An 87877-nucleotide genomic window follows, 5' to 3' on the forward strand; every position below is an offset into this window, starting at 1 on the left:
AAGCACCGGCAGATCTTTCGCGACGGTGCAGCCAAGAACGCTATCAACGAAGTCAAGGCCGATGAAATTTTTGACTTGATGGAGCGCTTTGCCGGCTATGGCTTCAACAAGTCGCACGCCGCCGCCTACTCGCTACTGGCTTACCACACGGCCTGGCTCAAGGTGCATTACACGGCCGAGTTTTTCTGCGCCAACATGACGGTGGAAATGGACGACACCGACAAGCTCAAGGTGCTTTACGAAGATGCCCTGAAGTTCGGTATCCGCTTTGATCCTCCCGACGTGAACCGGGGCACCCACCGCTTTGAGCCGGTGACCGACAAGATCATCCGCTACGGTTTGGGCGCCATCAAAGGCACGGGTCAGCAAGCCATCGACGCCATCGTGGCCGCCCGCAAAGAAGGCGGCCCCTTCACCAGTTTGTTCGACTTTGCCGTGCGTGTGGACCGCACCCGCATCAACAAACGCACGGTGGATGCGCTCATCAAAGCCGGTGCTTTTGATTCGCTGCACATGAACCGCGCCGCGTTGTCGGCCAGCATTGACCGGGCGTTTGAGTTCTCCAACGCCACCACAGCCAACGCCAACCAGGGTGGCTTGTTCGACATGCTGGGCGACGATTCGCACGGCTCCAGCACACAAGAGCCTGATTTGGTGGACGTGTTGCCCTGGGGCATCAAAGAGCGCTTGCTGCTCGAAAAAACCGCCGTGGGCTTCTTTCTGTCGGGCCATTTGTTTGATGCGGTGGCGCTTGAAGTGCGCCAGTTCGCACGCCGCAAGATCGACGACCTGATCGACAGCCGCGAGTCCATGGTGCTGGCGGGCATCGTGAACGACTTGCGCATCATCAACGGCCAGCGCGGCAAGGTGGCGATCTTCAAGCTCGACGACAAATCGGGCGTGATGGAGGCCACGGCCGACGAGGCACTGATCAACTCGGCCAAGCATTTGCTCAAAGACGACGAGCTGATCATCGTCACGGCCAAGATGCAAGCCGACCGGTTTTCGGGCGGTTTCCGCCTCAAGATCGAGCAGATCATGGACTTGGGCGCGGCCCGTTGCCGCTATGGCAAATACCTGCGCGTGGCTGTCAACGGCCGTGCGCCCGACATTGCGCGACTGGTGCGCGAATTTCCCGCGCAACGCGAGCAGACTGAGCAGGGCGATCTGGTGCGCGGTCTTGCCGTGAGGCTGGCGCTGGAGCGGCGCGATCAAGACCTGGCTGCCCGCGCCGAGTTGGCGCTGGGCGAGGCCGCCAAATTTTTCCCCTCCGACGCGGCACTGGCCAGCTGGATGGCGCAGGCCGAGCAAGGGCAGGCGCGGATTGTGTACGACTGAGTCGGTTGAACGGGTGTGGGTTCAGCTGCTGGCCGAGTTCCATGCGCGGATGCGCCCTTCAGCGTTGACGCTGCTTAGACACGCCGAGCGATGCCCGCCTGCATGTTGGGGGTTTCAGCGTGGGGCCGACGGCCGGCCCTGAGGGTTGGTGGCTGCTGCGCCGCCCTGAGCCACCGCGTTGTTGCTTGTATTGACGCCGCTGCTGTTGTTGGCAGGACTGGCGTTGCTGTTGGCATTGCTCAGGTTGTTGGTGTTTTGATTCAAGGTGGTGTTGCCTGAAATGTTGCCGTAGTTCGCACTGCCCGCAATCACACCATTGTTGGCCATGGGTTGAACCACGGGGGCGCGGGCGGCCGGGTTGGTCGTGGTCACGCTGCCGCTTTGAACTTCTTTGCCCGAGGACTCATAAAGTCGCGCCATCAGTTCAGGGTTTCCGGCGATGTTGGCTTCAATGGCGCCTTCCAAAATAGAGGCGATTTCTTGCGTCAAAGCGCTGCCCAGCCAACTGGGGCTGTTGGCCTGAAGCGCGGACAGTTGGGCCTTGGAGCAGCTGGGGGCGTTCAATTGCAGCCACTTTTCTGCCAATGCAGCGCGCTGCTCTGGGATGTGGGTTTTCAAGGCCAAGGACTTGAAATGCGCCACAAAACACCCTGGGGCAGGCGTGCTCTGGGCCAAGGCTTGAACTGAACAAAGACCCAGCCCAGCAGTGGCGATCCAAATACCGGTAATTTTCAGCATGTCGTTGGTTCCGGAACGCAGTGGCGCGGGCCTGTCAGCAGGCCCGCGATGGAAGTCATGTGTTGTGTGTATCGTCAGTTGGAGGCCAAGCTTGACACCACCAGACCATCATAGTGGAGGGTGGCGGTTCAAGCCAGCCTGCGTGCAAGCCGTTGAGGCTTGCGACGATGGAGGCGTCATGTCGCTCAATCCAGCGGCCGGAACCCCAGCACAATGAAGGGCGGAACGCGACCGTCGGTGTCTTTGGGCAGGATTTCGGTTTTGTCGATGGCCCGAAGCACGGCATCGTCCCAGGCCTTGTTGCCGCTGGACTGCACGATGCGGCGGCTGGTGATGGTGCCGTCAGGTGCCACGCGCACCTCCACTTCGGCACGCGGGTTACCGACCACATCACCGGGGTAGGTGATGTTGGGTTTGATGCGGCCCACCAAGCGGCCGGCATAGCTGGCCGAGGGGCCCGACGATTGGAGCGCTGAGCCCGCTGCGTTGGGGCCGCCGGATGCGCCAGCCATGCCTTGAATGCGTTGCATTTGCTCTTTGCGCGACGCGTCGGCCATGGCATCGTCGGCTTTGTCTTTGGCCTCTTGGCGGGCTTGTTCTTGCTGGCGTTTTTTCTCGTCGTCTTTGACTTTTTCAGTGGCTTTTTTCTTGTCCAGTTCTTTCTTTTCCTGGGCGGCTTTTTCCTGAGCTGCTTTATCTTTGACGGCCTTGTCCTTGAGGGCTTTTTCTTTGTCAGCCTTGTCCTTCGCAGCTTTTTCTTCAGCCTCTCTATTCTTCTTTTCAAGGGCCTTGCGCTGGCGATCGGCAGCTTCTTTCTTTTTCTGGTCTTCCAGTTTTTTCTTTTCGAGCGCAATTTGAGCGTCGCGCAAGCTGTTGTCAGGCTTGGGCTCGGGTTCGGGGGTGGGCTTGGGGGGCTTGGTTTTCGGAATCGGCTCGGGTTTGGGCTCGGGCTTGGGTGGAGGTGGCGGGGGTTCTTGCAATTTGGGGGCCGCCGCTTTGGGCACGGCAGACCACAGCTCGGCTTCGGCTTGCATGGTCTGGGGCTGGATTTTCCAGGCGGTGGCCAGGCCCAGCGCCAGGAACAAGGCCAGGTGCGCGACACCGGCCACCAGCCAAGCGCGGCCCATGCCCGGCGCTGCCGGGGGGGCGAACTGCAGATGGGGGGCGGGCTTGGCGCTCAAGGGGGTGACTTTCAGGGGGCCAATTGCACCGACAGACCCACACGGGCAATGCCCGCACGCTGCAGGCTGTCCATGACCTTGACCACGGTTTCGTATTTCACGCTGCGGTCGGCGCTGATGACCACGGCGGTGTTGGTGCCGTCGCCGACCAGGCGTTTGACGCTGGCGGCGACGCCGCCCAAAGTGGTGCTGTCGGTCTTGCCGTTGCTCACCAGTTCCAGCCGTTCGTCTTTTCTGATCACCACCTGCACCACTTGGTCAGGTTGTTTGGCGGCTTTGCCCACACTGGGCAAGTCCACCACGCTGGGCGTGATCATCGGCGCGGTCACCATGAAGATGATCAGCAGCACCAGCATCACATCGATGAAGGGCACCATGTTGATCTCAGAGATGGTGCGGCGACCGCGGCTTCGGGAAGAGGGGGATGGCATGGCGCAATCCGATCAATGGCCAGAGGCCGAGCTGCTGCTGCCCGATGAGCCCAGGCTGCGCTGCAGGATGTTGGAGAACTCTTCGATGAAGGTTTCGAGCTTGATGGCGATGCGGTCGACGTCGTGAGAGAACCGGTTGTAAGCCAGCACGGCGGGAATGGCGGCAAACAAGCCGATGGCGGTGGCCACCAAGGCTTCAGCAATGCCGGGGGCCACAACGGCCAGAGTGACCTGCTGCAAACTAGCCAAGCCGGTGAAGGCGTGCATGATGCCCCACACCGTGCCAAACAAACCCACGTAAGGCGAGATGGAGCCGACCGAGGCCAGGAAGGCCAGTTGCGATTCGGCCATGTCCATCTCGCGCTGGAAGCTGGCCCGCATGGCGCGGCGCGCGCCGTCGAGCAAGGTGCCTGCATCGGTGATGCGGCGCTCGCGCAGTTTTTGGTATTCGCGCATGCCGCTGGCAAAAATGCGCTCCATAGGGCCAGACATTTTGGCGTTCTGGCTGGCCGAGTTGAACAACTCGTTCAGGCTGGTGCCGGACCAAAAGACGCGCTCAAACTCGTCGTTCAGGCTTTTGATGCGTGACAGGGCGGTCATCTTGCGCACGATGGCGGCCCAACTGGCCACCGAGATGCTGAGCAAAATCAGCACCACCAACTGGACCACAAAGCTGGCGTGCAGCAGCAGCGAGACGATGGACATGTCTTGGTTCATTTCAGGGCTTCCAGAACAGGGGCCGGGATGCGGCCGGGTTTCAATGTGATGCTGTCGACCCAGCCCAGGCGGATGGTGCCTTCGGCCAGGAGTCGGTCGATTGTTGGCGTTTGGCCGGACGTGCGCAAGTAGGCGCGCTGGGCAATGGTCAGGCTGGCTTTGCCGCCGTTTTGCAGCTCGGCGGTGACGATCAAGGTGTCGTCCAAGCGGGCGGGTGAATGGTATTTGACGGTGGTGTCGCTCACAACAAACATGCCGCCCGAGGTGTCGCGCAGCACCTGCTGGCCAAAGCCTAAGGCGCGCAGCCATTCGGTGCGGGCACGTTCGAAAAACTTCAGATAGTTGGCATAAAACACAATGCCACCCGCGTCGGTGTCTTCCCAATAGATGCGGACAGGGTGCTCAAAAGGCGTGAAATGGGTGGTCATGGCTGCAACCAGGCTTTCAGGCGGGCGATGGCGGTGTGCAATTCGGCCATCGAGTTGGCGGTGGAAAAGCGCACAAAGCGGGCGGTCTGGTCGGTGCCAAAGTCGCGCCCCGGCGTGATGGCCACATGGGCGTGTTCCAACGCGGCAAAAGCAAATTCCCAGCTGTCTTTGAGGCCCAGCTTTTGGCAGGCGGCGGCGCAGTCGGCCCAGGCGTAAAACGCGCCATCGGGGGCCACGGGCACCGTCAGGCCCAAGTTGTTCAGTGCCGGGATGAAGTCATCGCGGCGGGCTTTGAATTCGGCGCGGCGGCGCTCGTATTCGGCCAGACTCTCGGGTTCAAAGCAGGCCAGCGCCGCCTGTTGTGCCACAGTGCTGGCACAGATGAACAGGTTTTGCGCCAGGCGCTCTAGCACGGGCGTGAGCTGCTCAGGCACCACCAGCCAGCCCAGGCGCCAGCCGGTCATGTTGAAGTATTTGCTGAAGCTGTTGATGCTGATGATGTCGTCGCCCAGGGCCAAGGCGCTTTGACCAAAGGCGTCGTCGTGGCTCAAGCCCAGGTAAATCTCGTCGATCAGGGTGATGCCGCCGTGGCTGCGCACAACGTCGACAATGCGGGCCAGCTCGGCCGGGTCAATCGAGGTGCCCGTGGGGTTGGAGGGCGATGCCAGCAGGACGCCCCGGGTGTGGGGCCCCCAGGCCGCAGCCACTTTGGCGGCGCTGAGCTGAAAGCGTTCTTCAGCGGTGGTGGGCAGCAACACGGCTGTGCCTTCGGCTGCGCTCACAAAGTGCCGGTTGCAGGGGTAGCTGGGGTCGGGCATCAGGAGCTCATCGCCCCGGTCGATCAGCGCCAGACACGCCAGTTGCAGCGCCGCAGATGCGCCGGCCGTGACCACGATGCGGCTGGCGGGCACCTGCACGCCAAAGCGCTGCGCGTACCAGCCGCTGATGGCTTGGCGCAAGGCGTCCAGGCCCAACGCCGGTGTGTACTGAGTCTGGCCCGATTCGATCACCGCCAAAGCGGCCTGTTGCACCAGGGGTGGGGCGGTGAAGTCGGGTTCGCCAATGTTCAGGAACACCACGGGCCGGTCGGTGTGCGCGACGTCGCGGGCTTTTTGCGCGGCGGCTTTGGCCACTTCCATGACCCAAAAAGGTTCGATTCGCTCGGCTCGCTCAGAGATGCGCATGGTGTCTGGGGTATGGGGGGTTATTTGGCGCGGCCAGATTGGCGGTCGGCTTGTACTTCGGCGCTGCGCAATTCGGGAGCCAAGCCGCCCAGCACGGCGTTCACGTACTTGTGGCCGTCGGTGCCGCCAAAGTCCTTGGCCAGCTCGATGCATTCGTTGAGCACCACGCGCCAGGGCACAGCGAGGCAGTGCTGCATTTCATAAACGCCGATCCACATGATGGCGTGTTCGATGGGCGAGATTTCGGCAAATTTGCGATCGAGTTTCGGCGCAATCAGGGCGTCCAAGGCAGCGGCTTGCTCAATGCAGCCGTAGAGCAGGGCGTCGTAATGGGCCGAGTCGGCTTTGTGAAAACCCGACAGGTCGCGGGTGAAGACATCGATGTCTGAGGCTTCGTTGCGGCCCACGATGAACTGGTAAAGCGCTTGCAATGCAAATTCACGCGAGCGGCTGCGGGCAGGTTTGGCCGAGGATTTGCGCGTACCGGCTGCGGCAGGTGGCGTGTCTTCGTTGGCGGTTTCGGGCGTACTGGTCGAATCGGTCATCGGGCTGGGTCTTCTTCGTCGGTGTCGTCAGCCAACTCGGCCATGTCGGCGGCCAGGTCATCCATGATGCAGGCCATTTCAACCGCCACGCGGGCTGCGTCTCGGCCTTTTTCGGTTTGTCGGGCGATGGCTTGCTCGAGGTTTTCGGTGGTCAAGATCGCGTTGGCAATGGGCAGGTTGTAGTCGAGGGACACGCGGCTGACTCCGGCGCCGGACTCGTTTGCCACCAATTCAAAGTGGTAAGTCTCACCACGGATGATGCAACCCAACGCAATCAAGGCGTCGTATTCGGCCCGCTCGGCCATGGCTTGCAAAGCGACAGGCACTTCCAAGGCTCCGGGCACCATGACGTGGTCAATGCTGCTCACGCCCAGCGCTTCGAGCTCTGCAATGCACGCCTTGGCCAAGGCATTGGTGATGTCTTCATTGAAACGGGCTTGCACGATGCCGACGTGCAGAAACTGGCCGTCAAGTTCTTCGGCTTGGCCTTTGTTGGCGTCTTGCATGTTCATTCCTTGGGGATGTAAGCGGTGATTTCGAGGCCGTAGCCGGTCATGCTGGGCATGCGGCGCGGGTTGCCCATGAGTTTCATTTTGTGTACACCGCACTCGCGCAGGATTTGCGCGCCCACGCCGTAGGTGCGCAAGTCCATCTTGCCGCGCTCAGGGGCTTGGGCCGAGCGGGCACGGCCTTCAAACTGGGCCAGCAGTTGGTCTGGTGATTCGCCGCAGTTGAGCAGCACGGCCACACCGCAGCCTTGGGCGTTGATGTATTTCAAGCTGGCGTCCAGACTCCAGGAATGCATGGCCCGGTTGACTTCCAGGGCGTCGAGCACCGAGAGTGGCTCGTGCACGCGCACGGCCACTTCCGATTCGGGCAACCACTGGCCTTTGACCAAGGCGAGGTGCACGGTTTGGCTGGGTTGGTCGCGGAAGGCGTGGGCGGTGAATTCGCCGTGCGCGGTTTGCAGGGTGCGGCTGCCAATGCGCTCGACCAGCGACTCGTTGCGGCTGCGGTATTGAATCAGGTCGGCGATGGTGCCAATCTTCAAGCCATGTTCGGCTGCGAAAATTTGCAAATCGGGCAGGCGGGCCATGGTGCCGTCGTCCTTCATGATCTCGCAGATCACGGACGATGCGCTGCACCCGGCCATGGCGGCCAGGTCGCAACCGGCTTCGGTGTGGCCTGCCCGCATGAGCACGCCGCCGTCAACGGCTTGCAGCGGGAAGATGTGACCGGGTTGCACCAGGTCGGTGGGTTGGGTGCTGCGCGCCACGGCCACTTGGACGGTCTTGGCTCTGTCCGCCGCGGAGATGCCGGTGGTCACGCCCTCGGCAGCTTCGATGGACACGGTGAAGGCCGTGCTGTAGACGGTGCCGTTGCGCGCTGCCATGGGCGGGAGCTTCAGGAATTCGCAGCGCTCGCGGGTGAGCGTCAAGCAAATCAGGCCCCGGCCAAAACGGGCCATGAAGTTGATGGCCTCAGGCGTGACGTGGTCGGACGCCAAGACCAGATCGCCTTCGTTTTCACGGTCTTCTTCGTCGACGAGGATCACGATGCGACCGGCTTTCATCTCGGCCACGATCTCTTGGACGGGCGAGATCGCCACGGGGGTCAGTTGCTCGGGGGCGTTCATGGGGTGTCTTTCTGGGTCAGGCCTGCGCTGAGCATGCGCTCCACGTAGCGGGCCACGGTGTCGATTTCGAGGTTGACCGAGCTGCCGGCTTTGAGGCTGCCGAGGGCGGTGTTGTCGACGGTGTGTGGGATCAGGTTGATGCTGATGTCGCAGCCATGCGGCAAATCTGCCACCTTGTTGACCGTGAGGCTCACACCGTTGACGGTAATCGACCCTTTGTAGGCGAGGTATTTGGCCAGGGTGTGCGGTGCCAGGATGCGCAATTCCCAGCTTTCGCCGATTTGCTCGAAGTGGCTGATGTGACCCACGCCGTCCACATGGCCTGACACGATGTGCCCGCCCAATCGGTCATTGGCCCGCAGTGCTTTTTCCAGGTTGACGGCGCCTTGCTGGTCCAAGCCGCTGGTTTTGTCGAGCGATTCGGCCGAGATGTCGATGGTGAACTGACGGCTCTCGGGGCTGAAGGTGGTGACGGTCATGCAAGCGCCATTGAGGGCGATGCTGTCGCCCAGGCCAACATCGTCAAGGTACCCGGCGGGGGCCTCGATGGTGAGGCGCTTGCCGTGGTGTAAAGAGCGACCCAGGTCGTGGATGGCGACGATTCGCCCCACGCCGGTGATGATTCCGGTAAACATAGCTGGCTATTTTCGCAGGTAAAAAGAGTGAATCGGCTGGCGACGCAACAAAAATGCACGCCGTCCAGTGTGTCTGGCGCTGACTGGACTTCGTAAAAGCTCAGGGTTAACCAAGGCGACAGGCCCCAAAGTGTGTGCCTAGAATGATGCATTGCAGCAGATTTTTCAAATGCTGCCTGTCACCAGGAGTTTTCTTTGCCGGCCAAGTCTCCAGTTCAATCGTCCCAAGCCGCGAAGACCGCCCGGTCTGAGAAGACGGCCAGCAGACCCGAATCGCCAACCTCGTTGGCTCGGACCATTAAAAAATACCCAAACCGCCGCCTGTACGACACGCAGACGTCGAGTTACGTGACCTTGTCCGAGCTGAAAAAACTGGTCATGGCCTCGGTGCCTTTGTGGGTGGTTGACGCCAAAACCGGTGAAGACCTGACGCGTTCCATTTTGTTGCAGATCATTTTGGAGGAGGAGTCTGCGGGTGTGCCCATGTTCAGTGAAGCGGTTTTGTCCAACATCATCCGTTTCTATGGCCATGCCATGCAGGGCCACATGGGGTCCTATCTGGAAAACCATGTCCAGTCCTTCATGGACTGGCAAAGCCAACTGGGCCAATCCAGCCCGACCCTCAGCCCCGAGGTTTGGACCCAGTTCATGGCGTGGCAGACGCCGTTGATGCAAAACATGTTTTCGGGTCTCTCCGATCCCTCCCAAAATGTCATGGCGCAGATGCAAGAGCAGGTGCAAAAACAGATTCAGAAAAATACCGATCAGTTTTTGGGTGCGATGGGTTTGAAGACATGAGAGGGGCAATATGCCGTTTTGTCACAGGCCGGTCGTTTTTGCGGGGACAATGGAGGGATGAGTGAAATGACCGCAACTGCCCCCCTCCCGACCCCCAAAGTGGGTTTTGTCAGCCTGGGCTGCCCCAAGGCGCTGACCGATTCAGAACTGATCCTGACCCAATTGAGCGCCGAGGGTTACCAAACCTCCAAAACCTTTGAAGGCGCTGACCTGGTCATCGTCAACACCTGTGGGTTCATTGACGAAGCCATCAAGGAAAGCCTTGACACCATTGCTGAGGCACTGAGCGAAAACGGCAAGGTCATCGTGACCGGCTGCCTGGGCGCCAAAACCGGCGAGGGCGGCGGCAACATGGTGCTGGAAATGCACCCCAGCGTGCTCGCGGTGACCGGGCCGCACGCCACGCAAGAGGTGATGGACGCGGTGCACACGCATTTGCCCAAGCCTCATGACCCTTTTCTCGATTTGGTGCCGGGTGGCTTTGGCGAGGCGGGCCTCAAGCTCACACCTCGCCACTACGCTTACCTGAAAATCAGCGAAGGCTGCAACCACCGCTGCACGTTTTGCATCATCCCCTCTATGCGTGGCGACCTGGTGTCGCGCCCGATTGGCGATGTGCTGAAAGAAGCCAAAGCCTTGTTTGCCGGCGGAGTGAAAGAGCTGCTGGTCATCAGCCAGGACACTTCGGCCTATGGCGTGGATGTGAAATACCGCACGGGTTTTTGGGACGGCAAGCCGGTCAAAACCCGCATGCTCGAATTGGTGCAGACGTTGGGCGAGATGGCCCGCGAACATGATGCCTGGGTACGTTTGCACTATGTCTACCCTTACCCGAGCGTAGACGACATCATCCCCTTGATGGCGCAGGGCCTGGTGTTGCCCTATCTGGATGTGCCGTTTCAGCACAGCCACCCCGATGTGCTCAAACGCATGAAGCGCCCGGCCAGCGGCGAGAAGAACCTGGAGCGCATTCAGCGCTGGCGCGAGTTGTGCCCCGAGCTGGTGATTCGCAGCACCTTCATCGCCGGCTTCCCGGGGGAGACCGAAGAAGAATTCGAGCACCTGCTGGGTTTTTTGCGTGAAGCGCAAATCGATCGCGCCGGATGCTTTGCCTACAGCCCCGTGAAAGGGGCCACGGCCAATGATTTGCCCGGCATGTTGCCCCAAGCGCTGCGCGAAGAGCGCCGTGCCTGTTTCTTGGCGGTGGCCGAAGAGGTGTCGATTGCCCGCTTGCGCCAGCGTGTGGGTTTCACCATGCAGGTCTTGGTGGACAGTGCGCCGGCAATGGGCCGCCGTGGTGGCGTGGGCCGAAGTTTTGGCGATGCGCCTGAGATCGATGGCGTGGTGCGCTTGTTGCCGCCTGAAAAGCTGAGCAAGACCCTCAAAGTGGGTGAGTTCACCCGGGCCCGAATTGTTCGCGTGGAAGGCCACGATTTGGTGGGGGTTCCCGTTTGATGTGGCTTGGCGGCATGCAGTGCAACCTTTGGGCTGTTGGTGTGCACCGTGCTGTGTGTGGTTTTGCAGCGGGCAACAAAAAAGCCGTTGGAGAAAGATCAACGGCTTGCTCTGTTTATGACTTATCGCAGTGGATAAGATTGGTGCCCAGAAGAGGACTCGAACCTCCACGATGTTACTCGCTAGTACCTGAAACTAGTGCGTCTACCAATTCCGCCATCTGGGCGCCTCAGGAATCAAAGGATTGTATATCAAAAAAGTAGCTCAACCCAGTGCGATGCTGGAAGAAATAGTCGGCAGTGTTCAAGGCCACCGTGATGGTCATGGATTTTTGATCCGTGATGATGGTGAGTCGGATATTTACTTGTCATCCAATGAAATGCGTGCGGTCTTGCACCGCGACCGCGTCAAGGTGTGCATCGTTCGTCAAGACCGCAAAGGCCGCCCGGAAGGGCGCGTGGTCGAGATTGTCGAACGCCCGGAGCAACCCATCATTGGCCGTTTGCTGCAAGAAGGCGGCTTGTGGTTGGTGGCGCCCGAGGACAAGCGCTACGGGCAGGACGTGATGATTCCCAAAGGTGCCACAGGCACGGCCAAGCCGGGCCAGGTGGTGGTGGTCGAGTTGACCGAGCCGCCTGCTTTGTTTGGGCAGCCCGTGGGCCGCGTGAAAGAGGTGTTGGGCGAAATCGACGATCCGGGGATGGAGATTGAAATTGCCGTGCGCAAATACAGCGTACCTCACGAATTTTCTGCCCTGTGCGTTGACCAAGCTAAGGGCTTGCCAGACAAGGTGCTGGCCAAGGACCGTAAGGACCGGGTGGATTTGCGCGATGTGCCTTTGGTCACGATCGACGGTGAAGACGCGCGCGACTTTGACGATGCGGTGTATTGCGAACCTGCCAAAGTCGGCCGCGGCAAGGGCTGGCGTTTGCTGGTGGCGATTGCCGATGTGAGTCACTATGTTCAAACCGGCAGCGCCATCGACATCGATGCGTATGACCGGGCCACCAGCGTGTATTTTCCGCGCCGTGTGATTCCGATGCTGCCTGAGAAATTGTCGAACGGTTTGTGTTCATTGAACCCGGACGTGGACCGCTTGTGCATGGTGTGTGACATGCTGGTCAGCGCCAAGGGCGATGTGCACGCCTACCAGTTTTACCCGGCCGTGATGCACAGCCATGCGCGTTTCACCTACACCGAAGTGGCCGCCATTTTGGGCAACACGCGCGGGCCAGAAGCGGCCAAGCGCAAGGAGCGCGTCACCGACCTGATGAATCTTCAAGACGTTTACAAAGCGCTGCTGGCTTCGCGTGCGGTGCGCGGTGCCGTGGACTTTGAGACCACCGAGACACAAATCGTGTGCGACGAGAGCGGCCGCATTGAGAAAATTGTGCCGCGTGTGCGCAACGAAGCGCACCGATTGATCGAAGAGGCCATGCTGGCGGCCAACGTGTGCAGCGCCGACTTCATTCAACAGGGCAAACACCCCGGTTTGTTCCGGGTGCACGAAGGCCCCACAGCCGAGAAAAAAGACATCCTTCGCAATTATCTCAAGGCCTTGGGCTTGGGGATGAGCATCAGCGACGACCCGCACACCAGCGAGTTCCAGAAGATCGCGCAAGTGACCAAGGACCGCCCGGATGCGCAGCAGATCCACACCATGCTGCTGCGCTCCATGCAGCAGGCCATTTATACGCCCGTGAACAGTGGGCACTTTGGCCTGGCCTACGAGGCTTACACCCACTTCACCAGCCCGATTCGGCGTTACCCCGATTTGCTGGTGCACCGGGTCATCAAAGCGATTTTGCTGGACCGAAAATACACGCTGCCCAGCCTGCCCGTGCCTGGCGAGGCGCATGCCAAGCTGAGCAAACGGCTGGAGAAAAGCCGCTCGGCCAAGGGCGATGCGCCCGAATCGTCTGCGCCAAGGGTGCGCATGTCGGCCGCCGACCAACGCGCTTGGGAGGCTGCTGGCCTGCACTGCAGCGCCAACGAACGCCGCGCCGATGAAGCCAGCCGCGACGTCGAAGCCTGGCTCAAATGCAAATACATGCGCGAGCACCTGGGTGAGGAATACAGCGGCGTGGTGTCGGCAGCCACCAGCTTCGGCATCTTCGTGACTTTGGACACTTTGTATGTGGAAGGCCTGGTGCACATCACCGAGCTGGGTGGCGAGTACTACCGCTTTGACGAGTTGCGCCAAGAGTTGCGCGGTGAACGCACCGGCATTCGATATGCCATTGGCAGCCGGGTGCAGGTGCAGGTCAGTCGCGTGGATCTGGATGGCCGGAAAATTGATTTCCGCTTGGTGCACCCGGGTGACGATCTGGTACCGCGCGCCATGCGTGACAAAGGCTTGTCTGCACCTGCAGAAGGTGGGCGTGACAAAAAGCGTGGCGCGCAAGATCGGCGTCTGGCCGATGCGGAGCGCAACCGGTCTCCGATCCAAGCCCTGAAAGCCTCGGTGAAGAAGGCCGCGGCCAAGAAAAAAGGGGCCCGTAACACCAAGCCGCGCCGCTGAGGCGCGGCTTCAATTCAGCGCAAGTGCTGCGCCAAGGCGCTGGCGGTCAGTGGCAAGTCATCCGGCCAGTCGTTGGCCAGCTGACCGTGCTGCGCCACCGCGCAACAGGCAGCCTCGAATGACCCCAAGCCTTGTGCCATGCGGGCGCCGACCAGGCCGGCCAGCACATCGCCTGTGCCGCCAGTGGCCAGCCTGCCATTGCCCGAGGTGTTGATGCGGCTGGTGTGTCCGGGTGCAGCGATCACCGTGCCTGAACCCTTGAGCACAATGGTGCAGTGAAACATGGCGGCCAAATTTTGCGCGGCTTGAAGTCGGTTGCTTTGCACCTGAGCGGTGCTGGTGTTCAAAAGCCTTGCCGCCTCCAGCGGGTGAGGGGTGATGACGGTGGGTTTCAGGTCTGCCCTTTGCCGGAGTAAGTTTTGAAGTGCGGGATCGTCTGCAACGGCGTTCAAGCCATCGGCGTCCAGCACCAACTGTGTACTGCGCTGGAGCACCTCGGGCATGTGCGCACGGATGGCTTCACCGCCGCCGCAACCGCAGACCACATGCAGTTGCTCCAGCGCCAGCCGCTGCCAGTCCCGTTGCATCAGGTCGGGCGGCGCATGCGCTGCGGCTTGACCTGAAAGCAAGCTCAAAATCACCCGACCCGCACCGGCATGCAGTGCGGCGGTGGCGGCCAAAACGGCGGCCCCGGTCATGCCCATCCCCCTGAAAGTCATGGGCTCTCCGCCGATCACCGCCACATCGCCATAGCTGCCTTTGTGACTGGCGTGACTTTTGTTGGGGGGTGCGTAAGCCGCATTCAGCAAGGCTTGGGGCGGCACTTCGCTGCCGTTTGCCCGGTGGCCCAGGTCGTCCAGCCAGATTTGCCCACAGGCGTCGCGTCCATGCCCCATGAACAGACCGGGTTTGGCGGCGATGAAGGTCAGCGTGTGGTCGGCGTGCACCGCCGCCGATTGTGCATCCGGACTGCCCAGCCATTGCCCGTTTTCCAGGTTCAAGCCAGTGGGGCCGTCGAGCGCCAGCACCTGGCCAGGGAACTTCTGGATGGCCTGCACGCAGGCTTGCATTTCGGGGCCGAGTGCCCGGTTGGCCCCCAGGCCCAGCAGTGCGTCGATGCACAAATCCTGGTCATCCATGTTCTTGAGCCAAGCCTCAGGTGCGGCAGATTGGAGGGCGACGCCTGCAGCGCTGGCCCGTTGCCAGGCCATGAGGGCATCGGGCGGCGCATGTGCCGTTGAGCCCATCCAGCTGACGATAACCTGCTTGCCCCATTGGTGCAAGTGCCAGGCGGCTTGCAGGCCGTCACCCCCGTTGTTGCCGGGGCCTGCAGCGACCCAGATGCGCTGGGCATGGGGCGCGATGGCCAAGGCCAGTTGCGCAGAAGCCAGGCCCGCCAGCTGCATCAAGGGGCGAGGGCTGGCGGACTGCAAGCGGTTTTCAAGCTGCCGCAGCGCATCTTGCCCATACACAGGCCACAAGGATGAGCTGCTCAGCTTTTGCATGGTTTCAGTGCTTTTGCAACAAAGGCTCAAGCAGCAAGGACAGTTGCAAGAGGGTGTCGTCGTGCATGGCGGCATGCCAAGCCATCAGGCCCACCGGCAAAGTGCCAGGTGCATGGCAGGGCAGGGAAATGCCGCAACCATCCAAGGTGTTGACCACGCTGGTGTTGCGCAGCAGCAAGCCGTTGAGCCGAAAAAATTCGGTATCGCGTTCGGCCCCGGGGGCCACGTCGTTGATTTTGGGGGCAGTAATCGGCGTGGTGGGGGACAAGACGGCGTCATAGCCGACAAGAGCCGATTCCACCCGGCGAATCCAGTGCTGACGCGCACTGACCAGATCCATGTATTCATGGGCCGTCATGCCGCAGCCGCGCAATATGCGCTGGACCACCCGCGGGTCGTAGCGCTGGCCATCGCTGGCCACCCTGTGGCGATGCCAGGCAAAACTTTCTGCGGGACTGAAGCCGCCGGTGCTCATCATCGGGGCAATCTCGTGGAGTTCGGACAGGTCCAGGGTGTCAATCCGGGCCCCGGCTTGGCGCAGTATTTTCAGGCTGTGCGCAAAGGCCTGGGTGACCGCTGCGTCCATGCCATCTTGCATGACACTGGATACCACAGCCAACCGGTAGCCTGACAAGGCACGTTGGCCTTTCGGCACTTTTCTGCCTGACAAAATTTCGTGGGCCAGGATGGTGTCACGCACCGTGCGTGTCATGGCGCACACGGTATCGAGCGTGGTCGACAAAGGCACAGCGCCTTGCGTGGGTACAAGGCGGGCCGTGTTTTTGAAACCGACAATGCCGTTCAATGCGGCAGGCACCCTGATGGAGCCGCCTGTGTCGGAGCCCAAACCAATGAACGCGGCACCTGTGGCCACGGACACGGCGGCACCCGAGCTGGAGCCACCCGGGGCGTAGGCCTGACTCGGCGCGCCCACAGCTTGGTCGCTCAGGGCATCCCAGGCGGCCGGGGTGCCGTAGTGTGGGTTCACGCCAACCCCTGAAAAGGCAAACTCGACCATGTTGGTGCGGCCAATCAGGCCTGCGCCCGCTGCGCGCAAACGGGCCACCGCTGGGCAATCGCTTGTGGCGGCGGGCTGACTTTCCAGCACGACTGAGCCGGCTTTGGTGACCTGGCCTTGAATGTCAAACAGATCCTTGATCGACACCGCCAGTCCGGCCAACGGGCTTTGAGCAATTTGGGCCATGGAGGCCGTGTTTTTCAGTTGATCGGGGGTCAATTGCATGAAAACATGCACACAAGCTGAGCTTTGTGCCACGTCCAGACAGGCTTCGGCCACGGCTTGGGGGTTGGTCGTGCCACTTTGGATGGCTTGCCGGGTGGCGATCAGGTCAGCTTTCATGGGGGTAGAAGCGCTTTGGAATAATGGGGATGCTATAATCCTAAGGCTTTGCAGAGTGCGTCAGCTGTCTTTTGGGTGTCATGACCCACATGAAGCCAAATGACTGATTTAACGCACGATCAAAGTTCATCCGCGAATCCGTCACAACAAGGTGTTGCGCGCAGTGTTTTTGGCTGCACGCGATGAGTGGACTGGATTTTAGACCCAACCTTTGGAGTATTTTTTATGTCCGTTACCATGCGCGAAATGCTGGAAGCCGGTGTCCACTTTGGTCACCAAACCCGCTTCTGGAACCCCAAGATGGCCCCTTTCATCTTCGGTCACCGCAACAAAATTCACATCATCAACCTGGAAAAATCGCTGCCGATGTTCCAGGATGCGATCAAGTTTGCCAAGCAACTCTCCGCCAACCGTGGCACCATTTTGATGGTGGGTACCAAACGCCAAGCCCGTGATCTGGTGTCGCTGGAAGCCCAGCGCGCAGGCGTGCCTTTCGTTGACCAGCGCTGGTTGGGTGGCATGTTGACCAACTTCAAAACCGTCAAGACCTCGATCAAGCGCCTGAAAGACATGAAGGCTCAGCAAGAAGTCGGCCTCGAAGCCTTAAGCAAAAAAGAGCAGTTGATGTTTAAACGCGAGATGGAAAAGCTCGAAAAAGACATAGGCGGCATCCAGGACATGGCGGCGTTGCCGGATGCTATTTTCGTGATCGACGTTGGCTACCACAAAATTGCCATCTCGGAAGCCAAGAAACTGGGCATCCCATTGATCGGTGTAGTGGACTCCAACCACTCGCCTGAAGGCATCGACTACATCATTCCCGGTAACGACGACTCGGCCAAGGCTGTGGCTTTGTACGCCCGCGGCATCGCTGATGCCATCATCGAAGGCCGCGCCAATGCGGTCAACGACGTGGTCAAGGCCGTCACCGAAGGCAATGACGAATTCGTCGAAGAAGCCAACGCTTCGGCCTGAGTTCCTGCAACTCGATGAAAGGGGCTTCATGGCCCCTTTTTTTTAACTTGACTTGAAGACTTAATACGGAGAAATCAAATGGCTGTAATTACCGCAAGCATGGTCGCCGAACTGCGCGCAAAAACCGACGCCCCCATGATGGAGTGCAAAAAAGCATTGACTGAAGCTGAAGGCGACATGGTCAAAGCTGAAGAGTTGTTGCGCGTCAAGCTGGGCACCAAGGCTGGCAAAGCCGCTTCGCGTGTCACTGCCGAAGGCGTGGTAACCAGTTTCGTGAGCGGCACCACGGGTGCCATGATCGAAGTCAACTGTGAAACCGACTTTGTGACCAAGAACGACAGCTTCTTGGCTTTGGCCAACGCCGCCGCCCAATTGGTGGCCGAGCACAACCCCGCCGACATCGCTGCTCTGGGGGAATTGCCTTACAGCCAGGACAGTTTCGGCCCCACCTTGGAAGAAGTGCGCAAAGGCCTGATCGGCAAGATCGGCGAGAACATGAGCTTTCGTCGCTTCAAGCGCGCCGCCGGTGGTGCCAAGATCGCGCACTACCTGCACGGCACCCGCATTGGCGTGTTGGTGGAGTACGAAGGTGACGAAACCGCTGCCAAAGACGTGGCCATGCATGTGGCCGCCATGAAGCCTGTGTCTTTGACCAGCGCCGAAGTGCCTGCCGACTTGATTGAAAAAGAGCGTTCGGTGGCTGCTGCCAAGGCGGCTGAATCCGGCAAGCCCGCGGACATCGTGACCAAAATGGTCGAAGGCTCTGTGCAGAAATATTTGAAAGAAGTTTCTTTGTTCAACCAGTCTTTCGTGAAGAACGACAAGCAGACGGTTGAGCAAATGCTCAAGGCCTCAGGCACCACAGTCAAGGCATTCACTTTGTTCGTGGTGGGTGAGGGCATTGAGAAGAAAGTCGACGACTTCGCAGCCGAAGTGGCGGCCCAAGTGGCTGCTGCTCAAGGCGCAGCCTGAGTTCACGCTTCTTCTGATTTGCCAAACCACCTTCCACATTGAACCCCAAGGAGCCCCTCATGTCTTCAGCCAAGCCAGCCTTTAAGCGCATTTTGCTCAAGCTGTCCGGCGAGGCCTTGATGGGGGACGATGCCTTTGGCATCAACCGCGCCACCATCGTGCGCATGGCCGAGGAGATCGCTGAGATCAACCGCCTGGGCGTGCAGGTGGCGGTGGTCATTGGCGGGGGCAACATCTTCCGCGGTGTCGCTGGTGGGGCTGTGGGCATGGACCGCGCCACCGCCGATTACATGGGCATGCTGGCCACCGTGATGAACTCCCTGGCGTTGGCCGATGCGCTGGACAAAGCGGGCCTCACGGCACGTGTCATGTCGGCGATCGGCATCGACCAAGTGGTCGAGCCCTATGTTCGTCCCAAGGCCTTGCAATACCTGGAAGAGGGCAAGGTGGTGGTGTTTGCAGCAGGCACCGGAAACCCCTTCTTCACCACCGACACGGCCGCTGCTTTGCGCGGTGCCGAAATCGGTGCCGAGATGGTGCTCAAGGCCACCAAAGTTGACGGTGTGTACACTGCTGATCCGAAAAAAGATCCTTCTGCCACGCGGTACAGTGAAATCAGCTTCGACGAGGCCATTTCACGCAATTTGGGCATCATGGATGCCACGGCTTTTGCCTTGTGTCGCGACCAGAAATTGCCAATCAAGGTGTTTTCGATCATTAAGAATGGTGCCCTGATGCGTGTGGTGCTGGGTGAAGACGAAGGCACGCTGGTTTATGCTTGATACCGTTCTGACGAGGAGAACCCCATGACCATCGCTGACATCAAGAAAACAACTGAAACCAAAATGGACCAGTCCATTGCGGCATTCAAAAACAATTTGACCAAGATCCGCACTGGGCGTGCCAATCCTGCCTTGCTCGACACCATCCATGTGGACTATTACGGCTCGATGGTGCCCTTGTCGCAAGTGGCTAACGTGTCCTTGATGGATTCGCGCACCATCAGCGTCCAGCCTTGGGAAAAAGGCATGGGTGCCAAAATCGAAAAAGCCATTCGCGAAAGCGAGTTGGGCTTGAACCCCGCATCCATGGGGGATTTGATCCGTGTGCCCATGCCCCCCATGAGTGAAGAGCGCCGCAAGGAAATGACCAAACTGGCCCGCACCGAAGGTGAAAACAGCAAGATCGCGATCCGCAATTTGCGCCGCGATGCCAATGAATCGGTAAAAAAATTGGTCAAGGACAAGGAAGCGTCCGAAGACGATCAAAAGCGTGCCGAAGCGGACATACAAAAACTGACCGACAAGCGCATGACCGAGATTGACCAGTTGGTGACTGCCAAGGAACAAGAGATCATGGCGGTTTGAGTTTCAATCCCATGCCGTGGCTTTGCACGGCCTGACGGGCCGCCCATAGGCGGCCTTTTTTCAGGAGAATTCGTGCTCAAACAACGCGTCATCACTGCTTTGGCCCTGCTGGCGCTGCTGCTGCCTGCCGTGTTTGCGTCCAATCCTTGGCCCTTCATGGTATTGACGCTGATTCTGATCGCTGCAGGGGCTTGGGAGTGGGGGCGGCTCAATGGCGTGAGCCCTGTGCAAGCTTGGCTGGGGGCTGTTGTGTGCGTCTTCGTTTGTGCGATGTCGACGTTGGCCGGTTGGCTGGAATCCACCCCGCCATTGCTTTGGCTTTTGTCCGGGTCCAGTTGGGTCTTGCTGGGCGCCTGGATGGTCCAACGCGGCGTATCCGGTTGGGCGCTTTGGCCTCGATCTGTGCGTTGGTGGGCGGGTTTGTTTTTGCTGGCCTTGGCCTGGTTGGCCTTGGCCCAAGCCCATCAGCGGGGCGTGAACTTTTTGCTGTCTGTGTTGGTCTTGGTTTGGGCGGCCGATGTGTTCGCTTATTTCTTTGGACGTGCCCTGGGCGGGCGGATCTTTGCTGTCAAATTGGCCCCCACGATCAGTCCCGGCAAAAGTTGGGAAGGTGTGTTCGGTGGCATGTTGGGGGTCTTTGCGGTGTCGTGGCTCTGGACCCTGTTTGATCAAACCCAAGCCCCAAGCTCTGCCAGTTTTTACACCCTGCTCTGGGCCCGGGGTATGGCGGTGGCCTTGCCTGCTTTGCTTGTCATGTCGGCGATGAGCGTGGTCGGTGATTTGGTGGAGTCCTTGGTCAAGCGCAGCGCAGGCATGAAAGACAGCTCGGGCCTGTTGCCCGGCCATGGTGGTGTGCTTGACCGGGTAGACGCTTTGTTGCCGACTTTGCCCATGGCCATGATGCTGGTGGCGTGGATTTGATGTGGAGAATTCTGGCATGAACAAACAACAGTGCATCTCGATTTTGGGCTCGACCGGGTCGATTGGCAACAGCACGCTTGATGTGCTCGGTCGCCACCCTGCGCAATACCGGATCCACGCCCTGACCGCCTCCAGTCAGGTGGACCTGATGCTGGCCCAGTGCGCGCGTTTCAAGCCCGAAGTGGCAGTGATGGTGCAAGAGTCCGCAGGCCGTCAACTGGCCGAACGGGTGCGGGCTGAAGGTTTGCCCGTTCAAGTGCGTTGGGGCGCTGCGGCCCTGGACGAAGTGGCGGCAGCCCCGCAGGTCGATGCCGTGATGGCCGCGATTGTGGGTGCGGCGGGTTTGTCGCCATGCATCGCAGCCGCTCGCGCTGGCAAACGGCTGATGTTGGCCAATAAAGAGGCCTTGGTGGTGGGGGGTGACGTTTTCATGCGGGCCGTGCGCGATGGCGGCGCTTTGCTGCTGCCCATTGACAGCGAGCACTCGGCCATTTTCCAGTCCTTGCCCGAGGACGCTACAAGCTGGCAGCGTCGCGTTCAAAAGATCATCCTCACGGCCTCGGGCGGTCCGTTTCGCACCTGCGACCCCCGCACATTCCGGGACGTGACGCCGGAGCAGGCCTGCGCCCATCCCAATTGGGTCATGGGTCGCAAAATTTCTGTGGATTCGGCCACCATGATGAACAAGGCCCTGGAGGTGATCGAGGCGCGTTATTTGTTTGGCCTCTCGCCCGATCAGCTGGAGGTGGTCATTCACCCCCAAAGCGTCATCCATTCCATGGTGCAGTACCGCGACCATTCGGTGGTGGCGCAGCTGGGGACGCCCGACATGCGCGTGCCCATTGCCTATGGCCTGAGTTGGCCAGAGCGCATCGAGTCAGGTGCTGCAGCGTTGGATTTTCATGCCCTGGCTGCCATGACTTTCGAAGCCATGGATGAGCCCGGGCATGTGCTGCGTTTTCCCGGGTTGCGCTTGGCATGGGAGACCTTGCGGGGTGCGCCGGGCAGCTGTGCCATTTTGAACGCGGCCAACGAAGTGGCTGTGGCGGCCTTCCTGAACAAGCGCATCCGCTTTGACCAGATTCATGAACTCAACCGCGCCACCCTGGACAGTTTGGTGTGCACGCCCCCTGAGTGTCTGGACGACTTGCTGGCCCTGGATGCGCGCAGTCGCCAAGAGGCCGAAAGAAACCTGTCCCGCCTGCAATGACAATGCCAATGTGTTTGGACGTCTTGGATGGCCGCAGCCCTGTGCTGATGTATTATCTTTTGGTCCTTTTGGTCTTTTTTGATTGACAAACCAAAACACGCTAGCCAATCGGGCGCCCGCCTTGCTGTCGCCTGATTGAGAATTTGGGTCCGGTTTTCAAAGCTTCATTTTCAAATTTGAAATTGGCTTTATTTAGAACGATTGAACAATGAATTTTCATCAATTTTGTGCCCAGGTCTTTCCTTTTGTGTTGAAGGCAGTGGCATGCGCTGTTGTCAGCTTGCCCGCTTGGGCAATCGATCCCTTTACGGTGCGTGACATCCGTGTGGAGGGCTTGCAGCGCATCGAAGCGGGTACGGTGTTCGCGTCTTTGCCTTTGCGGGTCGGCGATCTTTACACCGACGACAAGGGCGCTGCGGCTATTCGTTCCTTGTTTGCTTTGGGCTTGTTCAAGGATGTGCGCTTGGAAACCCAGGGCGATGTGCTGGTGGTGGTGGTCCAAGAGCGCCCATCGGTAGCTTCTGTGGAGTTCATCGGGCTCAAGGAGTTCGATAAAGATGTGCTCGTCAAGGCCCTGAAGGATGTGGGTCTGTCCGAGGGGCGACCTTTCGACAAGGCGTTGGCTGACAAGGCGGAACAAGAGCTCAAACGCCAATACATCAGCCGCAGCCTTTACGGTGCCGAAGTGGTCTCTACTTCCACGCCCATTGACCGCAATCGGGTGAACCTGACTTTCACGATCACCGAGGGCGGTCCCGCTAAAATCGCGCAGATTGACATTGTGGGCAACCAGGCTTTCAGTGACGCCACTTTGCGCGACCAATTCAATCTGGACACGGGTGGCTGGATGAGTTGGTACACCAAGTCCGACCGTTATTCGCGCACCAAGCTGAACGCAGATTTGGAAGCTTTGCGCTCCTATTACTTGTCGCAGGGCTTCTTGGAGTTCCGCATCGACTCCACCCAAGTGGCCATGTCGCCCAACAAGCAGGACATGGCCATCACCATCAACATCACCGAAGGTGAACGTTTTGTGATCTCGGGCGTCAAGCTCGAGGGCAATTACCTTGAGCGCGATGACGAGTTCAAGGCTTTGGTCAAGATTGCCGTAGGCAAGCCTTATAACGCAGAGACGGTTGCTGAAACCACCAAGGCTTTCACCGATTATTTTGGCAAGTTCGGATTTGCGTTTGCAAGAGTGGAAGCCAAGCCTCAAATCGATCGGCGCAACAACCGGGTGCAATTTGTGCTGCTCGCGGAGCCTTCGCGGCGAGCCTACGTTCGCCGCATCCAAGTCGCGGGCAACGTCCGCACCCGCGACGAGGTCATCCGCCGTGAATTCCGTCAACTTGAAGCGGCCTGGTACGACGGTGACAAAATCCGTTTGTCCAGGGACCGGGTTGACCGTCTGGGTTTCTTCACACAGGTGAACGTGGAAACATTGGAGGTGCCCGGTGCGCCCGACCAGGTGGACCTCTTGTTCACGGTGGCCGAAAAGCCCACGGGCAGCATTTCTTTGGGGGCGGGTTTTTCTTCTGCAGAAAAGGTGTCTTTGAGTTTTGGTATCCGCCAAGAGAATGCGTTTGGTTCGGGCAATTACCTGGCGGTTGAAGTCAACACCAGCAAGTACAACCGCAACTTGGTGCTCAGCACCACCGACCCTTATTTCACCAGGAATGGCATTTCCAGAACCGTGGATGTGTTCCAGCGCACCACGCGGCCTTATTTGGGGGACGTCAACGCCTACAGCCTGATCAACTCTGGTGCGGGTCTGCGATTTGGCGTGCCGGTGACCGAAACCGACACTGTGTTCATGGGCGTCAACGCCGAGCAAACCGAGATTCGGGCGGGCACGGGATTGCCTGAAGCCTACCTTGACTATTCGCAAAAGTTTGGCGCCACCAGCTCGGCCTTGCCTTTGACGCTGGGCTGGGCACGAGACGGTCGTGACAGTGCATTGGTTCCTACCCGGGGAAGCTTGCAGCGTGTCAATGCCGATCTGAGTGTGGGCGGCGACGTTCGTTACTTGCGGGCCAGTTACCAATACCAGCAGTATGTCCCGTTGACCAAAAAGTACACCTTGGCATTCAACACCGATTTGGGCTGGGGGCAGGGACTCAAAGGGCAGGAGTACCCCTTGTTCAAGAACTTTTACGTGGGTGGCTTGGGAAGTGTTCGGGGTTTTGAGCAATCCACCTTGGGCCCATCTCAACAGACCAGCAGTACCAACCTGACCCCTATTTACTTGGGCGGTGCTAAAAAAGTGGTGTTCAACGCCGAATTCATCACCCCCTTTCCCGGTGCTGGCAACGACCGAACATTGCGCCTGTTTGGTTTCACCGACATCGGACGCGCTTTCGGCGAAAATGAAAATGTATCCTTGGGCGATCTGCGTGCCTCAGCAGGTGTGGGTCTGAGCTGGATTTCGCCCATGGGGCCTTTGCGTTTTTCCTATGCCACGCCGATACGACAGCAGACAGGCGATAAAATTCAGCGACTTCAATTCCAAATCGGAACATCCTTCTAATGAACACCTTGCGTCAAAAATTGTCCATGGCCTTGTTGGCCGCAGCCTGTGTGACCTCTGTGGCGCAGGCCCAGGAGTTCAAGATGGGCTTTGTCAACACTGAGCGTATCTTCCGCGAGGCGGCAACTGCCAAGCAAGCGCAGGCTAAACTGGAGCAGGAATTTTCGCGCCGAGAAAAAGAGTTGGTGGAAACCGGTAACAGTCTCAAACTGGCATCCGAAAAGTTCGAACGGGAAGCCCCTACTTTGGCCGAGTCCCAGCGCACCGCCCGCCAAAAGCAGTTGATCGAACAAGACCGAGAATTTCAGCGCAAGCGCCGTGAGTTTCAGGAAGATCTGAACGCCCGTAAGAATGAAGAGCAGCAAATTGTGGTCGAGCGTGCCAACCGCGCCGTCAAGCAAGTGGCTGAATCCGAAAAATACGATGTGATTTTTCAGGAAGCGGTCTACATCAATCCCAAGCACGACATCACCGAAAAAGTCATCAAGGCGCTCAACGCCTCGGCGGCCAAGTAAGCGCGTCGGACGGGTTTGACCTTGTGTCTTTGACGCTCGCCACACTGGTCGATCGGCTCGGTGGGCGTTTGTGTGGTGACCCCTCTTGGGTGATCGCTGGTCTGGCTCCCTTGCAATCGGCCGGGCCCGACCAGATCAGTTTTCTCAGCCACCCCAAATACCAAACCCAACTCGCCGCCAGTCAGGCCGGTTGCGTGATCGTGTCGCCCGCTTTTGAAGCGTTGGCCAGTCTGGGGCATTCCGTCATTGTGACCGACGACCCGTACCTGTATTTTGCGCGATTGACCCGTTTGTGGAAGCAGGCCCAACAACCCCTCCAAGGTCCTCGCATTCATCCCACCTCGGTCATCGACCCAGGCGCTTGGTTGGCCGAGGACGCGGTGATCGGCCCTTTGTGTGTGGTCGAGCGTGGTGCCAGGGTCGGCTCGGGCTCGGTGCTCAAGTCGCGTGTGACCTTGTCTGAGGGGTGCTCGGTGGGGGAGCGTTGCATTTTGCATTCGGGGGTCGTGGTGGGCGCAGACGGTTTTGGTTTTGCCCAGCACCAAGGTCAATGGGAAAAAATTGAACAACTGGGGGCGGTGCGCATTGGCGACGATGTGGAAATCGGGGCCAACACCTGCATCGACCGCGGTGCGCTCGAAGACACTGTCATTGACAACGGCGTCAAGCTCGACAACCTGATCCAGATTGGCCACAACGTGCACATCGGTGCACACACCGCCTTGGCCGGCTGTGTGGGTGTGGCGGGCAGTGCGCGCATCGGCGCGCATTGCACCGTGGGGGGCGGGGCGGTGGTGCTGGGGCATTTGACCCTGGCCGACCATGTGCATATTTCGGCAGCCTCTGTGGTGACCCGGTCCATTTTGCAACCGGGGCAATACACCGGCATGTTCCCTCTGGACAGCCATGTCAATTGGGAAAAGAACGCCGCCAGCCTCAAACAACTATCCCGCTTGCGTGAACGCATCAAGGCGCTGGAGAGCGAGATTCAAAACAACAAGGAAACACGACCATGATGGACATCCATAAAATTCTCAAGCAGTTGCCGCACCGCTACCCCCTCTTGTTGGTTGACCGCGTGCTGGAACTGGAAAAAGGCGTGCGCATCAAAGCGCTGAAAAACGTGTCCATCAACGAGCCCCATTTTCAGGGGCACTTTCCGCACCGTCCGGTGATGCCGGGTGTGTTGATGCTCGAGGCATTGGCCCAGGCTGCAGCCTTGCTGGCTTTTGACACCCTGGGTGAGACGCCTGATGATCAAACAGTCTATTATTTTGCAGGCATCGATGGTGCGCGCTTCAAGCGCCCGGTGGAGCCGGGCGATCAGTTGATTCTGGAAGTGGAACTTGACCGCATGAAGGCCGGTATTTTCAAGTTCAAAGCCCGCGCGAAGGTGGGCGACGAGATTGCAGCCGAGGCCGAGTTGATGTGCACCATGCGGAAAATCCCACAAGTTTGAGCGCCATGAGCAAGATCCACCCTACGGCCATCATCAGCCCGGGGGCCGAGCTGGACACTTCGGTGTCCGTCGGGCCCTACACCTTGATCGGGCCCCATGTGTGCATCGGCGCGGGCACCACGGTGGCCAGCCACTGCGTGATCGAAGGCCACACCACGATCGGCCGCGACAATCGAATCTTTCAGTTCAACTCCTTGGGTGCGGTGCCGCAGGACAAAAAATACAACAACGAGCCTTGCGAATTGCACATTGGTGACCGCAACACGATCCGTGAGTTTTGCACCTTTAACATAGGCTCCCCCGGCGACCGGGCCTTGACCTCGGTGGGCCACGACAACTGGATCATGGCCTATGTGCACCTGGCACACGACTGCCAAGTGGGCAGCCACACGATCTTTGCCAACAACACACAATTGGCAGGCCATGTGTTGGTCGATGACTGGGTCATTTTGGGCGGCTTCACCGTGGTGCACCAGTTTTGCCGTATTGGCGCGCACAGCTTCACGGCCATGAATTCTTTGCTGTTTGCCGACCTGCCGCCTTTTGTCATGGCACAAGGCCAGCCAGCCCAAGCGCGATCGATGAACTTTGAAGGCTTGCGTCGCCGTGGTTTTTCGGCTGAACGCATCAGCGCCGTCAAGGCCATGCACAAAGCCCTTTACCGTGATGGCTTGTCGCTGAGCGATGCCATGGCCCGCATTGCGGCTTTGGCCTTGGACAAGCCCGAGGCCCAGCCCGATGTGGACATGATGCTGGGCTTTTTACAGTCCGCCTCACCTCAACGTGGGATCGTGCGTTGACGCAGCCTGCCGCATTGCCACTGCCCAAAGCCCCTGCGGGGGCTTTGTCCTTTGCCATGGTGGCCGGTGAAGCATCGGGTGATTTGCTCGCGGGTTTGCTGATTCAGGGACTGCACTCGCGCTGGCCGCAGGCGCATGGCGTTGGCATTGGCGGGCCTCACATGCGGGCGCAAGGCTTTGAGGCCTGGTGGCCGCACGACAAGTTGGCCGTGCGCGGTTATGTTGAGGTGTTGCGCCACTACCGCGGCATCGTCGCCATCCGCGATCAGCTGTGCCAGCGTTTACTGACTCAGCTACCCGATGTGTTCATCGGGGTGGACGCCCCCGACTTCAACCTGGACCTCGAGTCCAAGCTCAAGGCGGCAGGTATTCCCACAGTGCATTTTGTATGCCCGTCGATCTGGGCTTGGCGTCCCGAGCGCATCGACAAGATTTGGCGCAGTGTGGACCACATGCTGTGCATATTTCCTTTTGAGCCAGCGCTGTTGGCCCAGGCTGGGGTAAAGGCCACCTACGTGGGCCACCCCTTGGCGCAAACCATCCCCATTCACCCGGACCGCTTGTCGGCATGCCATGCCCTGGGGCTCGATGCCCACAGGCCTGTGGTGGCTATTTTGCCCGGCAGCCGACACTCCGAAATCGAACACCTGACGCCGCGTTTTGTACAGGCCGCCCAAATCATGCAGCGACACCAGCCTTTGCTGCAATTTGTCTTGCCCGCCATCCCCAGCTTGCAAGCGCGCATTCAAACACTGGTCGATGGACACGGCGGCGTGTCAGGCCTGCAACTGACTCTGGGTCAGTCCCATGCCGCCTTGGCCGCTTGCGACGTGACCTTGATCGCCAGTGGCACGGCGACTTTGGAGGCGGCCTTGTTCAAGCGCCCGATGGTGATTGGTTACCACATGAACTGGCTCAGCTGGCAGATCATGAAGCGCCAACAGCTGCAGCCTTGGGTGGGTTTGCCCAACATTTTGTGCGAAGATTTCGTGGTTCCCGAATTTTTGCAGGACCGCTGCACCCCCGAGGCCTTGGCCCAGGCTTGTCTGGCTTGGTTGTCTGCACCTGACCGGGTGGACGCCTTGCAGTCCCGATTTCACCAATTGCACCAGGTTTTGCAGCGTGACACAGCTCAGCTCTCGATCCATGCCATCGAAAAAGTCCTCTCGCGCTGAGCAATCCGCCTTGCTTTTTCACGTTTCCGGCTTGACAGCTGGCGTGGACGAGGCCGGGAGAGGTCCATTGGCTGGCCCGGTGGTCGCTGCCGCGGTGATCCTCGACGATTTGAACCCGATTCGCGGTCTGAACGACTCTAAAAAACTCACGGTTAAGCGCCGCGAGGCCTTATTTGATGAGATACGGGCGCGTGCCTTGTGCTGCGCCATCGCGCAGGCCACGGTCCAGGAGATCGACCAACTCAATATTTTGCAAGCCACCTTGCTGGCCATGCGGCGGGCCGTGCAGGGCTTGCGACTGCCGCCCAAACTGGTGCTGGTGGATGGCAACCGCTTGCCCTTGCTGCCCATGCAGGCAGAGGCCATTGTTAAAGGCGATGCGCTGGTGCCCGCCATCTCGGCGGCCTCCATTTTGGCCAAGGTGCACCGTGACCGCTTGTGTGAAGCGATGCACCAACAGTATCCCTTGTATGGTTTTGATCAGCACAAAGGCTATGGCACAGTGCAGCATCTGGCCGCTTTGCAAGCTCATGGCCCGGCGGATTGTCACCGCATGACATTTGCCCCGGTGGCCAGGAGTGTGCGATGAAATCGATCAGCTCGCGGGACAACCCGCAGATCAAGGCCTGGCGGCGTTTGGCACAAGACAGCACGGCTTACCGCAAAGCGGGGCAGTTCTGGCTGGAAGGCGATCACCTGTGCCGCGCTGCGCTGGAGCGCGGCGTGCGACCGTTGCAGGTGGTGCTGACCGAGTCGTTGCAAGCCGAGCAGGGCAACCCATGGCAGGGGCTGACCGATCAGGTGTTTGTGGTGCCCGAAGCCTTGTTCACCAGCCTCAGCGGCCTGGAGTCACCGGCCCGCATGGGTTTTGTGGTGGCCTGGCAAGCCGTCCGAGAGGTGCTGCCAGACGCGGCCACGGTGGTGCTGGACCGATTGCAGGACGCGGGCAATGTAGGGGCCATCTTGCGCTGTGCCTCGGCTTTCGGTTACCGCCAGGTGTTGGCCATCAAGGGCACGGCGGCCTTGTGGTCGCCCAAGGTGATGCGCTCGGGCATGGGGGCGCACTTTGGCCTGCATCTGGTCGAAGCGCTCAGCGAGTCCGATGTGGCGACTTTGCGGGTGCCCTTGCTGACCACCAGCTCGCATGAGGGCCCTTTTTTGCATGCCTTGCTGAAAGCAAGTGATTTGCCCCAGCACTGTGCCTGGGTCTTCGGGCACGAAGGGCAGGGCGTCAGCGCCAGTCTGATGGCCATGGCCCGGCACCCGGTGCGCATTGCCCAGCCGGGGGGCGAAGAATCTCTCAATGTGGCCACGGCGGCGGCCATTTGCCTGCACGCCAGCGCAACAGCAGGTCCTTGAGCTTTTTTTCGGCTCGATCGCTGGGGCTGGGTGAGTGATTTGCCAGGGTTTACTAGAGGTACTCAGCTATAATAAGAGGCTTTACCGCATCCACCTGTACGCCACAGTCCACCCCAGGCCCATTCCTCGAACAAGCAGCCAAAAAGAGATCCCATCTCTGGTGAGTGCTGAGGCGTACCCGAACCATTCCGGAGAACCCAGTGCTTTTGTCTCTTCAGGGAAGTTTCCCGCCCGCCATTTTGGCGCTCGCAGACGGCACAGTCTTTATCGGCAACTCGATTGGAGCCACCGGCTCCACAGCCGGCGAAGTGGTGTTCAACACCTCGCTTACCGGCTACCAGGAAATCCTCACCGACCCCAGCTATTGCCAGCAGATCGTCACCTTGACGTACCCGCACATTGGCAACTGCGGCGTCAACACGGAGGACATCGAAGCCGACCAAGTCCACGCTGCTGGCTTGATCATCAAAGATCTGCCTTTGATCGCGAGTAACTTCCGCTCCAGCCAATCCCTGTCGTCTTATTTGGTTGATGCAGGCACGGTGGCGATTGCCAACATTGACACCCGCCAGCTGACCCGCATTTTGCGCACCAAAGGCGCCCAAAATGGCGCTATCGTGGGCCTGGCCAAAGGCCATGAAGTCACACCGGCTGTGATCGATCAAGCTGTCGCCGCTGCCCAAGGTGCGCTCAACATGGCGGGCCTCGATCTGGCACAGAAGGTGACCGTGTCGCAGCCCTATGAGTGGACGCAAACTGAGTGGATTTTGGGACAAGGCTATGGTCACTTGACGGCGCCTCAGTTCCATGTGCTCGCGTACGACTTTGGTGTGAAGAAAAACATCTTGCGCATGTTGGCCGAGCGCGGTTGCAAGGTCACTGTGGTGCCCGCAAAGACCACAGCTGCTGAGGTGCTCAAACACAAGCCCGACGGCATTTTCTTGTCCAACGGCCCTGGCGACCCACAGCCTTGCGACTACGCGATTGCGGCGTCGGCCGAATTGATCGAAACCGGCATTCCCACCTTCGGCATTTGTCTGGGTCACCAAATTATGGCTTTGGCCAGTGGTGCCAAGACTTTCAAGATGAAGTTTGGCCACCACGGCGCGAACCACCCCGTCAAAGACTTGGATTCCGGTCGGGTGTCCATCACCAGCCAGAACCACGGTTTTGCAGTAGACGAAAAGAGCTTGCCCGCCAACTTGCGCGCCACCCACGTGTCCTTGTTTGACGGCACCTTGCAGGGCCTGTCGCGCACCGACAAGCCGGCGTTCTGCTTCCAGGGTAACCCCGAAGCGTCGCCTGGCCCACACGACATTGCTTACCTCTTTGACCGCTTCATCAACTTGATGGAGACAAAATAATGCCCAAGCGCACCGACCTCAAAAGCATCCTCATCATTGGCGCGGGCCCGATCATCATTGGTCAGGCTTGCGAGTTCGACTACTCCGGCGTGCAGGCCTGCAAAGCATTGCGCGAAGAGGGCTACAAAGTCATCCTGATCAACAGCAACCCTGCCACGATCATGACCGACCCGGCCACGGCCGATGTCACCTACATTGAGCCCATCACCTGGCAGACGGTCGAGAAGATCATCGCCAAAGAGCGTCCCGATGCCATATTGCCCACCATGGGTGGTCAAACCGCGCTCAACTGCGCTTTGGACTTGTGGCACAACGGTGTGCTAGAAAAGTACAAGGTTGAGTTGATTGGCGCGACACCCGAAGCCATTGACAAAGCCGAAGACCGTCTGAAGTTCAAAGACGCCATGACCAAAATTGGTCTGGGATCGGCCCGCTCCGGCATCGCCCACAGCATGGAAGAGGCGTGGGACGTGCAAAAGACTTTGGGTTTTCCTACGGTCATTCGCCCCAGCTTCACGTTGGGGGGCACGGGTGGCGGCATTGCCTACAACCCGGAAGAATTTGAGACCATCTGCAAGCGCGGCCTGGAGGCTTCGCCCACCAACGAGTTGTTGATCGAAGAATCGTTGCTCGGCTGGAAAGAGTACGAGATGGAAGTGGTGCGCGACAAGGCGGACAACTGCATCATCGTGTGCTCAATCGAAAACCTGGACCCCATGGGCGTGCACACCGGTGACTCCATCACCGTGGCCCCTGCACAAACTTTGACCGACAAGGAATACCAGATTCTGCGCAATGCCTCTTTGGCTGTTTTGCGCGAGATCGGTGTGGATACGGGCGGCTCCAACGTGCAGTTCTCGATCAACCCCAAAGACGGCCGGATGGTCGTGATCGAGATGAACCCCCGTGTGTCGCGTTCCTCCGCCTTGGCTTCCAAAGCCACCGGTTTTCCGATTGCCAAAGTGGCGGCCAAGTTGGCCGTGGGTTACACCCTTGACGAGTTGCGCAACGACATCACGGGCGGTGCCACCCCTGCATCGTTCGAGCCATCGATCGATTACGTGGTCACCAAGATCCCGCGTTTTGCCTTTGAGAAGTTCCCCACCGCCGACAGCCGTTTGACCACCCAGATGAAATCGGTGGGCGAAGTGATGGCCATGGGCCGCACCTTCCAGGAGTCCTTCCAAAAAGCCCTGCGTGGTCTGGAAGTGGGCGTGGACGGCATGAACGAAAAAACCCAAGACCGCGAAGTGCTCGAAAAAGAACTGGGCGAGCCCGGCCCCGAGCGCATCTGGTACGTGGGTGATGCGTTTGCCATGGGCCTGAGCGTGGACGAGGTGTTTGCCTTGACCAAGATTGACCCTTGGTTCCTTGTGCAGATTGAAGAAATCGTCAAGATTGAGTTGGAGCTTGAAACCACGACACTGGAAGCGATCACCGCCGAAGAATTGCGTGCGCTCAAAAAGAAAGGCTTCTCGGACCGCCGCCTGGCCAAATTGCTTAAGACCACCGAACATGTGGTGCGTGCACGCCGTTACGCCCTGAACATTCGTCCCGTTTACAAACGCGTGGACACTTGCGCGGCCGAGTTCTCGACCGACACCGCCTACATGTACTCGTGCTACGAAGGCCATGGTGACGGCGAGTGCGAAGCCGAACCCACCCACAACAAGAAGATCATGGTCTTGGGTGGCGGCCCCAACCGCATTGGCCAGGGCATCGAATTCGACTACTGCTGCGTTCATGCGGCGCTGGCCATGCGCGAAGACGGTTACGAAACCATCATGGTCAACTGCAACCCTGAGACCGTGTCGACCGATTACGACACCTCGGACCGTTTGTACTTCGAACCCGTCACTTTGGAAGACGTACTCGAAATCGTGGACAAGGAAAAACCCACAGGCGTCATCGTGCAATACGGTGGCCAAACGCCTTTGAAGTTGGCGCTCGACCTAGAAGCCGCTGGCGTGCCCATCATCGGGACCAGCCCCGACATGATCGACGCGGCCGAAGACCGTGAGCGTTTTCAGAAATTGTTGCAAGTACTGGGTCTGCGTCAACCCCCTAACGCCACAGCGCGCACGGAGCCAGAGGCCTTGGAAAAAGCCGCCGCCTTGGGTTACCCCCTGGTGGTACGTCCCAGCTATGTGTTGGGTGGCCGCGCCATGGAAATCGTGCACGAACAACGCGATTTGGAGCGTTACATGCGCGAAGCGGTCAAGGTCTCGCATGATTCGCCTGTGCTGCTCGACCGTTTCCTGAACGACGCGATCGAGTGCGATGTGGATTGTCTGCGCGACCCCGCGGGCCAGACCTTCATCGGCGGCGTGATGGAACACATCGAACAAGCCGGTGTGCACAGCGGTGACTCGGCTTGTTCCTTACCGCCTTACTCTTTGTCGTCTGCCACGGTGGACGAGCTCAAGCGCCAATCGGCCGCGATGGCTGGCGCCTTGAACGTGGTCGGTTTGATGAACGTGCAGTTCGCCATCCAGCATGTGGACGGCCAAGATGTGATCTACGTGCTGGAAGTCAACCCCCGCGCTTCGCGCACCGTGCCTTATGTCTCCAAAGCCACGGGTATCCAGTTGGCCAAGGTGGCTGCGCGTTGCATGGCGGGTCAAACCCTCGCGTCGCAAGGCATCACCCAAGAAGTCACGCCACCGTATTTCTGCGTGAAAGAAGCGGTGTTTCCGTTCGTGAAGTTTCCGGGTGTGGACACCATCTTGGGCCCCGAGATGAAGTCCACAGGTGAAGTGATGGGCGTGGGCAAGACTTTTGGCGAGGCTTTTGTGAAGAGCCAATTGGGTGCAGGTACCAAGTTGCCACGCCCCACGAAGGCCGATGGCACGCCATCAGGCAAGGTTTTCATTTCGGTCAAGAACAATGACAAGGCGCGAGCCATCGAAGTGGCGCGTCAGTTGGTCGCTCAAGGGTTTGCGCTGGTGGCGACCAAAGGAACTGCCGGCGCGATCACCGAAGCGGGCGTTGCTTGTGCCATTGTGAACAAAGTCACCGAAGGCCGACCACACATCGTCGACATGATCAAGAACAACGAGATTGTGCTGGTCATCAACACCGTCGAAGAACGCCGCAACGCGATCGCTGATTCGCGCCACATTCGCACCTCGGCTTTGCTCAACCGCGTCACCACCTTCACAACAATAGCAGGCGCTGAAGCGGCTGTAGAGGGCATGAAGTACATGGACCAGTTGGGAGTGATTTCCATACAGGAGATGCACGCCCTGCTGGCCGCCTGAAACCTTGCTTTTCGGCCCACACCCCACACCGGGCGCAGGGCATAATGCTGACAATGACCGCCGAGTCCCCAAGCTCGGCGGTTTGCTTTTGGAGAACCCAACATGTCAACCATCCCGATCACCCAACGTGGTGCTGAAAAACTCAAGAGCGAGTTGCATCGGCTCAAAACTGTGGACCGCCCTGGCGTCATCCAGGCCATTGCCGAAGCCCGAGCTCAGGGTGACCTGAGCGAGAATGCCGAATACGATGCGGCCAAAGACCGTCAGGGCTTCATCGAAGGCCGTATTCAGGAAATCGAGGGCAAGCTGTCGGCCGCGCAGATCATCGACCCGATCTCGGTCGATGCGGGTGGCCGCGTTGTGTTTGGCGCCACCGTCGAATTGGAGGATGAGAGCTCGGGTGAGGCGGTGACCTACCAAATCGTGGGTGAGGATGAAGCTGACTTGAAACTGGGATTGATCAACATCAGCAGTCCCATTGCGCGGGCCTTGATCGGCAAGGAAGAGGGCGATGTGGCCGAAGTGCAGGCCCCTGGTGGCGTCCGCCGTTATGAGATCGTGGGCGTGTCTTACGTTTGAGGCAAAAAAAGCCGTTGTCTAACGGCCTGTGTTGGCGGTACTCGCCCGATACGGGCCGAACTTCTATCAGTCGTGGCGACCTTTTTTGACCGATGTTTGCTTGGGTTTGGCCCGCTTGATTTGCCCCCCAGCTGCCAGACGTTGATTGCCCAGCACACGAACGGTTTTGACCTCAGGGCGTTGACCACCTCTTGAGCTGTATTTCAGAATTTTGAAATCACGAGGACCGGCTTTGCGGTCTTCATCTGTTTCCTTGATCTTTTCAGGCTGAGGTCGCCAAAGGATCAGCAATTTGCCGATGTGCTGGATGGGCGCGGCGCTGAGTTGGTCGGCCAGTTGGGCGAACATGGCTTCGCGTGCAGCACGGTCATCGCCCAGCACGCGGATCTTGATCAGGCCATGGGCGTTCAGGGCCGCTTCGGTTTCCTTGACGACGGCAGGGGACAGGCCATCGCCGCCGATCATGACGACCGGATCCAGGTGATGGGCATCGGCGCGAAAAACTTTGCGCTCGGCAGGTGTGAGTTGTATTTGGGGCATCCCCGTATTATCCCCGCAAGGACGCATAAGAATGAAAGTCAAAACCAAAAGTAAAAAGGTCAACAAAGCGTGGTTAAACGACCACGTCAATGACACCTACGTGAAACTGGCTCTGAAAGAGGGTTACCGGGCGCGGGCGGCTTACAAACTCAAGGAAATCGACGAAACCTTGGGCCTCATTCGGCCCGGCCATTTGGTGGTGGACCTGGGCTCTGCCCCTGGCGCTTGGAGTCAGTACCTGCGCCGCCGCTTGTCACCCGATGGTGCGGCTGTGGGCGAGCTCAATGGCAGCATCATCGCTCTGGACATTCTGCCCATGGACCCCGTGGAGGGGGTGCAGTTCATCCAGGGGGATTTTCGCGAAAACGAGGTGTCCGCCCTGCTGGAGGCGGCATTGCAAGGGCGGCAGGTCGACGTGGTGGTGTCCGACATGGCCCCCAATTTGTCGGGCATCGAGTCCTCGGATGCGGCGCGGGTCCAGCATTTGATCGAGCTGGCCGTGGAGTTTGCGCAAAGCCACATGAAGCCGCAGGGTGCTTTGGTGGTCAAGGTCTTTCACGGCAGCGGCTATAGCCAGATTGTCAAGATGTTCAAGGAGACCTTCAAGGTAGTCAAGCCGATCAAGCCCAAATCCTCCCGGGACAAATCTTCGGAGACTTTTTTGGTAGGAATGGGCCTGATCTAAGGGGCCTGATGCATTAATTCCCAGCTTTTAGAGGGCCTAACTTCTGGAAAGGCTCGCCAAGGCTTCTGGCAGGCCTAGAATGGTGTAAGTCATTTTTTTCGATTGGAGTCTCTCTTGAATAACCCTTGGTTTTCCAAAATTGCCGTCTGGATGGTGATTGCCATGGTGCTGTTCACTTTGTTCAAACAATTTGACAACCGTGGTGTCGCCGGCGCGAACGCCATCGGTTATTCTGATTTTTTGGAAGAGGTGCGCAGCAACCGGATCAAGAGCGCCACGATTTCCGAAAGCCCTGGCGGCACTGAAATCCTGGCTGTCACGGTCGATGACCGTCGCATCAAAACGACGGCCACTTATCTAGACCGCGGTCTGGTGGGTGATTTGATCAGCAGTGGCATCAAGTTCGACGTCAAACCACGCGAAGAGGGCTCCTTGTTAATGACCTTGCTGGTCAGTTGGGGCCCTATGCTGCTTTTGATCGGTGTTTGGGTCTACTTCATGCGCCAAATGCAAGGGGGTGGCAAAGGCGGCGCCTTCAGTTTTGGCAAGTCCAAGGCCCGCATGATGGACGAAAACAACAACAACACCACTTTTGCGGATGTGGCCGGTTGTGATGAAGCCAAAGAAGAAGTCAAAGAGGTGGTCGACTTCCTCAAAGATCCTCAACGTTTCCAGAAATTGGGTGGTCGAATTCCTCGCGGTTTGCTTTTGGTGGGGCCCCCTGGAACAGGTAAAACTCTGCTGGCCAAAAGCATTGCAGGTGAAGCCAAAGTACCTTTCTTCAGCATTTCTGGTTCTGATTTCGTCGAGATGTTTGTGGGTGTGGGCGCTTCCCGTGTTCGTGACATGTTTGAAAACGCCAAAAAGAACGCACCTTGCATCATTTTCATTGACGAAATCGATGCGGTCGGTCGTCAGCGTGGTGCAGGCCTGGGCGGTGGCAACGACGAGCGCGAGCAAACCCTCAATCAGATGCTGGTCGAGATGGATGGCTTTGAAACCAATCTGGGTGTGATCGTTGTGGCGGCCACCAACCGTCCGGACATTCTGGACGCTGCCTTGCTGCGCCCTGGTCGTTTTGACCGTCAGGTCTATGTGACCTTGCCCGACATCCGCGGTCGCGAGCAAATCCTGAACGTGCACATGCGCAAAGTGCCCATTGGCCAAGACGTGAACGCGGCTGTGATCGCCCGTGGTACGCCCGGCATGAGCGGTGCCGATCTGGCCAACCTGTGCAACGAAGCGGCCTTGATGGCGGCACGTCGCAACGCCCGTGTGGTGGAGATGGTCGACTTTGAAAAAGCCAAGGACAAGATCCTGATGGGCCCTGAGCGCAAGAGCATGGTCATGCCCGAGGAAGAGCGGCGCAACACGGCTTATCACGAAGCAGGTCACGCCCTCATCGGCAATCTGCTGCCCAAGTGTGATCCCGTGCACAAGGTCACCATCATTCCCCGCGGACGCGCCTTGGGTGTGACGATGAGCTTGCCCGAGAAGGACCGCTACAGCTTCGACAAAGAGTTCATGCTCAACCAGATCAGCATGCTGTTTGGTGGGCGCATTGCCGAAGAAGTCTTCATGCACCAGATGACCACAGGTGCCAGCAACGATTTCGAGCGTGCCACCTCCATTGCCCGTGACATGGTCATGCGTTACGGCATGACCGATGCCTTGGGGCCCATGGTTTATGCTGAAAACGAAGGCGAAGTGTTTCTCGGCCGCTCGGTCACCAAGACCACCAACATGAGCGAAGCCACCATGCAAAAGGTGGACTTGGAGGTGCGCCGCATCATCGACGAGCAGTACAGCTTGGCCCGTCGTTTGATTGAGGAACACAGCGCCCAGATGCACGCAATGGCCAAAGCCTTGCTCGAGTGGGAAACCATCGACAAGGACCAGATCGCCGACATCATGGCGGGCCGTGATCCTTTGCCGCCAAAGGACTGGACACCTCGCACGCCCCCCTCGGGTGGCAGCAGTGGTGGTGGTACGCCGGTCGTCCAACCTGAACCTGCTGCCACGGCGGCCTGAGCCAGCCAGGACAAGCCAGTAAGACAAGGGACGGGGCCTGCGGGCCCCGTTTTCCATGGCCATGCCCTTTTTTGTTTTGTTTGAAAGTTGCTTGTTGCATGCATTGGCAAACTACACGTTTTAATCTGGACCTCACTCGCCCTTGGGTCATGGGCATCGTCAATCTGACACCAGACTCTTTTTCTGATGGCGGGCAGCATGCGCAGGGCTCACAGGCCTTGCTGCATGCCGAGCGGTTGTTGCGCGAAGGTGCAGGCATTCTGGACGTGGGGGCGGAGTCGACCCGACCTGGTGCCCAAGCGGTGCCGCTGGAAGACGAGTTGGCGCGGTTGATGCCATTTTTGAGGGAGGCCGTGCGGTGGCAGGTTCCGATATCGGTGGACACTTACAAGCCCGAGGTGATGCAGGCGGTTCTGGATATAGGGGTGGACATCGTGAACGACATCTGGGCTTTGCGCCAGCCGGGTGCCGAGCGCGTTGTGGTGGCCCATCCATCGTGCGGGGTGTGTTTGATGCACATGCACCGTGACCCAAAGACCATGCAACTTCACACCATGACCGGCGACGTTGTGTCCGATGTCAAGCTGTTTTTGCAAGCGCGGATGAAAAGTCTCTTGGCGCAAGGTGTAGATGCAGCCCGTTTGGTGCTGGATCCCGGCATTGGATTTGGCAAAACGGTGACGCAAAACTTCGAATTGCTGGTCCACCAAGCAGAGTTGATGCTGGACGGACGTCCCATCATGTCGGCTTGGTCGCGAAAGTCGTCCTTGGGGGCCGTGCTGAACCAAGATGGCGTCATTCCCAAGCCCGCTGAGCGCTTGTCGGCCAGTGTGGCTGCGGCTTTACTGGCCGTAGAGCGGGGTGCTCGCTTGATTCGCGTGCACGATGTCAAGCCCACGGTGGACGCCTTGAAAGTCTGGCAAGCAGTCCAAACAGCCACAGCTCAAAAATGAGCGCTGGCACTCAGTGCGTGTCAGGGATTGGGCTTGCCTAGACCGATAAAATCAGACTACTCATTATAAAAAAAGGATCAATGCATGGCACGGCAATATTTCGGGACAGACGGCATTCGCGGCACAGTGGGGCAAAGCCCCATCACGCCCGACTTCATTTTGCGTCTGGCCCATGCGGTCGGCCGTGTGTTGAAGGCCCAGGAACCCCATCCTGTGGTTTTGATCGGCAAAGACACCCGCATTTCCGGGTACATGCTCGAAAGTGCTTTGGAGTCGGGCTTCAACTCGGCAGGGGTCGACGTGGTCTTGCTCGGGCCTGTGCCGACGCCCGCTGTGGCTTACCTGACCCGAGCGCAGCGCGCTTCTTTGGGGGTGGTGATCAGTGCCAGTCACAACCCGTTTGCCGACAATGGCATCAAATTCTTCAGCGCCAAAGGACAGAAACTTTCCGATGATTGGGAGAAGTCCGTGGAGGCCAGGCTGCTGGAGGACCCGGTTTGGGCGGACTCTGCCGATCTGGGCAAGACCCGGCGACTGGACGATGCAGCGGGCCGATACATCGAGTTTTGCAAGAACACATTCCCCAACGACTTGACGCTTAAAGGCCTGAAGATCGTGGTGGACGCCGCCCACGGAGCGGCCTACCAGATCGCGCCCAAAGTCTTCCACGAATTGGGCGCAGAGGTGATCGCCATGGGTTGTGCACCCGATGGCCTGAACATCAACAAGGGCGTGGGCGCAACCCACCCCGAGACACTGGTGCAGGCCGTCAAGGACCACCGGGCCGATTACGGCGTGGCCCTCGATGGCGACGCCGACCGCCTGCAGTTGGTGGATGCCTCAGGGCGCTTGTTCAATGGCGATGAATTGTTGTACCTGATGGTCGCCGACCGTTTGGCCCGGGACGAGGCTGTGCCCGGTGCCGTGGGCACCTTGATGACCAATCTGGCGGTAGAGATTGCCCTCCAAAAGCGAGGCGTGCAATTTGTGCGGGCCAACGTGGGAGACCGTTACGTGTTGGAGGTATTGCATGACAAAGGCTGGTTGCTCGGTGGTGAAGGCTCGGGCCACTTGCTGGCCCTGGACAAGCACACCACGGGTGATGGGCTGGTCAGTGCTTTGCAGGTGCTGCAAGCCTGTGTGGGCAGCGGCAAGACCATGGCGCAGCTGCTCGAAGGGATCAGCCTCTTTCCGCAAACCTTGATCAATGTGCGCCTGTCGCCCGGCTTTGATTGGCCAGGTCACGCCCCTTTGTGGGCGGCCAAACAAGCGGTTGAGACCGAGTTGGGCGATTCCGGGCGGGTTTTGATTCGTGCCAGCGGCACCGAACCCTTGGTCCGCGTCATGGTGGAGGCCAAGGACGCGGCGCAGGCGCGTCTATGCGCTGAACGGATTGCGGCCACCTTGGCATGACGATCCCTGAGTTGTCCAGTTCTCCAGTGGCTTGGGCGGGCCTGAAGGTGCACGCTCCACCCATGTGGTGGGGCATGTCCAAGGTCCTTGAGGGCGACTTTTTTAGTAGATCAGCCGGTCCGGCTTGATCTCTTGCAAGATCGTGGTGGCGATTTCTTCGATCGATTTGGTGGTTGTGGACAACCAGCGGATGCCTGATCGGCGCATCATCGCCTCGGCTTCCGAGACTTCCATGCGGCAGTTGTCTAGGCTGGCGTAACGCGAGTTGGGGCGGCGCTCCGTGCGGATTTCGGACAGACGCTCCGGCTGGATGCTCAGGCCAAAGATTTTCGAGCGATGTGGCATCAGCGCGGGCGGCAACTGTTTGCGCTCAAAGTCCTCCGGGATCAAGGGGTAGTTGGCCGCTTTCAAGCCGTGCTGCATGGCCAGATAAAGGCTGGTGGGGGTTTTGCCGCTGCGGCTGACGCCCACCAAAATGACATCCGCCGACTCCAGATCTCGATTCGATTGACCATCATCGTGCGCCAGCGAAAAATTGATGGCTTCAATCCGGTCGTGGTATTCCTTGCTTTTGCTCACGTCCGAAAAACGGCCCACTCGGTGGTGCGACTTGATACCGAGCTCGGCTTCCAATGGGTTGACAAATGTACCGAACATGTCGAGCAGCATGCCCTGGCAATGTTCTTGAAGGACTTTGAGGACATCCATGTTCACCAGGGTGGTGAACACAATGGGCTTGGTCCCTTCCGTGTCGGCGGTGTGGTTGATCTGCCGCACCGCTTGGTGTGCTTTGTCGATGGTGTCTGTGAATGGCAATCGTACATGGCGAGATTTCATGTCGAATTGGGCCAGGATCGCATTGCCAAAAGTTTCGGCGGTGATGCCTGTGCCGTCCGATACGAAAAATACAGTGCGTTTTGGCATGCTCGTCATTTTTTTCAATGGCCGGGGTCAACATGACCCCTAAAATCAGTCAATTATCCACCGCTGTCCACTCGGGGTTCTTTTCAAAGAACAACACAACCCTGACCTGCACCATGGAGCCAGATTTTAACTTTGGAGCTTTGCATGTCTGATCTTTTCAGTGAGACCGCTTTGGTCGTTCCCTTTGAGTTGTTGCGCATGACCGACGTCGAGTCGGTCGGGGGTAAAAACGCCAGCTTGGGGGAGATGATTTCTCAACTGCCTTCAGGTGTGCGCGTCCCCACGGGCTTTGCCACCACCGCCCACGCCTTTCGCCAGTTTTTGGCGTTGGGTGGCCTGACCGCGCGCATCAATGCCCGACTCGATGCCCTGGACACCGAGGACGTGCGCGCCTTGGCCGCAGCAGGTGCCGAAATTCGCGCCATGGTCGAGGCCCAGCCTTTTCCAGCGGATCTGGAACAAGCCATTCGCGCAGAATTTTTGAGCCTGCAAAGCAGTAACCCGGAGGCTTCGTTTGCGGTGCGTTCTTCGGCTACGGCCGAAGATTTGCCCGATGCCTCGTTTGCCGGTCAGCAAGAAACCTTTTTGAACGTGGTCGGTATCGACGATGTCCTGCATAAGATGAAAGAGGTGTTTGCCTCGCTCTACAACGACCGCGCCATAAGCTACCGCGTGCACAAAGGCTTTGCCCACGCCGGTGTGGCGTTGTCGGCGGGCGTGCAGCGCATGGTGCGCTCCGATTTGGGTGCGGCGGGCGTCATGTTCACCATCGACACCGAGTCGGGCTTCGAAGACGTGGTGTTCATCACCTCGAGCTACGGTTTGGGCGAGACGGTGGTGCAGGGTGCAGTGAACCCCGACGAGTTCTATGTCCACAAGCCGATGCTGGCAGCCGGCAAGCGCAGCGTGATCCGTCGCAACCTGGGCTCCAAGCTCATTGAGATGGTGTTCGCCAGCGCGCAAGAAAAAGCGGCTTCGGGCAAGTTGGTCAAAACCACCGACGTTCCTACCGAGTTGCGCAACCGGTATAGCCTGTCCGATGACGATGTCGAGCAATTGGCCCGCTATGCGGTGGTCATCGAGCAGCATTACGGTCGCCCCATGGACATCGAGTGGGGTAAAGACGGCGCCGATGGCTTGCTTTACATCTTGCAAGCCCGCCCTGAAACCGTGAAAAGTCTGGCCAAGGGCACGCCCGAGTTGCGTTACAAGCTCAAAGGCAAAAGCGCCATTCTGGCTGAGGGCAGGGCGATTGGCCAAAAGATTGGCACCGGCCCGGTACGCCTGGTTCACCACATCAGTGAGATGGACCAAGTTCAGCCGGGCGATGTGTTGGTGACCGACATGACCGATCCCAACTGGGAACCGGTGATGAAGCGCGCCAGCGCCATTGTGACCAACCGAGGCGGACGCACTTGCCACGCGGCCATCATTGCTCGAGAACTGGGCATTCCTGCGGTGGTCGGTTGTGGTAACGCCACCGAGCAATTGACCGAAGGCAGTCTGGTCACCGTCAGCTGCGCCGAGGGCGATACCGGGCACATTTACGATGGGCTGCTCGAAACCGAAATTAGCGAAATCCAGCGCGGCGTGCTGCCTGAGATTCAAACCAAAATCATGATGAATGTGGGCAACCCACAGCTGGCCTTTGACTTTGCGCAGCTGCCCAACGCCGGTGTCGGTCTGGCCCGTCTGGAGTTCATCATCAACAACAACATCGGCGTGCACCCCAAGGCCATACTGGACTATCCTGCCATCGACGCTGACCTGAAAAAAGCTGTTGAGTCGGTAGCCCGTGGCCACGCCTCTCCCCGTGCTTTTTACGTTGACAAGGTCGCCGAAGGCGTGGCCAGCATCGCCGCTGCCTTCTGGCCCAAGCCGGTCATCGTGCGACTGTCGGACTTCAAGAGCAACGAATACCGCAAGCTCATTGGCGGCAGCCGCTACGAGCCGGAAGAAGAAAACCCGATGCTGGGCTTCAGGGGCGCGGCGCGCTACATCAGCGCAGACTTCGGTGAGGCTTTTGCCATGGAGTGCGAAGCCCTCAAGCGGGTGCGAGGCGAGATGGGCCTGAACAATGTGCAAATCATGGTGCCCTTTGTGCGCACCTTGGGCCAGGCCGAAAAGGTCACCCAACTGCTGGCCAGCCAAGGTCTGCACCGCGGCGAAAACGAGCTCAAGTTGATCATGATGTGCGAGGTGCCAAGCAACGCCATCCTCGCTGAGCAGTTTCTTGAGTTTTTTGATGGTTTCTCGATTGGTTCGAACGACCTGACTCAGCTGACTTTGGGTTTGGACCGCGACTCAGGCATGCCGCTTTTGGCCGCTGATTTTGACGAGCGTGATCCTGCCGTGACGGCCTTGATTTCTCAAGCCATCAAGGCCTGCTTGTCCAAGGGCAAATACATTGGTATTTGCGGCCAGGGTCCATCGGACCATCCCGACTTTGCGCATTGGTTGATGGACCAAGGCATCAGCTCGATCTCGCTGAACCCGGACACGGTCATCGAAACCTGGACCAATCTGGGGCGCTGAGCCTGCGGCCTCTTTCAAAATCAGGACAAGGTGATGAGTCAAGCTGATAACGTTGCCATGTCTTCCGCTTACCGCTGGCGATTGCACCGCAATGTCCTGATTTATGTGGTTTTTCTTCTGAGTTTGATCGGGGTGATGGCCTGGGCTGAGCGCGCAGGCCTGTCACGCAACTTGATCGGCCCGATCTTCCTGTTCAGCACGGTCATGATTTATGCGCTGATCGGAATCGCGGGCAGAACCACCAACGAGGACGAATACTATGTGGCCGGTCGGCGCATCCCAGCCATGTACAACGGCATGGCCACGGCAGCAGACTGGATGAGCGCGGCTTCTTTCATCAGCCTGGCAGGGGCGCTGTACCTGCAAGGCTTTTCCGGCAGTGGCAACCAGCCCGGTGGCCTGGCCTATGTGATCGGCTGGACCGGCGGTTTTTGTCTGGTGGCCTTGTTGATTGCCCCGCAATTGCGTGCCATGCGCTTGTACACCTTGCCCGACTACTTCGACCAACGCTATGGCGGTCGCTGGCCACGTGTGATTGCTGCGCTGGCCTCTGTGCTGTGTTCATTCACCTATGTGGTTGCCCAGATCTATGGCATTGGCCTGATCGCTTCTCGACTGACCGGTGTGCAATTCGAAATCGGTATTTTGTTGGGCTTGGGCGGTGTTTTGCTGTGCTCTTTTCTGGGAGGGATGCGGGCCATCACCTGGACCCAAGTGGCGCAGTACATCATGTTGCTGTTGGCTTTTCTCATTCCTGTGTCCTGGTTGGCTTACAAACAACTGGGCAACCCTGTGGCACCTTGGGTCTATGGTGCGCAGCTGTCGGCCATTGCCAGCATCGAAAAGCGCCTGATGGACGACCCGGCCGAGCTGGAAGTGCGCCGCGAATACGCTCAGCGGGCAAAACTCTATGCTTCGCGCTTGCAAGATGTGGATGCGGCCATGGTCGATTTGCGACAGCAATTAGAGGAAAAAATCCGCTTGCTCAAGGCGCAGGGGGCCGACTTTGCCACCATTGCCCAAGTCCGCCGTGAGCTGCTGGCCGTGCCTCACGAACCCTCTGCTGCCCGCGAGTTGTGGACCCGCGCCTTGCACGACAACCTCGAACGGGCGCGGCCTTTGGGCGGCATGCCCCCGCACACACAGGCTTTCACAGGGGAGCCCGGAGGTGGGCTGGCCCAAGAGATATTGTTCAGCGAGTCGCGCCTGAATTTCTTGGCCCTTGTCTTTTGCCTGATGATTGGCACGGCAGGATTGCCGCACTTGTTGACCCGCTTCTATACCTTGCCTTCGGTGTCCGAAACGCGCAGCTCGGTGGCCTGGTCCTTGTTTTTCATCGGCCTGATTTACCTGAGCGTGCCCGCTTTGGCTGTGCTGGTGAAGTTCGAGGTGCTCAATACCTTGGTGGGCAGCAGCTTTGCCGACTTGCCTAGCTGGATGGCCCAGTGGGCCAGGTTGGACTCGGCCTTGCTGTCGTTTTCAGACGTTAACGGTGACGGAATTTTGCAGCTGGGTGAGCTCAAACTCGGGGCAGACATGATCATGTTGGCCACGCCCGAATTGGGTGGAATGCCGTTTGTGGTGTCTGGCTTGGTGGCCGCTGGCGGGCTGGCAGCCGCTTTGTCGACAGCCGATGGTTTGCTGTTGACGATCAGCAATGGTTTGGTGCGCGACATGCGGCCCAATGGCGTCAATGGCCCCAAGTCTTCCGAAGGGCGGGTGATCCTGTCTAAGTTTGCTTTGCTGGCTGTGGCCATGCTGGCTGCGGTGGTCGCGGCTTTCAAGCCCGCAGAAATCCTGGCCTTGGTGTCGGCCTCTTTTTCGCTGGCTGCATCTGCCTTTTTTCCAGGCATGGTGCTGGGGATGGCCTGGCAGCGGGTGCATCGTGCGGCGGTGGTTCTGGGGATGCTGTCGGGTTTGGGGGTGACGATTTTTTACATCTTGGTCAATGCCCCTGGTTTCCGCCATTTTTGGGGGTTGGACCCTTCTGGCTGCTTGTGGTGGGGCATTCAGCCCTTGTCCGCAGGCGTTTTCGGGGTCCCTGTTGGTTTTGTGGTCATGGTGCTGGCCACCTGGCTGATCCCGCAGCGCCTGATGGGACCCAACCTGCGTTCACAAACTCCCCAAGCCGACCCGCCTAACCACTATCCGGGACTGTGATCTTCAGGCTATAATGATGGGCTTAGCCTTGCTGCACCCCGACAGACGCTGGGGGCAGCTATTCCAACCATTTGGGTTAACCTCAAGGAGTTTCAATGCGTCATTACGAAATCATTTTGCTGATCCATCCCGATCAGTCAGAACAAGTGCCGGCCATGCTGGAGCGCTACAAGGGCATGATCACTGCTGGCGGTGGCAGCATTCACCGTGTCGAAGACTGGGGTCGCCGTCAACTGGCGTACCAAATAAACAAGCTGGGCAAAGCACACTACCTGTGCGTGAACATTGAAGCCGACCAAGCCGTGATGGTCGAACTCGAGCACGCTTTCAAGTTCAACGATGCCGTGCTGCGTCACCTGACGGTGCTGAAGAAGAAAGCCGACAACGGTCCTTCTTCCATGATGAAGACGGTCGAGCGCGAAGAAGCCCGCAAGTCACAACAAGCCGAATTCGCCGCTTGACACGTGCCTGTTGAGGAGTGAACCGTACCGAATTGAAAGCCTGTATTGCCGAGCAAGCCGCTTTGCGATACAACCCCGCTGGTTTGCCTGCTCTGGATTTGATTCTGGAACACGCCTCTGAAGTACAAGAGGCCGGGCAAATGCGCAAAGTTCAGTTGAAACTTCGTGCCTTGGCCATCGGGTCATTGGCCGAAAGACTGGCCAAGCAAGCGGTAGGCAGTGTCTTGACGGTTCAAGGCTTTTTGGCCACCCCTCGACAAGGCAAAAGTGTCGTGTTGCACATTCAACAGTTTCAGCAAGATTAATTTCAGGAGGCCCCATGGCCACGTTCAAAAAATTCAACAAAGACAAGCGCCCTAAGCGCAACACCCAGTCACTGCTGTTCAAGCGCAAGCGTTTTTGCCGCTTCACAGTCACTGGCGTCGAAGAGATCGACTACAAAGATGTGGACACCTTGCGTGACTTCATTGCCGAAAACGGCAAAATCATTCCTGCGCGCCTGACTGGCACCCGTGCCATTTTCCAGCGCCAGCTCAACACTGCCATCAAGCGCGCTCGCTTTTTGGCCATGTTGCCCTACACCGACCAGCACAAAGTCTAAGGAGTCCAACCATGCAAATCATTCTGCTCGAAAAGGTTGTAAACCTGGGTAATCTGGGTGATATCGTCAAAGTCAAAGACGGCTATGCGCGCAACTTTCTGATCCCCCAAGGTCGTGCACGCCGTGCGACCGAAGCCAACAAGGCCGAGTTCGAAGCTCGCCGCGTTGAATTGGAAAAAGCCGCTGCCGCTAAATTGGCCGAAGCCCAGGCCCAAGGAGAGAAATTGTCTGGCCTGGTGGTCAAGTTGTCGCAAAAAGCCGGTGTGGATGGCCGTTTGTTTGGTTCAGTGACCAACCATGACATCGCCGAAGAGCTGAACAAACAAGGCTACAAACTGGTCAAGTCACAGATCCGCATGCCCCACGGCCCCATCAAAGTGGTGAGCGAGTCTTCCGTGTCGGTGGCATTGCACACCGACGTGGTGGTGGACGTGACCGTGACGGTGTACGGCGAAACAGCCTGATTTTTGTGGCGCCCTGAAAAGCCGTCTGGCCTTGTGCTTGGCGGCTTTTTTATTTGGTTCCGCGATCTGACTTTTACAGAACAGCACACCGAATGCACAAAGCTTATCCACAGCTTTATCCCGAACTTGAAGCGTTTTTGCGAATACTATGGTCTTTTGAGGCCTGATACCGATGTCCGTCGTTTTTGCTCCTTCCTTGAACACCTTTCATTCCGACCTTGCTGGCGACAACCCGGTGGCCAAGCTGCGCGTGCCACCGCATTCGATTGAAGCCGAGTCCAGTGTTCTTGGCGGCTTGTTGCTGGACAACGGCGCCTGGGACCGTGTGGGGGATTTGCTGGTTGACAACGACTTTTACCGGCATGAACACAAGCTGATTTATGCGGCCATCGGGGCGCTGATCAACGCCTCTAAGCCGGCCGACGTGATCACTGTGAACGAGCAGTTGCAAAACCAGGGCAAGGCCGAGGAAATGGGGGGCTTGGGCTACTTGAACTCCTTGGCGCAGTATGTGCCCAGCGCCAGCAACATTCGCCGCTATGCCGAGATCGTGCGTGAGCGTTCGATCTTGCGCAAACTGGTGTCCGCCAGCGACGAAATCGCGACCAACGCCTTCAATCCCCAGGGAAAGGCGATTGACCGCATCCTGGACGAGGCCGAGCAAAAAATCTTCAACATTGGTGAGGAAGGCTCGCGCATGAAGCAGGGCTTCCAGTCAATGGACACACTGGTGGTGGAGTTGCTCGACCGCGTGAACGAGATGGCCAACAATCCCAACGACATCACCGGGGTTCCCACTGGTTTCTACGACCTGGACCGTATGACCTCGGGCTTGCAGCCTGGGGATATGGTGGTGTTGGCGGCTCGACCTTCCATGGGTAAAACCGCTTTTGCGATCAACATCGCCGAGCATGTGGCCTTGAACGAGGGCTTGCCAGTGGCGGTGTTTTCGATGGAAATGGGCGCATCGCAGTTGGCGGTGCGTGTGGTGGGTTCGATCGGTCGCATTGATCAAGGCCATTTGCGCACTGGCAAGCTCAGCGATGACGAGTGGCCACGCTTGACGGAGGCCATTGAAAAACTGCGCAACGTGTCCTTGCACATCGACGAAACGCCAGGCCTGACGTCGTCCGAATTGCGGGCCAATGCCCGGCGGCTGGCGCGCCAGTGCGGCAAGTTGGGACTGATTGTGGTGGACTATTTGCAGCTGATGAGTGGTTCGGGCGGCGCTGGCGGTGACAATCGCGCCACCGAACTGGGTGAGATTTCGCGGGGCCTGAAAATGCTGGCCAAAGAGTTGCAGTGTCCGGTGATTGCCTTGTCGCAGTTGAACCGCAGTGTCGAGCAGCGCACTGACAAACGCCCCATGATGAGCGACTTGCGCGAGTCCGGCGCCATCGAGCAGGATGCCGACATCATCATGTTCATTTACCGCGACGACTACTACAACAAGGATTCCAAAGATCCGGGCGTTGCGGAAATCATCATCGGTAAGCAGCGCAACGGCCCGACGGGCACGGTGCGGCTGACATTCCTGAAGAACCTGACGCGGTTTGAAAGTCTTGCGTCGGGTCTGAGCGACGATTACTGAGACCCGACTGCGTCGGCTCAGAGGGCTTCGCTGGCGAAGTCTGCCAGTCTGGAGCGCTCCCCGCGTGCCAAGGTGATGTGGCCACCGTGCGCCCAACCTTTGAAACGGTCTACTGCGTAGGTCAGGCCGGATGAGCCCTCGGTCAGGTAGGGCGTGTCAATTTGGGCGAGGTTGCCCATGCAGATGATCTTGGTGCCCGGGCCGGCGCGGGTGATCAAAGTTTTCATTTGCTTGGGCGTCAGGTTTTGCGCTTCGTCGATGATCACGTACTTGTTCATGAAGGTGCGACCGCGCATGAAATTCATGCTCTTGATCTTGATGCGGCTCTTGATCAGCTCGTTGGTCGCTGCGCGACCCCATTCACCGGCGTTGCCGCCCTCGCCCTTGGCCAAAAACTCCAAGTTGTCGTCCAATGCGCCCATCCAAGGGCCCATTTTCTCTTCTTCGGTGCCGGGCAAAAAGCCGATGTCTTCGCCCACGCTCACTGTCGCGCGGGTCATGATGATCTCGGTATAGCGGCGATCATCCAGCACCTGAGTGAGGCCTGCGGCCAGGGCCATCAGTGTTTTACCCGTGCCAGCGGTCCCCGCCAGCGTCACAAAGTCGATGTCCGGATCGGTCAACAGGTTCATCGCGAAGTTCTGTTCTCGGTTGCGTGTGGTGACGCCCCAAACCGCATTCTTTTGGTGGTTGAAGTCCTTCAGCGTGCGCAGCACCGCCGTCTTACCGCGAATTTCGGTGACGCGCGCAAACAGGCTGGGTTCTCCGGGTGCCTCAAAATACACGAACTGATTCATGAACAGGCTCGGCACGATGGGGCCGCTGATGCGGTAGAAGGTGTGGGTGCCTTGCTGCCAGCTTTCCACCGTTTTGCCATTTTTGAGCCAAAAGTCAGGTGGCAAAGCCATGGAGCCCGGGTACAACAGGTCGCCGTCTTCCAGGGTCTTGTCATTTTGGTAGTCTTCGGCCTGCAGCCCCAGCGCTCGGGCCTTGACGCGCATGTTGATGTCCTTGGACACCAGCACCACTTCGCGAGGCGCATGCAGCTGGCCCAGCGCCTTGACCACGCCCAGGATCTGGTTGTCGGCTTTGCCTTGCGGCAGTGCCAGGGGCAGGCTCAGGTCGAGCGCCTGGGTCTGGAAAAACAACTGCCCTGTGGCATCCGAGTGGCCCGTGACACTCAAGGCTGAGCCTTGGCTCAGGTCTTGCCCTTGTCCAGAGGCCAACGCGTCGAGGGAGCGGCTGGCTTGACGGGCATTGCGCGCCACTTCGGTCATGCCTTTTTTGTGGCCGTCGAGCTCTTCCAGCACGATCATGGGCAAAAAGACATCGTGTTCCTCAAAGCGGAACAGACTCATCGGGTCGTGCATCAGCACATTGGTGTCGAGAACAAAGAGTTTGCTCGGGCCGTTGCGACGTTTGGTTCGGGCTGTAGCGGATTTGTTCACCCGACTGGCTGGCGTGGCCAAAGCGGAACGGGGCTCAGCTTGCGGCATGCCTGCGGGCTCGATGTTTGACGTGGCCAGCGCACCCCCTGGGGTCTTGGGTGACAGTGGACTGGCGTCGATCTTGCGCGGCCGTGCAGAACGTTTGGCTGTGCTGGCCTGGGGGGTCTCGCTGGCCAAGCCCCGTTTCGTTTCGATTTGCACCATGACGGGTGCATCGGTTGGCGTCTCGCTGTTGTCAAAGGCTGTGTGGGTCAAGCGGCTGGCGCGGTGAGTGGGAGCGGGTGGCAATGGCATGAACGAAGGCCTTTAGAGGATTGAAAATTCGGACACCAGAAAACAAAAAGCCGCCAGGTAAACCGGGCGGCTTGAAGATAAAAATATGAGGGACTGCGTTTCAGCGTCATGAATTCATTATGCACGAGCCCTGTGACAACACAGGCTGGTGACATCAAACCACAGCATTGGCTTTTTTGAGGTCCTTGACGGCCTGCAACACTTCTTCGACATGGCCGGGGACCTTCAGGCCGCGCCACTCTTGCTTGAGGGTGCCGTCGGCCCCGATCAAGAAGGTGCTGCGCTCTATGCCTTTGACCTTTTTGCCGTACATGATCTTGTTTTTCACCACACCAAACATGTGGCACATCTTTTCTTCGGTGTCGGCAATCAACTCGAAGGGCAGCTCCAGCTTGGCTTTGAAATCGTCGTGCGATTTCATATTGTCTCGTGACACGCCAAGGACCAAGGCGCCGGCTTTCACGAAATCTTTGTATTTGTCGCGAAACTGCATGGCTTCAGTGGTGCAGCCAGGGGTGTTGTCTTTGGGATAGAAAAACAAAACAACGGTTTGACCCACGTGGGAGATGTTCGAAACTTTCAGACCGCTGGTGGCATTGGCTTCAAATTCGGGAAGGGGTTTGTTGAGAACGATCGCCATTGAACTTTATCTCGCTTGACTGGTTGAGCGGGTGCCACCATTGCTTGGTGTCAGTTTCGCTAAAGGCCTTGGGCCTCGACAGCCCTCTATTTTACCCGGAACAGCCATTGGCATTTGCGCGCCAAGAGCAGAGAAAAAAACAACGAAAGAAATCATGCTTTAGGACTCGATCAAAAGCAAGGCGACCACCTTGCGTCCTTCACTGGCCAGGATGTTGTAGGTGCGACATGCCGCAGCAGTGTCCATGGTTTCTACGCCGATGCCGCGCATGAACAGGTCCTGCAGCCATTGCGGCTTGGCAAAACGCAGCTTTTGTCCGCTGCCGAACAAAACCAGCTCGGCACCGCTTTGGGCCCAGGGGCTGAAGTCGCTCGCGCCAAGTGCTTCAAAGTGGCCCGTCGCCCAGGTCGCAGACGGTATATTGGGCAGGCTGGTCACGGCCACCGACTGTGCATGCCGCACGCCATTGACTTCGATCCAAGCCCTGTCGTAAGCGTTGATGGTGGGGGCATTGGATTTGTCGGGCTGGAGTTTCATGGGGTGGGAAAATTCAGGGGAGGCGCAATTAAAGGGCAAGCTGTGAAAACTGCGCTGGAGAGGCCAAAGAAATGTGGTCAAATTATAGGTTTTCCCTGATCCACACTGCCTTTGGAGGCTCTTTGAAGACCATTCAGAAATCTGCCAAGCTGGCCAACGTTTGTTATGACATTCGCGGCCCCATCATGGACCGAGCGCGTCAGATGGAAGAGGACGGCCACAAGATCATCAAATTGAACATCGGCAACCTGGCTGTTTTTGGTTTTGATGCGCCCGAAGAGATCCAGCAGGACATGATCCGCAACCTGCCCAATTCGGCGGGTTATTCGGACAGCAAAGGCATTTTTGCGGCTCGTAAGGCCGTGATGCACGAAACCCAGAAACAAGGCATTTTGGGTGTGACGCTGGACGATATTTATCTGGGCAATGGGGCCAGCGAGTTGATCGTGATGGCCACCAACGGATTGCTTGACGATGGCGACGAGTTGCTTTTGCCTTCGCCTGATTACCCGCTGTGGACGGCGGCGGCCAGTCTGTCGGGGGGCACGCCTGTGCATTACCGCTGCGAGGAAGCCAATGGCTGGATGCCCAATTTGGACGATATCCGTGCCAAGGTCACACCGCTCACCAAGGGCATTGTGGTCATCAACCCCAACAACCCCACGGGTGCCTTGTACACCGATGAGTTGCTCAAGGGCATCGTGGCGATTGCGCGTGAGCATGGTCTGGTGATCTTTGCCGATGAGGTGTACGACAAGGTTTTGTACGACGGCGTCAAGCACACCCCCTTGGGCAGTTTGTCGCAAGACGTGGTCACCTTGACCTTCAACTCCTTGTCCAAAAGCTACCGTTCGTGCGGTTACCGTGCGGGGTGGATGGTGATTTCGGGCGACAAGAAAAGAGCCCGCGATTACATCGAGGGCCTGAACATGCTCTCTAACATGCGTTTGTGCGCCAACGTTCCAGGCCAGTGGGCCATTCAAACAGCTTTGGGTGGACATCAAAGCATCAATGAATTGGTGGGCGAGGGGGGGCGCTTGCGCAAGCAGCGCGATGTGGCGTACCAGTTGATCACGGCGATCCCGGGGGTCAGTTGCGTCAAACCCCGTGCGGCTTTGTACATGTTTCCCAAACTCGATCCTCAGATCTACCCGGTACAAGACGACCAGGATTTCTTCTTGCAGCTTCTCGAGGAAACCAAGGTCATGCTGGTTCAGGGTACGGGCTTTAACTGGCCTGATGCCGACCATTTTCGAATCGTATTTTTGCCCCATGAAGACGATTTGCGCGAGGCCATTGGCCGCGTCGCTCGTTTTCTGGAGGGAGCACGCCAACGTTTTGGCACCGAAGCGGTGTTGTCCTGAATTCAATCCCTGCCCGAGCCTTTCGGGCGAATTGCAGTAAAGAAGAGATAAATGAAACCGATCAAAGTGGGCCTCTTGGGCGTGGGCACTGTAGGCAGCGGCACTTTCAATGTGCTCAGGCGCAACCAGGGAGAAATTCAGCGCCGTGCAGGCCGTGGCATTGAAATCACCATGGTGGCCGATTTGGACGTGGCGCGTGCCCAAGCCCTTGTGGGCGAGGGCGTTCAGGTGGTGGGCGATGCCCGCGCAGTGATTGCCAATCCCGAGATCGACATCGTCATTGAGTTGATTGGTGGTTACGGCATTGCCAAAGCGCTGGTGTTGGAGGCCATTGCCGCGGGCAAACATGTGGTCACCGCCAACAAGGCCTTGTTGGCCGTGCACGGCACCGAAATTTTTGCGGCTGCGCAGGCCAAAGGTGTGGTGGTGGGTTTTGAAGCCGCCGTGGCGGGTGGGATTCCGATCATCAAGGCGTTGCGTGAAGGCTTGACCGCCAACAGCATTCAGTGGGTGGCGGGCATCATCAACGGCACCACCAACTTCATTCTTTCCGAGATGCGCGACAAGGGACTGGACTTTGCCGATGTGCTCAAGGAGGCCCAGCGCCTGGGTTACGCCGAAGCCGACCCGACCTTTGACATTGAAGGCGTGGACGCTGCCCACAAAGTGACCTTGATGAGCGCAATCGCCTTTGGCATTCCGGTGCAGTTTGACAAGGCCTATGTCGAGGGCATCACGAAACTGGGCGCAGCCGACATCAAATATGCAGAGCAATTGGGCTACCGCATCAAACTGCTTGGCATCACCAAGCGCACCGCGCAAGGCATCGAGTTGCGCGTGCACCCCAGCCTGGTGCCGACCCAGCGCCTGATTGCCAACGTTGAAGGCGCCATGAACGCTGTGATGGTGCAAGGCGATGCCGTGGGCACCACCTTGTTTTACGGCAAGGGCGCAGGCTCCGAACCCACCGCCAGCGCGGTCATTGCCGACCTGGTGGACATCACCCGTTTGCATACGGCAGATCCCCTCAACCGCGTGCCGCATTTGGCTTTCCAGCCGGGCGCCATGAGCAACTTGGCTGTGTTGCCCATGTCTGAGGTGGTGACCAGTTATTACCTGCGTTTGCGCGTGGCCGATCAAGCCGGTGTGCTGGCCAAATTGACTGGTTTGCTGGCCCAGGCCGACATCAGCATCGACGCGGTGTTGCAGCGCGAGGCCGATCAGGTCAGCCAAGCGGGTGAAAACCAGACCGATGTGATCATCCTGACCCACGACACGCGTGAGGGCACTCTAAGCGAGGTGTTGGCCCAGATGCAAGCCTTGCCCACCGTGATGGCCCCGATCGTGCGCATTCGCAAGGAAGAGTTGAACTGATGCGTTACCTGTCGACACGCGGTCACGCCGACCGCCCAAAGTTTTGTGACATCTTGCTCGAGGGCTTGGCACCAGACGGCGGTCTTTACTTGCCTGAAAGCTATCCGCAACTCGACGCTGCGGCTCTGACGCGTTTGCGCCAAGTCTGGCAAAGCCAAGGTTATGCGGCTTTGGCCTTTGAGGTCTTGTCCCTCTACATTGACGACATTCCACCGAGCGACTTGCAGGACTTGTGCCGCAAGACCTACACGCCTGAAGTGTTTGGCACCCCAGAAATTGTGCCGCTCAAGCCCTTGCAGGCTGCAGAGCAAGCCCAGCCCAAGATGTATTTGGAGGCTTTGTCCAACGGTCCCACTTTGGCCTTCAAGGACATGGCCATGCAGTTGCTGGGCAACTTGTTTGAATACGAGTTGGCGCGGCGCGGCGAAACGCTGAACATTTTGGGTGCCACCTCGGGCGACACCGGCAGCGCGGCCGAATACGCCATGCGCGGCAAAAAAGGCGTGCGCGTGTTTATGACCAGCCCGAACGGCCGCATGAGCCCGTTCCAGCAAGCGCAGATGTTCAGTCTGCTCGACGAAAACATCCACAACATCGCCATCGAAGGTGTGTTTGACGACTGCCAGGACATCGTCAAGGCGGTCTCCAACGATCTGGAGTTCAAGCGGAAATACAAAATCGGGACTGTGAACTCCATTAACTGGGCGCGTTTGCTGGCCCAAGTGGTGTATTACTTTGCCGGGTACTTTCAGGCCACCTACAGCAACGACCAAAAAGTCAGCTTCACCGTGCCGAGCGGGAATTTTGGCAACGTGTGCGCAGGCCATGTGGCCCGCATGATGGGCTTGCCGATTGACCGCTTGGTGGTGGCCACCAACGAAAACGATGTGCTCGACGAGTTTTTCCGAACGGGTGTTTACCGCGTTCGCGGTACCGCCGATACACACGAGACCTCTAGCCCGTCAATGGATATTTCCAAAGCCAGTAATTTCGAACGTTTCGTGTTCGACTTGCTGGGCAGAGACAGTGCAAAAACCAAAGCCATTTTTGGAACAGGCCTGAGCCAGCAAGGGTTCTTTGATTTGTCGGGTGACGCGTGCTTTGCCCAGGCCGCCACGGTGTATGGCTTTGACAGTGGTCGCAGCATCCACAACGACCGCATCAAGACCATTCAGCAGGTGTTTGAGTGCTACGGCATGGTGATTGACACCCACACCGCCGACGGCGTGAAGGTGGCGCAAGAACACCTTCACAAGCAGGTGCCCATGATCGTGCTCGAAACGGCTTTGCCTATCAAGTTCGCAGCCACCATCGTGCAAGCCTTGGGCCGTCAGCCTGAACGTCCACCGCAGTTTGAAGGCATCGAAGCCTTGCCTAAACGCGTGCAGGTGATGAAAGCGGATGCGGATTTGGTCAAGGCCTACATCGTGCAACACTGCGACTGAAAGCACATGAGCACTGCCCCCCGCGCTCTGTTGATGCCCTTGGACGATGCGCTGCAAGCGCTGCTCGCGCGCATCAACCCCTTGACCGATTTGGAGTCGATTGCCACCCTCGATGCCGATGGCCGCGTGTTGGCCGAGGACCTGGTTTCGGCCTTGCAAGTGCCCGCCTTTGACAACTCGTCGATGGACGGCTACGCGGTGCGGCGCGCCGATTTGTTGCCGCCAGGCGTCTCGTTGCGCGTGGGCCAGCGCATCGCGGCCGGGCACACCGGTCAGCCGCTGGCCCCAGGCCAAGTTGCCCGCATTTTCACTGGCGCGCCTGTGCCCGAAGGCGCCGACGCCATCGTCATGCAAGAGCAAGCCGAGCCTGTTCCCGGAGAATCCGATGCCGTACGCTTTTCGGTGCTGCCCGAACCCGGGCAGTGGATTCGCCTCAGCGGCGAAGACATCCGCCAAGGCCAGACAGCTTTGCAGCGTGGTCAAAAACTGGGGCCTGCCGAACTGGGCCTGGCCGCGAGCCTGGGTCTGGCGCACCTGCCTGTTTTGCGCCGCCCTCGGGTGGCCTTGTTTTCGACGGGCGACGAGTTGGTGATGCCGGGCGATGTGGCCCCGCAGGACATGCCCCCAGGCAGTATTTACAACTCCAACCGCTTTTTCCTGCGCAGCTTGTTGCACCGCATGGGCTGTGAAGTCAGTGATCTGGGCATTGTGCCTGACCGGCGCGAGGCCACTGTGGCGGCTCTCAAAACCGCTGCCGACCACCACGATCTGATCCTGACCAGTGGCGGCGTGTCTGTGGGCGAAGAGGACCACGTCAAACCGGCTGTGCAGTCTTTGGGCGAGTTGAATCTGTGGCAAATCGCCATGAAGCCGGGCAAACCCTTTGCCTATGGCCAGGTGCGGCGTCAGACTGCCGAGGGCGTGGCCCACTTCGTGGGCTTGCCTGGCAACCCGGTGTCAAGTTTCATGACTTTTTTGCTCTTGGTCAGGCCTTTGCTGCGCCAATTACAAGGCATGCCACCCTCTGGCCCACCGACCCAGCGCTTGCCTGCGCACTTCGAGTGGCCCAAGGCCGACAGGCGCCGAGAATTCTTGCGGGTACGGCGTAATGCTCAGGGCGGCTTGGACCTGTTTCCCAACCAGAGTTCGGGGGTGTTGACCTCGGTGGTCTGGGCCGATGGGGTGGTGGACAACCCGGGTGGCCAGACGATTGAGCCCGGTCAACTGGTCGATTTTTGGCCCTTTTCGGAGTGTTTGGCATGAAAGTGCAAGTTCGCTATTTCGCCTCGCTGCGCGAAACCATTGGCTTGTCTCACGAAACCGTGGAGACCCAGGCCATCGATTTGGCCGCTTTGCGCACCGAGCTGATGGCCCGGGGCGAGCACTACCGCGTCTGCTTGATGCCCGAGCGTCCGGTGCGCATGGCCCTGAACCAAATCATGGTTCAAGACAACGCCAGCCTGACGGAAGGCTGCGAGGTCGGCTTTTTCCCGCCTGTCACCGGAGGTTGATGCCATGTCGCCCCAAGTCAGCATTCAGACCAAGGACTTTGACGTCACGCAGGAGTTGACCGCACTCAGGGGGCAGGACTTGCGCGTGGGTGCCGTGTGCAGCTTTGTAGGTACCGTGCGCGACACCCGTGCCTTGACGGGTCAAGCGCACGACGAAGTCCAGGCCATGGAGCTTGAGCACTACCCGGGCATGACTGAAAAATCGATCGAAGCCATGATCGACGAAGCGCACCAGCGGTTTGATTTTTACGCGGCGCGTGTGGTGCACCGCGTTGGGCGCTTGCTGCCGGCTGACCAGATTGTGTTGGTAGCGGTCACCTCGGCGCACCGGGGCGAGAGCTTCAAGGCCTGCGAATTTTTGATGGATTATCTGAAAACCCAGGCCCCGTTCTGGAAAAAAGAGCAAACCCCTGAAGGCGCTCACTGGGTGGACGCCCGCGTGTCAGACGATGCGGCGTTGGCCCGTTGGGGCATCCAGGCCCACAACCCCTGAACCAGGTCGTGCCGGAACTATGGGCTTCAGTGTGGGTAGCGAGGCGGCTCTTGGGGCAGCGTAGGCCCCGCCTCGGTCGCTTGGATGGGGCTGCTCACAGCCAACCATTCGGCTTTTTCGCTGGCTTGCCGTATCAGGTGCGCCATGCCATGAACCAGGCTGACTTGCAGGTGCAGCTGGCAGGATCGGGCTTGTGCCGGGTCGGACTTGTCTTCAAAAGAAATTTCCAAAGCCCCGCCGGGTTGGATACTCAAATGGGCATCGGTGATGAGCAGGGGTTCAGCCCCCAGCGGCCAATGGGTGGCGCGGTTTTCGAAAGGGGTGGCAAAGTCAGCTTTTTTCAGAAATGCATCGCGTTTGAGCTCGCTCAGCAGTTGTTGTGATGGGGCATCGGTGACCGCCACGCCGGGTTGCGCGGCCTCCAGGCGCTCGGCCGATTGCTCGATGGCGGGCATCAAACGCAGTGACATGCGCCGTGTCAGCCAAAAACGGAATTCCTTCAGATCTTGGGTGTTCAAACGCAGCAATAAGCGGTCTTGCCGCTCATCGTGGTTCACGGACAGTTGGTGAATGTTCATGCTTTGATTTTAGGCAATAGTGCGAGCTTTACATTCCCTTGAAAATGTCATTTTCAGCACAAGATGACGGGCATTGGAGATCAACACATGCGAATTGACAAACTCACCACTAAATTTCAGGAAGCCTTGTCGGATGCCCAGTCGCTGGCCCTGGGAAAAGACCATGCCTACATCGAGCCCCAGCACTTGTTGGTCGCCATGCTCTTGCAAGACGATGGCCCCAAAGCCATCTTGCAACGTGCGGGCGTTCAGGTGCCTGCCCTGCTGCAGGCGGCCGAAGCGGCTGTGGCGCGCTTGCCTCAAGTGACCGGACAAGACCAGGTGCAAGTGGGCCCCGACTTGGTCAAGCTCTTGCAGACTGCCGAGAAAGAAGCCATCAAGCGCAGCGACGCGTTCATTGCGGGCGAATTGTTCATGCTGGCCTTGGCCGACAGCAAATCAGAGGCGGCGCGCATCGCCAAAGTGCATGGCCTGAACCGCAAAAGTCTGGAGGCGGCCATCGACGCCGTGCGGGGAGGGCAAAGTGTGGGCAGTGCCGATGCGGAAGGCCAGCGCGAAGCGCTCAAAAAATACTGTGTCGACCTGACCGAGCGGGCCCGCATTGGCAAGCTTGACCCGGTGATCGGGCGTGACGATGAAATTCGCCGCGCCATCCAGGTCTTGCAGCGCCGCACCAAAAATAACCCTGTGCTGATTGGCGAGCCTGGTGTAGGCAAGACGGCGATTGTCGAAGGCTTGGCTCAGCGCATCGTGGCGGGCGAAGTGCCTGATTCACTCAAAGGCAAGCGGGTGTTGTCGCTCGACATGGCGGCTTTGCTCGCTGGGGCCAAATTCAGGGGCGAGTTCGAAGAGCGCCTGAAAACCGTGCTCAGTGAACTGGCCAAAGACGAAGGCCAGACCATTGTGTTCATAGACGAGCTGCACACCATGGTAGGCGCGGGCAAGGCCGAAGGGGCCATGGACGCGGGCAACATGCTCAAGCCTGCGCTGGCTCGGGGCGAGTTGCATTGTGTGGGCGCGACCACATTGGACGAGTACCGCAAATACATTGAAAAAGACGCGGCTTTAGAGCGTCGTTTCCAGAAAATTCTGGTCAACGAACCCACCGTCGAGGCCACGATCGCCATCTTGCGCGGCTTGCAGGAGAAATACGAAATCCACCACGGCGTGGACATCACCGACCCGGCCATTGTGGCTGCCGCCGAACTCAGCCACCGGTACATCACCGACCGCTTTTTGCCCGACAAAGCGATTGACCTCATTGACGAAGCTGCAGCCAAGATCAAGATTGAAATCGACTCCAAACCAGAGGTGATTGACAAGTTGGACCGCCGATTGATCCAGCTTCAAATTGAGCGAGAAGCGGTGCGTAAAGAAAGCGACGAGTCTTCACAAAAACGCTTTGCCTTGATCGAGGAAGAGATCGTCAAGCTGAAAAAAGAAGCCGCAGACCTGGAAGAAATCTGGCGCGCCGAGAAGTCGCAGGCCCAAGGCGGGCAGCAGGTGCGCGAGCAAATCGACCAGCTCAGGCAGCAAATTGAGGAGCTGACCCGCAAGGGCGATTTCAACAAAGTGGCCGAGTTGCAATATGGCAAGTTGCCTGCCTTGGAAAAAATTCTCAAAGAAGTGCAGGCCAAGGAAGCAGCACCTGGTGAAAAATCGGTGCACCGCTTGCTGCGCACCCAAGTGGGGGCCGAAGAAATAGCCGAGGTCGTGTCTCGAGCCACCGGCATCCCGGTGTCCAAGATGATGCAGGGTGAGCGTGAAAAACTGCTTCAGATGGAAGAAAAACTGCACCAGCGCGTGGTCGGTCAGGAGGAGGCCATTGCGGCCGTGGCCAACGCCATTCGCCGCTCGCGTTCAGGCCTTTCCGACCCTAACCGTCCCACCGGCTCCTTCTTGTTTTTGGGGCCTACGGGTGTGGGCAAGACGGAGCTGTGCAAAGCGCTGGCAGGCTTTTTGTTTGACAGCGAGGACCACCTGATTCGGATGGACATGAGTGAATTCATGGAAAAGCACTCGGTGGCCCGTCTCATTGGCGCGCCACCTGGTTACGTCGGCTATGAGGAGGGGGGCTATCTGACCGAGGCTGTGCGTCGCAAACCTTACAGTGTCTTGTTGCTTGATGAGGTGGAAAAAGCCCACCCTGACGTGTTCAACGTTTTGCTGCAGGTGCTCGACGATGGCCGTTTGACCGATGGACAGGGCCGCACGGTGGACTTCAAAAACACCGTCATCGTGATGACCTCCAATCTGGGTTCTCACTTGATTCAGGCCATGGTGGGCCAGCCTGCTGAGGACATCAAGGACGCGGTGTGGGATGAGCTCAAGACCCATTTCAGACCCGAATTCTTGAACCGCATTGACGAAACCGTGGTCTTTCACAGCCTGGATGCACAACACATCGCCGCGATTGCCGAGATCCAACTGGGCGTCTTGAAAAACCGCTTGGCCCGCATGGACCTGAACTTAAAGGTCAGCCTGGCGGCCCTGTCCGAATTGGCCAAGGTGGGCTTTGACCCGGTTTTTGGCGCAAGACCTTTGAAAAGGGCCATTCAACAGCGCCTGGAAAATCCTTTGTCCAAACTTTTACTGGAAGGTCGTTTCCCGCCCAAATGCACCATTGAGGTGTCGGTCGACCCGGTGCGCAACCCGGGACAATTCGAGTTCAAGGTGACCGAACAGGCGGCTTGATCACCAGGGCGGCGCAGGCCCTGCTTGCACCGCCGTGACAGACAGGTTTCGGGGCCTTTGGGCACAATGGGGAATGACTTCAAAAATTGCTGGCCACCTGCTTGTTGAATGCCTTCTGGCCCAAGGCGTCACCCATGCTTTCGGGGTGCCCGGAGAGAGTTACCTGGCGGTGCTCGATGGCTTTCACCTGTACCGTGACCAACTCACTTTCGTAACCTGCCGCCAAGAGGGTGGGGCCGCCTTCATGGCCGAAGCCCAAGGCAAGCTCACGGGTCGGCCCGGGATCTGTTTCGTCACGCGTGGCCCTGGGGCCACCAACGCGTCGATCGGCGTTCACACCGCGTTTCAAGACTCCACGCCCATGGTGTTGTTTGTCGGCGATGTGGCCAGCGACACCCGCGACCGCGAAGCCTTCCAGGAAATGGACTACACCCACTTTTTTGGCCCATCGACCAAAGGCATGGCCAAGCGGGTGGAGCGCGTGGACGACCCTGAGCGCTTGCCCGAATATGTGGCCCGCGCTTTTGCCACCGCCATGAACGGCAGGCCCGGCCCGGTGGTCTTGGTGTTGCCCGAAGACATGCTGACCCAGCCCGTGAAGACGCAAGCTTTGGGCCGCGTGGAGCCTGTTCAGGCTTGGAGCGACCCAGGGGCCTTGCGCAGCCTGCGCGACATGCTGCTGGCGGCCCGCAAGCCCTTGGTCATCGCAGGTGGCGGTGGCTGGACAACGCAAGCCGCCCAAGCCCTGCAACGCTTTGCCGAAAACTGGCAGCTGCCTGTGACCAATGCCTTCCGCTTTCAGGACACGTTTGACAATCACCACCCGCTGTATGCCGGTGATGTGGGCATTGGCATTGGTCCTGGCTTGGCGCAACGCGTTCGCGATGCCGATCTGATCGTGGCCATTGGCCCACGCTTGGGTGAAATGACCACCGGGGGCTACACCTTGCTGCAGGCCCCTAAAACAACTCAAAAATTGGTCCACATCCATGCCAGTGCCGAAGAGCTCAACCGGGTCTACCAAGCCGATTTGGCCATTCACGCCACCATGAACGCGGCCGCCCGCAGCCTTGAAGTCTTGAGTGCGCCCACCGAGCTGCCTTGGAGCGATTGGACGCATGGCGCGCAGGCCGATTATCTGGACAACCTCAAGCCCCAGGCATTGCCCGGCACCATTGACATGCCAGCCATCGTGGCTACATTGCAAAAGCATTTGCCAGCGGACGCCGTGTTGACCAATGGTGCGGGTAACTTTGCCAGCTGGATGCACCGTTTTTACAAGCACCACGGCCTGGTCAAGGGCCATAAAACCCAGTTGGCCCCCACGGTGGGGGCCATGGGTTATGGCGTGCCTGCCGGCATTGCGGCCAACTTGTTGACCGGGCGCTTGGCTTTCACCATCGCTGGTGATGGCGACTTTTTAATGAACGGCCAAGAGTTGGCCACGGCGGTGCAGCACGGGGGCAAAAGCATCATTGTGTTGCTGAACAACGGCATGTACGGCACCATCCGCATGCACCAAGAGCGCGAATACCCCAATCATGTGACGGGCTCTAAGCTGCAAAACCCCGACTTTGCCGCTTTGGCGGAGGCTTATGGGTACGTGGGCCTGCGCATCGAGGAGACCGAAGCCTTTGAGCCGGCGCTGTTGGCTGCATTGGCCCGTCCTCAGGGCACACTCATTGAGGTCATGCTCGATCCTGAGGTGATCTCTACACGCGGGACTTTGAGTGCGATCACACAAGCCGCTTTGACCCGCCAAGTACCCACTTGATTGCCAAGTTAGCAAGTTCGTGCGGCCTGGGCGATCTGTATGTTGGTCTACAAAAAAACCCGCCGAGGCGGGTTTTTTTTGAGGTTCAAGCGACTGAATTACTTCAGGTGCTTGCCGATCAGGCCAGCCATTTCGAACATGGTGACTTGCGCTTTGCCGAAAACTGCCTTGAGCTTGTCATCGGCGTTGATGGCGCGACGGTTCACGCTGTCTTGCAGCTTGTGTTTCTTGATGTAGACCCACATTTTGCTGACCACTTCGGTGCGTGGCAGAGGAGCAGCGCCCACCACGGCAGCCAGAGCGGCACTGGGGGTCAGTGCTTTCATGAAGGCGGGGTTGGGTGTGCGCTTGGTTGCAGGAGTTGCCTTTTTAGCGGGGGCCTTGGCGGCCACCTTCTTAGCAGGTGCAGCCGCTTTTTTGGCGGGAGCAGCCGCTTTTTTAGCGGGAGCAGCCTTGGCTGCCGGTGCTGCTTTTTTAGCGGGTGCTGCAGCTTTTTTGGCCGGGGTTTTTTTCGCAGTTGCCATGATGAAATTCCTTTGGTCGGAAGTTGGTTCGCCGCTGAGAAACGGTGTGTTTACAGCTAATAGGATGCTAATGGAGAAAGTGGCACTTTCCAAGCATAAAAATCATTTTTCCCTTGATGTTGTTGCTGTTTTACCCTCGTTGTTTTGCTTTTGTGGGTCTTGGCAACTTTCTGCACGCTGTTTTATGCCATTTGTTGGGCATCCAAGGCTTGGGGGTGCGGCTTAGATTCACAGAGTGGGGGCATTTGGCGGTTTTTTCCTCTTTTTGCTGGTCGAGGAATCATGACGCAGTCCGTCATGAATTGAAGCTGTGCACTCAGAATTGAGTGGAGTGGCAATCCGCGTTCTCGCTGTTGAAGGCTGTTCGGGTTGTTTGTCGATCGTATTGTTTGCGGGACGTTTCATGAGCCGTACTTGATTTTCATATCGCGATAAATTGCGTCAATAGATTTTGTCAGGCCATTTCGAATAATGACTCAAAATTTCATATTGAAAAAATCATTGCGTAAGCTATTGATCTATAACATAAAAAAATATGTCTTCTATAAGACATAAGATAAAATATGGTCTTATATAAGAGTTAAGATCAAAGCAACGACCGGGCAGATCCCGCTGATCCATTACATGTTTTCAACTTGACCACAGGAGTTTCCCATGCCAGCAGACATCACTCAACAACTCAGCCGTGGACAGCAAATCGCTGCCCTTGAAAAAGACTGGGCGAATAACCCGCGCTGGAAAGGCGTCAAGCGCGGTTATTCCGCTGCCGACGTTGTGCGCCTGCGCGGCAGTATGCCCATCGAGCACACTTTGGCCAAGCGCGGCGCTGAGAAGCTCTGGGAAAAGGTCAACGGCGGCGCCAAGAAAGGCTACGTCAACGCATTTGGCGCGATTTCTGCCGGTCAGGCTATGCAACAAGCCAAGGCGGGCCTGGAGGCGGTGTACCTGTCGGGTTGGCAAGTTGCCGCTGACGGCAACACATCAGAGACCATGTACCCCGATCAGTCACTGTACGCGTACGACTCTGTGCCCACCATGGTCCGCCGCATCAACAACACCTTCAAACGGGCCGATGAAATCCAGTGGGGCCGTGGTGTCGAGCCAGGCTCCAAGGAATTCATCGATTACTTCTTGCCCATCGTGGCCGATGCAGAAGCCGGTTTCGGTGGTGTGCTGAACGCCTTCGAATTGATGAAGAACATGATCGCCTCTGGCGCGGCGGGTGTGCACTTCGAAGATCAACTGGCGGCCGTGAAAAAGTGCGGTCACATGGGTGGCAAAGTGTTGGTGCCCACGCATGAAGCTTGCGAGAAGTTGATCTCTGCACGTTTCGCCGCTGACGTCATGGGCGTATCCACCATCGTGTTGGCCCGCACCGACGCTGAAGCCGCCAACTTGATCACTTCTGACCACGACGCCAACGACAAACCGTTCTTGACCGGTGAGCGCACTCAAGAAGGCTTCTACCGTGTCAAGAACGGTCTGGAGCAAGCCATCAGCCGCGGCGTGGCTTACGCCCCCTACGCCGACTTGGTGTGGTGCGAAACGGGTGTGCCAGACATTGGTTTCGCCCGTGAATTTGCCCAAGCGGTGCACGCTGCCTGCCCTGGCAAACTTCTGTCGTACAACTGCTCGCCATCGTTCAACTGGAAGAAAAACCTCAACGACAACCAGATTGCTTCTTTCCAGGAAGACCTGTCGGCTTTGGGTTACAAGTACCAGTTCATCACACTGGCCGGTATCCACATCAACTGGTACAACACATTCCAGTTTGCCCACGCTTACGCCAACGGCGAAGGCATGAAGCACTATGTCAACATGGTGCAAGAGCCAGAATTTGCAGCACGCGACAAAGGTTACACCTTCGTGTCACACCAGCAAGAAGTCGGCGCCGGTTATTTTGACGACGTGACCACCGTGATTCAGGGCGGTTCGTCTTCAGTCAAAGCACTGTCCGGCTCGACCGAAGAAGAGCAGTTCCACTGAGCTGTTTGAAAGGCGTCTGAAAGGGCGCATGAAACAAAAAGCCTCCCGATGCGAGAGTGTCAGGTGGCTTTTTTCGGTGTGTCAGAACAATTCATGAAAAAGCCACCCCTGAGGGTGGCTTTGAACTTTCGCGCTTGGGGCGCTGGCTTCAGCTGGCTTCAGGCAGCCGCCGCCAAAGCTGCATTGAAAGTGACGCTTGGGCACATGATGGCTTTGAGCTTGTCTTGCGACGGGAAAAAATAGCCCCCGATGTCCACCGCACGGCCCTGAACGGCATTGAATTCGGTCACGATTTTCTTTTCTTGTTCGGTCAAAGTTTGGGCCAGCGGTGCAAATTTGCTTTGCAAAGCCAGATCGTCCGTTTGCGCGGCCAACTCCTGCGCCCAATACATGGCCAGGTAAAACTGGCTGCCCCGGTTGTCCAGCTGACCTGTCTTGGGGGAAGGATTTTTGTTGTTGTCCAACAATTTGCCGGTGGCCGCATCCAGGGTTTTGGCCAAAATAACGGCTTTTTTGTTGCCTCGCTTGAGGCCCAGGTCTTCCAGTGAAACGGCCAAGGCCAGGAATTCACCCAGCGAGTCCCAGCGCAGGTGGTTTTCTTCTACCAGCTGTTGCACATGCTTGGGGGCCGAGCCGCCCGCACCGGTTTCGTACATCCCGCCGCCCGCCATCAAAGGCACGATGGACAGCATCTTGGCCGAGGTGCCCAGTTCCATGATCGGGAACAGGTCGGTCAGGTAGTCGCGCAAGATGTTGCCTGTGGCACTGATGGTGTCGAAGCCGCGTACCACGCGCTCCAATGTGTAGCGCATCGCTCGCACCTGGCTCATGATTTGAATTTCAAGACCCGCTGTGTTGTGCTCGTGCAGGTACATCTTGACCTTGGTGATCAGCTGAGCTTCGTGTGGGCGGTACTGGTCGAGCCAGAACACCACGGGCATGCCGGAGTTGCGGGCACGTGTCACGGCCAGCTTGACCCAGTCGCGGATCGCCGCATCTTTGGTTTGGCACATGCGCCAAATGTCACCAACTTCCACGTTTTCCGACAACAACACTTCGCCCGTGTTGATGTCGGTGATGTTGGCGACGCCGTCTTCTTGAATTTCAAAGGTCTTGTCGTGCGAGCCGTACTCTTCGGCTTGTTGCGCCATCAGGCCCACGTTGGGCACGGTGCCCATGGTCTTGGGGTCGAACGCGCCGTGCCATTTGCAGAAGTTGATCATCTCCATGTAGATACGGGCAAACGTCGACTCGGGCATCACAGCCTTGACGTCTTTCAAGCGACCATCGGCACCCCACATTTTGCCGCCGTTGCGGATCATGGCGGGCATGGAAGCGTCCACGATCACGTCATTCGGTGAATGGAAGTTGGTGATGCCCTTGGCCGAGTCAACCATGGCCAGCTCGGGGCGACCTTCATGGCAAGCGTGGAGATCGCGTTTGATTTCGTCTTGTTTGGACTGGGGTAAGGTGGCCACTTTGGCATACAAGTCGGCCATGCCATTGTTCACATTCACCCCCAATTCCTTGAACAAAGCACCGTGCTTGGTAAACGCGTCCTTGTAGAAAATCTTCACGCAGTGGCCGAAAACGATGGGATGGGAGACCTTCATCATTGTGGCCTTGACGTGCAGAGAGAACATCACACCCGTCTGGTGGGCGTCTTCGATTTCTTTTTCATAGAACTCGAGCAGCGCCTTTTTGCTCATGTACATGCTGTCAATGACTTCACGGTCGAGCAAAGCCACTTTGGGCTTGAGGACGATGGTTTTGCCGTTTTGAGTGATCAGCTCCATCTTCACTTCACGGGCGCGGTCCAGCGTGATGGACTTTTCTCCATGATAGAAGTCGCCCGCGTGCATGTGCGAGACGTGCGAGCGTGAGGCCTGGCTCCATTCGGCCATGCTGTGCGGGTTCTTGCGGGCAAATTCCTTGACGGCCTTGGGTGCTCGGCGGTCCGAGTTGCCTTCGCGCAGAACCGGGTTCACTGCCGATCCAATGCATTTGGCATAGCGCGTCTTGAGGGCCTTTTCTTCGTCGTTTTTAGGGGCGTCCGGATAGTCGGGCAGTGCGTAACCCTTGGACTGCAGTTCTTTGATGGCGGCTGTGAGTTGTCCCACCGAGGCGCTGATGTTGGGCAGCTTGATGATGTTGGTGTCGGCGCGCAGCGTCAGTCGGCCCAGCTCGGCCAGGTTGTCAGGGACTTTTTGATCCGCCTTCAGGTGATCGGAAAACTCCCCCAGAATGCGGCCAGCCAGCGAGATGTCGCTGGTTTCAACTTCAATACCTGCCGGTTGCGTGAAGGTGCGAACGATGGGCAAGAAGGCTGCGGTGGCCAACAGAGGCGCTTCATCCGTCAGGGTGTAAATGATTTTGGTGCGTGCTTCAGGCATGGTCATCGTGGTGTGTTTTTACAGGATGAAAAAGGAAGCTACCATCTTAAACCAAGCCTGCCGACATTCGCCTGACAAATGAGCAACTTCATCCAAGGTTTTTAAGTCAGAGCGATCTGCTGCGGTGCTTTTACGCCAGCCTAGCCCAACGCCAGGGCCAGCAAGCCTGTCGGCGCTTTGATTTGTGGGAAAATGAATCTTTGTTGACGCCTCTCCCCTAATTTGGCGCGGTCATTGACCGCGTTTTTGCATTCAATTCCATGGTTCAGATCACGCTTCCTGACGGTTCATTGCGCGAATTTCCCGGCCCGGTCACCGTGGCCGAGGTGGCCGCCTCCATTGGTGCTGGCTTGGCCAAGGCGGCCTTGGGTGGCAAGGTCAATGGTCAACTGGTCGACACCAGCTTCAGCATGTCCTCCAATTCCCAGTTGGCCATCGTGACCGCCAAGGACCCTGAAGGCCTGGAATTGATCCGTCATTCCACGGCTCACTTGTTGGCCTATTCGGTCAAGGCCTTGTTTCCTGAGGCGCAAGTCACGATCGGGCCCGTCATTGAAAACGGGTTTTATTACGACTTTTCCTACAGTCGCCCCTTCACGCCCGATGACTTGGTGGCGATCGAAAAGCGCATGACCGAGCTGGCCGCCAAAGACGAGCCCGTGTTGCGTCGTGAGCTGCCACGCGATGAGGCGGTGGCCCACTTCAAGGCCATCGGTGAGCATTACAAAGCCGAAATCATCGGCAGCATTCCGGCCGACCAAGCGGTCAGCCTGTACCGCGAAGGCGATTTCGAAGACCTGTGCCGCGGTCCGCACGTGCCCAGCACCGGCAAGCTTAAACACTTCAAACTCATGAAGGTCGCCGGCGCGTACTGGCGTGGTGACAGCAAAAACGAGATGCTGCAGCGCGTGTATGGCACCGCTTGGTCCAGCAAGGAAGACTTGCAGCAGTACTTGTTGCGCCTGGAAGAAGCCGAAAAACGTGACCACCGCAAGTTGGGCCGCGAGCTCGATTTGTTCCACATCGATGAGCACGCCCCTGGTTTGGTGTTCTGGCACCCCAAGGGTTGGACCGTCTGGCAGGCCGTGGAGCAGTATATGCGTCAGGTCTACCGGGACAGCGGCTACCTCGAAGTCAAAGGCCCACAGATTTTGGACAAAACCCTGTGGGAAAAAACGGGCCACTGGGACAAATACCGCGACAACATGTTCACCACCGAGTCGGAAAAGCGCGATTACGCGCTAAAGCCGATGAACTGCCCGGGGCACATCCTGATTTTCAAGCAAGGCCTCAAGAGCTACCGCGATCTGCCGCTTCGCTACGGCGAGTTCGGTCAGTGTCATCGCAATGAGCCCTCCGGTGGTTTGCACGGCATCATGCGCGTGCGAGGCTTCACGCAGGATGATGGCCATATTTTTTGCACCGAGGACCAGATCCTGCCCGAGTGCGACACCTTCACCCAGGTGCTCAAGAATGTGTACGCCGATTTTGGCTTCAGCGACATCCTCTACAAAGTGTCGACGAGACCGGCTGCCCGAATCGGCTCGGACGAGCTGTGGGACAAGGCCGAAAAAGCACTGATGGACAGCCTGCGCCATTCCGGTTGCGATTTCGTGATTTCGCAAGGCGATGGTGCTTTTTACGGCCCCAAGATTGAATACACCCTGAAAGACGCCATCGGCCGTGAATGGCAGTGCGGCACGATCCAGGTTGACTTTAATTTGTCTGAGCGCTTGGATGCGGAGTACGTGGCCGAAGACGGTTCGCGCCATAGGCCGGTGATCCTTCACCGCGCCATCGTGGGCAGTATGGAGCGTTTCATCGGTATTTTGGTCGAGCAGCATGCCGGGGCGTTGCCCACTTGGCTGGCCCCCATCCAGGTTTCTGTGCTGAACATCACCGATGCTCAGTCTGATTACTGTCGTGAAATCGCTGCAAAACTGCAAAAATCGGTGTCAAATCAAGGCCTTAGGGTTCAAACGGACCTGCGCAACGAAAAAATCACGTATAAAATACGTGAGCATTCGTTGCAAAAGCTGCCTTACATTCTTGTCGCTGGCGATAAGGAAAAGGCAGCAGGTACCGTCGCTGTGCGCGCCCGGGGTAACAAAGACCTCGGTGTGATGTCGATCGATGCGTTCATTGAACGCATTGCTGCCGACATCGCTTCTAAAGCCTGAAGGTGAGTTTCGCCACAAGCTTTGGCCCGTGGGCACAAAGATGGATAGGCTGCTTTTTGCAGTTTTTTCCGTAAAGGATTGAGTCATCGCTACCGAATTTCGTGATCGTCGCCAACGCGAAGAACGTAAACACCGTTTGAACCGTGAAATCATGGCCCCAGAAGTCCGTGTTTCCGGCCCTGAAAATGAGCCCATGGGCATTTTGTCACTTTCAGAGGCCCTGCGCCTTGCCGGTGAAATGGATGTGGACCTGGTTGAAATTGCCGCCACCGCCAGCCCTCCCGTGTGCCGTCTGATGGACTACGGCAAGTTCAAGTACCAAGAGCAAAAGCGTGCGGCAGAAGCCAAAGCCAAGCAAACGGTCATTGACATCAAGGAAGTCAAGTTCCGCCCGGGCACGGACGACGGCGACTACAACATCAAGATGCGCAACATTCGCCGGTTTTTGACCGACGGTGACAAGTGCAAAATCACTTTGCGTTTCCGTGGTCGTGAAATCACCCACCAGGAGTTGGGTTTGGCGCTACTCAATCGAATTCGCGATGATCTGGCTGACACCATCATTGTTGAGCAGTTTCCCAAACTGGAAGGTCGCCAGATGATCATGATGATCGCACCAGGTCGTAAAAAGCCTGTGGCCGGTGGTAAGTCGTCTGATGCGTCTGTACCGGCGGAATCGGCTTGACAAAGAATTTGACCGGCTTTAGGGCTGGTTGAATCAAAAGCGGCCTTCGGGCGGCTTTTGTTAAAAGTGGCTCGGGGCCAACAAGGCTGCAAATTTTTTGCAGACGCCTCACGAGCACAATGAAAGGAGCATGAATATGCCCAAGATGAAGACCAAAAGCAGCGCCAAAAAGCGCTTCCGTGTTCGTCCCGGTGGAACCGTTAAACGCGGCCAAGCCTTCAAACGTCACATCCTGACCAAGAAGACCACCAAAAACAAGCGCCACCTTCGCGGTGCAGTGGCTGTGCATGAGACCAACATGGGTCACATCGCTCAGATGCTGCCGATGGCTGGCCTGTAACTACTGACGAACAAGGAGAACATATATGCCTCGCGTTAAACGTGGTGTAACGGCACGCGCCCGTCACAAGAAAGTTTTGGCCCTTGCAAAAGGTTTCCGCGGCCGCCGCGGCAATGTCTTCCGTATCGCCAAACAAGCGGTGATGAAGGCTGGCCAGTATGCCTACCGTGACCGCCGCACCAAAAAGCGTGTGTTCCGTCAGTTGTGGATTGCCCGTATCAACGCCGCTGCGCGTGAATGCGGTCTGACCTACAGCCAGTTCGCCAACGGCCTGAAGAAGGCTGCCATCGAAATCGACCGTAAGATGCTGGCGGACATCGCCGTGCATGACAAGTCCGCTTTTGCTGGCATCGTGACCCAAGTCAAAGCCAAACTGGCCGCAGCTTGAGTTCATGAGTGGCATGGGCCTTTAGGCCTGTGTCACGCACTCGATCAAAGGGATTGAGGCTCACAAAAGCTTCAATCCCTTTTTTAATTTGTTATCTACGAAATTCCCACCATGAACGAGCTGGACACCCTGGTCGAATCTGCCCGCCAGAGTTTTGCGCAGGCACTGACACCTGCTGACCTCGAAAACGCCAAGGCCCTGTTTTTGGGCAAGTCCGGTCGCTTGACCGAGCTGATGAAGGGCATGGCCGCGCTGAGCGTGGAGGGCAAGAAAACCCGAGGAGCTGCCATCAACAGCGCCAAGCAAGCGATCGAGGCCGCGCTGAACGAGAGCCGCCAGGCGTTGGCCGATGCCGAGTTGCAAGCGCAGCTCAAAGCCGAAGCGCTCGATGTGACGCTGCCAGGACGCAGCGCCAATGCGGGGGGTGGTTTGCATCCTGTCTCGCTGACACTTGAGCGGGTCGAACAGATTTTTGGCTCCATGGGTTTCGAAGTGGCACAGGGCCCCGAGATCGAGACCGACTGGTTCAACTTCACCGCGCTCAACACGCCCGAAGACCACCCAGCCCGCTCCATGCACGACACCTTCTATGTGGAAGGCGGTCATTTGCTGCGCACGCACACCAGCCCGATGCAGATCCGTCATGCAGTGCAGCACGTCAAACGCTACAAGAACCAACTCGACGCGGGTCAAGGGATGCCCGAAATCCGTGTCATTGCCCCAGGCCGCACTTACCGTGTGGACAGCGATGCCACCCATTCGCCCATGTTCCACCAATGCGAAGGCCTGTGGATTGGCGAGAATGTGAGCTTCAAGGACTTGAAGGTCGTGGTCACCGATTTCTGCCGCACCTTTTTCGAAAGCGATGACTTGATTTTGCGCTTTCGTCCCAGCTTTTTCCCCTTCACCGAACCCAGCGCCGAGATCGACATCCAGTTCCAGAGCGGCCCGCTGGCCGGTCGCTGGCTCGAGGTGGGCGGCTCCGGTCAGGTGCACCCCAGCGTGGTGCGCAACATGGGCCTGGACCCTGAGCACTTCATTGGTTTTGCCTTTGGCATGGGCATGGACCGTTTTACCATGCTGCGCTACGGCGTGAACGACTTGCGCCTGTTCTTTGACGGCGATGTGCGCTTCCTGAGCCAGTTCCAGTAATTACCTCCCAAGTCCGATACACGAGACACGAGCCATGCAATTTCCCGAATCCTGGTTGCGCGAGTTCTGCAACCCGTCCCTTAGCACCCAGCAACTGGCCGACACCCTGACCATGGCTGGCCTTGAAGTGGAAGAACTCGAGCCCGTGGCCCCGCCGTTCAAGCACATCGTGGTCGGTGAAATCAAGGAAGCCGTGCAACACCCGAACGCCGACCGCCTGCGCGTGTGCCAGGTGGACGTGGGGCAGGGCGCTTTGCTCAACATCGTGTGCGGAGCCCCCAATGCCCGTGTGGGCATCCGCGTGCCTTGCGCCATGGTGGGTGCCGAATTGCCTCCAGGCGAAGATGGCAAACCTTTTGTGATCAAGGTCGGTAAGCTGCGCGGCGTTGAAAGCCAGGGCATGCTGTGCTCGGCCAAAGAGTTGCAGATTGCCGATGACCACGGCGGCCTGCTGGAGTTACCCGCTGACGCTCCTTTGGGTCAGAACATTCGCCAGTACTTGAACTTGGACGACACCCTGATGACGCTCAAGTTGACGCCCAATTTGGCGCACTGCTTGAGCATTTATGGCATCGCCCGCGAAGTGTCGGCCCTGACCGGCGCGCCTTTAAAGGCCCCGATTTTCACACCAGTGGCCACACAGGTCAGCGACAAGCTGGGGGTGAAGGTACAGGCCACCGACCTGTGCGGGCGCTTCAGCGGTCGTGTGGTCAAGGGTGTGAACACCCAGGCCCAAACCCCGCAGTGGATGGTCGATCGCCTGGCCCGTTGCGGCCAGCGCAGCGTGAGCCCGCTGGTGGACATCTCCAACTACGTGATGTTCGAGTTCGGTCGGCCTTCGCACATTTTTGACCTCGACAAAATCCACGGTAGCCTGAAGGTGCGTTGGGGCCAGCCTGGCGAAACGCTCAAGTTGCTCAACGGCAACACCGTGACCGTGGACGACAAGGTCGGCGTGATCGCCGATGACCGCGAGGTCGAATCGCTGGCGGGCATCATGGGTGGCCATGCCACCGCCGTGTCCGACGACACGCAAAATATCTACATCGAAGCCGCTTTCTGGTGGCCCACGTCCATCGCGGGCCGTTCGCGCCGCTTCAACTTTTCAACCGATGCCGGTCACCGGTTTGAACGTGGTGTGGACCCGCAACTGACGGTGGAGCACATTGAGCGCATCACCCAGTTGGTGCTGGACATTTGCGGCACACCCGAGACCCAAGTCGGCCCCGTTGACGATCAGATCCTGAACGTGCCAGCGATCACGCCTGTCACGCTGCGCGTGGCCCGTGCGGTCAAGGTGATTGGCATGCCGCTCACGCAGCAGCAGTGCGCCGATGTGCTGCGCAGTTTGGGTTTGCAAGTCGCTGAAGGCGAGGGCACCGTCACCGTCACGCCGCCCAGCTTCCGGTTCGATTTGCAGATCGAAGAAGACCTGATCGAAGAAGTGGCCCGCATGGTGGGCTACAACAACCTGCCCACGAACCCACCGCTGGCCCCCATCACGGCCAAGGTGCGCCCTGATAACGAGCGCAGCCCGTCGACCGTGCGACGCGTCATGGCGGCACTGGGTTACCAGGAAACCATCAACTACAGCTTTGTCGAAGAAAGCTGGGAGCGTGATCTGGCGGGCAACGCCCACCCGGTCCGGCTGCTCAACCCGATTGCCAGCCAGATGAGTGTCATGCGCTCCAGCCTGATCGGCTCGCTGCTGCAAGTCGTGAAGTTCAATGTCGACCGCAAGGCCGACCGCGTGCGCGTGTTCGAGCTGGGGCGCGTGTTTTTGCGCAATGCCGCCGTGCAAAGCAACGACACCACCGTAGAAGGTTTCGACCAGCCCATGAAAGTTTCAGGCATGGCCTGGGGCCCCTTGGAGCCGCTGAATTGGACCGGCAAGTCGCGTCTGGTGGATTTCTTTGACGTCAAAGCCGATGTCGAGCGTTTGCTGGCCCCGGCTCAAGCCGGATTTGTGACCTCCGAACACCCCGCTTTGCACCCCGGCCGCGCAGCCCAGGTGCTGCTCAATGGCCATGTGATCGGTCATGTGGGTGAATTGCACCCGCGCTGGCGTCAGGCCTGGGACTTGCCGCACGCGCCTGTGGTGTTCGAGCTGGACCTGAATGCGGTCAGCCAGCGCAGCGTGCCCGTGGCCAAGCCCGTCGCCAAACTGCAAGCGGTGGAGCGCGACATCGCCGTGATCGTGCGCGAGCAGGTCACCCATGCCCAGTTGATGCAGGCCATCCACAGCGCCGCGACTGAGGGTTTGCTGCGCCATGCGGTGCTGTTCGATGTTTACCGCCCCAAGATGGATGCGGCTGGCGGTTTGGCAGTGGGCGAGAAAAGTCTGGCGGTGCGTTTGAGCTTGCACAGCGACGAGGCCACCTTGACCGATGCCCAGATCGAAGCCGCCATGGGTGCCGTCATGGCCAGCCTGTCAGAGCGAGTTTCAGCGCGTTTACGCAGCTGAGGGTGTGCCATGCAAATTAGTTTTGAATCTCTGGAAACACCGGCCCTGACCAAGGCGCATCTGGCCGATTTGTTGTTCGAACAGATCGGCTTGAACAAGCGCGAGTCCAAGGACATGGTCGATGCCTTCTTTGACCTGGTGGTGGACAGCCTGATTGCGCGTGACGATGTGAAGATTTCCGGTTTCGGTAATTTCCAGATCCGCACCAAGGCAGCACGTCCCGGGCGCAACCCGCGCACTGGAGAATTGATCCCGATTGATGCACGTCGTGTCGCGACCTTCCATGCCAGCCATAAACTCAAGGCCTTGATTCAGGGCGATGCCGTTGACGACGAGGGTGTGGAGACGGTGGGTCGCTGAATTATTCCGATTGGAGTGCCCATGTTGTTCAAGTTCAAATCCCAAGTGACCAGCGACCTCATCATGCTCGAGCCCGATGCCCGCCGGCTGCTGCACATCATGTTGGGTCACGACCCTGTCAAAGGCATCATTTTGGTGAAGGACCTGCCAGCGGCCATTGCCAAGCTGGAGTCGGCTGTGGCCCAGGACGAGGCGGCTCGTTTGCAGCGCAGCCAGGAGGCGCAAAAAGCTTTGGCGCCCAAAGACAGCCCGCAACACGCCTTTGGCGAGGCCCTGAACCCGGTGCGTCTCGCGCAACGGGCGAGCCCCATGCTCAAGATGCTCAAGCACTGCGTGGCGGACCCGGCCGACATGGTCTGGGGCGTTTGACCCTCAGGATGGCCGCTTGCTGAACACGGCGCCACCGAGTTTGGCGCCGGGCTTGATTTGTCGCTTGGCAAACCAGCCTTGGTTCATCTCCAGCACAAAGCGCACGGGTTTGCTGGAGCAATGCGAGTCATCGCTTTGCGGCTGCATGTCGGCCAAGTTGACGATGGTGCCATCGTCTTCGACAAAAGCAGCGGTCAAAGGAATCAGGGTGTTGCGCATCCAAAAGCATTGGGTGGTCGCTTGTTCGAACACGAACAGCATGCCCTCATGCACCGGCATGTCCTTGCGCCACATCAGACCAGTCTGGCGCTGCTCGGGGGTTTGGGCCAATTGAACATCCAGGCGGTGCATGCCGACCGTCAGTTGCGTACGGGCCAGGCCCAATTGTGGCCCGGGGTTTGACTGGGCGTATGCCAGTGATCCGCCCAGCAGCAGGCTGCAGCCGATCCAGAGGGCAACGCTGAGCCTGAAAAAATCCCGTGCCATGTAGCAAAAAGAGCGATAAGGCGTTAAAAAAAGGGCAGTCATGGTTGGGGTGAACAAGCAGTAAATAAGCAAGCCCCAAGGATAACCCCTGGCCAGCGTGGCGCCGTGCAGGGGGCGTTCACATCCCGTGCAAAAAACCGGCATATGTCGGCTCAGGCCTTCCCGAACTCGGCAACAGCAGGAGGCAGACCGTCCCCAACGCCAAACCTCAAGGCCCAAAGCCACGCGAGCGCCGATTTTCAGCACTTCAAGGGGTGCGGTTGCTTGAGAATTGGCCGTGCGCCGCGTCGGGCTCACCCTGGCTGGCCAAAGCGCTGTCTGAGGGCCTCTCAGTCGACGACAAGGCCTGTGACGTGGCCTGGATGTTCGCGGCCATCAGGCCCTTGGCGCCCTGGGTCAGCTCGAAATCGACGCGCTGGCCTTCCTTGAGGCTTTTGAAGCCCTCCATTTGGATGGCCGAGAAATGGACAAAGGCGTCAGCGCCGCCGCCGTCGGGTTGAATGAAACCAAAACCTTTGGCATCGTTGAACCATTTGACCGTCCCACTGGGCATACGATGTCTCCGTATTTTTATTAGAGGGCTCAGTTTGAGTAATTCAAAGCGAATTTGTCAATGTGAGGTTTTCCCGGGGTGCAGCATTTGTGCCGCAGGGAGCCAAGACTTTTCAAGCCCCGTGCTCAAAGGGCTTGAAAGCATCGATAGAATGAAATCATGGCAACGAAAAAACCTTCCCAACCCACGCTGCCGACCGTGACCCCGCGAGCGCCCGATGGCGGCGACGCCGTGGTCCTCGAAAGACGTGCGCAGAAAATAGAACCGCCCCAGATGTACCAGGTGGCGATGCTCAACGACGACTTCACCCCGATGGAATTCGTGGTGATGGTGATCCAGGAGTTTTTCAGCAAAGACCGCGAAGCGGCCACCCAAATCATGCTCAAAATCCACTTGGACGGCAAAGGCGTATGCGGTGTTTACTCACGCGACGTGGCCGCCACCAAGGTCGATCAGGTTCTGGACGCAGCCAAACAGGCCGGTCACCCGCTGCAATGTGTCAGTGAACCCATTGAATAAGTCGGTATGCCCCCCACCTCCCAACCATCTCATTTACTCAGCAAGGCATAAGGAAATCACATGATTGCCCAAGAATTGGAAGTCAGCTTGCACATGGCCTTTGTTGAAGCTCGTCAGCAGCGCCATGAATTCATCACGGTGGAGCACTTGCTGCTGGCCCTGTTGGACAACCCCAGTGCGGCCGAAGTGCTGCGAGCATGTGCGGCCAACATCGATGATTTGCGCAAAGCCTTGAGCAATTTCATCAAGGACAACACCCCGCAGGTCGCCGGTGCGGAAGAGGTTGACACGCAACCCACATTGGGGTTCCAACGCGTGATCCAGCGCGCCATCATGCATGTGCAATCCACCGGCAACGGCAAAAAGGAGGTCACCGGTGCCAACGTGCTTGTGGCTATTTTTGGCGAAAAAGACTCGCACGCCGTGTATTACCTGCACCAGCAGGGCATCACGCGTTTGGACGTGGTCAATTTCATTGCCCACGGCATTCGCAAGACCGATCCGCCCGAGGCGGCCAAATCCGATGCGCCCGCAAGCGCCGAAACCGAGGAGGCCAGCGGTGGTGAGCGCAACGAAAAAGCCTCGCCCCTGGAGCAGTTCACCAACAACCTCAATCAGGCGGCCAAAGAAGGCAAGATCGATCCCCTGATTGGCCGTGAATACGAAGTCGAGCGCACGATCCAAATTTTGTGCCGCCGCCGCAAAAACAACCCGCTGCTGGTGGGCGAAGCCGGTGTGGGTAAAACCGCGATTGCCGAGGGCTTGGCCTGGCGCATCACGCAGGGCACTGTGCCCGACATCTTGGCCGAAGCCACGGTGTACTCGCTTGACATGGGTGCGCTGCTCGCAGGCACCAAGTACCGGGGTGACTTTGAACAGCGGCTCAAGGGCGTGCTCAAGTCGCTCAAGGAAAAACCCAACGGTATTCTTTTCATTGACGAAATCCACACCCTGATCGGTGCGGGTGCGGCCTCGGGCGGCACCCTGGACGCCTCCAACTTGCTCAAGCCAGCCCTCTCCAGTGGCCAGCTCAAGTGCATCGGCGCGACCACCTTCACCGAATACCGAGGCATCTTTGAAAAAGACGCTGCTTTGTCGCGTCGCTTCCAGAAAGTGGACGTGGTCGAGCCCACGGTGTCCGAGACGGTGGACATCCTCAAAGGCCTCAAAAGCCGTTTTGAAGACCACCACAGCGTCAAGTACACCAACGCGGCGTTGCAGGCTGCCGCTGAGTTGTCGGCCAAGTTCATCAACGACCGCCAGTTGCCCGACAAGGCGATTGACGTGATCGACGAAGCTGGTGCGGCCCAGCGCATCCAGGTGGCCTCCAAGCGCAAAAAGACGATTGGCAAGGCCGAAATTGAGGACATCGTCGCCAAGATCGCCCGAATCCCACCGGCCAACGTGTCCAACGACGACCGCAGCAAGTTGCAGACCATCGAGCGTGACCTCAAATCGGTGGTGTTTGGTCAGGACAAAGCCATCGAAGTGCTGGCCTCTGCAGTCAAGATGGCCCGCTCGGGCCTGGGCAAGACCGACAAGCCGATTGGCTCGTTCCTGTTCTCGGGCCCCACGGGCGTGGGCAAGACCGAGGCGGCCAAGCAACTGGCTTACATCATGGGCATTGAGCTCATTCGCTTTGACATGTCCGAGTACATGGAGCGCCACGCCGTCAGCCGCCTGATCGGCGCGCCCCCCGGCTATGTGGGCTTTGACCAGGGCGGCTTGTTGACTGAGGCGGTGACCAAGAAGCCCCATTGCGTGCTCTTGCTCGATGAGATCGAAAAAGCCCATCCGGACATCTTCAACGTGCTGCTGCAGGTGATGGACCACGGCACTTTGACCGACAACAACGGGCGCAAGGCCGATTTCCGCAATGTGATCATCATCATGACCACCAACGCGGGGGCCGAGACCATGAACAAGGCCACCATTGGTTTCACCAACCCCCGCGCGGCAGGCGATGAAATGGCCGACATCAAGCGCCTCTTCACGCCAGAGTTCCGCAACCGCCTGGACGCCATGGTCAGCTTCAAACCGTTAGACGAACAGATCATCCTGCGCGTGGTGGATAAATTCCTGCTGCAACTGGAAACCCAGTTGGGCGAGAAAAAGGTGGACGTTAACTTCACCGACGCCTTGCGCAAGTTCTTGGGCAAGAAGGGCTTCGATCCGCTCATGGGCGCGCGTCCGATGCAGCGCCTGATCCAGGACACGATCCGCAAGGCTTTGGCCGACGAGTTGCTGTTTGGGCGTCTGACTGAGGGTGGCCGCCTGACGGTGGACATGGACGACAAGGACGAGGTCTTACTGGACATCACGCCCAACCCGAAAAAGGAAAGCCGTGCTTCGCGCTCGGAGCCTACCGAGCCAGAAGAAGCGACGGCCGATTAAGACCCGTACCCGCTTCCTGGCCCCTTTTTCAGATACGGGTTCACAAAAAAGGCCCTTCGGGGCCTTTTTTGTGGGCCGAAGCTGGTTGGCTTGTCGGCGGTTGGCTTGTGGTTACCTGCGCCGGCCACTTCCTAGCAAGTTGCCAAGCACGCCGCGCACGATTTCCCTGCCAATGGCCGAGCCCACCGTGCGCACGGCACTTTTGACCACCAACTGGGCCACCCCATCGCGTTGCCCACCGCGCGGGCCTGAGCTGCCAAACAGCATGTCAGACAGCCCACCCATCAGGCCACCGCCGGCCGGTTCGGTCGAAGTTGCAGTTTGCCCTGGCAAAGGGTGGGCGGTTGGAGCTTGACCGGCAGCAGTGGCCTGGCCCTTGATTTTTTCGTAAGCCGACTCCCGGTCCAGGGCTTGTTCGTAAACGCCGGCCACCAAAGAGCCCTGAATCAACGACTGGCGCTGGGCGGGCGTGATGGGGCCGAGTTGGCTGCCCGGGGGCAGCACAAAGACCCGCTCGGTCTCGCAAGGGCGGCCCTTGGCGTCCAGAAAGCTCACCAGGGCCTCGCCTACGGCCAGCTCGGTGATGGCGGCCTCGATGTCCAGTCCTGCCTTGGGGCGCATGGTTTGGGCGGTGGATTTCACGGCTTTTTGATCACGCGGGGTGTACGCGCGCAGGGCATGCTGCACCCGGTTGCCCAACTGGCCCAGCACGCTGTCGGGGATGTCCAGCGGGTTTTGCGTGACGAAGTACACCCCAACGCCTTTGGAGCGCACCAGACGCACCACCAGTTCGATGCGCTCGACCAAGACCGCAGGCGCGTCCTTGAATAGCAAATGCGCCTCGTCAAAAAAGAACACCAGCTTGGGCTTATCCGGGTCGCCGATCTCGGGCAGAACCTCGAACAACTCCGACAGCATCCACAGCAAAAAGGTGGCGTAAAGGCGCGGCGAATTCATCAGCTTGTCGGCCGCAAGGATGTTCACCACCCCCAGGCCTTGCGCGTCGGTCTGCATGAAGTCTTCGATGTTGAGCATGGGCTCGCCAAAGAACTGGTCGCCGCCCTGGGTCTCGATTTGCACCAAGCCGCGCTGGATGGCGCCGACGCTGGCGGCGCTGATGTTGCCGTATTCGGTGGTGAACTGTTTGGCGTTGTCCCCTACGTACTGCAGCATGGCCCGCAGGTCTTTCATGTCCAGCAGCAGCAAGCCGTTGTCGTCGGCGATCTTGAACACCAGGTTCAGCACCCCGGCTTGCGTTTCGTTCAGGCCCAACATGCGGGTCAGCAGCAAGGGGCCCATGTCCGACAGGGTGGCGCGCACCGGGTGGCCTTGTTCGCCAAAAACGTCCCACAACGTGGTGGGGCAGGCCAAGGGCTCCGGCAGCGATAGCCCCCGGTCTTTCAGCACAGCGGCCAGCTTGTCGCCGATCTTGCCCGCTTGGCTGACCCCGGTCAGGTCACCTTTGACGTCGGCCATGAAGACCGGCACGCCCATCCGCGAAAAGTTTTCGGCCAGGGTTTGCAAGGTCACGGTTTTGCCGGTGCCAGTGGCCCCGGTGATCAAGCCATGGCGGTTGGCCAGACCCGGCAGCAGGTGACACTGTGCTTGGGCATTTTGAGCAATCAACATGGGTTCAGCCATCGGAAATCTCCTCCCTGGAGTGAAAAGTAAAATCAAGCCTCTAGATTAAATCAACATTCGAGGAATTTCCTATGGCTGGCCACAGTAAATGGGCAAATATTCAGCACCGCAAGGGGCGGCAAGACGAAAAGCGCCAACGGATCTGGACTCGCGTGGTGCGTGAAATCATGGTCGCGGCCCGCACGGGCGGCGGCGACGTCAGCGCCAATCCCCGCCTGCGCCTGGCCATCGAAAAGGCCAAAGCGGCCAATATGCCGGCCGATACCATCAAGCGCAACGTCGACAAAGCCACCGGCAATCTGGAGGGGGTGACGTACGAGGAAATCCGATACGAGGGCTACGGCATCGGCGGCGCGGCCATCATCGTGGACACCATGACCGACAACCGGGTGCGCACCGTGGCCGAAATGCGCCATGCGCTGAGCAAGCACGGCGGCAACCTGGGCACCGAGGGCTCGGTGGCGTTCCAATTCAAACACTGCGGCCAACTGATTTTTGCACCCGGCACTTCGGAGGATCAGGTCATGGAAGTGGCTTTGGAAGCGGGTGCCGAAGACGTGCTCACCGACCCGGAAGGCGCGATCGAGGTCGTGACCTTGCCCGCTGATTTTGAGGCTGTGAAAAACGCGTTGGAGGCCGCTGGACTGGTGGCCGAGATCTCCGAAGTCACCTGGCGTTCTGAAAATTCAGTGTCTTTGTCCGGCGATGAGGCGGCCAAAATGCAAAAATTATTGGATATATTGGAAGACTTGGACGATGTACAAAATGTATTCCACAACGCTGAATTTGAAGATTAAGGAAGTTGGATGAAAGTATTGATCGTCGGCAATGGTGGTCGTGAGCACGCCATGGCCTGGAAATTGGCGCAATCACCCAAACTTCAGCAGGTTTATGTGGCACCAGGCAACGGGGGCACAGCCCAAGACAAAAACCTCGTCAATGTGCCGATCACCGACTTGGCGCTGCTGCGCCAGTGGGCCTTGGAGCATGGCATCGGTCTGACTTTGGTGGGGCCAGAGGCGCCCTTGGCAGCGGGCATTGTGGACGACTTTCGCGCCCATGGCTTGCGGATTTTCGGCCCCACCCGGGTCGCCGCTCAGTTGGAAAGTTCCAAGGCTTTTTCCAAGGCATTCATGCAGCGCCACGGCATCCCCACGGCCGCATTTGAGACCTTCACCGAGGCTGCCCTGGCACATGCCTACGTGGACCGCCAAGGCGCACCTATCGTGGTCAAGGCCGACGGCCTGGCGGCGGGCAAAGGCGTGGTGGTGGCCATGACGCTGGCCGAGGCCCATGAGGCGATCGACTTCATGCTGCTGGACAACAGCTTGGGCGTGGCGCACAACGCTGGCGGCGCGCGCGTGGTGATTGAGGAATTTTTGCAGGGCGAAGAAGCCAGCTTCATGGTGCTGTGCGATGGCAAGAACGTGGCGGCCCTGGCCACCAGTCAAGACCACAAACGACTGCAAGACGGCGACGAAGGCCCCAACACGGGCGGCATGGGGGCGTATTCACCCGCCCCCGTGGTCACGGCCGAGGTACACGCCCGCGCCATGCGCGAGGTCATCTTGCCCACCATCCGGGGCATGGAACAAGACGGCATCACCTACACCGGCTTCTTGTACGCAGGTCTGATGATCGACCCGCAGGGCCGCATCAAGACCCTGGAATTCAACTGTCGTATGGGCGACCCCGAAACCCAACCCATCCTGATGCGCCTGAAGTCTGATTTTTTGGAGGTGCTGTTGGCGGCGACCGGCGAGGCTCTGAATCATTTGGAAATGGAATGGGACCGGCGCGTGGCTTTGGGCGTGGTCATGGCTGCAGCGGGTTACCCACTCAACCCGCGCAAGGGCGATGTCATCACCGGCCTGCCCAAGGACCAGAACGATGCCATGGTGTTCCATGCGGGCACCATCGAAAAAGACGGTCAAATCCTGACCTCTGGCGGGCGTGTGCTGTGCGTCACGGCGCTGGCTGATTCGGTTAAACAGGCCCAGCAAAAGGCCTACCAAACCGCCAGCCTGATAGCCTTTGACGGCATGCAGATGCGCCAGGACATCGGTTACCGCGCCATCAAAAACTGAAGCCACACTTCCACCATGCGCAGTCCGCCCGACCACCCCGTGACCTTCAAGGGCTCCCCCTTGGCCCGATGGGTTTTGAAACTGCTGGGTTGGCATGTGGACTTTGGGGGGTTTCCGACCCGTCAGGGCGTGGCTGTTTTCTATCCGCACACCAGCAATTGGGATTTTCCGATCGGCATGCTGGCCAAATGGGCACTGGGCGTTCCGGTGCATTTTTGGGGCAAGGCCTCGTTGTTCAAGTTTCCATTGGTCGGAGCCTGGCTTCGGTGGTTGGGCGGCATCCCGATTGACCGCAGCTCGTCAAAGGGCGTGGTCGGTCAGATGGTGCATGTTTTTGAGCAGCACAAGCAAAACGACCAATTTCTCTGGCTTGGGTTGGCGCCCGAGGGCACACGCAGCCATACACCGGGCTGGCGCAGCGGTTTTTACCAACTGGCCCTCGGGGCGCAAGTGCCCTTGGCCTTGGTCAAGCTGGACTGGGGGCGGCGCCGTTTCGGTGTGGTCGATTTTTACGATCTGACGGGCCATGTCGAGCAAGATTACGCTCACATGGCCCAAGTCTATGCAGGGGTGACGGGCTTGCATGTGCACCAGATGGGGCCCATCATCCCGTGGCGCCCTGTTCAGGCCGTTCAGCCGTCCCCGCCAGAGACCACGACCCTTTCCTGAAACCCTACAACGTCTGTCTCCACCATGAGCACCAGTTTCGAACTCGGCACCGTCAAAAACTACCTGCTGGGCCTGCAGGCCCGCATCACCGGGGCCTTGACGGACTTGGATGGCACCCCTTTCTTGACCGATGTTTGGCAAAAAGAGCCCGGTGAAAAACTTCAGGGCAATGGCATCACCCAGATTTTGGAGGGCGGACCGGTGTTCGAGCGGGCCGGGTGTGGTTTTTCGCATGTGACCGGGTCGCAGTTGCCGCCCTCGGCCACCCAGCACCGCCCCGAGCTGACGGGATCGGCTTTTGAAGCCATGGGCATGTCCCTGGTGTTCCACCCGCGCAACCCCTATGTGCCCACAGTGCACATGAACGTGCGCATGATCGCGGCCAAACCTGAGGGCAGGGCGCCCGTGGCCTGGTTTGGCGGTGGCATGGACCTGACACCTTACTACGGCTTTGACGAAGACGCGGTGCATTTTCACCAGACTTGCAAGGACGCGTTGAGCCCGTTTGGCGAGGGTTTACATCCTCGCTTCAAGACCTGGTGTGATGACTATTTTTGCAACAAGCACCGCCATGAGCAACGCGGTGTGGGCGGCATTTTCTTTGACGACTTTTCCGAGCTGGGCATGGCGCAGAGCTTTGCCATGCTGCAAAGCGTGGGTGATTCACTGCTGACGGCCTACATGCCGATCGTGCTTCGCCGCAAAGACATGCCTTATGGCGCGGGTGAGCGCGACTTTCAGCTCTACCGCCGGGGCCGCTATGTCGAGTTCAACCTGGTCTGGGATCGGGGCACGCATTTCGGTTTGCAATCGGGCGGACGCACCGAATCGATCTTGCTGTCCATGCCGCCTGAAGTTCGCTGGTCTTATCAGCGCCAGGATCCGCCGGGATCGCCCGAATCGCGCTTGCTCAGTCATTTTCTGGTTCCCAAGGACTGGGTTTGAACCTGCCGACTGCGCTGCCGAACGCCAAGGCTGGCATACAGCGTCTGGGTGTTTTTGGTGGGGCTTTTGATCCACCGCACCTGGCGCATGTGGCCTTGGTGGAGGCGGCCATCGTGCAGTTGCAACTCCAGCAAGTGCGTGTGTTGCCCACGGGCGATGCTTGGCACAAACCGCGTCAGTTGTCTGATGCCGCCAACCGCGTGGCCATGACCCGACTGGCCTTTGCGGATTTGCCATCCGTGGTGGTGGACGAGCGCGAAATAGGCCGATCCGGTCCCAGCTACACGGTGGACACCTTGCATGAACTGCATGCCGAATACCCGCAGGCGCAGCTGTTCTTGCTCATTGGTGAAGACCAGCGGCGGTCCTTGACCTCCTGGCACCAAATCGGTGAAATCGGGCGCATCGCTATAATCTGCGCCGCAGGCCGTGAGTTGGCCGTGCGTGCTTGGAACGAAGAACCAGGCACGGCACCCACAAGCCCCCCCCTTTCTGACACGCTTCAAGCGCGCATTCGCACTCTGGACATGCCGCTGATGCCCCACAGTGCCACGGACATCCGTATGCTGGCGGCCACAGAGCAGGCCCTGACAGGCTTGGTTCCCCCCGCTGTAGAGCGCTATATTCATGAACACCACCTTTACAGGCCCCATTGATGACCGATAACGCAGCCAAAAAAGACATTCAAAAACTCCAACGAACCATTGTGGACGCACTCGAGGACGTCAAGGCCCAAGAGATCCAGGTGTTTGACACCGAGCACCTTTCCTCCTTGTTTGAGCGGGTCATCATTGCCTCGGGTACCTCCAACCGCCAGACCAAAGCTTTGGCCGCCAGCGTGCGTGACAAAGTGCGAAACGCCGGCTTTGGCAAACCCCGTATGGAGGGCGAAGACAACGGCGAGTGGATCATTGTCGATTGCGGCCCAGCCGTGGTGCACGTCATGCAGCCCACCATTCGCACCTACTACAACCTGGAAGAAATCTGGGGCGGAACACCGGTGCGTCTGAAGTTTGGTGCACCCAAGCCCGAGGCGACCGCCGAAGTCAAAGGCCATATCAAGAATTCTGTGGCCAAAAAAGCCGCCAGCAAAACTACCACGGCCAAGCCTGGTGCGAAAGCCAAGCCCGCCTTGAAGGCCCCGGCCAAATCCGGCAAGCCTGCCGCCAAAGCAGCGCCCAAACCAGCTGGCAAAACAGCAGCAAAAACGGCCACCAAAACCACGGCCAAGACAGCAGTCAAATCGGCCTCCAAAACGACCGCCAAGCCCGTGTCCAAAACAGCCACCCAATCCGCGGCCAAACCCAGCAGCTCCAGCAGCAAACCCACCCTGAAAACGGTGGGCAAGCCTGCGGCGAAGTCTGCCGCCAAGCCTGCTGCCAAAAAGTCATCGGTCCGCAAGCCGGTGCAAGCGGCCAGCCGCCGCAAAGCCGATTGATCCTGCATGAAGCTGCTGATCGTTGCGGTCGGCCTGCGCGTGCCTGAATGGGCGCAGACCGCTTGGGACGATTACGCTAAACGGTTTCCGCCTGAGCTCAAGGTCGAGCTCAAGGCCGTGAAAACCGAGCCCCGGGGCTCCAAAACGCTGCCCAACCTCTACGCGGCCGAGCGTCAGCGGATCGAAGCGGCTATTCCCCGCGGCACCCGCACCGTGGTGCTCGACGAGCGGGGCACCTCCTTGACCACCCAAGCCCTGGCCACAAGGCTGACCAACTGGCAGCTCGGAGGCGACGATGTGGCCCTGGTGATTGGCGGCCCGGATGGACTCGATCCCGAATTTCGTCAAACGGCACACGAGCGCATCCGCTTGTCTGACCTGACCTTGCCCCACGCCATGGCCCGGGTGCTGCTCATCGAGCAGCTTTACCGCGCCTGGTCCATCAACGCCAGCCACCCTTACCACCGCGAATAGGGGGATGCTGCTAAAAATTTGGACTACCTGGAGGTAGTTCATGTATTCATACGAAGATCGAATCAAGGCTGTCCGGCTTTATCTGAAGCTAGGCAAGCGTCTGGGAGTCACCATCCGTCAGTTGGGTTATCCGACAAAGAACACGTTCATCCAGAGCGTTGACGCCTACATTCGCTGGTATTAAGAGAAGCGAATCAAAGTGTCATTGGGGTCACTCTGAGTCGCCCCGGATTTTGAGGAGGCTCCACACTTTGAGAAGATGGAGCCATGAGCAAGAAATCAAACCGTTTTTCACCCGAGGTGCGCGAACGCGCTGTCCGCATGGTGCTCGAACACCGAGGCGAGTACCCCTCCCTTTGGGCCAC

General features: G+C 58.6%; 81 protein-coding genes and 1 tRNA gene. 58 read left to right on the forward strand and 24 right to left on the reverse strand.

The window, feature by feature from the left end:
• On the forward strand, positions 1-1338 hold a 1338-nt coding region (locus Q0O99_RS08640; protein ID WP_367185240.1), incomplete at its 5' end, for an OB-fold nucleic acid binding domain-containing protein.
• 114 nt (positions 1339-1452) lie between these two features.
• On the opposite strand, the gene Q0O99_RS08645 is transcribed toward Q0O99_RS08640, so the two are convergent.
• The 10 genes from Q0O99_RS08645 to Q0O99_RS08690 all read right to left on the reverse strand — a co-directional run bounded on the left by Q0O99_RS08645 (position 1453) and on the right by Q0O99_RS08690 (position 8833).
• A complete protein-coding gene (locus Q0O99_RS08645; RefSeq protein ID WP_293750482.1) occupies positions 1453-2076 on the reverse strand; it encodes a hypothetical protein in 624 nt (207 codons plus the stop codon).
• Between the two features lie 185 nt (positions 2077-2261).
• A complete protein-coding gene (gene tolA / locus Q0O99_RS08650; RefSeq protein ID WP_293750484.1) occupies positions 2262-3257 on the reverse strand; it encodes a cell envelope integrity protein TolA in 996 nt (331 codons plus the stop codon).
• Positions 3258-3268: 11 nt separating this feature from the next.
• On the reverse strand, positions 3269-3688 hold the full coding sequence (locus Q0O99_RS08655) for an ExbD/TolR family protein (protein ID WP_293750486.1): 420 nt from the start codon (positions 3686-3688) through the stop codon (positions 3269-3271).
• Positions 3689-3700: 12 nt separating this feature from the next.
• A complete protein-coding gene (gene tolQ / locus Q0O99_RS08660) occupies positions 3701-4405 on the reverse strand; it encodes a protein TolQ (protein ID WP_293750488.1) in 705 nt (234 codons plus the stop codon).
• Entirely contained in the window at positions 4402-4833 is a 432-nt protein-coding gene (locus Q0O99_RS08665; protein ID WP_293750490.1) for a YbgC/FadM family acyl-CoA thioesterase, read from the reverse strand. The genes tolQ and Q0O99_RS08665 overlap by 4 nt, the downstream gene beginning before the upstream one ends.
• On the reverse strand, positions 4830-6017 hold the full coding sequence (locus tag Q0O99_RS08670; RefSeq protein WP_293750492.1) for a pyridoxal phosphate-dependent aminotransferase: 1188 nt from the start codon (positions 6015-6017) through the stop codon (positions 4830-4832). Before Q0O99_RS08670 ends, Q0O99_RS08665 begins: the two co-directional genes overlap by 4 nt.
• 20 nt (positions 6018-6037) lie before the next feature.
• Positions 6038-6562: a transcription antitermination factor NusB gene (gene nusB / locus Q0O99_RS08675; RefSeq protein WP_293750494.1), complete on the reverse strand. Its 525-nt coding sequence runs from the start codon at positions 6560-6562 to the stop codon at positions 6038-6040.
• Positions 6559-7068, reverse strand: a complete 510-nt coding sequence (gene ribH, locus Q0O99_RS08680) for a 6,7-dimethyl-8-ribityllumazine synthase (protein ID WP_293750495.1) — start codon at positions 7066-7068, stop codon at positions 6559-6561. Before ribH ends, nusB begins: the two co-directional genes overlap by 4 nt.
• 2 nt (positions 7069-7070) lie before the next feature.
• Positions 7071-8198 carry a bifunctional 3,4-dihydroxy-2-butanone-4-phosphate synthase/GTP cyclohydrolase II gene (gene ribBA / locus Q0O99_RS08685; RefSeq protein ID WP_293750496.1) on the reverse strand — a complete coding sequence of 376 codons (1128 nt, stop codon included), beginning with the start codon at positions 8196-8198 and terminating at the stop codon, positions 7071-7073.
• Entirely contained in the window at positions 8195-8833 is a 639-nt protein-coding gene (locus Q0O99_RS08690) for a riboflavin synthase (RefSeq protein ID WP_293750498.1), read from the reverse strand. The genes ribBA and Q0O99_RS08690 overlap by 4 nt, the downstream gene beginning before the upstream one ends.
• Before the next feature lie 285 nt (positions 8834-9118).
• On the opposite strand from Q0O99_RS08690, the gene phaR reads away from it, so the two are divergent.
• Together phaR and rimO are read left to right on the forward strand one after the other, a co-directional pair.
• The gene (gene phaR / locus Q0O99_RS08695) at positions 9119-9631 is read left to right on the forward strand and encodes a polyhydroxyalkanoate synthesis repressor PhaR (protein ID WP_293750614.1); all 513 of its coding nucleotides are present in this window, start codon (positions 9119-9121) and stop codon (positions 9629-9631) included.
• 57 nt (positions 9632-9688) lie between these two features.
• On the forward strand, positions 9689-11086 hold the full coding sequence (rimO, locus tag Q0O99_RS08700; RefSeq protein WP_293750500.1) for a 30S ribosomal protein S12 methylthiotransferase RimO: 1398 nt from the start codon (positions 9689-9691) through the stop codon (positions 11084-11086).
• Between the two features lie 141 nt (positions 11087-11227).
• Here rimO and Q0O99_RS08705 read toward each other — a convergent pair.
• Positions 11228-11312, reverse strand: a tRNA-Leu gene (locus tag Q0O99_RS08705).
• An 18-nt stretch (positions 11313-11330) separates the two neighbouring features.
• Between Q0O99_RS08705 and rnr the strand changes: the two genes are divergently transcribed.
• On the forward strand, positions 11331-13607 hold the full coding sequence (gene rnr / locus Q0O99_RS08710; RefSeq protein WP_293750502.1) for a ribonuclease R: 2277 nt from the start codon (positions 11331-11333) through the stop codon (positions 13605-13607).
• Between the two features lie 14 nt (positions 13608-13621).
• Here rnr and Q0O99_RS08715 read toward each other — a convergent pair whose 3' ends face one another.
• Complete coding sequence (locus Q0O99_RS08715) at positions 13622-15112, reverse strand: NAD(P)H-hydrate dehydratase (protein WP_293750504.1); 1491 nt, start codon at positions 15110-15112, stop codon at positions 13622-13624.
• Positions 15113-15116: 4 nt separating this feature from the next.
• The gene (locus Q0O99_RS08720) at positions 15117-16472 is read right to left on the reverse strand and encodes an amidase (RefSeq protein ID WP_293750506.1); all 1356 of its coding nucleotides are present in this window, start codon (positions 16470-16472) and stop codon (positions 15117-15119) included.
• Between the two features lie 225 nt (positions 16473-16697).
• Here Q0O99_RS08720 and rpsB point away from each other — a divergent pair, with 225 nt between their 5' ends.
• The 17 genes from rpsB to greA all read left to right on the forward strand — a co-directional run bounded on the left by rpsB (position 16698) and on the right by greA (position 34955).
• Positions 16698-17447, forward strand: coding sequence for a 30S ribosomal protein S2 (rpsB, locus tag Q0O99_RS08725; RefSeq protein ID WP_293750508.1), 750 nt, complete (start codon positions 16698-16700; stop codon positions 17445-17447).
• A 78-nt stretch (positions 17448-17525) separates the two neighbouring features.
• Positions 17526-18419: a translation elongation factor Ts gene (tsf, locus tag Q0O99_RS08730; RefSeq protein WP_293750510.1), complete on the forward strand. Its 894-nt coding sequence runs from the start codon at positions 17526-17528 to the stop codon at positions 18417-18419.
• A gap of 59 nt (positions 18420-18478) precedes the next feature.
• Complete coding sequence (pyrH, locus tag Q0O99_RS08735; protein ID WP_108353810.1) at positions 18479-19201, forward strand: UMP kinase; 723 nt, start codon at positions 18479-18481, stop codon at positions 19199-19201.
• Between the two features lie 24 nt (positions 19202-19225).
• Complete coding sequence (gene frr / locus Q0O99_RS08740; protein ID WP_293750513.1) at positions 19226-19786, forward strand: ribosome recycling factor; 561 nt, start codon at positions 19226-19228, stop codon at positions 19784-19786.
• Positions 19787-19858: 72 nt separating this feature from the next.
• Complete coding sequence (locus Q0O99_RS08745; protein WP_293750515.1) at positions 19859-20707, forward strand: phosphatidate cytidylyltransferase; 849 nt, start codon at positions 19859-19861, stop codon at positions 20705-20707.
• A gap of 16 nt (positions 20708-20723) precedes the next feature.
• Positions 20724-21917: a 1-deoxy-D-xylulose-5-phosphate reductoisomerase gene (locus Q0O99_RS08750; protein WP_293750517.1), complete on the forward strand. Its 1194-nt coding sequence runs from the start codon at positions 20724-20726 to the stop codon at positions 21915-21917.
• A gap of 208 nt (positions 21918-22125) precedes the next feature.
• The gene (gene bamA, locus Q0O99_RS08755; RefSeq protein WP_293750519.1) at positions 22126-24444 is read left to right on the forward strand and encodes an outer membrane protein assembly factor BamA; all 2319 of its coding nucleotides are present in this window, start codon (positions 22126-22128) and stop codon (positions 24442-24444) included.
• Complete coding sequence (locus Q0O99_RS08760) at positions 24444-24959, forward strand: OmpH family outer membrane protein (RefSeq protein ID WP_293750521.1); 516 nt, start codon at positions 24444-24446, stop codon at positions 24957-24959. The genes bamA and Q0O99_RS08760 overlap by 1 nt, the downstream gene beginning before the upstream one ends.
• 23 nt (positions 24960-24982) lie before the next feature.
• A complete protein-coding gene (gene lpxD / locus Q0O99_RS08765; RefSeq protein ID WP_293750523.1) occupies positions 24983-25975 on the forward strand; it encodes a UDP-3-O-(3-hydroxymyristoyl)glucosamine N-acyltransferase in 993 nt (330 codons plus the stop codon).
• On the forward strand, positions 25972-26418 hold the full coding sequence (gene fabZ / locus Q0O99_RS08770; RefSeq protein ID WP_293750525.1) for a 3-hydroxyacyl-ACP dehydratase FabZ: 447 nt from the start codon (positions 25972-25974) through the stop codon (positions 26416-26418). The genes lpxD and fabZ overlap by 4 nt, the downstream gene beginning before the upstream one ends.
• A 5-nt stretch (positions 26419-26423) precedes the next feature.
• The gene (lpxA, locus tag Q0O99_RS08775) at positions 26424-27218 is read left to right on the forward strand and encodes an acyl-ACP--UDP-N-acetylglucosamine O-acyltransferase (RefSeq protein ID WP_293750527.1); all 795 of its coding nucleotides are present in this window, start codon (positions 26424-26426) and stop codon (positions 27216-27218) included.
• A 56-nt stretch (positions 27219-27274) separates the two neighbouring features.
• A complete protein-coding gene (lpxB, locus tag Q0O99_RS08780; RefSeq protein ID WP_293750615.1) occupies positions 27275-28393 on the forward strand; it encodes a lipid-A-disaccharide synthase in 1119 nt (372 codons plus the stop codon).
• Positions 28365-28982, forward strand: a complete 618-nt coding sequence (rnhB, locus tag Q0O99_RS08785) for a ribonuclease HII (protein WP_293750529.1) — start codon at positions 28365-28367, stop codon at positions 28980-28982. The genes lpxB and rnhB overlap by 29 nt, the downstream gene beginning before the upstream one ends.
• Positions 28979-29752: an RNA methyltransferase gene (locus Q0O99_RS08790; RefSeq protein WP_293750531.1), complete on the forward strand. Its 774-nt coding sequence runs from the start codon at positions 28979-28981 to the stop codon at positions 29750-29752. Before rnhB ends, Q0O99_RS08790 begins: the two co-directional genes overlap by 4 nt.
• Positions 29753-29952: 200 nt before the next feature.
• Positions 29953-31116, forward strand: coding sequence for a glutamine-hydrolyzing carbamoyl-phosphate synthase small subunit (gene carA / locus Q0O99_RS08795; protein WP_293750533.1), 1164 nt, complete (start codon positions 29953-29955; stop codon positions 31114-31116).
• Entirely contained in the window at positions 31116-34376 is a 3261-nt protein-coding gene (gene carB, locus Q0O99_RS08800) for a carbamoyl-phosphate synthase large subunit (RefSeq protein ID WP_293750536.1), read from the forward strand. The genes carA and carB overlap by 1 nt, the downstream gene beginning before the upstream one ends.
• A gap of 102 nt (positions 34377-34478) precedes the next feature.
• Positions 34479-34955: a transcription elongation factor GreA gene (gene greA / locus Q0O99_RS08805; RefSeq protein ID WP_293750537.1), complete on the forward strand. Its 477-nt coding sequence runs from the start codon at positions 34479-34481 to the stop codon at positions 34953-34955.
• A 66-nt stretch (positions 34956-35021) separates the two neighbouring features.
• Here the strand turns inward: greA and Q0O99_RS08810 are convergent, their stop codons facing one another.
• Complete coding sequence (locus Q0O99_RS08810) at positions 35022-35495, reverse strand: YhbY family RNA-binding protein (RefSeq protein ID WP_293750538.1); 474 nt, start codon at positions 35493-35495, stop codon at positions 35022-35024.
• Between the two features lie 31 nt (positions 35496-35526).
• Here Q0O99_RS08810 and Q0O99_RS08815 point away from each other — a divergent pair, with 31 nt between their 5' ends.
• From Q0O99_RS08815 to glmM, 4 genes are all read left to right on the forward strand, one after another.
• Positions 35527-36180 carry an RlmE family RNA methyltransferase gene (locus Q0O99_RS08815; RefSeq protein ID WP_293750540.1) on the forward strand — a complete coding sequence of 218 codons (654 nt, stop codon included), beginning with the start codon at positions 35527-35529 and terminating at the stop codon, positions 36178-36180.
• 114 nt (positions 36181-36294) lie between these two features.
• A complete protein-coding gene (gene ftsH, locus Q0O99_RS08820; RefSeq protein WP_293750542.1) occupies positions 36295-38211 on the forward strand; it encodes an ATP-dependent zinc metalloprotease FtsH in 1917 nt (638 codons plus the stop codon).
• Positions 38212-38309: 98 nt separating this feature from the next.
• A complete protein-coding gene (folP, locus tag Q0O99_RS08825; protein WP_293750544.1) occupies positions 38310-39164 on the forward strand; it encodes a dihydropteroate synthase in 855 nt (284 codons plus the stop codon).
• An 84-nt stretch (positions 39165-39248) separates the two neighbouring features.
• Entirely contained in the window at positions 39249-40577 is a 1329-nt protein-coding gene (glmM, locus tag Q0O99_RS08830) for a phosphoglucosamine mutase (RefSeq protein ID WP_293750546.1), read from the forward strand.
• Positions 40578-40679: 102 nt separating this feature from the next.
• Here the strand turns inward: glmM and Q0O99_RS08835 are convergent, their stop codons facing one another.
• Positions 40680-41501, reverse strand: coding sequence for a pyruvate, water dikinase regulatory protein (locus tag Q0O99_RS08835; protein WP_293750548.1), 822 nt, complete (start codon positions 41499-41501; stop codon positions 40680-40682).
• Positions 41502-41645: 144 nt separating this feature from the next.
• On the opposite strand from Q0O99_RS08835, the gene ppsA reads away from it, so the two are divergent.
• From ppsA to dnaB, 7 genes are all read left to right on the forward strand, one after another.
• Positions 41646-44036 carry a phosphoenolpyruvate synthase gene (gene ppsA / locus Q0O99_RS08840; RefSeq protein ID WP_293750550.1) on the forward strand — a complete coding sequence of 797 codons (2391 nt, stop codon included), beginning with the start codon at positions 41646-41648 and terminating at the stop codon, positions 44034-44036.
• Between the two features lie 57 nt (positions 44037-44093).
• Positions 44094-46196: a VC_2705 family sodium/solute symporter gene (locus Q0O99_RS08845; protein ID WP_293750552.1), complete on the forward strand. Its 2103-nt coding sequence runs from the start codon at positions 44094-44096 to the stop codon at positions 46194-46196.
• A gap of 95 nt (positions 46197-46291) precedes the next feature.
• Positions 46292-46657 (forward strand): 30S ribosomal protein S6, encoded by a 366-nt coding sequence (gene rpsF, locus Q0O99_RS08850; RefSeq protein WP_293750554.1) that lies wholly within the window; start codon positions 46292-46294, stop codon positions 46655-46657.
• Between the two features lie 17 nt (positions 46658-46674).
• Positions 46675-46962, forward strand: coding sequence for a primosomal replication protein N (gene priB, locus Q0O99_RS08855; protein ID WP_293750556.1), 288 nt, complete (start codon positions 46675-46677; stop codon positions 46960-46962).
• A 14-nt stretch (positions 46963-46976) separates the two neighbouring features.
• Positions 46977-47258 (forward strand): 30S ribosomal protein S18, encoded by a 282-nt coding sequence (gene rpsR, locus Q0O99_RS08860; protein ID WP_019427495.1) that lies wholly within the window; start codon positions 46977-46979, stop codon positions 47256-47258.
• Between the two features lie 11 nt (positions 47259-47269).
• Positions 47270-47722, forward strand: coding sequence for a 50S ribosomal protein L9 (gene rplI / locus Q0O99_RS08865; protein WP_293750563.1), 453 nt, complete (start codon positions 47270-47272; stop codon positions 47720-47722).
• A gap of 172 nt (positions 47723-47894) precedes the next feature.
• On the forward strand, positions 47895-49313 hold the full coding sequence (gene dnaB, locus Q0O99_RS08870; RefSeq protein WP_293750565.1) for a replicative DNA helicase: 1419 nt from the start codon (positions 47895-47897) through the stop codon (positions 49311-49313).
• Between the two features lie 17 nt (positions 49314-49330).
• On the opposite strand, the gene Q0O99_RS08875 is transcribed toward dnaB, so the two are convergent.
• The 3 genes from Q0O99_RS08875 to Q0O99_RS08885 form a co-directional block, all read right to left on the reverse strand.
• Positions 49331-51055, reverse strand: a complete 1725-nt coding sequence (locus tag Q0O99_RS08875) for a PhoH family protein (RefSeq protein WP_293750567.1) — start codon at positions 51053-51055, stop codon at positions 49331-49333.
• Between the two features lie 154 nt (positions 51056-51209).
• A complete protein-coding gene (locus tag Q0O99_RS08880; RefSeq protein ID WP_293750569.1) occupies positions 51210-51695 on the reverse strand; it encodes a peroxiredoxin in 486 nt (161 codons plus the stop codon).
• A 159-nt stretch (positions 51696-51854) separates the two neighbouring features.
• A complete protein-coding gene (locus Q0O99_RS08885) occupies positions 51855-52232 on the reverse strand; it encodes an Mth938-like domain-containing protein (protein ID WP_293750570.1) in 378 nt (125 codons plus the stop codon).
• Positions 52233-52354: 122 nt separating this feature from the next.
• On the opposite strand from Q0O99_RS08885, the gene Q0O99_RS08890 reads away from it, so the two are divergent.
• Genes Q0O99_RS08890 through Q0O99_RS08915 form a run of 6 tightly spaced genes read left to right on the forward strand, consistent with a single transcriptional unit; the run spans position 52355 to position 58419 of the window.
• Positions 52355-53596, forward strand: a complete 1242-nt coding sequence (locus tag Q0O99_RS08890) for a pyridoxal phosphate-dependent aminotransferase (RefSeq protein WP_293750571.1) — start codon at positions 52355-52357, stop codon at positions 53594-53596.
• 51 nt (positions 53597-53647) lie between these two features.
• Entirely contained in the window at positions 53648-54970 is a 1323-nt protein-coding gene (locus Q0O99_RS08895; protein WP_293750573.1) for a homoserine dehydrogenase, read from the forward strand.
• Positions 54970-56415, forward strand: coding sequence for a threonine synthase (gene thrC / locus Q0O99_RS08900; RefSeq protein ID WP_293750575.1), 1446 nt, complete (start codon positions 54970-54972; stop codon positions 56413-56415). Before Q0O99_RS08895 ends, thrC begins: the two co-directional genes overlap by 1 nt.
• Positions 56416-56421: 6 nt before the next feature.
• Entirely contained in the window at positions 56422-57678 is a 1257-nt protein-coding gene (gene glp, locus Q0O99_RS08905; protein WP_293750577.1) for a gephyrin-like molybdotransferase Glp, read from the forward strand.
• Positions 57675-57926, forward strand: coding sequence for a MoaD/ThiS family protein (locus tag Q0O99_RS08910; protein WP_293750579.1), 252 nt, complete (start codon positions 57675-57677; stop codon positions 57924-57926). The genes glp and Q0O99_RS08910 overlap by 4 nt, the downstream gene beginning before the upstream one ends.
• A gap of 4 nt (positions 57927-57930) precedes the next feature.
• Entirely contained in the window at positions 57931-58419 is a 489-nt protein-coding gene (locus tag Q0O99_RS08915) for a molybdenum cofactor biosynthesis protein MoaE (RefSeq protein ID WP_293750581.1), read from the forward strand.
• Between the two features lie 26 nt (positions 58420-58445).
• On the opposite strand, the gene Q0O99_RS08920 is transcribed toward Q0O99_RS08915, so the two are convergent.
• Positions 58446-58997 (reverse strand): hypothetical protein, encoded by a 552-nt coding sequence (locus Q0O99_RS08920; RefSeq protein WP_293750583.1) that lies wholly within the window; start codon positions 58995-58997, stop codon positions 58446-58448.
• 87 nt (positions 58998-59084) lie between these two features.
• Between Q0O99_RS08920 and clpB the strand changes: the two genes are divergently transcribed.
• Complete coding sequence (gene clpB / locus Q0O99_RS08925; RefSeq protein ID WP_293750584.1) at positions 59085-61691, forward strand: ATP-dependent chaperone ClpB; 2607 nt, start codon at positions 59085-59087, stop codon at positions 61689-61691.
• Between the two features lie 73 nt (positions 61692-61764).
• Positions 61765-63465 (forward strand): thiamine pyrophosphate-binding protein, encoded by a 1701-nt coding sequence (locus Q0O99_RS08930; RefSeq protein ID WP_293750585.1) that lies wholly within the window; start codon positions 61765-61767, stop codon positions 63463-63465.
• 98 nt (positions 63466-63563) lie between these two features.
• Here Q0O99_RS08930 and Q0O99_RS08935 read toward each other — a convergent pair whose 3' ends face one another.
• Positions 63564-63989 (reverse strand): SWIB/MDM2 domain-containing protein, encoded by a 426-nt coding sequence (locus Q0O99_RS08935; RefSeq protein WP_293750616.1) that lies wholly within the window; start codon positions 63987-63989, stop codon positions 63564-63566.
• 654 nt (positions 63990-64643) lie between these two features.
• On the opposite strand from Q0O99_RS08935, the gene aceA reads away from it, so the two are divergent.
• Positions 64644-65975, forward strand: coding sequence for an isocitrate lyase (aceA, locus tag Q0O99_RS08940; protein WP_293750586.1), 1332 nt, complete (start codon positions 64644-64646; stop codon positions 65973-65975).
• Positions 65976-66133: 158 nt separating this feature from the next.
• Here the strand turns inward: aceA and Q0O99_RS08945 are convergent, their stop codons facing one another.
• Entirely contained in the window at positions 66134-68368 is a 2235-nt protein-coding gene (locus tag Q0O99_RS08945) for an NADP-dependent isocitrate dehydrogenase (RefSeq protein WP_293750587.1), read from the reverse strand.
• A 260-nt stretch (positions 68369-68628) separates the two neighbouring features.
• Between Q0O99_RS08945 and thrS the strand changes: the two genes are divergently transcribed.
• The 8 genes from thrS to Q0O99_RS08985 all read left to right on the forward strand — a co-directional run bounded on the left by thrS (position 68629) and on the right by Q0O99_RS08985 (position 76306).
• Positions 68629-70548: a threonine--tRNA ligase gene (gene thrS / locus Q0O99_RS08950; protein WP_293750588.1), complete on the forward strand. Its 1920-nt coding sequence runs from the start codon at positions 68629-68631 to the stop codon at positions 70546-70548.
• Positions 70549-70633: 85 nt separating this feature from the next.
• Positions 70634-71233 (forward strand): translation initiation factor IF-3, encoded by a 600-nt coding sequence (gene infC / locus Q0O99_RS08955; RefSeq protein ID WP_293750617.1) that lies wholly within the window; start codon positions 70634-70636, stop codon positions 71231-71233.
• 136 nt (positions 71234-71369) lie between these two features.
• Positions 71370-71573 (forward strand): 50S ribosomal protein L35, encoded by a 204-nt coding sequence (rpmI, locus tag Q0O99_RS08960; RefSeq protein ID WP_019428895.1) that lies wholly within the window; start codon positions 71370-71372, stop codon positions 71571-71573.
• A 25-nt stretch (positions 71574-71598) separates the two neighbouring features.
• Positions 71599-71961 carry a 50S ribosomal protein L20 gene (rplT, locus tag Q0O99_RS08965; protein ID WP_293750590.1) on the forward strand — a complete coding sequence of 121 codons (363 nt, stop codon included), beginning with the start codon at positions 71599-71601 and terminating at the stop codon, positions 71959-71961.
• Positions 71962-72072: 111 nt separating this feature from the next.
• On the forward strand, positions 72073-73113 hold the full coding sequence (gene pheS, locus Q0O99_RS08970; protein WP_293750592.1) for a phenylalanine--tRNA ligase subunit alpha: 1041 nt from the start codon (positions 72073-72075) through the stop codon (positions 73111-73113).
• Positions 73114-73147: 34 nt separating this feature from the next.
• On the forward strand, positions 73148-75577 hold the full coding sequence (gene pheT / locus Q0O99_RS08975; RefSeq protein ID WP_293750594.1) for a phenylalanine--tRNA ligase subunit beta: 2430 nt from the start codon (positions 73148-73150) through the stop codon (positions 75575-75577).
• Positions 75578-75586: 9 nt separating this feature from the next.
• The gene (locus Q0O99_RS08980) at positions 75587-75937 is read left to right on the forward strand and encodes an integration host factor subunit alpha (RefSeq protein WP_293750596.1); all 351 of its coding nucleotides are present in this window, start codon (positions 75587-75589) and stop codon (positions 75935-75937) included.
• Between the two features lie 21 nt (positions 75938-75958).
• Positions 75959-76306: a DUF1840 domain-containing protein gene (locus tag Q0O99_RS08985; protein WP_293750598.1), complete on the forward strand. Its 348-nt coding sequence runs from the start codon at positions 75959-75961 to the stop codon at positions 76304-76306.
• A gap of 3 nt (positions 76307-76309) precedes the next feature.
• On the opposite strand, the gene Q0O99_RS08990 is transcribed toward Q0O99_RS08985, so the two are convergent.
• Positions 76310-76834, reverse strand: coding sequence for a DUF192 domain-containing protein (locus tag Q0O99_RS08990; protein ID WP_293750600.1), 525 nt, complete (start codon positions 76832-76834; stop codon positions 76310-76312).
• A gap of 205 nt (positions 76835-77039) precedes the next feature.
• Entirely contained in the window at positions 77040-77345 is a 306-nt protein-coding gene (locus tag Q0O99_RS08995) for a cold-shock protein (protein ID WP_293750602.1), read from the reverse strand.
• Between the two features lie 159 nt (positions 77346-77504).
• Between Q0O99_RS08995 and clpS the strand changes: the two genes are divergently transcribed.
• Positions 77505-77864: an ATP-dependent Clp protease adapter ClpS gene (clpS, locus tag Q0O99_RS09000; protein ID WP_293750603.1), complete on the forward strand. Its 360-nt coding sequence runs from the start codon at positions 77505-77507 to the stop codon at positions 77862-77864.
• A 60-nt stretch (positions 77865-77924) separates the two neighbouring features.
• Positions 77925-80258 (forward strand): ATP-dependent Clp protease ATP-binding subunit ClpA, encoded by a 2334-nt coding sequence (clpA, locus tag Q0O99_RS09005; RefSeq protein ID WP_293750605.1) that lies wholly within the window; start codon positions 77925-77927, stop codon positions 80256-80258.
• Positions 80259-80369: 111 nt separating this feature from the next.
• Here clpA and Q0O99_RS09010 read toward each other — a convergent pair whose 3' ends face one another.
• Complete coding sequence (locus Q0O99_RS09010) at positions 80370-81899, reverse strand: helicase HerA-like C-terminal domain-containing protein (RefSeq protein WP_293750606.1); 1530 nt, start codon at positions 81897-81899, stop codon at positions 80370-80372.
• A gap of 71 nt (positions 81900-81970) precedes the next feature.
• Here Q0O99_RS09010 and Q0O99_RS09015 point away from each other — a divergent pair, with 71 nt between their 5' ends.
• Genes Q0O99_RS09015 through rlmH form a run of 7 tightly spaced genes read left to right on the forward strand, consistent with a single transcriptional unit; the run spans position 81971 to position 87512 of the window.
• Positions 81971-82696, forward strand: a complete 726-nt coding sequence (locus Q0O99_RS09015) for a YebC/PmpR family DNA-binding transcriptional regulator (protein WP_293750607.1) — start codon at positions 81971-81973, stop codon at positions 82694-82696.
• Between the two features lie 9 nt (positions 82697-82705).
• Positions 82706-83986, forward strand: a complete 1281-nt coding sequence (gene purD / locus Q0O99_RS09020; protein ID WP_293750608.1) for a phosphoribosylamine--glycine ligase — start codon at positions 82706-82708, stop codon at positions 83984-83986.
• Positions 83987-84001: 15 nt separating this feature from the next.
• Positions 84002-84655, forward strand: a complete 654-nt coding sequence (locus tag Q0O99_RS09025) for a 1-acyl-sn-glycerol-3-phosphate acyltransferase (protein WP_293750609.1) — start codon at positions 84002-84004, stop codon at positions 84653-84655.
• A gap of 24 nt (positions 84656-84679) precedes the next feature.
• Complete coding sequence (hemF, locus tag Q0O99_RS09030; RefSeq protein ID WP_293750610.1) at positions 84680-85600, forward strand: oxygen-dependent coproporphyrinogen oxidase; 921 nt, start codon at positions 84680-84682, stop codon at positions 85598-85600.
• Positions 85597-86256 carry a nicotinate (nicotinamide) nucleotide adenylyltransferase gene (nadD, locus tag Q0O99_RS09035; RefSeq protein WP_293750611.1) on the forward strand — a complete coding sequence of 220 codons (660 nt, stop codon included), beginning with the start codon at positions 85597-85599 and terminating at the stop codon, positions 86254-86256. Before hemF ends, nadD begins: the two co-directional genes overlap by 4 nt.
• Positions 86256-87038, forward strand: coding sequence for a ribosome silencing factor (gene rsfS, locus Q0O99_RS09040; RefSeq protein ID WP_293750612.1), 783 nt, complete (start codon positions 86256-86258; stop codon positions 87036-87038). The genes nadD and rsfS overlap by 1 nt, the downstream gene beginning before the upstream one ends.
• Before the next feature lie 6 nt (positions 87039-87044).
• A complete protein-coding gene (gene rlmH, locus Q0O99_RS09045) occupies positions 87045-87512 on the forward strand; it encodes a 23S rRNA (pseudouridine(1915)-N(3))-methyltransferase RlmH (RefSeq protein WP_293750613.1) in 468 nt (155 codons plus the stop codon).
• The last annotated feature ends 365 nt before the right edge of the window (positions 87513-87877 follow it).

Origin of the sequence: Limnohabitans sp. Rim8 (assembly GCF_945901735.1) — a bacterium.
Taxonomy (GTDB): domain Bacteria; phylum Pseudomonadota; class Gammaproteobacteria; order Burkholderiales; family Burkholderiaceae_C; genus Limnohabitans_A.

Coding starts and splice junctions, on each gene's coding strand:
- rpsB (WP_293750508.1), top strand. CDS start 16,698: ATGTCCGTTACCATGCGCGAAATGCTGGAAGCCGGTGTCCACTTTGGT.
- glmM (WP_293750546.1), top strand. CDS start 39,249: ATGGCACGGCAATATTTCGGGACAGACGGCATTCGCGGCACAGTGGGG.
- lpxA (WP_293750527.1), top strand. CDS start 26,424: ATGAGCAAGATCCACCCTACGGCCATCATCAGCCCGGGGGCCGAGCTG.
- glp (WP_293750577.1), top strand. CDS start 56,422: ATGAGCACTGCCCCCCGCGCTCTGTTGATGCCCTTGGACGATGCGCTG.
- hemF (WP_293750610.1), top strand. CDS start 84,680: ATGAGCACCAGTTTCGAACTCGGCACCGTCAAAAACTACCTGCTGGGC.
- carB (WP_293750536.1), top strand. CDS start 31,116: ATGCCCAAGCGCACCGACCTCAAAAGCATCCTCATCATTGGCGCGGGC.
- fabZ (WP_293750525.1), top strand. CDS start 25,972: ATGATGGACATCCATAAAATTCTCAAGCAGTTGCCGCACCGCTACCCC.
- Q0O99_RS08895 (WP_293750573.1), top strand. CDS start 53,648: ATGAAACCGATCAAAGTGGGCCTCTTGGGCGTGGGCACTGTAGGCAGC.
- folP (WP_293750544.1), top strand. CDS start 38,310: ATGCATTGGCAAACTACACGTTTTAATCTGGACCTCACTCGCCCTTGG.
- pheT (WP_293750594.1), top strand. CDS start 73,148: ATGCAATTTCCCGAATCCTGGTTGCGCGAGTTCTGCAACCCGTCCCTT.
- ribBA (WP_293750496.1), bottom strand. CDS start 8,198: ATGAACGCCCCCGAGCAACTGACCCCCGTGGCGATCTCGCCCGTCCAA.
- Q0O99_RS09025 (WP_293750609.1), top strand. CDS start 84,002: ATGCGCAGTCCGCCCGACCACCCCGTGACCTTCAAGGGCTCCCCCTTG.
- rplI (WP_293750563.1), top strand. CDS start 47,270: ATGCAAATCATTCTGCTCGAAAAGGTTGTAAACCTGGGTAATCTGGGT.
- aceA (WP_293750586.1), top strand. CDS start 64,644: ATGCCAGCAGACATCACTCAACAACTCAGCCGTGGACAGCAAATCGCT.
- thrC (WP_293750575.1), top strand. CDS start 54,970: ATGCGTTACCTGTCGACACGCGGTCACGCCGACCGCCCAAAGTTTTGT.
- greA (WP_293750537.1), top strand. CDS start 34,479: ATGTCAACCATCCCGATCACCCAACGTGGTGCTGAAAAACTCAAGAGC.
- dnaB (WP_293750565.1), top strand. CDS start 47,895: ATGTCCGTCGTTTTTGCTCCTTCCTTGAACACCTTTCATTCCGACCTT.
- Q0O99_RS08930 (WP_293750585.1), top strand. CDS start 61,765: ATGACTTCAAAAATTGCTGGCCACCTGCTTGTTGAATGCCTTCTGGCC.
- Q0O99_RS08835 (WP_293750548.1), bottom strand. CDS start 41,501: ATGCCAAAACGCACTGTATTTTTCGTATCGGACGGCACAGGCATCACC.
- tolQ (WP_293750488.1), bottom strand. CDS start 4,405: ATGAACCAAGACATGTCCATCGTCTCGCTGCTGCTGCACGCCAGCTTT.
- Q0O99_RS08790 (WP_293750531.1), top strand. CDS start 28,979: ATGAAATCGATCAGCTCGCGGGACAACCCGCAGATCAAGGCCTGGCGG.
- Q0O99_RS08910 (WP_293750579.1), top strand. CDS start 57,675: ATGAAAGTGCAAGTTCGCTATTTCGCCTCGCTGCGCGAAACCATTGGC.
- Q0O99_RS08670 (WP_293750492.1), bottom strand. CDS start 6,017: ATGCGCATCTCTGAGCGAGCCGAGCGAATCGAACCTTTTTGGGTCATG.
- Q0O99_RS08815 (WP_293750540.1), top strand. CDS start 35,527: ATGAAAGTCAAAACCAAAAGTAAAAAGGTCAACAAAGCGTGGTTAAAC.
- nusB (WP_293750494.1), bottom strand. CDS start 6,562: ATGACCGATTCGACCAGTACGCCCGAAACCGCCAACGAAGACACGCCA.
- ribH (WP_293750495.1), bottom strand. CDS start 7,068: ATGCAAGACGCCAACAAAGGCCAAGCCGAAGAACTTGACGGCCAGTTT.
- Q0O99_RS08885 (WP_293750570.1), bottom strand. CDS start 52,232: ATGAAACTCCAGCCCGACAAATCCAATGCCCCCACCATCAACGCTTAC.
- Q0O99_RS08915 (WP_293750581.1), top strand. CDS start 57,931: ATGTCGCCCCAAGTCAGCATTCAGACCAAGGACTTTGACGTCACGCAG.
- Q0O99_RS08690 (WP_293750498.1), bottom strand. CDS start 8,833: ATGTTTACCGGAATCATCACCGGCGTGGGGCGAATCGTCGCCATCCAC.
- rlmH (WP_293750613.1), top strand. CDS start 87,045: ATGAAGCTGCTGATCGTTGCGGTCGGCCTGCGCGTGCCTGAATGGGCG.
- pyrH (WP_108353810.1), top strand. CDS start 18,479: ATGTCTTCAGCCAAGCCAGCCTTTAAGCGCATTTTGCTCAAGCTGTCC.
- Q0O99_RS08880 (WP_293750569.1), bottom strand. CDS start 51,695: ATGGCGATCGTTCTCAACAAACCCCTTCCCGAATTTGAAGCCAATGCC.
- rimO (WP_293750500.1), top strand. CDS start 9,689: ATGAGTGAAATGACCGCAACTGCCCCCCTCCCGACCCCCAAAGTGGGT.
- Q0O99_RS08985 (WP_293750598.1), top strand. CDS start 75,959: ATGTTGTTCAAGTTCAAATCCCAAGTGACCAGCGACCTCATCATGCTC.
- Q0O99_RS08875 (WP_293750567.1), bottom strand. CDS start 51,055: ATGCCATTGCCACCCGCTCCCACTCACCGCGCCAGCCGCTTGACCCAC.
- rnhB (WP_293750529.1), top strand. CDS start 28,365: ATGCCATCGAAAAAGTCCTCTCGCGCTGAGCAATCCGCCTTGCTTTTT.
- Q0O99_RS08920 (WP_293750583.1), bottom strand. CDS start 58,997: ATGAACATTCACCAACTGTCCGTGAACCACGATGAGCGGCAAGACCGC.
- frr (WP_293750513.1), top strand. CDS start 19,226: ATGACCATCGCTGACATCAAGAAAACAACTGAAACCAAAATGGACCAG.
- Q0O99_RS08845 (WP_293750552.1), top strand. CDS start 44,094: ATGTCTTCCGCTTACCGCTGGCGATTGCACCGCAATGTCCTGATTTAT.
- ppsA (WP_293750550.1), top strand. CDS start 41,646: ATGTCTGATCTTTTCAGTGAGACCGCTTTGGTCGTTCCCTTTGAGTTG.
- thrS (WP_293750588.1), top strand. CDS start 68,629: ATGGTTCAGATCACGCTTCCTGACGGTTCATTGCGCGAATTTCCCGGC.
- tsf (WP_293750510.1), top strand. CDS start 17,526: ATGGCTGTAATTACCGCAAGCATGGTCGCCGAACTGCGCGCAAAAACC.
- clpA (WP_293750605.1), top strand. CDS start 77,925: ATGATTGCCCAAGAATTGGAAGTCAGCTTGCACATGGCCTTTGTTGAA.
- Q0O99_RS08995 (WP_293750602.1), bottom strand. CDS start 77,345: ATGCCCAGTGGGACGGTCAAATGGTTCAACGATGCCAAAGGTTTTGGT.
- Q0O99_RS08750 (WP_293750517.1), top strand. CDS start 20,724: ATGAACAAACAACAGTGCATCTCGATTTTGGGCTCGACCGGGTCGATT.
- clpS (WP_293750603.1), top strand. CDS start 77,505: ATGGCAACGAAAAAACCTTCCCAACCCACGCTGCCGACCGTGACCCCG.
- Q0O99_RS09015 (WP_293750607.1), top strand. CDS start 81,971: ATGGCTGGCCACAGTAAATGGGCAAATATTCAGCACCGCAAGGGGCGG.
- Q0O99_RS08645 (WP_293750482.1), bottom strand. CDS start 2,076: ATGCTGAAAATTACCGGTATTTGGATCGCCACTGCTGGGCTGGGTCTT.
- rpsF (WP_293750554.1), top strand. CDS start 46,292: ATGCGTCATTACGAAATCATTTTGCTGATCCATCCCGATCAGTCAGAA.
- rplT (WP_293750590.1), top strand. CDS start 71,599: ATGCCTCGCGTTAAACGTGGTGTAACGGCACGCGCCCGTCACAAGAAA.
- Q0O99_RS09010 (WP_293750606.1), bottom strand. CDS start 81,899: ATGGCTGAACCCATGTTGATTGCTCAAAATGCCCAAGCACAGTGTCAC.
- Q0O99_RS08810 (WP_293750538.1), bottom strand. CDS start 35,495: ATGCCCCAAATACAACTCACACCTGCCGAGCGCAAAGTTTTTCGCGCC.
- purD (WP_293750608.1), top strand. CDS start 82,706: ATGAAAGTATTGATCGTCGGCAATGGTGGTCGTGAGCACGCCATGGCC.
- Q0O99_RS08935 (WP_293750616.1), bottom strand. CDS start 63,989: ATGGCAACTGCGAAAAAAACCCCGGCCAAAAAAGCTGCAGCACCCGCT.
- rsfS (WP_293750612.1), top strand. CDS start 86,256: ATGACCGATAACGCAGCCAAAAAAGACATTCAAAAACTCCAACGAACC.
- Q0O99_RS08715 (WP_293750504.1), bottom strand. CDS start 15,112: ATGCAAAAGCTGAGCAGCTCATCCTTGTGGCCTGTGTATGGGCAAGAT.
- Q0O99_RS08990 (WP_293750600.1), bottom strand. CDS start 76,834: ATGACTGCCCTTTTTTTAACGCCTTATCGCTCTTTTTGCTACATGGCA.
- Q0O99_RS08720 (WP_293750506.1), bottom strand. CDS start 16,472: ATGAAAGCTGACCTGATCGCCACCCGGCAAGCCATCCAAAGTGGCACG.
- Q0O99_RS08665 (WP_293750490.1), bottom strand. CDS start 4,833: ATGACCACCCATTTCACGCCTTTTGAGCACCCTGTCCGCATCTATTGG.
- lpxB (WP_293750615.1), top strand. CDS start 27,275: ATGGTGGCCGGTGAAGCATCGGGTGATTTGCTCGCGGGTTTGCTGATT.
- pheS (WP_293750592.1), top strand. CDS start 72,073: ATGAACGAGCTGGACACCCTGGTCGAATCTGCCCGCCAGAGTTTTGCG.
- rpmI (WP_019428895.1), top strand. CDS start 71,370: ATGCCCAAGATGAAGACCAAAAGCAGCGCCAAAAAGCGCTTCCGTGTT.
- Q0O99_RS08760 (WP_293750521.1), top strand. CDS start 24,444: ATGAACACCTTGCGTCAAAAATTGTCCATGGCCTTGTTGGCCGCAGCC.
- Q0O99_RS08980 (WP_293750596.1), top strand. CDS start 75,587: ATGCAAATTAGTTTTGAATCTCTGGAAACACCGGCCCTGACCAAGGCG.
- bamA (WP_293750519.1), top strand. CDS start 22,126: ATGAATTTTCATCAATTTTGTGCCCAGGTCTTTCCTTTTGTGTTGAAG.
- Q0O99_RS08945 (WP_293750587.1), bottom strand. CDS start 68,368: ATGCCTGAAGCACGCACCAAAATCATTTACACCCTGACGGATGAAGCG.
- rpsR (WP_019427495.1), top strand. CDS start 46,977: ATGGCCACGTTCAAAAAATTCAACAAAGACAAGCGCCCTAAGCGCAAC.
- Q0O99_RS08655 (WP_293750486.1), bottom strand. CDS start 3,688: ATGCCATCCCCCTCTTCCCGAAGCCGCGGTCGCCGCACCATCTCTGAG.
- clpB (WP_293750584.1), top strand. CDS start 59,085: ATGCGAATTGACAAACTCACCACTAAATTTCAGGAAGCCTTGTCGGAT.